General features: G+C 67.1%; 100 protein-coding genes and 6 pseudogenes (1 of these 106 only partly in view). 69 read left to right on the forward strand and 37 right to left on the reverse strand.

The genetic code is table 11. The features are described 5' to 3' along the window. Window positions 1-121: 121 nt before the first annotated feature. Window positions 122-382, reverse strand: a pseudogene (locus QSJ95_RS15850) (transposase); the annotation flags it as partial. Window positions 383-1,458: 1,076 nt separating this feature from the next. On the opposite strand from QSJ95_RS15850, the gene glgA reads away from it, so the two are divergent. The 12 genes from glgA (at window position 1,459) to QSJ95_RS15910 (ending at window position 18,439) form a co-directional block, all read left to right on the forward strand. Then, window positions 1,459-2,991, forward strand: coding sequence for a glycogen synthase GlgA (glgA, locus tag QSJ95_RS15855; protein ID WP_285643616.1), 1,533 nt, complete (start codon window positions 1,459-1,461; stop codon window positions 2,989-2,991). Beyond that, complete coding sequence (treZ, locus tag QSJ95_RS15860) at window positions 2,988-4,721, forward strand: malto-oligosyltrehalose trehalohydrolase (RefSeq protein ID WP_285643618.1); 1,734 nt, start codon at window positions 2,988-2,990, stop codon at window positions 4,719-4,721. Before glgA ends, treZ begins: the two co-directional genes overlap by 4 nt. Beyond that, window positions 4,718-6,754, forward strand: a complete 2,037-nt coding sequence (gene malQ, locus QSJ95_RS15865) for a 4-alpha-glucanotransferase (protein ID WP_285643620.1) — start codon at window positions 4,718-4,720, stop codon at window positions 6,752-6,754. Before treZ ends, malQ begins: the two co-directional genes overlap by 4 nt. Then, entirely contained in the window at window positions 6,751-9,501 is a 2,751-nt protein-coding gene (gene treY, locus QSJ95_RS15870) for a malto-oligosyltrehalose synthase (RefSeq protein WP_285643622.1), read from the forward strand. The genes malQ and treY overlap by 4 nt, the downstream gene beginning before the upstream one ends. Further along, the gene (locus QSJ95_RS15875) at window positions 9,498-9,743 is read left to right on the forward strand and encodes a DUF2934 domain-containing protein (protein ID WP_285643624.1); all 246 of its coding nucleotides are present in this window, start codon (window positions 9,498-9,500) and stop codon (window positions 9,741-9,743) included. The genes treY and QSJ95_RS15875 overlap by 4 nt, the downstream gene beginning before the upstream one ends. A 44-nt stretch (window positions 9,744-9,787) precedes the next feature. After that, window positions 9,788-11,926 (forward strand): glycogen debranching protein GlgX, encoded by a 2,139-nt coding sequence (gene glgX, locus QSJ95_RS15880; RefSeq protein WP_285643626.1) that lies wholly within the window; start codon window positions 9,788-9,790, stop codon window positions 11,924-11,926. 933 nt (window positions 11,927-12,859) lie between these two features. Continuing rightward, window positions 12,860-13,273, forward strand: coding sequence for a CBS domain-containing protein (locus tag QSJ95_RS15885; protein WP_058072360.1), 414 nt, complete (start codon window positions 12,860-12,862; stop codon window positions 13,271-13,273). Window positions 13,274-13,332: 59 nt separating this feature from the next. Beyond that, window positions 13,333-14,553 carry a zinc-dependent alcohol dehydrogenase gene (locus QSJ95_RS15890; RefSeq protein ID WP_285643631.1) on the forward strand — a complete coding sequence of 407 codons (1,221 nt, stop codon included), beginning with the start codon at window positions 13,333-13,335 and terminating at the stop codon, window positions 14,551-14,553. A 4-nt stretch (window positions 14,554-14,557) separates the two neighbouring features. Beyond that, window positions 14,558-15,481 (forward strand): DUF72 domain-containing protein, encoded by a 924-nt coding sequence (locus QSJ95_RS15895; protein WP_058489375.1) that lies wholly within the window; start codon window positions 14,558-14,560, stop codon window positions 15,479-15,481. Next, on the forward strand, window positions 15,478-16,257 hold the full coding sequence (locus QSJ95_RS15900; protein ID WP_285643637.1) for an endonuclease/exonuclease/phosphatase family protein: 780 nt from the start codon (window positions 15,478-15,480) through the stop codon (window positions 16,255-16,257). Before QSJ95_RS15895 ends, QSJ95_RS15900 begins: the two co-directional genes overlap by 4 nt. Further along, window positions 16,254-17,462 carry a cardiolipin synthase ClsB gene (gene clsB, locus QSJ95_RS15905; protein ID WP_285643639.1) on the forward strand — a complete coding sequence of 403 codons (1,209 nt, stop codon included), beginning with the start codon at window positions 16,254-16,256 and terminating at the stop codon, window positions 17,460-17,462. The genes QSJ95_RS15900 and clsB overlap by 4 nt, the downstream gene beginning before the upstream one ends. Beyond that, on the forward strand, window positions 17,459-18,439 hold the full coding sequence (locus QSJ95_RS15910) for a lysylphosphatidylglycerol synthase domain-containing protein (protein WP_043266432.1): 981 nt from the start codon (window positions 17,459-17,461) through the stop codon (window positions 18,437-18,439). The genes clsB and QSJ95_RS15910 overlap by 4 nt, the downstream gene beginning before the upstream one ends. A 472-nt stretch (window positions 18,440-18,911) precedes the next feature. Here the strand turns inward: QSJ95_RS15910 and glgB are convergent, their stop codons facing one another. The 6 genes from glgB to QSJ95_RS15940 form a co-directional block, all read right to left on the reverse strand. Continuing rightward, entirely contained in the window at window positions 18,912-21,104 is a 2,193-nt protein-coding gene (gene glgB, locus QSJ95_RS15915) for a 1,4-alpha-glucan branching protein GlgB (RefSeq protein ID WP_285643642.1), read from the reverse strand. Further along, on the reverse strand, window positions 21,101-24,427 hold the full coding sequence (treS, locus tag QSJ95_RS15920) for a maltose alpha-D-glucosyltransferase (RefSeq protein WP_285643644.1): 3,327 nt from the start codon (window positions 24,425-24,427) through the stop codon (window positions 21,101-21,103). The genes glgB and treS overlap by 4 nt, the downstream gene beginning before the upstream one ends. A gap of 10 nt (window positions 24,428-24,437) precedes the next feature. Beyond that, window positions 24,438-26,420, reverse strand: coding sequence for an alpha-1,4-glucan--maltose-1-phosphate maltosyltransferase (locus tag QSJ95_RS15925; RefSeq protein ID WP_285643646.1), 1,983 nt, complete (start codon window positions 26,418-26,420; stop codon window positions 24,438-24,440). 115 nt (window positions 26,421-26,535) lie between these two features. Then, window positions 26,536-27,411 (reverse strand): non-homologous end joining protein Ku, encoded by an 876-nt coding sequence (ku, locus tag QSJ95_RS15930; RefSeq protein WP_285643648.1) that lies wholly within the window; start codon window positions 27,409-27,411, stop codon window positions 26,536-26,538. A gap of 9 nt (window positions 27,412-27,420) precedes the next feature. Beyond that, complete coding sequence (locus QSJ95_RS15935) at window positions 27,421-27,663, reverse strand: hypothetical protein (RefSeq protein ID WP_043266441.1); 243 nt, start codon at window positions 27,661-27,663, stop codon at window positions 27,421-27,423. Then, window positions 27,653-28,168 (reverse strand): MgtC/SapB family protein, encoded by a 516-nt coding sequence (locus tag QSJ95_RS15940; RefSeq protein WP_069865543.1) that lies wholly within the window; start codon window positions 28,166-28,168, stop codon window positions 27,653-27,655. Before QSJ95_RS15940 ends, QSJ95_RS15935 begins: the two co-directional genes overlap by 11 nt. A 166-nt stretch (window positions 28,169-28,334) precedes the next feature. Here QSJ95_RS15940 and QSJ95_RS15945 point away from each other — a divergent pair, with 166 nt between their 5' ends. Continuing rightward, window positions 28,335-28,739 carry a hypothetical protein gene (locus QSJ95_RS15945; protein WP_069865545.1) on the forward strand — a complete coding sequence of 135 codons (405 nt, stop codon included), beginning with the start codon at window positions 28,335-28,337 and terminating at the stop codon, window positions 28,737-28,739. A gap of 3 nt (window positions 28,740-28,742) precedes the next feature. On the opposite strand, the gene QSJ95_RS15950 is transcribed toward QSJ95_RS15945, so the two are convergent. Next, complete coding sequence (locus tag QSJ95_RS15950; protein ID WP_058072371.1) at window positions 28,743-31,202, reverse strand: glycogen/starch/alpha-glucan phosphorylase; 2,460 nt, start codon at window positions 31,200-31,202, stop codon at window positions 28,743-28,745. 199 nt (window positions 31,203-31,401) lie between these two features. On the opposite strand from QSJ95_RS15950, the gene QSJ95_RS15955 reads away from it, so the two are divergent. Then, window positions 31,402-31,776, forward strand: a complete 375-nt coding sequence (locus QSJ95_RS15955; protein ID WP_285643653.1) for a Rho termination factor N-terminal domain-containing protein — start codon at window positions 31,402-31,404, stop codon at window positions 31,774-31,776. A 42-nt stretch (window positions 31,777-31,818) separates the two neighbouring features. Here the strand turns inward: QSJ95_RS15955 and QSJ95_RS15960 are convergent, their stop codons facing one another. The 6 genes from QSJ95_RS15960 to QSJ95_RS15985 form a co-directional block, all read right to left on the reverse strand. Further along, window positions 31,819-32,670: an SDR family oxidoreductase gene (locus QSJ95_RS15960; protein WP_285643654.1), complete on the reverse strand. Its 852-nt coding sequence runs from the start codon at window positions 32,668-32,670 to the stop codon at window positions 31,819-31,821. A gap of 40 nt (window positions 32,671-32,710) precedes the next feature. After that, window positions 32,711-32,887, reverse strand: a complete 177-nt coding sequence (locus QSJ95_RS15965; RefSeq protein ID WP_253407474.1) for a metallothionein — start codon at window positions 32,885-32,887, stop codon at window positions 32,711-32,713. Window positions 32,888-33,823: 936 nt separating this feature from the next. Beyond that, entirely contained in the window at window positions 33,824-36,376 is a 2,553-nt protein-coding gene (ligD, locus tag QSJ95_RS15970; protein ID WP_285643660.1) for a DNA ligase D, read from the reverse strand. A 26-nt stretch (window positions 36,377-36,402) separates the two neighbouring features. After that, entirely contained in the window at window positions 36,403-36,855 is a 453-nt protein-coding gene (locus QSJ95_RS15975) for a phosphotransferase system, HPr-related protein (protein ID WP_285643662.1), read from the reverse strand. A gap of 66 nt (window positions 36,856-36,921) precedes the next feature. Beyond that, on the reverse strand, window positions 36,922-37,161 hold the full coding sequence (locus tag QSJ95_RS15980) for a metallothionein (RefSeq protein ID WP_285643664.1): 240 nt from the start codon (window positions 37,159-37,161) through the stop codon (window positions 36,922-36,924). Window positions 37,162-37,251: 90 nt separating this feature from the next. Continuing rightward, entirely contained in the window at window positions 37,252-37,482 is a 231-nt protein-coding gene (locus QSJ95_RS15985; RefSeq protein ID WP_009619807.1) for a hypothetical protein, read from the reverse strand. Window positions 37,483-37,949: 467 nt separating this feature from the next. On the opposite strand from QSJ95_RS15985, the gene QSJ95_RS15990 reads away from it, so the two are divergent. Continuing rightward, a complete protein-coding gene (locus QSJ95_RS15990; RefSeq protein WP_058072375.1) occupies window positions 37,950-38,321 on the forward strand; it encodes a DUF3509 domain-containing protein in 372 nt (123 codons plus the stop codon). A 45-nt stretch (window positions 38,322-38,366) separates the two neighbouring features. On the opposite strand, the gene QSJ95_RS15995 is transcribed toward QSJ95_RS15990, so the two are convergent. From QSJ95_RS15995 to QSJ95_RS16005, 3 genes are all read right to left on the reverse strand, one after another. Next, on the reverse strand, window positions 38,367-38,780 hold the full coding sequence (locus QSJ95_RS15995; RefSeq protein WP_043266468.1) for a CBS domain-containing protein: 414 nt from the start codon (window positions 38,778-38,780) through the stop codon (window positions 38,367-38,369). A 76-nt stretch (window positions 38,781-38,856) separates the two neighbouring features. Then, window positions 38,857-39,408, reverse strand: a complete 552-nt coding sequence (locus QSJ95_RS16000) for an ATP-dependent Clp protease proteolytic subunit (protein ID WP_285643667.1) — start codon at window positions 39,406-39,408, stop codon at window positions 38,857-38,859. A 919-nt stretch (window positions 39,409-40,327) separates the two neighbouring features. Next, window positions 40,328-41,470 carry a carboxylate-amine ligase gene (locus tag QSJ95_RS16005; RefSeq protein WP_285643669.1) on the reverse strand — a complete coding sequence of 381 codons (1,143 nt, stop codon included), beginning with the start codon at window positions 41,468-41,470 and terminating at the stop codon, window positions 40,328-40,330. Window positions 41,471-41,622: 152 nt separating this feature from the next. On the opposite strand from QSJ95_RS16005, the gene QSJ95_RS16010 reads away from it, so the two are divergent. Continuing rightward, on the forward strand, window positions 41,623-42,969 hold the full coding sequence (locus QSJ95_RS16010; RefSeq protein WP_267852528.1) for an iron-containing redox enzyme family protein: 1,347 nt from the start codon (window positions 41,623-41,625) through the stop codon (window positions 42,967-42,969). Further along, window positions 42,966-43,916 (forward strand): N5-glutamine methyltransferase family protein, encoded by a 951-nt coding sequence (locus tag QSJ95_RS16015; RefSeq protein ID WP_285643674.1) that lies wholly within the window; start codon window positions 42,966-42,968, stop codon window positions 43,914-43,916. The genes QSJ95_RS16010 and QSJ95_RS16015 overlap by 4 nt, the downstream gene beginning before the upstream one ends. Before the next feature lie 6 nt (window positions 43,917-43,922). Here QSJ95_RS16015 and QSJ95_RS16020 read toward each other — a convergent pair whose 3' ends face one another. After that, window positions 43,923-44,309 carry a response regulator gene (locus QSJ95_RS16020; RefSeq protein ID WP_058489358.1) on the reverse strand — a complete coding sequence of 129 codons (387 nt, stop codon included), beginning with the start codon at window positions 44,307-44,309 and terminating at the stop codon, window positions 43,923-43,925. A 244-nt stretch (window positions 44,310-44,553) separates the two neighbouring features. Here QSJ95_RS16020 and QSJ95_RS16025 point away from each other — a divergent pair, with 244 nt between their 5' ends. Beyond that, window positions 44,554-45,084, forward strand: a complete 531-nt coding sequence (locus QSJ95_RS16025) for a hypothetical protein (protein WP_043266477.1) — start codon at window positions 44,554-44,556, stop codon at window positions 45,082-45,084. A gap of 11 nt (window positions 45,085-45,095) precedes the next feature. After that, window positions 45,096-45,545: a DUF421 domain-containing protein gene (locus QSJ95_RS16030; protein WP_009619789.1), complete on the forward strand. Its 450-nt coding sequence runs from the start codon at window positions 45,096-45,098 to the stop codon at window positions 45,543-45,545. 25 nt (window positions 45,546-45,570) lie between these two features. On the opposite strand, the gene QSJ95_RS16035 is transcribed toward QSJ95_RS16030, so the two are convergent. Both QSJ95_RS16035 and QSJ95_RS16040 read right to left on the reverse strand, forming a co-directional pair. Continuing rightward, window positions 45,571-45,990, reverse strand: coding sequence for a low affinity iron permease family protein (locus tag QSJ95_RS16035; protein ID WP_285643915.1), 420 nt, complete (start codon window positions 45,988-45,990; stop codon window positions 45,571-45,573). Window positions 45,991-46,081: 91 nt separating this feature from the next. Then, on the reverse strand, window positions 46,082-46,324 hold the full coding sequence (locus QSJ95_RS16040; RefSeq protein ID WP_043266479.1) for a hypothetical protein: 243 nt from the start codon (window positions 46,322-46,324) through the stop codon (window positions 46,082-46,084). Window positions 46,325-46,502: 178 nt separating this feature from the next. On the opposite strand from QSJ95_RS16040, the gene QSJ95_RS16045 reads away from it, so the two are divergent. Further along, window positions 46,503-47,618, forward strand: a complete 1,116-nt coding sequence (locus tag QSJ95_RS16045; protein WP_043266481.1) for a mechanosensitive ion channel family protein — start codon at window positions 46,503-46,505, stop codon at window positions 47,616-47,618. Between the two features lie 9 nt (window positions 47,619-47,627). Here the strand turns inward: QSJ95_RS16045 and QSJ95_RS16050 are convergent, their stop codons facing one another. Then, the gene (locus QSJ95_RS16050) at window positions 47,628-48,698 is read right to left on the reverse strand and encodes a DUF748 domain-containing protein (protein ID WP_285643679.1); all 1,071 of its coding nucleotides are present in this window, start codon (window positions 48,696-48,698) and stop codon (window positions 47,628-47,630) included. Window positions 48,699-49,052: 354 nt separating this feature from the next. Then, entirely contained in the window at window positions 49,053-51,179 is a 2,127-nt protein-coding gene (gene katE / locus QSJ95_RS16055; protein WP_285643681.1) for a catalase HPII, read from the reverse strand. Window positions 51,180-51,362: 183 nt separating this feature from the next. Between katE and QSJ95_RS16060 the strand changes: the two genes are divergently transcribed. Genes QSJ95_RS16060 through QSJ95_RS16075 form a run of 4 tightly spaced genes read left to right on the forward strand, consistent with a single transcriptional unit; the run spans window position 51,363 to window position 54,395 of the window. Then, the gene (locus tag QSJ95_RS16060; RefSeq protein ID WP_043266486.1) at window positions 51,363-52,388 is read left to right on the forward strand and encodes an acyl-CoA dehydrogenase family protein; all 1,026 of its coding nucleotides are present in this window, start codon (window positions 51,363-51,365) and stop codon (window positions 52,386-52,388) included. After that, window positions 52,385-53,146: a PIG-L deacetylase family protein gene (locus QSJ95_RS16065; RefSeq protein WP_285643685.1), complete on the forward strand. Its 762-nt coding sequence runs from the start codon at window positions 52,385-52,387 to the stop codon at window positions 53,144-53,146. Before QSJ95_RS16060 ends, QSJ95_RS16065 begins: the two co-directional genes overlap by 4 nt. Then, window positions 53,143-53,727, forward strand: a complete 585-nt coding sequence (locus QSJ95_RS16070) for a methyltransferase domain-containing protein (protein WP_285643687.1) — start codon at window positions 53,143-53,145, stop codon at window positions 53,725-53,727. The genes QSJ95_RS16065 and QSJ95_RS16070 overlap by 4 nt, the downstream gene beginning before the upstream one ends. Beyond that, on the forward strand, window positions 53,724-54,395 hold the full coding sequence (locus QSJ95_RS16075; protein ID WP_285643688.1) for a glycosyltransferase family 2 protein: 672 nt from the start codon (window positions 53,724-53,726) through the stop codon (window positions 54,393-54,395). Before QSJ95_RS16070 ends, QSJ95_RS16075 begins: the two co-directional genes overlap by 4 nt. A gap of 91 nt (window positions 54,396-54,486) precedes the next feature. Here the strand turns inward: QSJ95_RS16075 and QSJ95_RS16080 are convergent. Together QSJ95_RS16080 and QSJ95_RS16085 are read right to left on the reverse strand one after the other, a co-directional pair. Next, window positions 54,487-54,594 (reverse strand): annotated as a pseudogene (locus tag QSJ95_RS16080) (PSPA7_2676 family Cys-rich small protein); the annotation flags it as partial. A gap of 52 nt (window positions 54,595-54,646) precedes the next feature. After that, entirely contained in the window at window positions 54,647-54,889 is a 243-nt protein-coding gene (locus QSJ95_RS16085; protein WP_009619767.1) for a hypothetical protein, read from the reverse strand. 531 nt (window positions 54,890-55,420) lie between these two features. Here QSJ95_RS16085 and QSJ95_RS16090 point away from each other — a divergent pair. Together QSJ95_RS16090 and QSJ95_RS16095 are read left to right on the forward strand one after the other, a co-directional pair. Continuing rightward, window positions 55,421-55,570: pseudogene (locus QSJ95_RS16090) on the forward strand (con-10 family general stress protein); the annotation flags it as partial. A 484-nt stretch (window positions 55,571-56,054) separates the two neighbouring features. Further along, window positions 56,055-56,237, forward strand: coding sequence for a hypothetical protein (locus QSJ95_RS16095; protein ID WP_064583393.1), 183 nt, complete (start codon window positions 56,055-56,057; stop codon window positions 56,235-56,237). An 82-nt stretch (window positions 56,238-56,319) separates the two neighbouring features. Here the strand turns inward: QSJ95_RS16095 and QSJ95_RS16100 are convergent, their stop codons facing one another. The 3 genes from QSJ95_RS16100 to QSJ95_RS16110 form a co-directional block, all read right to left on the reverse strand. Next, window positions 56,320-57,861: an FAD-dependent oxidoreductase gene (locus QSJ95_RS16100; protein ID WP_083280432.1), complete on the reverse strand. Its 1,542-nt coding sequence runs from the start codon at window positions 57,859-57,861 to the stop codon at window positions 56,320-56,322. Window positions 57,862-57,992: 131 nt separating this feature from the next. Further along, on the reverse strand, window positions 57,993-58,964 hold the full coding sequence (locus tag QSJ95_RS16105) for a D-2-hydroxyacid dehydrogenase (protein WP_043266498.1): 972 nt from the start codon (window positions 58,962-58,964) through the stop codon (window positions 57,993-57,995). Window positions 58,965-58,976: 12 nt separating this feature from the next. Further along, window positions 58,977-60,368 carry an NAD(P)/FAD-dependent oxidoreductase gene (locus tag QSJ95_RS16110; protein ID WP_069865568.1) on the reverse strand — a complete coding sequence of 464 codons (1,392 nt, stop codon included), beginning with the start codon at window positions 60,366-60,368 and terminating at the stop codon, window positions 58,977-58,979. A 944-nt stretch (window positions 60,369-61,312) separates the two neighbouring features. Here QSJ95_RS16110 and QSJ95_RS16115 point away from each other — a divergent pair. Beyond that, window positions 61,313-62,365, forward strand: coding sequence for a GlxA family transcriptional regulator (locus QSJ95_RS16115; RefSeq protein WP_009619760.1), 1,053 nt, complete (start codon window positions 61,313-61,315; stop codon window positions 62,363-62,365). Between the two features lie 157 nt (window positions 62,366-62,522). Then, on the forward strand, window positions 62,523-63,422 hold the full coding sequence (gene yddG, locus QSJ95_RS16120) for an aromatic amino acid DMT transporter YddG (protein WP_009619759.1): 900 nt from the start codon (window positions 62,523-62,525) through the stop codon (window positions 63,420-63,422). Here the strand turns inward: yddG and ydiJ are convergent. The 4 genes from ydiJ to QSJ95_RS16140 all read right to left on the reverse strand — a co-directional run bounded on the left by ydiJ (window position 63,331) and on the right by QSJ95_RS16140 (window position 68,584). After that, window positions 63,331-66,492: a D-2-hydroxyglutarate dehydrogenase YdiJ gene (ydiJ, locus tag QSJ95_RS16125; protein ID WP_285643696.1), complete on the reverse strand. Its 3,162-nt coding sequence runs from the start codon at window positions 66,490-66,492 to the stop codon at window positions 63,331-63,333. The two genes, yddG and ydiJ, sit on opposite strands and share 92 nt — an antisense overlap. Next, complete coding sequence (locus QSJ95_RS16130) at window positions 66,492-66,836, reverse strand: RidA family protein (protein ID WP_285643698.1); 345 nt, start codon at window positions 66,834-66,836, stop codon at window positions 66,492-66,494. Before QSJ95_RS16130 ends, ydiJ begins: the two co-directional genes overlap by 1 nt. A 14-nt stretch (window positions 66,837-66,850) precedes the next feature. After that, window positions 66,851-67,201, reverse strand: coding sequence for a cupin domain-containing protein (locus QSJ95_RS16135; protein ID WP_285643700.1), 351 nt, complete (start codon window positions 67,199-67,201; stop codon window positions 66,851-66,853). 66 nt (window positions 67,202-67,267) lie between these two features. Beyond that, window positions 67,268-68,584, reverse strand: coding sequence for an NAD(P)/FAD-dependent oxidoreductase (locus QSJ95_RS16140; protein ID WP_285643702.1), 1,317 nt, complete (start codon window positions 68,582-68,584; stop codon window positions 67,268-67,270). 262 nt (window positions 68,585-68,846) lie between these two features. Between QSJ95_RS16140 and QSJ95_RS16145 the strand changes: the two genes are divergently transcribed. The 8 genes from QSJ95_RS16145 to QSJ95_RS16180 all read left to right on the forward strand — a co-directional run bounded on the left by QSJ95_RS16145 (window position 68,847) and on the right by QSJ95_RS16180 (window position 77,375). Further along, window positions 68,847-69,629, forward strand: coding sequence for an NAD(P)-binding domain-containing protein (locus QSJ95_RS16145; RefSeq protein ID WP_285643706.1), 783 nt, complete (start codon window positions 68,847-68,849; stop codon window positions 69,627-69,629). A gap of 124 nt (window positions 69,630-69,753) precedes the next feature. Continuing rightward, complete coding sequence (locus QSJ95_RS16150) at window positions 69,754-71,397, forward strand: acetolactate synthase large subunit (RefSeq protein WP_043266505.1); 1,644 nt, start codon at window positions 69,754-69,756, stop codon at window positions 71,395-71,397. 72 nt (window positions 71,398-71,469) lie between these two features. Continuing rightward, a complete protein-coding gene (gabD, locus tag QSJ95_RS16155) occupies window positions 71,470-72,921 on the forward strand; it encodes an NADP-dependent succinate-semialdehyde dehydrogenase (RefSeq protein ID WP_285643711.1) in 1,452 nt (483 codons plus the stop codon). Between the two features lie 192 nt (window positions 72,922-73,113). Next, window positions 73,114-73,314, forward strand: coding sequence for a tautomerase family protein (locus QSJ95_RS16160; RefSeq protein WP_061561510.1), 201 nt, complete (start codon window positions 73,114-73,116; stop codon window positions 73,312-73,314). Between the two features lie 214 nt (window positions 73,315-73,528). Beyond that, window positions 73,529-73,690: a hypothetical protein gene (locus tag QSJ95_RS16165; protein WP_009619750.1), complete on the forward strand. Its 162-nt coding sequence runs from the start codon at window positions 73,529-73,531 to the stop codon at window positions 73,688-73,690. Between the two features lie 10 nt (window positions 73,691-73,700). Next, entirely contained in the window at window positions 73,701-75,035 is a 1,335-nt protein-coding gene (locus QSJ95_RS16170) for an MFS transporter (protein WP_043266509.1), read from the forward strand. A 100-nt stretch (window positions 75,036-75,135) separates the two neighbouring features. Further along, window positions 75,136-76,188, forward strand: a complete 1,053-nt coding sequence (locus QSJ95_RS16175; protein WP_285643719.1) for a proline racemase family protein — start codon at window positions 75,136-75,138, stop codon at window positions 76,186-76,188. Between the two features lie 236 nt (window positions 76,189-76,424). Then, window positions 76,425-77,375: an ornithine cyclodeaminase family protein gene (locus QSJ95_RS16180; protein WP_276214100.1), complete on the forward strand. Its 951-nt coding sequence runs from the start codon at window positions 76,425-76,427 to the stop codon at window positions 77,373-77,375. Window positions 77,376-77,929: 554 nt separating this feature from the next. Here QSJ95_RS16180 and QSJ95_RS16185 read toward each other — a convergent pair. The 3 genes from QSJ95_RS16185 to QSJ95_RS16195 form a co-directional block, all read right to left on the reverse strand. Beyond that, window positions 77,930-79,009 (reverse strand): quaternary amine ABC transporter ATP-binding protein, encoded by a 1,080-nt coding sequence (locus QSJ95_RS16185; RefSeq protein WP_285643723.1) that lies wholly within the window; start codon window positions 79,007-79,009, stop codon window positions 77,930-77,932. After that, a complete protein-coding gene (locus QSJ95_RS16190) occupies window positions 79,002-79,862 on the reverse strand; it encodes an ABC transporter permease (RefSeq protein ID WP_009619743.1) in 861 nt (286 codons plus the stop codon). The genes QSJ95_RS16185 and QSJ95_RS16190 overlap by 8 nt, the downstream gene beginning before the upstream one ends. 120 nt (window positions 79,863-79,982) lie before the next feature. Beyond that, a complete protein-coding gene (locus QSJ95_RS16195; protein WP_197674176.1) occupies window positions 79,983-81,053 on the reverse strand; it encodes an ABC transporter substrate-binding protein in 1,071 nt (356 codons plus the stop codon). A gap of 433 nt (window positions 81,054-81,486) precedes the next feature. Here QSJ95_RS16195 and QSJ95_RS16200 point away from each other — a divergent pair. Further along, window positions 81,487-81,734 (forward strand): annotated as a pseudogene (locus tag QSJ95_RS16200) (IS5/IS1182 family transposase); the annotation flags it as partial. Between the two features lie 81 nt (window positions 81,735-81,815). On the opposite strand, the pseudogene QSJ95_RS16205 reads toward QSJ95_RS16200, so the two are convergent. Beyond that, a pseudogene (locus tag QSJ95_RS16205) lies at window positions 81,816-82,305 on the reverse strand (tyrosine-type recombinase/integrase); the annotation flags it as partial. Between the two features lie 1,129 nt (window positions 82,306-83,434). Between QSJ95_RS16205 and QSJ95_RS16210 the strand changes: the two are divergent. The 11 genes and pseudogenes from QSJ95_RS16210 to QSJ95_RS16260 all read left to right on the forward strand — a co-directional run. After that, window positions 83,435-83,608 (forward strand): annotated as a pseudogene (locus QSJ95_RS16210) (helix-turn-helix domain-containing protein); the annotation flags it as partial. 36 nt (window positions 83,609-83,644) lie between these two features. Beyond that, window positions 83,645-84,337 carry a LysR family substrate-binding domain-containing protein gene (locus QSJ95_RS16215; protein ID WP_285643916.1) on the forward strand — a complete coding sequence of 231 codons (693 nt, stop codon included), beginning with the start codon at window positions 83,645-83,647 and terminating at the stop codon, window positions 84,335-84,337. A 450-nt stretch (window positions 84,338-84,787) separates the two neighbouring features. Beyond that, on the forward strand, window positions 84,788-84,997 hold the full coding sequence (locus QSJ95_RS16220) for an AlpA family transcriptional regulator (protein ID WP_285643726.1): 210 nt from the start codon (window positions 84,788-84,790) through the stop codon (window positions 84,995-84,997). A gap of 31 nt (window positions 84,998-85,028) precedes the next feature. Beyond that, on the forward strand, window positions 85,029-85,889 hold the full coding sequence (locus QSJ95_RS16225) for a ParA family protein (RefSeq protein WP_285643728.1): 861 nt from the start codon (window positions 85,029-85,031) through the stop codon (window positions 85,887-85,889). Further along, window positions 85,876-86,112, forward strand: a complete 237-nt coding sequence (locus QSJ95_RS16230; protein WP_285643730.1) for a type II toxin-antitoxin system HicA family toxin — start codon at window positions 85,876-85,878, stop codon at window positions 86,110-86,112. The genes QSJ95_RS16225 and QSJ95_RS16230 overlap by 14 nt, the downstream gene beginning before the upstream one ends. After that, entirely contained in the window at window positions 86,105-87,793 is a 1,689-nt protein-coding gene (locus QSJ95_RS16235; protein ID WP_285643731.1) for a ParB family protein, read from the forward strand. Before QSJ95_RS16230 ends, QSJ95_RS16235 begins: the two co-directional genes overlap by 8 nt. 17 nt (window positions 87,794-87,810) lie before the next feature. Continuing rightward, window positions 87,811-88,371 carry a DUF2857 domain-containing protein gene (locus tag QSJ95_RS16240; protein WP_285643733.1) on the forward strand — a complete coding sequence of 187 codons (561 nt, stop codon included), beginning with the start codon at window positions 87,811-87,813 and terminating at the stop codon, window positions 88,369-88,371. A gap of 3 nt (window positions 88,372-88,374) precedes the next feature. After that, window positions 88,375-89,565, forward strand: a complete 1,191-nt coding sequence (locus tag QSJ95_RS16245; RefSeq protein WP_285643734.1) for an STY4528 family pathogenicity island replication protein — start codon at window positions 88,375-88,377, stop codon at window positions 89,563-89,565. A gap of 157 nt (window positions 89,566-89,722) precedes the next feature. Then, window positions 89,723-90,508 (forward strand): PFL_4669 family integrating conjugative element protein, encoded by a 786-nt coding sequence (locus QSJ95_RS16250; RefSeq protein ID WP_285643736.1) that lies wholly within the window; start codon window positions 89,723-89,725, stop codon window positions 90,506-90,508. Further along, window positions 90,505-91,062 carry a DUF3158 family protein gene (locus QSJ95_RS16255; RefSeq protein WP_285643737.1) on the forward strand — a complete coding sequence of 186 codons (558 nt, stop codon included), beginning with the start codon at window positions 90,505-90,507 and terminating at the stop codon, window positions 91,060-91,062. Before QSJ95_RS16250 ends, QSJ95_RS16255 begins: the two co-directional genes overlap by 4 nt. Further along, window positions 91,059-91,457 (forward strand): single-stranded DNA-binding protein, encoded by a 399-nt coding sequence (locus tag QSJ95_RS16260; RefSeq protein ID WP_285643739.1) that lies wholly within the window; start codon window positions 91,059-91,061, stop codon window positions 91,455-91,457. The genes QSJ95_RS16255 and QSJ95_RS16260 overlap by 4 nt, the downstream gene beginning before the upstream one ends. 148 nt (window positions 91,458-91,605) lie before the next feature. On the opposite strand, the gene QSJ95_RS16265 is transcribed toward QSJ95_RS16260, so the two are convergent. Continuing rightward, window positions 91,606-91,974 (reverse strand): histone-like nucleoid-structuring protein, MvaT/MvaU family, encoded by a 369-nt coding sequence (locus QSJ95_RS16265; RefSeq protein WP_275629549.1) that lies wholly within the window; start codon window positions 91,972-91,974, stop codon window positions 91,606-91,608. Between the two features lie 368 nt (window positions 91,975-92,342). Between QSJ95_RS16265 and QSJ95_RS16270 the strand changes: the two genes are divergently transcribed. From QSJ95_RS16270 to QSJ95_RS16285, 4 genes are all read left to right on the forward strand, one after another. Further along, window positions 92,343-94,346 carry a DNA topoisomerase III gene (locus QSJ95_RS16270; protein WP_285643745.1) on the forward strand — a complete coding sequence of 668 codons (2,004 nt, stop codon included), beginning with the start codon at window positions 92,343-92,345 and terminating at the stop codon, window positions 94,344-94,346. A gap of 803 nt (window positions 94,347-95,149) precedes the next feature. Beyond that, window positions 95,150-96,715, forward strand: a complete 1,566-nt coding sequence (locus QSJ95_RS16275) for an ATP-binding protein (RefSeq protein WP_285643747.1) — start codon at window positions 95,150-95,152, stop codon at window positions 96,713-96,715. Window positions 96,716-97,089: 374 nt separating this feature from the next. Then, window positions 97,090-97,482, forward strand: a complete 393-nt coding sequence (locus tag QSJ95_RS16280; protein WP_285643749.1) for a hypothetical protein — start codon at window positions 97,090-97,092, stop codon at window positions 97,480-97,482. Window positions 97,483-97,740: 258 nt separating this feature from the next. Continuing rightward, complete coding sequence (locus QSJ95_RS16285) at window positions 97,741-98,616, forward strand: hypothetical protein (protein ID WP_285643751.1); 876 nt, start codon at window positions 97,741-97,743, stop codon at window positions 98,614-98,616. Window positions 98,617-98,859: 243 nt separating this feature from the next. On the opposite strand, the gene QSJ95_RS16290 is transcribed toward QSJ95_RS16285, so the two are convergent. Continuing rightward, window positions 98,860-99,246, reverse strand: a complete 387-nt coding sequence (locus QSJ95_RS16290; protein WP_285643753.1) for a hypothetical protein — start codon at window positions 99,244-99,246, stop codon at window positions 98,860-98,862. 423 nt (window positions 99,247-99,669) lie between these two features. Here QSJ95_RS16290 and QSJ95_RS16295 point away from each other — a divergent pair, with 423 nt between their 5' ends. From QSJ95_RS16295 to QSJ95_RS16375, 17 genes are all read left to right on the forward strand, one after another. Next, on the forward strand, window positions 99,670-100,536 hold the full coding sequence (locus tag QSJ95_RS16295; RefSeq protein ID WP_285643755.1) for a DUF3577 domain-containing protein: 867 nt from the start codon (window positions 99,670-99,672) through the stop codon (window positions 100,534-100,536). A gap of 186 nt (window positions 100,537-100,722) precedes the next feature. Then, complete coding sequence (locus QSJ95_RS16300; protein WP_285643756.1) at window positions 100,723-101,550, forward strand: DUF932 domain-containing protein; 828 nt, start codon at window positions 100,723-100,725, stop codon at window positions 101,548-101,550. Between the two features lie 99 nt (window positions 101,551-101,649). Next, the gene (locus QSJ95_RS16305) at window positions 101,650-102,048 is read left to right on the forward strand and encodes a hypothetical protein (protein ID WP_285643758.1); all 399 of its coding nucleotides are present in this window, start codon (window positions 101,650-101,652) and stop codon (window positions 102,046-102,048) included. Between the two features lie 118 nt (window positions 102,049-102,166). Next, window positions 102,167-102,694, forward strand: a complete 528-nt coding sequence (gene pilL2 / locus QSJ95_RS16310) for a PFGI-1 class ICE element type IV pilus protein PilL2 (RefSeq protein ID WP_285643760.1) — start codon at window positions 102,167-102,169, stop codon at window positions 102,692-102,694. Beyond that, on the forward strand, window positions 102,691-103,356 hold the full coding sequence (locus QSJ95_RS16315; protein ID WP_285643762.1) for a hypothetical protein: 666 nt from the start codon (window positions 102,691-102,693) through the stop codon (window positions 103,354-103,356). Before pilL2 ends, QSJ95_RS16315 begins: the two co-directional genes overlap by 4 nt. Further along, window positions 103,353-104,072, forward strand: a complete 720-nt coding sequence (locus tag QSJ95_RS16320) for a TIGR03759 family integrating conjugative element protein (protein ID WP_488428308.1) — start codon at window positions 103,353-103,355, stop codon at window positions 104,070-104,072. The genes QSJ95_RS16315 and QSJ95_RS16320 overlap by 4 nt, the downstream gene beginning before the upstream one ends. Continuing rightward, window positions 104,057-104,638 carry a lysozyme family protein gene (locus tag QSJ95_RS16325; RefSeq protein ID WP_285643764.1) on the forward strand — a complete coding sequence of 194 codons (582 nt, stop codon included), beginning with the start codon at window positions 104,057-104,059 and terminating at the stop codon, window positions 104,636-104,638. Before QSJ95_RS16320 ends, QSJ95_RS16325 begins: the two co-directional genes overlap by 16 nt. Further along, complete coding sequence (locus QSJ95_RS16330) at window positions 104,635-105,162, forward strand: integrating conjugative element protein (protein ID WP_488428307.1); 528 nt, start codon at window positions 104,635-104,637, stop codon at window positions 105,160-105,162. The genes QSJ95_RS16325 and QSJ95_RS16330 overlap by 4 nt, the downstream gene beginning before the upstream one ends. Before the next feature lie 10 nt (window positions 105,163-105,172). Further along, a complete protein-coding gene (traD, locus tag QSJ95_RS16335) occupies window positions 105,173-107,344 on the forward strand; it encodes a type IV conjugative transfer system coupling protein TraD (RefSeq protein WP_285643766.1) in 2,172 nt (723 codons plus the stop codon). After that, window positions 107,341-108,090: a TIGR03747 family integrating conjugative element membrane protein gene (locus QSJ95_RS16340; protein ID WP_285643768.1), complete on the forward strand. Its 750-nt coding sequence runs from the start codon at window positions 107,341-107,343 to the stop codon at window positions 108,088-108,090. The genes traD and QSJ95_RS16340 overlap by 4 nt, the downstream gene beginning before the upstream one ends. Window positions 108,091-108,236: 146 nt before the next feature. Next, the gene (locus tag QSJ95_RS16345) at window positions 108,237-108,620 is read left to right on the forward strand and encodes an integrative conjugative element protein, RAQPRD family (protein WP_488428306.1); all 384 of its coding nucleotides are present in this window, start codon (window positions 108,237-108,239) and stop codon (window positions 108,618-108,620) included. After that, window positions 108,617-108,850 (forward strand): TIGR03758 family integrating conjugative element protein, encoded by a 234-nt coding sequence (locus QSJ95_RS16350; protein WP_061561447.1) that lies wholly within the window; start codon window positions 108,617-108,619, stop codon window positions 108,848-108,850. The genes QSJ95_RS16345 and QSJ95_RS16350 overlap by 4 nt, the downstream gene beginning before the upstream one ends. Before the next feature lie 11 nt (window positions 108,851-108,861). Then, the gene (locus tag QSJ95_RS16355) at window positions 108,862-109,221 is read left to right on the forward strand and encodes a TIGR03745 family integrating conjugative element membrane protein (protein ID WP_285643772.1); all 360 of its coding nucleotides are present in this window, start codon (window positions 108,862-108,864) and stop codon (window positions 109,219-109,221) included. 10 nt (window positions 109,222-109,231) lie between these two features. Then, window positions 109,232-109,627, forward strand: a complete 396-nt coding sequence (locus QSJ95_RS16360; protein ID WP_061561446.1) for a TIGR03750 family conjugal transfer protein — start codon at window positions 109,232-109,234, stop codon at window positions 109,625-109,627. Further along, entirely contained in the window at window positions 109,624-110,298 is a 675-nt protein-coding gene (locus QSJ95_RS16365; protein ID WP_285643774.1) for a PFL_4703 family integrating conjugative element protein, read from the forward strand. The genes QSJ95_RS16360 and QSJ95_RS16365 overlap by 4 nt, the downstream gene beginning before the upstream one ends. Then, the gene (locus QSJ95_RS16370; protein WP_285643776.1) at window positions 110,295-111,182 is read left to right on the forward strand and encodes a TIGR03749 family integrating conjugative element protein; all 888 of its coding nucleotides are present in this window, start codon (window positions 110,295-110,297) and stop codon (window positions 111,180-111,182) included. Before QSJ95_RS16365 ends, QSJ95_RS16370 begins: the two co-directional genes overlap by 4 nt. Continuing rightward, window positions 111,172-112,221, forward strand: partial view of a TIGR03752 family integrating conjugative element protein gene (locus QSJ95_RS16375; protein ID WP_285643780.1) — the 5' portion only. It continues 372 nt past the right edge of the window; only the first 1,050 of its 1,422 coding nucleotides appear in the window; the start codon lies at window positions 111,172-111,174; its stop codon lies off the right edge, out of view. The genes QSJ95_RS16370 and QSJ95_RS16375 overlap by 11 nt, the downstream gene beginning before the upstream one ends.

Genomic DNA, 112,221 nt, shown 5'->3' on the forward strand with positions numbered 1-112,221 from the left:
CCTGGGTCAGGTTTTTTGACGGGGACGGAGCCTCCAAAAAGCAGACGACCACTGTCCAGCGGGGTCAGTGTAGTGGGCGTGTTTCTAACCCAATGGGTCGCGGAGCACCGGGGAGGCGGTTTTTTAGCAGGTCGTTGTCCTGCTTCAATTGGCGATTCTCGGCCTCCAACTGACGAATCCGCTGCTGCTCGGGTGTCAGTGGCTTACCCACTCCCGCCTGCCCCGACAGCTCGGCTTCGTATTGCTGAACCCAGCGGCGAACTGCCGTCTCTCCCAGGTCCATATCTCGGCAGACCTGCGTAATGCTCAGGCCCTGGTCTTTGATCATCTGGACGACTTGCAGCTTGAAGCTGGCATCGAATGCTCTGCGTTTACGGCTCATGAATGACTCCTCTATTCAGTGGATTTTCCACCTATCGAGGTGTCCGAGGAAATTGAACCACCACAGTATCGCTTCGCTCAACCCATCCTACGGGTGTGTTTGCCGCGGAGATAGGTGCCGGGGATCAAGAGCACCCTCTCCCCAGCCCTCTCCCGCAAGCGGGAGAGGGGGCCATTCATGCCACCGGGGTGTCCGGCGTGGCCGGTGAATCCAATCGCGGACAAGGTCCGCTCCTACGCCCGTGCTTCCCTGCAGCTATAGGAGCGACTGCAGGCCACGCCGAGGTGCTTTTCGTAGGATGGGTTGAGCTTGCGAAACCCATGCGGTCATGGTGATGGGTATCGCTTCGCTCAACCCATCCTACGGGGTGTGGTGTTTGCCGGAGGTGTAGGAGCGGACCTTGTCCGCGATTCGGACTTCCAGAGAAACCTCCGCGCACTCCGAAACGCCCCTTCAACAGGCCGAGCGAAACCCGCGCTCAGGAGGTCATGCGACATGGATGTCGCGAGAGCCCCGATGGGCTACAGGGACGTACCCTCGGGGCGGGCCTCCGTGGCGGGGGAATTCGCGAGGGTAGCCCGGCTCCATCGGGCCCGTATGTCGGGGCAAGCCTTTTTGGTTCCTTTTGTGGCGACTGACAAAAGGGACTCGCCCGAGGGGGCGAAACAAGACGGTCGGGCAGACTCGGTGCGGCGCAGAAACACCCGGGTCGAAGCAACTGGCTCCCACGCACCACAAGCCACTCAGAACGCCCTCCCTACCACCCCTGCAAAATGCGCGGCACCCCCACCCCATTCGTGCAACACGCCCGCATCACAACGCTATCAACCACTCCCTTTCTCCTTCCAAATCAACCACCTGAAACAAGCGCATCGCCTGGTACGGAGCCTGCTTCCCGCTCTTGCGCAATAGATAGACCGAAAGAATGGCGATCCCCATGCCCCGCCGGCCTACCCCGGCAGAAAATCGAAACTTCGCGCCGTGCGTTCCGGTCCCCCGGAAGAGGCCGCCCGCGAAGGCGACCACCCCATGCGGCCGGCAGGACTGCCCGGCCCACTGCAAAGAGGAAGCGGAAGATGCAAAACCTGCTGGCCGATGCGCGCCTGGAAGACCCCTGCCCACCCGAGCTGCCACCGTTTTCCCTCACGGCGGAAGTCGCGCCCAGGCGCCGCAGGCGGATCCTCTTCGTCACATCGGAGCTCACCGACTTCGTCAAGGCCGGCGGCCTGGGCGACGTTTCCGCGGCCCTGCCGCGGGCGCTGCTGGCCGAGCACGACATCCGCGTGCTGGTGCCCGGCTACCGCCAGGTGCTCAAGGGCGCGGTGGCCTGCAAGGTGGTCGGCCACCTGCCGGGGCTGGCCGCGCTGCCGCCCTGCGACATCGGCGAACTGCAGCTGGACGACGGCCTGCGCGTCTACGTGGTGATCTGCCCCGAACTCTACGACCGCGACGGCACCCCCTACGGCGACGACGCCGGCAACGAATGGCCGGACAACCACATCCGCTTCGCCCGCCTGAGCCTGGCCGCCGCCGACCTGGCCGCAGGACTGGCCACCCCCGGCTGGTGCCCCGAGCTGCTCCACGTCAACGACTGGCCCAGCGCCCTGGCCCCGGCCTACATGGCCTGGCGCGGCCAGGCCACGCCCAGCCTGCTGACCATCCACAACCTCGGCTACCAGGGCGCCTGCCCGCTGGGCTGCTGCGCCGAACTGGGCCTGCCCGAGCACGCCGGGCTGCCGGAGAGCATGGAATTCTACGGCCGGCTGTCGTTCCTCAAGGCCGGCCTCAACCATGCCAGCCACATCACCACCGTCAGCGAGACCTACGCCCGCGAGATCACCGGCGAAACCTTCGGCTGCGGCCTGCAGGGCGTGCTCGCCCAGCGCCACCGCGAGGGCCGCCTCAGCGGCATCACCCACGGCATCGACGCCAGCTGGGACGCGCGCAGCGACCCGCATCTCGTCGCACGCTTCGATGCCCGCCACCTGCAGGGCAAGCGGCGCAATGCCGAGTACGTCGAGCGCAGCTTCGGCCTGCTGCCCGGGCGCGGCCCGCTGTTCGCCGTGGTCTCGCGCCTGGTGCAGCAGAAAGGCATCGACCTGACCCTGGCCATCGCCGACCGCATGATCGAGGCCGGCGGCCGCCTGGTGGCGATCGGCCGCGGCGAGCCGCCGCTGGAGCAGGCCATGGCCCAATTGGCCGAGCGCTATCCCGGCCGCGTGGGCGTGCGCATCGGCTTCGACGAAACCCAGGCGCGGCGCATCTACGCCGCCAGCGACTTCCTGCTGATGCCCTCGCGCTACGAACCCTGCGGGCTGAGCCAGATGTACGCCCAGCGCTTCGGCTCGCTGCCCATCGCCCGCTGCACCGGCGGCCTGGCCGACACCATCGTCGACGGCGTCACCGGCCTGCTGTTCCGCGAGGGCGACGCGGACAGCTACTTCGAGGCGGTGCAGCGCGCGCTGAACATCTACCGCTACCCCGAGCTGCTCAACGCCATGCGCTGCAAGGCCATGGAGGCCCCGCCGTACTGGAGCGAGGCGGCCCGTCCCTACACCCGGCTGTACCGCGACCTGCTCGCGGAGCTGCCCGCGAGCGTGCGCCGATGAGCCGCCAACTGCCCCGCGCCGGCGCCCTGCCGCAGCCCGACGGGCTGACGCGCTTCGCCCTCTGGGCGCCGGACGCGCGCCGGGTGGACCTGCAACTGGGCGACGGCAGCCGCTTGCCCATGCAGGCCCTGGACGACGGCTGGTACAGCCTGGAAATCCCCTGCGCGGCCGGCAGCGCCTACCGCTTCTGCATCGACGAGCGCCTGTCGCTGGCCGACCCCGCCTCGCGGGCCCAGGCCGGCGGCGTGGAAGCCGACAGCCTGGTGCTGGACCACACCGCCTACGCCTGGCAGAGCCGCGAGTGGCGCGGCCGGCCCTGGCACGAGACGGTGCTCTACGAACTGCACGTGGGCCTGTTCGACGGCTTCACCGCCCTGCTCGACTTCCTCCCGGGCCTGGTCGAGCTGGGCGTCACCGCCATCGAGCTGATGCCGCTGGGCGCCTTCCCCGGGCGCCGCAACTGGGGCTACGACGGCGTGCTGCCCTACGCCCCGGCCGCGGCCTATGGCACGCCGGAAAACCTCAAGCGGCTGATCGACCAGGCCCACCTGCTGGGCCTGATGGTCTTCGTCGACGTGGTCTACAACCACTTCGGCCCCCAGGGCAACTACCTGGGCGAGTACGCCTCGGGCTTCTTCGGCGAGCGGCCCACGCCCTGGGGCCACGCCATCGACTTCGCCCGCCCGGCGGTGCGCGAGTTCTTCATCGGCAACGCCGAGATGTGGGTGCGCGACTACCGCGTCGACGGCCTGCGCCTGGACGCCGTGCACGCCATCGCCGACAAGGATTTCCTGGTCGAGCTGGCCGGGCGCGCCCGCGCCGCTGCCCAGGGCCGCCACCTGCACCTGGTGCTGGAGAACGAGGACAACCAGGCGAGCCTGCTGCGCAAGGGCTTCGACGCCCAGTGGAACGACGATCTGCACCACGTGCTGCACCACCTGCTGACCGGCGAGCGCGAGGGCTACTACGCCGACTACGCCGAGGCCACCACCGCCAAGCTGTGCGCCTGCCTGGGCGAAGGCTTCGTCTTCCAGGGCCAGCGCGACCATCGCGGGCGGGCGCGCGGCGAGCCCAGCGCGGACCTCTCGCCGCTGGCCTTCGTGGCCTTCCTGCAGAACCACGACCAGGTCGGCAACCGCGCCCTGGGCGAACGCCTGGTCGCCCTGAGCCGCCCCGAGCGCCTGCGCGTGGCGGTGGCCCTGGTGCTGCTGGCGCCCATGGTGCCGATGCTGTTCATGGGCGAGGAATGGGGCGAGCGCAACCCCTTCCTGTACTTCACCGACTACCAGGGCGAGCTGGCCAAGGCGGTCAGCGACGGGCGGCGCCAGGAGTTCGCCGCCTTCGGCCGCTTCTCCGGCGCCATCCCCGAGCCCAACGACTACGAAACCTTCGTCGCCTCGCGGCCGCGCCCGGAGCACGCCGACGGCAACTGGCGCGCCCACTACCGGCGCCTGCTGGAGCTGCGCCACGCCTGGCTCATCCCGCGCCTGGGCGGCACCCGCGCGCTGGGCGCGGTGCCCCTGGGCGAGGCGGCGGTCAGCGCGCGCTGGCGCCTGGGCGATGGCAGCCTGTGGCGCATCGAACTCAACCTGGGCGGCGAGCAAGTCTTCGTCGAAGCGCCGGCGGCGCAGGCGCAGATCCTCTTCTGCGAAGGCCAGGAAGTCGCCGACTACCGCGCCGGCCGGCTCGCCCCCGGCAGCCTGGCCCTGAGCCTGGAGGAAAGCCCATGAGCGATGCGCTGCTGCGCGACCTGGCCGGCGAAGTGGGCCTGAAGCCCGACTGGGTGGACGCCGACAACCGCCCGCAGCAGGCCGGCCCCGACGTGTTGCGCCAGGTACTGGAGGCCCTGGGGCTGCCGGCGCAGAGCCCCGAACAGCTGCGCCAGAGCCTCGCCCTGGTGCGCCAGGAGCGCGCCGCGCCGCCGTCGCTGCTGACCCTCGACCAGGGCCGGCCGCTACGGTTGGACCGCCTGGCCAGGCCCAACGAGGCCTTCCGGCTGATCCCCGAGCGCGGCGAAGACATCGAAGGACGCCTGGACGAAGCCACCGCCCTGCCCCCGCTGGCGCAATGCGGCTACTACCGCCTGCAACTGGCCGAGCGCGAACTGACTCTGGCCGTCGCCCCGCCGCGCTGCCCCCAGGTGCCGGAACTCTGCGGCGGGCGCCGGCGCGCCTGGGGCCTGGCCGCGCAGCTGTACGCCCTGCGCGAACCCGGCGACGGCGGCCTGGGCGACCTGGCGGCGCTGGAAGCCCTGGCCCGCAGCGCCGCCGCCAAGGGCGCCGACGCCCTGGCCATCAGCCCGCTGCACGCCATGTTCGCCGCCGCCCGCCAGGCCTACAGCCCCTACTCGCCGTCCAGCCGGCTGTTCTTCAACGAACTGCACGCCGCGCCGCGCCAGGTGTTCGGCCAGGCCGCGGTGGACCGGGCCATCGCCGAGGCCGGGCTCGCCGGGGAACTGCACGAACTGGAAAGCCTGCCCCTGGTGGACTGGCCAGGCAGCGCCCGGGCCCGCGAACGCCTGCTGCGCCAGCTGCACGCCAGCTTCGCCCGGGCCGACGCCGGCCTGCGCCGCGACTTCCAGCGCTTCCGCCGCGACGGCGGCGAGGCCCTGCTGCAGCACTGCTCTTTCCAGGCCCTGCAACGCCGGCGCGACGAAGCCGGCGACGGCCTGGACTGGCGCCACTGGCCGGCGGCCTATGGCCGCCCGGAGGCCGAGGGCGTGCGCCGGTTCCTGCTCGAACAGCCGGAGGAAATCGACTTCCAGCAGTTCTGCCAGTGGCTGCTGGCGCGCAGCCTGCAACACACCCAGCGGGCCGCGCGCGACGCCGGCATGGGCATCGGCCTGATCGCCGACCTGGCGGTGGGCGCCGACCCGCGCGGCAGCCAGGCCTGGATGCGCCAGGACGAACTGCTGGCCGGGGTCAGCGTCGGCGCCCCGCCCGACGTGCTCAACCGCGCCGGGCAGAACTGGGGCATCTGCGCCTTCTCCCCCCACGGCCTGCGCCTGCACGGCTACCGCGCCTTCATCGAGATGCTGCGGGCCAACCTGCGCTACCCCGGCGGCCTGCGCATCGACCACGTGCTGGGGCTGCGCCGCCTCTGGGTGATCCCCGAGGGCGCGCCGCCGCAGGCCGGCGCCTACCTGGAATACCCGCTGGACGACCTGCTCCGGCTCATCTGCCTGGAAGCCTGGCAGGCGCGCGCGCTGATCGTCGGCGAAGACCTCGGCACCATTCCCGAGGGCCTGCGCGAGCGCCTCGCCGAACACGGCATCCTGGGCATGCGGGTGCTGCTCTTCGAACAGGCCGGCGGCCACTTCCACGCCCCGCGGCAGTGGTCCGCCGAGGCCCTGGCCACCACCAGCACCCACGATCTGCCGAGCCTCGAAGGCTGGCGCCAGGGCCACGACATCGACTGGCGCGAACGCCTGGGCCAGCGCAGCGGGGAGCAGGCCAGGCAGGACCGCGAGGAACGCCAGCGCGAGGTCCAGGGCCTGGCCCGGGCGCTGGACGAGGACGGCATCGGTCGCGAAGCGCTGGATGGCGCCATCGAGTTCGTCGGCCGCACCCCGGCGCCACTGGTGCTGCTGCCCCTTGAGGACGCCCTGGGCAGCGTCGAGCAGCCCAACCTGCCCGGCCCCGGCGACGAGCACCCGAACTGGCGCCGGCGCTACCCGGCGCAGGCCGGGCAGATGCTCGACATCCCCGCGGTGGACGCACGCCTGCAGCGGCTGGACCAGGCGCGCCGGGAGGGCGAGCGATGAACGCCATCCGCGCCACCCTGCGCCTGCAGTTCAACCGCGACTTCACCCTGGACGACGCCCTGCCCTGGCTGGACTACTTCGCCGAGCTGGGCATCAGCCACCTCTACGCCTCGCCGCTGCTCACCGCCCAGCCCGGCTCCGGCCACGGCTACGACGTGGTCGACCCCACCCGCATCAACCCCGAGCTGGGCGGCGAGGCGGCCCTGCGCCGGCTGGTCGGCGGCCTGCGCCTGCGCGGCATGGGGCTGATCGTCGATAGCGTGGCCAACCACATGCGCATCGGCCAGGCCAACCCCTGGTGGCAGGACGTGCTCAAGTGGGGCCTGGCCAGCCCCTACGCGCACTTCTTCGACATCCACTGGCGCAGCGACGACCCGCTGCTGGACCGCCAGGTGCTGCTGCCCTGCCTGGGCGGCGACTACCTCGACGAGCTGCAGGCCGGGCGCATCCGCCTGGGCTTCGCCGAGCACGCCGGCTGCTTCCAGCTGCACTATGGCGAGCACTGCTTCCCGGTGTGCCCGGCCAGCTACGGCATGATCCTGGTGCACGCCGAACAGGGCCCGCTGTACGAACTGGCGCCGCGCTTCGCCGAGCTGCGCGGCCACCCCCAGGCCCGCGTCCTGGCCACCGCCCTGTGCCGGCGCCTGGCCGCGCTGCTGGGCGATGCGGCCCTGCGCGAACGCCTGCTGGGCTTCTACCAGGTGGCCGAAGGCCAGGACTGGCGCCCCCTGCACCGCCTGCTGGAACACCAGCACTACCGCTTGGCCAACTGGCGGGTGGCGGCCGACGACATCAACTGGCGGCGCTTCTTCGACATCAACGAACTGGTCGGCCTGCGCGTGGAGCTGCCGGACGTGTTCGGCGCCTGCCACGCCTACCTCCTGCAACTGATGCAGGAAGGCCTGGTGGATGGCCTGCGCATCGACCACGTCGACGGCCTGGCCGACCCGCGCGGCTACTGCCGGCGCCTGCGCCGCGCCTTTTGCGACGGCGCCGCGCCGCTGTACGTGGAAAAGATCCTCGCCCCCGGCGAACACCTGCCGGCGGACTGGCAGGCGGACGGCACCAGCGGCTACGACTTCATGAACCAGGTGTCGCTGCTGCAGCACGACCCGCGCGGCGAAATCCCCTTGCGCGCGCTCTGGGAGCAGACCAGCGGCCGCCGCCAGGGCTTCGACGAAGAGCGCCTGGCGGCCCGCGAATGGGTGCTGCGCGGCGCCTTCGCCGGCGACCTCGAAGGCATGGCCCAGCAGCTCTGGCAACTGGCGCGCACCGACCTGGCCAGCCGCGACCTGCCGCTGGGCTCCATCCGCCGCGCACTGTTCCAGCTGCTGCGGGCCTTTCCGGTGTACCGCAGCTACGCCGGCGCCTGCGGCCGCTCCGCGCAGGACCGGCGCTACTTCGAACAGGCCCGCGCGCTGGCGGCCGAACGGCTGGACGAGCACGACCGCCGCACCCTGGCCTGGCTCGACCGGGTGCTGGGCGGCGAGCCGCTGCGCGCGGTGCCGCCCGGGCCGCTGCGGCAGAAGCGCCGGCAGGTGCTGGCGCGCTTCCAGCAGCTGACCCCGCCCATCGCCGCCAAGGCCCTGGAAGACACCGCCTGCTACCGTCACGCCGCGGCCCTGGGGCGCAACGACGTGGGCTTCGACCCGCAGCGCCTGGCGGCCCCGCCGGCGGACTTCCACGCCGCCTGCCAGGCGCGCCTGGCCCAGTTCCCCCGCGCCCTGCTGGCCACCGCCACCCACGACCACAAGCGCGGCGAGGACTGCCGCGCCCGCCTGGCCGCGCTGAGCGAGCGCGCGCCCTGGTTCGCCGAACAGGTGGCGCAGTGGCGGCCCCTGGCCGCGGCCCTGCGCCACCCCGAAACGCCCCACGCGCCCAGCGGCGGCGACGAACTGATCCTCTACCAATGCCTGCTGGCCAGTTGGCCTCACGACCTGGCCGAAGACGACGCCGAGGGGCTGCGCGCCTACCACGCGCGCATCGCCCAATGGCAACTCAAGGCCCTGCGCGAAGCCAAACTGGAAACCGACTGGAGCGCGCCGGTGCAGGCCTATGAAAGCGCCTGCGCGGACTTCCTCGACGCCCTGCTCCTGCAACCTGCCGGCCTGGCGCTGCGCCAGGCCATTGCCGCGGCGGCCCGGGCGCTGATGCCCGCCGGCGCCCTCAACGGCCTGGCGCAGAGCCTGCTGCGCTGCACCACCCCGGGCGTGCCGGACCTGTACCAGGGCTGCGAGTTCTGGGACTTCAGCCTGGTGGACCCGGACAACCGCCGCACGCCGGACTACGCCCGGCGCCAGGCCGCCCTGCAGGCGCAGCCGGACTGGCCGCAGCTGCTGCAGTACTGGCGCGACGGACGCATCAAGCAGGCCCTGCTGCGCCAGGCCCTGCAACTGCGCCGGCGCTGGCCGCAGCTGTTCAGCCACGGCAGCTACCAGCCGCTCGAACTGCACGGCGAGCACGCCGATTGCCTTTTCGGCTTCCTGCGCAGCCAGGCCGGCCGGCACCTGCTGGTGCTGGTGCCGCGGCTGTGCGCGGGCCTGCTGGAAGACAGGCCGCAGGTGCCGCCCGAACGCTGGGGCGACACCCGCGTGCGCCTGCCCGCCGAACTGGCCGGCCGCCAATGGCAGGGCCTGGCCGCCGGGCACCGGGACGACCACGGCGAACTGGCGGTGGCCGAAGTGCTGGGCGAACTGCCGGTCAACCTGCTGATCAGCGTCGACGAGCACCAGGAGGCAAGCCCATGAAGATCGACGAAGCGCGCGTCCGCGAACTGGCCCACCAGATATGGGAATCCGAGGGCCGCCCCGAAGGCCAGGCCGAGCGCCACTGGCGCATGGCCCGCAGCCTGGCCGAGGCCGAGCAGGCACAGCTCGCCCAGCGCGAGCCTCCTGGCGAGCCGCCGGAGAAACCGGCGCTGCTGCAGAAACCGCCACGGCGCAAGGGCAAGCTGCCCGCCGCCAATCCCGAGCGCCCTGACGAGGGCTGATCCATGCATCCGCCCCGAACCACCGGCCAGCAGAGGAAACCCCCATGAGCAAACGCTCGCACTCGCGAGTCACCGAGGGCCGCCCCTTCCCCCTGGGCGCCACCTGGGACGGCCTGGGCGTCAACTTCGCCCTGTTCTCGGCCCATGCCACCCGCGTCGAACTGTGCCTGTTCGACGCCAGCGGCAAGCGCGAACTGGAACGCATCGAGCTGCCCGAGTACAGCGACGAGATCTGGCACGGCTACCTGCCCGACGCCCACCCCGGGCAGATCTACGGCTACCGCGTGCACGGCCCCTTCGAACCGGACGCCGGGCACCGCTTCAACCCCAACAAGCTGCTGATCGACCCCTACGCCCGCCAACTGGTGGGCCAGCTGCGCTGGTCCGAGGCGCTGTTCGGCTACACCATCGGCTCGGCCGACGCCGACCTGAGCTTCGACACCCGCGACAGCGCGCCCTTCGTGCCCAGGTGCAAGGTCATCGACCCGGCCTTCACCTGGGGCGAGCAGCAGTTCACCCGCATCCCCTGGGACGAGACGCTGATCTACGAGGCGCACCTGCGCGGCATCAGCATGCGCCACCCGGCGGTGCCCGAGCGCCTGCGCGGCACCTGCGCCGGGCTGATGAACGCCGAGCTGATCAAGCACCTGCGCCACCTGGGCATCAGCAGCCTGGAGCTGCTGCCGGTGCACGGCTTCGTCGACGACAAGCACCTGCTGGAAAAGGGCATGAGCAACTACTGGGGCTACAACAGCATCGCCTTCTTCGCGCCCCACGCCCGCTACCTGGCCAGCGGCCATGTCAACGAGTTCAAGGAGATGGTCGCGCACCTGCACGACGCCGGCATCGAGCTGATCCTCGACGTGGTCTACAACCACACCGCCGAGGGCAACGAACTGGGCCCGACGCTGAGCATGCGCGGCATCGACAACGTCTCCTACTACCGCCTGCAGGCCGACGACCGGCGCTACTACGTCAACGACTCCGGCACCGGCAACACCCTCGACCTCAGTCACCCCTGCGTGCTGCAGATGGTCACCGACTCGCTGCGCTACTGGGCCACGGAAATGCGCGTGGACGGCTTCCGCTTCGACCTGGCGTCCATCCTCGGCCGCTACGCCGAAGGCTTCGACGAGCGCCACAGCTTCCTGGTGGCCTGCCGCCAGGACCCGGTGCTCAGCCACCGCAAGCTGATCGCCGAACCCTGGGACTGCGGCCCCGGCGGCTACCAGGTGGGCCGCTTCCCGCCCGGCTGGGTGGAGTGGAACGACCGCTTCCGCGACACCGTGCGCAGCTACTGGCGCGGCGACGAGGGCCAGCTGCCGGACCTGGCGCGGCGCCTCACCGCCTCCGGCGACCTGTACAACCACCGCGGCCGGCGGCCCTACGCCTCGGTCAACTTCATCACCGCCCACGACGGCTTCACCCTGCGCGACGTGGTGTCCTACGACCACAAGCACAACGAGGCCAACGGCGAGGACAACCGCGACGGCCACGACGACAACCGCTCCTGGAACCACGGCGAGGAAGGCCCCACGGGCGATGCGGCGATCCGCCAGCTGCGCCTGCGGCAGATGTGCAACCTGATGGCCACCCTGCTGCTGTCCCAGGGCACCCCCATGCTGCTGGCCGGCGACGAGTTCAGCCGCACCCAGCAGGGCAACAACAACGTCTACTGCCAGGACAACGAACTGGGCTGGATCGACTGGAACCTCGACGACGAGGGCCGCCAGCTGCTGGCCTTCACCCGCTACCTGATCCGCCTGCGGCGGCGCTACCCGATCCTGCGCCGCGGGCGCTTCCTGGTCGGCGAGTACAACGCCGAGCTGGGGGTGAAGGACGTGACCTGGCTGGCCCCCGACGGCCGCGAGATGACCCAGGAGGACTGGGAAACGCCCCAGGCCCGCTGCCTGGGCATGCTCCTCGACGGCCGCGCGCAGCCCACCGGCATCCGCCGCAGCGGGGCCGATGCCACCCTGCTGCTGTTGCTCAATGCCCACCATGAGGCGCTGCAGTTCCAGCTGCCCGGGGTGGCCCAGGGGCGTGATTGGCAGTGTCTGCTGGACACCATGGCCGATCCGCCGGCGCTGGACGATGGGCTGGTGCATGGGTTCGATGCGGCCTTCGAGATGGGGCCGCGGTCGTTGGCGTTGTTCGTGTTGCGCAAGGATGGGGATGGCTGAAGGAGCCGCGAGGGCAGCGCGGAGCGCGCGGAAACGGAAGCTTCGGGTTCGGATCCGGCGCGCCCTATGGCCAAGGCCAGGCGGCGGATAACCGCGAACGGTTATGCGCCCTACGATCACCGGCTGACGCTGCGTTATCCAGCCACGCCGAACGGCCCCCTCTCCCTCCGGGAGAGGGCTGGGGTGAGGGTGCTCTTGACCCCGGCACCTACCTCCCCGGCAAACACACCACCCGTAGGATGGGTTGAGCGAAGCGATACCCATCACCACGGCTTCGTAGAGCGAACGCCGCCTGCGACTGGCCTCCTGGTCCAGCCCGGAGCGCGCGGAAACGAAAGCTTCGGGTTCGGATCCGGAGCGCCCTGTGGCCAAGGCCAGGCGGCGGATAACCGCGAACGGTTATGCGCCCTACAATCACCGGCTGACGCTGCGTTATCCAGCCACGCCGAACGGCCCCCTCTCCCTCCGGGAGAGGGCTGGGGTGAGGGTGCTCTTGACCCCGGCCACCTACCTCCCCGGCAAACACACCCGTAGGATGGGTTGAGCGAAGCGATACCCATCACCACGGCTTCGTAGAGCGAACGCCGTCTGCGATTGGCCTCCTGGTCCAGCCCGGAGCGCGCGGAAACGGAAGCTTCGGGTTCGGATCCGGCGCGCCCTGTGGCCAAGGCCAGGCGGCGGATAACCGCGAACGGTTATGCGCCCTACGATCACCGGCTGACGCTGCATTATTCAGCCACGCCGAACGGCCCCCTCTCCCTCCGGGAGAGGGCTGGGGTGAGGGCAACGGACTCCGCCCCCACTCCACCGCCAGCCCCACACTCCCCTCCCCAAACAATCCATGAAATCCGCCTGAACGGTGCCCCCACCGCCCAGTCGGAAGCTATAGGCGTCCTCGAAGGCGCCCCAACCGCAACCGCTACGGAGGACAGCATGAAAATCAGCGAAATCATGACGCGCAACGTCCAGACCACCGCCCCCGACACCCCGCTGCACCAGGCGGCCGCGGCCATGGCGCGGATCGACAGCGGCGCGCTGCTGGTCAACGACGGCGACCGCCTGGTGGGCATGGTCACCGACCGCGACATCGTCATCCGCGCGGTGGCCGCCGGCCTGGGCGTGGATACCCCGGTGGCGCGGGTGATGAGCGGCGACATCCACTACTGCTTCGAGGACGAGGACGTGCAGCACGTGGCCAGCAACATGGCGCAGATCCAGATGCGCCGGCTGCCGGTGCTCAGCCGCGAGAAGCGCCTGGTGGGCGTGGTCTCCCTCGGCAACATCGCCGCCTGCCGCGATGCCAAGGCCAGCGACACCGTGCTGCGCGGCGTGGCCCAGGCCCACTGAGCTTCCCCTGGCCACGGCGCCGCCCGGGCCGTGGCCGGCCGGATAGCGGGGAGAACGACATGAAAGCTGTGGTATTCCACGACGTCGGCGACATCCGCCTGGACGAGGTCCCGGAGCCGACGCTGCGCCAGCCCAACGACGCCATCGTGCGCCTCACCGCCTCGGCGATCTGCGGCACCGACCTGCACTTCGTGCGCGGCAGCGTGGGCGGCATGAAGCCCGGCACCATCCTCGGCCACGAGGGCGTGGGCATAGTCGAGGAGCTGGGCGACGAGGTGCGCAACCTGCAGGTGGGCGACCGGGTGGTGATCCCCTCCACCATCGCCTGCGGCAACTGCGTGTACTGCCGCGCCGGCTACTACGCCCAGTGCGACATCGCCAACCCCGGCGGCCAGCGCGCCGGCACCGCCTTCTTCGGCGGCCCCGAGGCCAACGGCGCCTTCCACGGGCTGCAGGCCGAGAAGGCGCGCATCCCCTACGCCAACATCGGGCTGATCCGCCTGCCCTCGCAGATCGGCGACGACCAGGCGATCCTGCTCTCGGACATCTTCCCCACCGGCTGGTTCGGCGCCGAGCTGGCCGAGGTGGGCATCGGCGACACCGTGGCGGTGTTCGGCTGCGGCCCGGTGGGCCAGTTCGCCATCGCCAGCGCGCTGCTCAAGGGCGCCTCGCGGGTGTTCGCCGTCGACCGCCACCCCGACCGCCTGCACATGGCCCGCCAGCAGGGCGCGGAGGTCATCGACTTCGAACGCGAGGACCCCGTGCAGGCGCTGCTCTGGCTCACCGACGGCATCGGCGTGGACCGCGCCATCGACGCCGTCGGGGTGGACGCCGAGCGCAGCCACGGCGAAGTCACCCCGGCCCCCGGCGCAGGCCACGAGACGCCCTGGACGCCGGGCAACGCGCCGGCCCAGGTGCTCGACTGGGCGGTGGCCGGGCTGGCCAAGGCCGGCACCCTGGGCATCATCGGCGTGTACGGGCCGGACTCGCGGACCTTCCCCATCGGCATCGCGATGAACCGCAATCTGACGCTGAAGATGGGCAACTGTCACCACCGCAAGTACATCCCGCAGCTGATCGAACTGGTGCTCAGCGGGCGCATCGACCCAGCCAAGGTGCTCACCCAGGTCAAGCCCATCAGCGACGCCATCGCCGCCTTCGAGGCCTTCGACCAGCGCCAGACCGGCTGGGTGAAGGTGGAGCTGCAGCCGCAGCGCCAACATGCCGCCGAGGGCGACGAGGAACACGTCCGCCCGCCGGCGCCGCCCGCCGCGGAGTGACGCCATGGGTACGGACGGCCTGTACATCGGTATTTCCGGCTGGCGCTACGTTCCCTGGCGCGGCGAGTTCTACCCCAGGGGCCTGCCCCAGCGCGAGGAGTTGCGCTACGCCGCCCATGCCTTCGCCAGCATCGAGCTGAACGGCTCCTTCTACGGCCTGCAGACGCCCGGCCGCTACCGCCAGTGGAAGGCGCAGACACCCGCGGGCTTTCGCTTCAGCGTCAAGGGCCCACGCTTCGTCACCCACCTGCGGCGCCTGCGCGAGCCGCAGCAGGGGCTGGCCAACTTCTTCGCCTCCGGCCCGCTGGAGCTGGACGACAAGCTCGGCGCCTTCCTCTGGCAGTTGCCGCCCAGCCTGGCCTACGACGGCGAGTTGCTGGAGGCCTTCCTCGCCCTGCTGCCGCGCGACAGCCATGCGGCGGCCGAACTGGCCGGTTCGGCGGACGCGCGCCTGCGCCACGAGGCGCCTTCGCCGGGCCGGCGCTTCGCCCTGCGCCATGCCCTGGAGGTGCGCCACAAGAGCTTCTGCAGCGCCGAGTTCACCGACCAGTTGCGCCGGCACGGCGTGGCCCTGGTGATGGCCGACGCACCCTCGAAGTGGCCCTACGCCGAGGACCTCACCGCCCCGGATTTCACCTACCTGCGCCTGCACGGCGCCGAGCAGTTGTACGCCAGCGGCTATGGCGAGGCGGCGCTGCGCCGCTGGAGCGAGCGCATCCGCCTGTGGCGCAACGGCCTGCAGCCCGCCGACGCCGAGCTGATCGACGCGGACAAGCGCGGCGACCGCCGGCACCGCGAGCTGTACTGCTATTTCGACAACGACATCAAGGTGCGCGCGCCCTTCGATGCCTTCCGCCTCATGCAGCTGCTCGACGTGCGCCTGCCGCAGCAGCAGGTGCCGGGCGAACCGGCGGAGGACTGGACATGAACCAGCCGGCCAACACCGGCGCCGGCCCGGCGCTGGCCAGCGGCCCGTCGCTGCGGGTGCTGACGGTGAACACCCACAAGGGCTTCAACGCCTTCAACCGCCGCTTCATCCTCCACGAACTGCGCGAGGCGGTGCGCGGCACCGCGGCCGACCTGGTGTTCCTCCAGGAGGTACATGGCGAGCACCAGTTGCACGCCGGGCGCCACCCCGGCTGGCCGGCCAAGCCGCACTACGAGTTCCTCGCCGACAGCATGTGGCCGGCCTTCGCCTACGGGCGCAACGCGGTGTACCCCGAGGGCCACCACGGCAACGCCCTGCTCTCGCGCTACCCGATCCTCAGCCACGACAACCACGACATCTCCATCGCCGGCAACGAGGAGCGCGGCCTGCTGCACGCCTGCATCGACCTGCCGGGCAGCGCCCCGCTGCATGCCGTGTGCGTGCACCTGGGCCTGCGCGAGGTGCAGCGGCGACAGCAACTGGCGCTGCTCTGCCGCCTGCTGGAAGGCTTCCCCGTCCAGGCGCCGCTGATCGTCGCCGGCGACTTCAACGACTGGCGCTGCCAGGCCGGCGCCCTGCTCGCCGGTTGCGGGCTGGAGCCGGCCTTCGCCGACAAGGCCGGCGCGCCGCGCAGCTTCCCGGCGCGCTGGCCGCTGCTGCGCCTGGACCGCATCTACCTGCGCAACCTGCGGGTGCGCAGCAGCCAGGTGCTGGGCAGCCGCCCCTGGCCGCACCTGTCCGACCATCTGCCGCTGCTCGCCGAGGTGGCCCCATGAGCGAGCGCTGGCACGCGGGCAACCGCATCGAACTGCTGGTCAATGGCGAGGCCTTCTACCCGCGGGTGTTCGAGGCCATCGCCCGGGCCCGGCGCGAGGTGCTGCTGGAAACCTTCATCATCTACGAGGACAAGGTCGGCCTGGCCCTGCGCAAGGCGCTGCTGGCGGCGGCCCGGCGCGGCGTGCGCGTCGAGCTGATCGTCGACGGCTACGGCACCGCCGACCTGGGCCGGGACTACGTGCGCAGCCTGCTGGAGGCCGGGGTGCGCCTGCACCTGTTCGACCCGCGCCCGCGCCTGCTGGGCCTGCGCACCAACCTGTTCCGCCGCCTGCACCGCAAGCTGCTGGTAGTGGACGGCGGCACCGCCTTCGTCGGCGGCATCAACTTCAGCGCCGACCACCTGGCCGACTTCGGCGCCATGGCGAAGCAGGACTACGCGGTGCAGGTGCAGGGCCCGGTGGCGCGGGACATCCGCCAGGCCAGCCTGGCCCTGCTGCACGAGTACGGCAGCGCGCCGGCTTGGGTGCCGCCCAGCCTGCCGCCGCTGGCCGGCCAGGCCCGCGCCTGCCTGGTGTTGCGCGACAACGGCCCGCGCAGCACGGCCATCGAGCAGCACTACCTGGCGGCGATCCAGGGCGCGCGGCAACGGCTGACCATCGCCAACGCCTACTTCTTCCCCGGCTACCGCCTGCTGCGGGCGCTGCGCCAGGCCGCGCAGCGCGGGGTGAAGGTGCGCCTGGTCCTGCAGGGCCTGCCGGACATGCCGCTGGTGCGCCTGTGCAGCAAGTTGCTCTACGACACCCTGCTGCGCGACGGCGTGGAGATCTACGAGTACTGCGACCGCCCGCTGCACGGCAAGGTGGCGGTGGCCGACGGGCGCTGGGCCACGGTGGGGTCGAGCAACCTGGACCCGCTGAGCCTGTCGCTGAACCTGGAAGGCAACCTGATGATCGACGACGCGCGCTTCGCCGACGAACTGCAGGCGCACCTGGACGCCCTGGCCAGCGACAACTGCCGGCGCATCACCCGCAAGGTGGCGCGCCGCGGCTACTGGTGGCGCGCGCCCCTGGTGTTCCTCAGCTTCCACTTCCTGCGGCATTTCCCGGCCATCGCCGGGCAGTTGCCGGCGCACCGCCAGCGCCTGCGCTCGCCGCGGGGCCTGGAAGGCGAACCGGCGGCGGACGCCCCGCGGGTGCGCCCATGAACGCCGCCGCGCCGCGGGAGAAGCACAGGCGCGCCTGGAAGCTGGCCCGGCGCGGCTTCTCCATCGCCCTGCTGGCGCTGCTGCCGGTGCTGCTGTTCCTGCTGATCCGCGCCACCGACTGGGGGGAAGTATTCCACCTGCTCAGCGAGTACCGCGCCACCACCCTGCTCCTGGGCCTGGGCATCAGCCTGGCCAGCTATGCGGTGTTCAGCAGCTTCGACGTGCTCAGCCGCTACTACATCGGCCACCCGCTGCCGGTGCGGCGGGTGTTTACCGTGGCCTTCGTGTGCAACGCCTTCAACCTCAACCTCAGCTCCTGGGTCGGCGGCGTGGCCCTGCGCTACCGCCTGTACGGCCGCCTGGGCATGAGCGCGGCGGATATCACCCGCATCCTCAGCTTCAGCCTGGTGACCAACTGGTACGGCTACCTGCTGCTGGCCGGCGCGCTGTTCGCCAGCGGCTACCCCGACCTGCCGGACGACTGGTCGGTGGGGCGCAACGGCCTGCGCCTGATCGGCGCGCTGCTGCTGGCCCTGGGCGTGGCCTACCCCCTGGCCTGCCGCTACGCCCGGCGCCGCGCCTGGGGTTGGCGGCAGTTCAGCCTGGCCCTGCCGAGCTGGCGCCTGGCGCTGCTGCAGGGCGCCATGGGGGCGGCCAACTGGTCGCTGATGGCGCTGCTGGTGAGCGTGCTGCTGCCGGACAAGGCCAGCTACACCGAGGTGCTGGCCACCCTGCTGATCAGCAGCATCGCCGGGGTGGTGCTGCACGTACCGGCGGGCCTGGGCGTGCTGGAGGCGGTGTTCATCGCCATCCTCCACGACCACCTGGGCCGCGGGCCCCTGCTGGCGGCGTTGATCGGTTACCGGGTGCTGTACTTCCTGGTGCCGCTGTTCCTGGCCTGCCTGGTCTACCTGTGGCTGGAACGCCGGGCGCGGCGTCTGCGCCGCCGGCAACGGCGCCTGGCGCGGGCGGGTTGATGGGTATCGCTTCGCTCAACGCCATCCTACGAGAGAATGCCGTGCCTCGCGCAAACCTGTAGGAGCGGGCCCTGCCCGCGATTCGCGCGCAGGGCCCGCTACAGGGAAATGGCGTGGGTGGCGCAGCGTAGCGGATCTTATCCGCGAACCACGCCGGGGCGTCCGGCTATCGCGGATGAATCCGTCAGGGCATGCCGTGCCTCGCGCAAATCTGTAGGAGCGGGCCCTGCCCGCGATTCGCGCGCAGGGCGCGCTCCTACAGGGGAATGGCGCAGGTGGCGCAGCGTAGGAGCGGATCTTATCCGCGAACCGCGCCGGAAGGTCCGGCTATCGCGGATGAATCCGCTCCTACAAGGGCATGCCGTGCCTCGTGCAAACCTGTAGGAGCGGGCCCTGCCCGCGAATCGCGCGCAGGGCGCGCTCCTACAGGGGAATGGCGCAGGTGGCGCAGCGTAGGAGATCTCATCCGCGATCACGCAGGTAGGGCCGGCGCCGGTTCCAGGACCAGGCTGCCCAGCGGCGGCAGGTCCAGCAGCAGCGAGTATGGCTGGCCGTGGGACGGCTCCGGGAGTGTCTCGCAGCGCTCGCGGCTGCCGGCATCGGAGCCGGCGTAGCAGGCGCCATCGGAATTCAGCCGCACCTGCCAAGCGCCCTGCAGCGGCACCCCTACCCGATAGCCTTCGCGCGGCAGCGGCGTGAAGTTGTGCACCACCAGCAGCGGCGAGCGCTCGCGGTCCAGGCGCAGCCAGGCGTAGACGCTGTTGCGCTGGTCGTCGCCGATCAGCCAGTGAAAGCCTTCGGGGCTATCGTCCAGCTGGTGCAGCGCCGGCAGTTCGCGGTACAGGCGGTTGAGGTCGCGCACCAGCGTCTGCACGCCCAGGTGCTCGGCGTAGCGCAGCAGGTACCAGTCCAGCTGGTCGTCGTGGTCCCACTCGCGCCACTGGCCGAACTCGCAACCCATGAACAGCAGCTTGCGCCCCGGGTGCGTCCACATCAGGCTCAGGTACAGGCGCAGGTTGGCGAACTGGCGCCAGCGGTCTCCGGGCATCTTGCCCAGCAGCGAGCCCTTGCCGTGCACCACCTCGTCGTGGGAGATGGGCAGGATGAAACGCTCGGTGAAGGCGTAGAGCAGGCCGAAGGTCAGGCGGTGGTGGTGGTAGCCGCGGTACAACGGGTCCTCGCGGATGTAGGCCAGGGTGTCGTGCATCCAGCCCATGTTCCACTTGTGCGAGAAACCCAGCCCGCCCTCGGCCACCGGGCGGCTGACGCCGGGCCAGGCGGTGGATTCCTCGGCGATCACCAGGGCGTCGGGCACCTCGGCGGCGACCACCTCGTTGAGGTGGCGGAGGAACTCGATGGCCTCCAGGTTCTCGCGCCCGCCGTGGCGGTTGGGGATCCACTCGCCCTCCTTGCGCGAGTAGTCGCGGTAGAGCATCGAGGCCACGGCGTCGACGCGCAGGCCGTCGACGTGGTACTCGCGCAGCCAGTGCAGCGCCGAGGCCAGCAGGAAGCCGTGCACCTCGGTGCGGCCGAGGTTGTAGATGTAGGTGTCCCAGTCCGGGTGGAAGCCCTCGAAGGGATGCGCGTATTCGTACAGCGCGGTGCCGTCGAACTGCCCCAGGCCGTGCTCGTCGGTGGGGAAATGCGCCGGCACCCAGTCGAGGATGACGCCGATCCCGGCCTGGTGGCAGCGCTCGACGAAGGCGGCGAACTGCGCCGGGCTGCCATAGCGCGCGGTGGGGGCGAACAGCGACAGCGGCTGGTAGCCCCAGGAGCCGCCGAAGGGATGCTCCATGATCGGCATCAGCTCGACGTGGGTGAAGCCCATGTCCTGCAGGTAGGGGATCAGCCGCTCGGCCAGCTCGTCCCAGCTCGGCGGGCGGCCGTCGAGGGTCTGCCAGGAGCCGGCGTGCAGCTCGTAGATCGCCAGCGGGCTTTCCGCGCCCTGGCGGCTGCGCCGCTCGCTCATCCAGCGTTCGTCCCGCCAGTGCCGCGGCGCCGGGTCGGCCACCCGCGAGCCGGTGGCCGGCGGCCGTTCCGTGGCCAGCGCCACAGGGTCGGCCTTGAGCGGCAGCAGGCCGCCGGGGCCGAGGATTTCGTACTTGTAGATTTCCCCGGGTTGCAGGCGCGGCACGAACAGTTCCCACACGCCGCTGGGGTAGCGCAGGCGCATGGCGTGGCGGCGCCCGTCCCAGGCGTTGAAGTCGCCCACCACCGACACGCGCCGGGCATTGGGCGCCCACACGGCGAAGCGCACTCCGGCCACGCCGTCCACGCTCATGGCCTGGGCGCCGAAGCACTGGCCCAGGTGGCGGTGGTTGCCTTCGGCGAACAGGTACAGGTCGGTGTCGCCCAGCAGCGGGCCGAAGGCGTAGGGGTCCTCGGTGATCTGCTCGCCCTCGGGCCAGTGGATGCGCAGCAGGTAGGCCTGACGCGCATCCAGGTGGGCGCTGAAAAGGCCGCTGGCGTCCTGCTGCTGCATGGCCGCGAGGAATTCGCCCTCGCGGCCCAGCAGCTCGCAGGCGAAGGCCCCCGGCAGCCAGGCGCGCACGCGCCAGCCGTCGCCCTCCGGGTGCGGACCGAGGAAGGCGAAGGGGTCGCCGTGCTCGGCCCGTTGCAGCCCTTGCAGATGGTTGCGTTCGTCGTCTTGCGACGCTTGTGTCATGGCCTTCCTCCCAGCAGGTGGAGCGTCAGTTCCAGCATTCCCTGCAGCGGCACGGCGACCCAGTCGGGGCGGTGGCCGCTCTCGTAGACCACTTCGTAGGCCGCCTTCTCCAGGCTGAACAGCGCCAGGGCCGCGCCCTCCCCCTCGCGCCCGCGCCATTCGTGGGGCAACCCGGCGGCGGCCAGGCGGTAGGCGTCGAGGAAGGCGTCGCGGGCGTCCGCGCGGTAGCGCTGGGCCAGGGCGCGGCGCACCCGCACCGCTTCTTCCGAGACGTCGGCGCTCTGCAGGCTGCGCTCGGCCATGGCGGCGGCGTAGTCGAAGGAGCGCAGCACCCCGGCCACGTCCTTCATCGGGCTGTTCAGGGCCCGGCGTTCGGCCAGCGAGCGGTTGGGCTCGCCTTCGAAATCGATCAAGTAGGCATCCTCCTGCACCACCAGCACCTGGCCCAGGTGCAGGTCGCCGTGCACGCGGATCATCAGCCCGCCCTCGGCCAGCCGCGCCAGGTTGCCCACCGCCAGCAGCAGCTCGTCGCGCAGCTCCAGCAGGCGCGCGGCCTGGGCGCGGCCGCGCTCGTCCAGCCCCGGGGCGTCGTCCAGCGCCCGCAGGGCCTGCTCGACCTGGGCGCCGACGCCCTCCTGCCAGGCGCGGCTATCGGCCGGGCCGCTGCGCCGCGGGGCGAAGTCCGGCTCGTCCGCGCCGTCGGCCAGCACCTGGTGCATCTCGCCCAGGCGCCGGCCGAGGGTGGCGGCGAAGCCGCGCAGCTCGTCCAGGGCATCGAATTCCGGAGGCTGCGCGGTGCCGGCGGCCAGGGCCTCGCGGATGGCCCGTTCGAGGTTGTTCTGCGTCCAGGTCCAGGCGTCGCCCTGGTTGCTCAGGTAGCCCTGCAGCAGCATCAGGGTGTGCGTCTGCCCCTGCTCGTCCACCCGGCGCACCTCGCCCAGCAGCGGCGCGACGTTGGCGAAGCCGTGGCGGCTCAGGTAGGCGCCCATTTCCGCCTCCGGGTGCAGGCCGGGCGAGACGCGGCGCAGTACCTTGAGCAGCAGGCCGTCGCCGACCAGCGCCGAGGTGTTCGACTGGTCCGCGGCCAGCACCCGCACCGGGATGTCCTCGGCCAGTTCCAGCTCGGCCAGGCCGGGTTGCGGCAGGAACTGCACCTCGCCGCCGTCGCCGGCCAGGGTCGCGTTCTCGCGCAACAGGCGCAGCACCACGCGGCTAAAGCGCGGCAGGCTCAGGGCGTCGGTCAGCAGGCCGACGCGGCGGCCGCGGCGCAGCCGGGCCAGGGCCAGTTGCTGCGGCAGGTCGTAGCCGCTGCTGCTTTTTTCCGGCGCCGCGGCCAGGGGCAACTGGTAGCGCTCGTGCAGCTCGCCGTCGCGGTATTCCAGCTCCGCCAGCAACGGCGCGGCGTCATCCTCCTCCAGCGGCAGCGCGTAGAGCAGGCGCACGCTGCCGGCCTGCGCGCGGGCATGGGGGAACCAGCGTCGGCGCGGCAGGTAGCGCGGCAGCGAATCCTTCTCCAGCAGCTCGCGCGGGGCGCCGGCCATGATCTCTTCCAGGCGCTGGCCCAGCACCAGGGTCGGCAGTTCCGGCAGGCGTTCTTCCGGCTGGCGGTGCCAGGTGGGCATGCGCTGGGAGTCGGCCAGGTAGAACCAGTAGAAGCCGTAGGGCGGCAGGGTCAGCAGGTAGGTCAGCCGGCCGATCGGCGGGAAGGCCGCGCCGCCGAGCATCTCCAGCGGCACGCGGCCGTCGAACTCGGCCAGCTCCAGTTCCACCGCCTGGGCCGCGCCGGACAGGTTGGCCACGCACAGCAGGCTGTCCTCGCCCTCCTCGCCGCGGTACTGCCGCAGGTAGGCGAGGATGCGCCTGTTGCTCGGCGACAGCAGGGTCATGCTGCCGCGGCCGAAGGCCTTCTGCTGCTTGCGCACGGCGAGCATGCGCCGCGTCCAGTTGAGCAGCGAATGCGGGTCGCGCAGCTGCGCCTCGACGTTGACGCTCTGGTAGCCGTACAGCGGGTCGAGGATGGCCGGCAGCACCAGGCTCGCCGGGTCGGCGCGGGAGAAGCCGCCGTTGCGGTCCACCGACCATTGCATGGGGGTGCGCACGCCGTCGCGGTCGCCGAGGTAGATGTTGTCGCCCATGCCGATCTCGTCGCCGTAGTACAGCGTCGGCGTGCCGGGCATCGACAGCAGCAGGCTGTTGAGCAGCTCGATGCGCCGCCGGTCGCGCTCCACCAGCGGCGCCAGGCGCCGGCGGATGCCCAGGTTGATGCGCGCGCGGCGGTCGGCGGCGTAGTAGTTCCACAGGTAGTCGCGCTCGTCGTCGGTGACCATCTCCAGGGTCAGCTCGTCGTGGTTGCGCAGGAAGATCGCCCACTGGCAGTTGTCGGGGATGGCCGGGGTCTGGCGCAGGATGTCGCTGATGGGGAAGCGGTCTTCCTGGGCGATGGCCATGTACATGCGCGGCATCAGCGGGAAGTGGAAGGCCATGTGGCATTCGTCGCCGGGGCCGCCGTCGTCCATGCCGCCGAAGTACGGGCGGGTGTCCTCCGGCCACTGGTTGGCCTCGGCCAGCAGCATGCGGTCGGGGTAGTGGGCGTCCAGCTCGGCGCGGATGCGCTTGAGCACCGCGTGGGTTTCCGGCAGGTTCTCGCTGCTGGTGCCCTCGCGCTCGATCAGGTAGGGAATGGCGTCCAGGCGCAGGCCGTCCACGCCCAGGTCGAGCCAGAAGCGCATCACCCCCAGCACGGCGCGCAGCACCTGCGGGTTGTCGAAGTTCAGGTCCGGCTGGTGCGAGTAGAAGCGGTGCCAGTAGTACTGCCCGGCCAGCGGGTCCCAGGTCCAGTTGGAGGTCTCGCTGTCGACGAAGATGATGCGGGTGCCGGCGTAGCGCTCGTCAGTGTCGGACCACACGTACCACTCCCGCGCCCGCGAGCCCTTCTTCGCCCGCCGCGCGCGCTGGAACCAGGGGTGCTGGTCGGAGGTGTGGTTGATCACCAGCTCGGTGATCACCCGCAGGTTGCGCGCATGGGCGGCGGCGATGAAGCGGCGCACGTCGGCCAGGCTGCCGTAGTCGGGGTGCACCCCACGGTACATGGCGATGTCGTAGCCGTCGTCGCGCCGCGGCGAGGGGTAGAACGGCAGCAGCCAGAGGGTGTTCACCCCCAGGTCGGCGATGTAGTCGAGCTTCTCGATCAGCCCGGGGAAGTCGCCGATGCCGTCGTTGTTGGCGTCGAAGAAGGACTTCACGTGCAACTGGTAGATGACCGCGTCCTTGTACCAGAGCGGGTCGTGCAGGAAGGGACGGGGCTTTCTCAGGCGTCTGGCCATGGGCGGACTCCTAGCGGCGCTGCGGGTGCAGGCGCCAGATGCCGAAGGGAAGGTGCCAGGGCTCGATGCGCATCCGTTGGCGTTTGCCGTACCAGGTCCACTGGTGGCCGTTCATCAGGTCCTCGCCGCCCATGGCGGCGTCGTCCGCCAGGCCGAACTCCCACAGCGGCAGCTCGAAGTCGGCCTCCTGGGCGTTGTCCGGGTCCAGGCACACGGCGACCAGCACGAAGTTGGCCAGGTCCGCGGTGCGCTTGCCGAAATAGAGGATGTTGTCGTTCCAGGCGTTGTAGGCCTGGAAGCCGAGGTGGCTGTGCAGCGCCGGGTTCTCGCGGCGGATGCGGTTGAGCCGGGTGATCTCGCCGACGATGTTGCCCGGCGCGCGGTAGTCGCGCTGGCGCAGCTGGTACTTCTCGGAGTCGGCGTATTCCTCGCGCCCGGGGATGGCCGCGGCCTCGCACAGCTCGAAGCCCGAATACATCCCCCACAACCCCGAGCCGGTGGCCGCCAGCACGGCGCGGATGAGAAAGCCCGCGCGCCCGCTGCGCTGCAGGAAGTAGGGGTTGATGTCCGGGGTGTTGACGAAGAAGTTGGGCCGGTAGCAGTCGCGCCAGGGCGGCTGGTTCAGCTCGGCGAAGTATTCCTGCAATTCCTGCTTGGTGTTGCGCCAGGTGAAGTAGGTGTAGCTCTGGCTGAAGCCTAGCTTGCCCAGGCGCGCCATCATCGCCGGGCGGGTGAAGGCCTCGGCCAGGAAGATCACCTCGGGGTGCAGGTGGCGCACCTCGGCGATCAGCCATTCCCAGAACGGCAGCGGCTTGGTGTGCGGGTTGTCGACGCGGAACAGCGTCACGCCCTGGGCCACCCAGCCCAGCACCACCTCCAGCAGCGCCAGCCACAGCGAAGGCACGGCGTCGGTGGCGTAGAAATCGACGTTGACGATGTCCTCGTACTTCTTCGGCGGGTTCTCGGCATGGCGGATGCTGCCGTCGGCGCGCCAGCTGAACCAGCCGGGGTGCTGGCGCAGCCAGGGGTGGTCCGGCGAGCACTGGATGGCGAAGTCCAGGGCCACCTCCAGGCCGTGGGCGCGAGCGTCGGCCACCAGCGCGCGGAAGTCCTCCAGGCTGCCCAGCTGCGGGTGCACGGCCTCGTGGCCGCCCTCCTCGGCGCCGATGGCGTAGGGGCTGCCGGGGTCGTCCGGGCCGGCCTGCAGGCTGTTGTTGGGGCCCTTGCGGTGGGTGCGGCCGATGGGGTGGATGGGCGGGAAATACAGCACGTCGAAGCCCATGGCGGCGATTTCCGGCAGGCGCCGGCGCACGTCCTCGAAGCGCCCGTGCACGCCCGGCTGCGCGCCCTCCGAGCGCGGGAACAGCTCGTACCAGCTGGCGAAGCCGGCCAGCGGCCGCTCCACCTCCAGGCTCAGCAGCGGGCTGCGCACGCGGTGCAGGCGCGGCTCCACTCGTTGCATCAGTTCCAGGGTGGCCGGGGCCAGCAGCAGGGCCACGCGACCGTCGCGGGCCTGCTCGGCGGCGAGCTGGCCCAGCAGGGCGTCCAGTTGCGCGGCCGGTTCGCCCTGGGCGCCCTGCCGCGCCTCGCGCAGCAGTTGCTCGCCTTCGCTGAGTTCCAGCTCGACGGCCTGGCCAGCGGCGTACTTCTTCTCCAGGTCGTGGCGGAAGCTGGCGTAGCGGTCCAGCCAGGCCTGGATGACGAACTGGATGCGCCCCTCGTGGGGCGGCAGCAGCTCGGCCCGCCACAGGTCGTTGCCCTGCCAGGCCAGCGGCAGGCTGCGCCAGACCTCTTCCGGCTCCAGGCGCCAGGTCACTTCGGCGCCCAGCTGCTCGTGGCCGTCCATGAAGATGCGCGCGCTGACCGGGCAGCCCCGGCCGGCGATGGCCTTGGCGGCGAAGCGCCCGCCCTCGACCTGGGGCTCGATGCCCTCGATGGCGATGCGCGGCGCCTTGGCCGCGGCGCTGGCGCGCCCCTGCAGGTCCGGATTCATCGCTGCGCCCTCCTCGCCAGGCGATCGCATGTTCGTCGTCGGCCGCAACCTGCGGCCCCATGCTTTCCGAGGCCGGGCCCGCCGGCAAGTTCAGACTTTTCGCCGGCGGGCCGGCTCAGCGCGGGGCGCGCCGCCGGCCGCTGCTCTTGCGCGGCGCCGGCGCCTCTCCGGCCTTGCCCCTGGGCGCCGCTTTGCCGCCGCCCCCGGCGTTGCCGCGCAGGCTGCGCCGCAGCAGGTCGGTGAGGTCGATGATGTCGGCGCCCTCCCCGGTTTCCGGCGCCTCGGCACCGGGCACTTCCTCGAGTTGGCCCTTGGCGGCCTTCTGCTCGACCAGGGCGTGGATCTCGTCGCTGAAGCTGTCCTTGAAGGCCGAGTCGTCCCAGGCCTGGCTCATCTCTTCCACCAGGCGCGTGGCCATCTCGCGCTCGCGCTTGTCCAGGTCGACGTCGTCCAGCTCCAGGCCCAGTTCGTCCACCGAGCGCACCTCGCCCGGCCAGCGCAGCGTCATCAGCAGCAGCGCCTCGCCGTCGGCCAGCAGCGCCGCCAGGTGCTGGCGGCTGTGCAGCACCAGCTGGCACACCGCGACCTTGCCGCTGCGCGCGAGGGTCTCGCGCAGCAGCACGTAGACCTTCTCGCCGCGACGCTCGGGGCTCAGGTAGTAGGGCGTGTCGAAGTACGCCAGGGGAATCTCGCCGCGCTCGACGAAGCGCAGGATGTCGATGGTCTGGGTGGCCCGTGGGCGCGCCGCGCGGATTTCCGCCTCGCTGAGCACCACGTAGCGGCCCTTCTCGTATTCCACGCCTTTGACTATCTGCTCCTTGGGCACCTCCTTGCCGGTCACCTTGTTCACCCGCTTGTAGCCCACCGGCTCCAGGCTGCGGGCGTCCAGCCAGTCGAAGTCGGTGCCGCCGGAGCGGCTGGCGCTGTTCAGCCCCACGGGAATGTGCACCAGGCCGAAACTGATCGCGCCCTTCCAGATCACGCGCGCCATGCATGCCTCCTACAGTGAGATGCCGTCGTCGAAGCGGACGCGGCCGTCCGCCGAAATGTCGCGGATGCGCGCCAGCATGCGCCGGGCCGCATCCTCGGCCTGGGCCTCGTTGCGGCTGCCGGGGGCGAACACCCAGAGCACCTGTACCGCCGCGCCCTCGCGCTTGGGCTGGTATTCGATCAGCCCGACGTAGGCGCCGCCGCTGCGCATGGCGTCGGTCCAGGCGCTGCTGCCGCTGAATTCACGGAACATGGTGATCCTCCGCGGTCTTGCGCGGCGCCCGCGGCCGCTCGAACAGGCGCGGCAGGCTGTGCAGCACCAGCAGCGCCAGCAGGGTGCCGAGCACCGCGGTGGCGGAATGGCCGCGGCCCACGCAGATGCCGATGGCGGTGCTCAGCCACAGCCCCGCCGCCGTGGTCAGCCCCTTCACCCGCGCGGTGTCGGCGCCGCCCTTGAGGATGGTGCCGGCGCAGAGGAAGCCGATGCCCGCGGCGATGCCCTGGATCACCCGGCTGATGGCGTCGTCGCCGGCGCCGCCCTCGCTCATGGCCATGACGAAGAGCGCGGCGCCCAGGGTGACCAGCATGTGCGTGCGCAACCCGGCGGCCTTGCCCTGGGCCTCGCGCTCGTAGCCCAGCAGGCCGCCGAGCAGCGCGGCGAGCGCCAGGCGGAAGCAGGCGCGGGTGATCTGCTCCAGCTCGCGCAGGTCGGAAAACTCCGCCAGCAGGGCCGCGGCGATGCGCGACAGGGTCTCCATGGGCTTCTCCGCAAAGGGCCGTTGCAGGTGCAGACTGCCGCGCCGGCCGATGGTTTGAACGATTTCCCCGGCGGTAGCCCGGCACTACCGCCCGGCGGATCGTCCGCGCATTCGCCCGCCGCGCCTGTCCAACCCCGGCAAGCGTCGAACACCAAAGGAATGCGCCATGAACAGCCGCGACGACACCGACTTCGCCCAGGCCTACGAACAGGCCCTGACCGAAGTGGCCCTGCCCGCCTTCGCCGCCGCCGGCGAGTACGCCCGCGCCCACGGCCTGCTCTGCCACGTGGGCCTGCACCGTGGCGCCGGCGGGCTCTCCGAGCTGGGCCTGCACGCCCGCCGCCCCGGCGAGGGCCTGGACTGCCGCTGCCTGATCCGCGCCGAACCGCAGAGCGCCAGCCTGGTGCACGAGAACCACTACGGCGGGCGCAGCGAGCCGGAGCGCATCGTCGGCCCGCTGGCCTCGCTCAACCGCATGGTGCTGGACACCCGCCTGCAGGCCTTCTTCCAGACCGGCTTCGGCCTCAGCCCGGACTACCTGGCGCGCCGCCACGGCGGCGGCTTCTGGTAGACCCTAGGCGCCGCCCAGCGGCACCTTCCAGATGTCCTCGGCGTACTCGCGGATGGTGCGGTCGGAGGAGAACCAGCCGACCCGCGCGGTGTTCAGCACCGCCGCCCGCCACCAGCGCGCCGGCTCGCGCCACAGCGCCTCGACGCGTTCCTGGGCCTGCCAGTAGGCCTCGAAGTCGGCGCAGAGCATGAACCTGTCGTCGTGGCGCAGCCCCTCCACCAGGGCCGCGTAGCGGTTGGCGTCGTCCGGCGAGAACACCCCCGAGCCGATGGCCTTCAGGGCTTCCTGCAGGCGCGGCGAGGCGGCGATCTCGCCGGCCATGGACAGCTCGCCGGCGTGCTTGCGGGCCTCCACCTGCTGGGCGGTGAGGCCGAAGATGAACAGGTTCTCCAGGCCGATGCGCTCGGACATCTCGACGTTGGCGCCGTCCAGGGTGCCGATGGTCAGCGCGCCGTTCAAGGCGAACTTCATGTTGCTGGTGCCCGAGGCCTCCAGGCCCGCGGTGGAAATCTGCTCGGACAGGTCCGCCGCCGGGATGATGGCCTCGGCCAGGCTGACGTTGTAGTTGGGGATGAACACCACCTTGAGCAGACCGCGCACGGTGGGGTCGTCGTTGACGATGCGGGCGACGTCGTTGGCCAGCTTGATGATCAGCTTGGCCTGGTGGTAGCTGGGCGCGGCCTTGCCGGCGAAGATCTTCACCCGCGGCACCCGCGGGGTGGCCGGGTCGTTGCGGATGTCCTGGTACAGCGCCACGGCGTGCAGCAGGTTGAGCAACTGGCGCTTGTACTCGTGGATGCGCTTGACCTGCACGTCGAACAGCGCCTCGACGTCCAGGCGGATGCCCAGGCGCTCCTCCACCAGCCGCGCCAGGCGCGCCTTGTTGTGCCGCCGCTGCTGGGCGAAGCCGCGCTGCACCGCGGCGTCGCCGGCGTGGGCCTCCAGGGCGCGCAGGCGCGTCTCGGGGTCGTCGAGCAGCTCGCGGCCGAGGAACTCGCAGAGCAGCCCGGTCAGCTCCGGGTTGGTCTGGAACAGCCAGCGGCGGAAGGTCACGCCGTTGGTCTTGTTGCTGATGCGCCCCGGGTACAGGCGGTGCAGGTCGCGGAACACCGTCTCGCGCATCAGCTCGGTGTGCAGCGCGGAGACGCCGTTGACGCTGTGCGAGCCGAGGAACGCCAGGTTGCCCATGCGCACCCGCCGGCCGTTGTCCTCCTCGATCAGCGACACCGCGCGCAGCAGGGCGAAGTCGTGGATGTCCTTGGCGCGCAGCGCGTCGATGTGGAAGGCGTTGATCAGGTAGATGATCTGCATGTGCCGCGGCAGCATGCGCTCCATCAGCCCCACCGGCCAGGACTCCAGGGCCTCGGGCAGCAGCGTGTGGTTGGTGTAGGACAGCGTCGCCACGGTCAGCTCCCAGGCCTGCTCCCACTGCAGGTAATGGTCGTCCAGCAGCAGGCGCATCAGTTCGGCAACGGCGATGGCCGGGTGGGTGTCGTTGAGCTGGATGGCCACCCGCGCCGGCAGGCTGGCCAGCGCCAGGCCCTGGCCCAGGTGGCGCTGCAACAGGTCCTGCAGCGAGGCGCTGACGAAGAAGTATTCCTGGCGCAGGCGCAGCTCCTGGCCGGCCTCGGTGCTGTCCGCCGGGTAGAGCACCCGCGAGATGCTCTCGGCGCGCGCCGTGTCGGCCACCGCGCCGAGGTGGTCGCCGGCGTTGAAGCGGTCGAGCTTGAGGGTTTCCTCGCCGCGGGCGCGCCACAGCCGCAAGGTGTTCACCCCGGCCCGCCGCCAGCCGACGATGGGCATGTCGTAGGCCACCGCGCGCAGGCGCTCCATGGGTTCCCAGTGCTGCCGCGCGCTGCCGTCGCCGCCGTCGATGGCGTACACGCTGCCGCCGAAGCCGATGCTGATGCTGCATTCCGGGCGCTCGAACTCCCAGGGGTTGCCGAAGTCCAGCCAGGTCTCCGGCTGCTCCTGCTGCCAGCCGTCGGCGATGCTCTGGCGGAACAGCCCGTGCTCGTAGCGGATGCCGTAGCCGTAGGCGGGGATGTCGAGGGTCGCCATGCTCTCCATGAAGCACGCCGCCAGGCGGCCCAGGCCGCCGTTGCCCAGGGCCGCGTCGGGCTCGGCCAGGCGCACCTGCTCCAGGTCTACGCCCAGTTGCAGCAGGGCCTCGCGGGCGATCTCCAGCAGGCCGAGGTTGCTCAGGTTGTCGATCAGCAGGCGGCCGATGAGGAACTCCAGCGACAGGTAGTAGACGCGCTTGCGCTGGCCGCGATCGATGCTCCGGCTGGCCTCGTCCCAGCCGTCGACGATGTAGCGCCGCGCGGCCAGCGCCACGGCCTCGAACCAGTCGTGGGCGTAGGCGTCGGCGGCGTCCTTGCCGACGTCGTAGCGCAGTCGCGTCAGCACTTCCTGCTTGAAGGTTTCCACCTGTTCGGGAACGGGGGTGCTGGAGCCGTGCATGGCGTGTTCTCCGTGGTTCGCCTTGGGAAAAGGGCGGCGCCGGCGGCCGCCTCGTGTATCTAGGCCCGGTGCGCCGGCCAGAGTTCAGGCGTTTTTCCCCTCGTCCGCGGCCGTCCGTCCGAATCGCTGAACACCGCCCGGCGCCGCGGCCTCTCCCGAACGAACCCCGCAGTGAAGCGGCCGAGAAAGGAGAAGAGCGATGCCCCGAGGCAGCAAAGACAAGTACACCGACAAGCAGAAGCGCAAGGCCGAACATATCGAGGAAAGCTACGAGGAGCGTGGCGTGTCCAGGGACGAGGCCGAAGCGCGGGCCTGGGCCACCGTCAACAAGCAGTCCGGCGGCGGCGAGCGCGCCGGCGGCTCGGGCCAGAAGAACAGCCCAACGGCCAGGGCCGAATCGCGGCGTTCCTCGGCGCGCCGCGCGGTGGCCACCAAGCACGGCGTGCCGCGCCCCGGCCAGCGCCTGGAGGCGATGAACAAGCAGGAACTGCTGGAGCGCGCGCGCCGGCAGAACATCCGCGGGCGCTCGTCCATGCGCAAGCAGGAGCTGATCGAGGCCTTGCGCAAGGCCTGAGCCCCTGGCCCCTGGCGCTGCATTGCGCCGGGGCCGGGCGTCTCAGCCGTTGACCACGGTTCCGCCGTTGACGTGCAGCACCTGGCCGCTCATGTACGAGGAGTCGGAACAGGCCAGGTAGACGTAGGCCGGGGCCAGCTCGTCGGGCTGGCCAGGCCGCCCCATCGGGGTGTTGCTGCCGAACTTCGCCACCTCCTCGGCGCTGAAGGTCGAGGGAATCAGCGGCGTCCAGATCGGCCCCGGGGCCACGGCGTTGACGCGGATGCCGCGCCCCACCAGGTTCAGCGCCAGGGAACGGGTGAAGGAAGTGATGGCGCCCTTGGTCGAGGAATAGTCGATGAGCCTGGGGTTGCCCTTGTAGGCGGTGATCGAGGTGGTGTTGACGATGGCCGCGCCCTCGCCCATCAGCGGCAGCAGCGCCTTGGTCAGCTGGAACATGCCGAAGATGTTGGTGCGGAAGGTACGCTCCCACTGTTCCTCGCTGATGTCTTCGAGGGAGTCGGCCGGGTGCTGTTCGCCGGCGTTGTTCACCAGCACGTCCAGCCTGCCCCAGCGTTCCTTCAGGCGCCGCGCCACCTCGGCGCAGAAACCGGCGTCGGCGACGTCGCCGGCCAGTTCCAGGCAGTGCTGGCCGCAGGCCTCGATCAACTGGCAGGTCTTGGTCGCGTCCTCGGTTTCCTCCAGGTACAGCAGCATCACGTCGGCGCCCTCGCGGGCGAAGGTCAGCGCCACGGCGCGGCCGATGCCGCTATCGCCGCCGGTGACCACCGCCACCTTGCCCTCCAGCTTGCCGGCGGCGCGGTAGCTGTCCGAGGCGAACTCCGGCGGCGGCTGCATGATCGCCTCGCGGCCGGGCTGCCGGTCCTGGTGCTGGGGCGGTAGTTTCTCGCTCATGGTGGCTGTCCTCCGGTGCGTGGGTCGGTATCGCGGGCCGTCAGCCGCGCGGCGGCAGGGTCTCGCCGCAATGGCAGTGCGGGTCCTGGCAGTGCTTCTCGCCATCGGGGTGGCCGTCCGCGCAGGCCTGGCAGCAATAGGCGCGGCCTTCGGAGAACACGGCGGCGGCGCCCAGGCTGCACTGGCAGCCGGGGCAGGCGCAGGGTTGGTCGCTCATGGCAGGTCTCCTCCGCTTCGTGGCGCGGGGCCGCAGCCCCGCCGGTCACAGGGTTCGGCCGGCTGGGGGCGGCGGAGTTCAGCTTTTTCCGCCAGCGGCCCGCCGGCTGCGCGCATTTCGCTGCTGCTATTCGCCTGCCTGTGGAGCCAGGGAGCTTCGTGGTTGCGCATCATGCCGAGCGATCCCCTCTCCCGCTTGCGGGGGAGGGTTAGGGAGGGGGAGCGGAGTCAGGGTTGGCAGAGGTGTGTCGGCGAAGTCCGTTGCCCTCACCCCAGCCCTCTCCCAGAGGGAGAGGGAGCCGTTCGGCGTGGGCGATGAATTCGCAGTCGTCCTGAGACTTCGTCAGTGACGTAGGGCGAATAACCGTTCGCGGTTATCCGCCGATACACCGAGATCATGGCCAACGCCCAGATCACCCCCGGAGCTGCTGGAAACCAAGGCCAAACGGCGGATAACGCCATAGGCGTTATGCGCCCTACAGCCCGGACGTAGGAGCAACTGTGAAGCGCTTTTCGTAGGATGGGTTGAGCCTTGGCGAAACCCATGCGGCCACGGCGATGGGTATCGCTTCGCTCAACGCCATCCTACGAAAAGCGTGCTTCCTGGAACCGTAGGAGGACGCCTAACCCTCCTTCGTCAGTGACGTAGGGCGAATAACCGTTCGCGGTTATCCGCCGATACACCGAGGTCATGGCCAACGCCCAGATCCCCCCGGAGCTGCTGGAAACCAAGGCCAAACGGCGGATAACGCCATAGGCGTTATCCGCCCTACAGCCCGGACGTAGGAGCAACTGTGAAGCGCTTTTCGTAGGATGGGTTGAGCCTTGGCGAAACCCATGCGGTCGTGGCGATGGGTATCGCTTCGCTCAACGCCATCCTACGGATTGTGTTTGCGGACGTACGGACTTCGTCCGCGGTCCGGCCGGCAGGCCGGCCTCAGCGCTCCTCGCCCAACTGCTGCCACATCCGCCGCGTCAGGCGTTGCCGGGTCTCGCCCCAGCTCGCCCAGGGATCGTCCCTGCCCTTCAGCGCCAGGCGCTCGTCGATGCTGCCCAGGTTCCAGGCATTGGCGCCGCGCAACGCATCCAGCTCGCCCTCGGCCACCGGCACCGACACCGGCAGGCCTTCGCGGGCGCGGACCGACCAGGCGCACACGGTGCTGGCGCCGCGGCTGTTACGCAGGTAGTCGACGAAGATCCGCCCGACGCGGTTCTTCGGCCCGGATACGGCGCTGAAGCGGTCCGGCATCTGCCTGGCCAGGTGGCGGGTGATGGCGTGGGCGAAGTCCTTGACCTCGTCCCAGCCGTGGCGGCGCTCCAGCGGCACCAGGATGTGCATGCCCTTGCCGCCGCTGGTCTTGAGGAAGCAGGCCAGGCCCAGTTCGTCGAGCACTGCGAGGGTCAGTCGGGTCGCCTCGATCATCCGCGCCCAGGGCAGGCTGGGGTCGGGGTCCAGGTCGAGGACGAAGCGGTCGGGGTGCTCCAGGTCGTCCACCCGGGCGTTCCAGGTGTGCAGCTCGACCACGCCCATCTGCGCGGCGCCGGCCAGGGCCTTGGCGGTGGCGATGCGCAGCAGCGGCGCGTGGCCCGGGTCCAGGCGCGGGTCCAGCTGTTCCACGCCGGGCATGGCGTTGCGCGAGGCGTGGCGCTGGAAGAACACTTCGCCGCCGACGCCGTCCGGCGCGCGCAGCAGCGACACCGGGCGGTCGCCGAGCCAGGGCAGGATGCGCTCGGCGGCCTTCTCGTAGTAGCGCGCCAGGTCCAGCTTGCGCAGGCCGCTGGCGGCGTCGATCACCCGCTCGGGGTGGGTGATGGCCACGCCGGCCACCTTCGCGTCGTCCTTCGCCGCCTTGCGCGGGCGTTTCGCCGTGGGCTGCGCGCTCTCCCCGGCCGCCGGCTTCGCGCGTTCCTCGACTATCGCCTCGGCGGGCTTGTCGTTGCGCAGGCCGTGGAACACCGCGTGGCGCACCAGGCCCTCACGGGTCATTTCGGCGAAAGCCACTTCGCAGAGCCGCTCGGGGCGCAGCCAGGTCACGCCCTGGAAGGCCTGGCCGCGCGGCGGCGAGGCCAGCGGGCAGGTCTTGCTGGCCAGCGGGCGCAGGTTGTCGTGCACCCGCTTGAGGGTGGCGGCATCGAAGCCGGTGCCCACCTTGCCGGCGTAGCGCAGCTCGCCCTGGTCGTCGTGCAGGCCCAGCAGCAGCGCGCCGAAATGCCGGCGGCTGCCCTTGGGCGGGGTCAGGCCGAGGATGACGAATTCCTGGCGGCGCTTGCACTTGAGCTTGATCCAGTCGGTGGAGCGGCGCTCGACATAGGCGCTGCCGGCGCGCTTGCCGATCAGCCCTTCCAGGCCCAGGCGGCAGGCGCTGTCGAGGATGCTGCGCGGGTCGTCGGTGAAATCCTCCGAGTAGCGCAGGCGGTCGCTGGCATTGTGCTTCAGCAACCCGGCCAGCATGGCGCGGCGCTGCTCCACGGGCTGCCGGCGCAGGTCCTCGCCGTCCAGCCAGAGCAGGTCGAACAGGGTGTAGCGCACCTCGTCGCTGGCGCCGACGTCGAAGGCGTTCTGCAGGCGCTGGAAGTCCGGGCGGCCCTCCTCGTCCACCACCAGGATCTCGCCGTCGAGCCAGGCCGACTCCAGCGGCAGGGCGCGCAGCGCGGCGCAGATGTCCGGCAGGCGCTCCGCCCAGTCGTGGCCGTTGCGCGTCTGCAGGCGCACCTCGCCCTTTTCCACCCGTGCCAGGATGCGGTAGCCGTCGAGCTTCAGCTCGTAGCGCCAGTCGCCCTCCGGGGGCGCATCCAGCAACGTGGCCAGTTCCGGGGAGATGCGCTCGGGCATGGCGCCGGCCTTGGCGGCCTTGCGGCGCGGCGCCTTGGCCGCGGCGGCGCGCCTGGGCGGGTCGGCCGGCTTTTGCGCCGGCGCCGCCTCGCCGGGCAGCGTCCGCCCGCTGAGCACGCTCTGCGGCGCCTCGGCGAGGATGTCATGGCGGGGGAAGTCGCGGGCCTGGTCGTCGCGGCCCTTGACCAGGAACCACTGCGGCTTGCGCCCGGCCATGCGGGTGCGGATGAGGTTCCAGCTGCCGTGTAGCTTGCTGCCTTCCAGGCGGAACTTCAGGTGGCCGTTCTCCAGGCCCTGCCGCGGGTCGCCCAGGGGCTGCCAGCGGCCGCGGTCCCAGACGATAACGTCGCCGGCGCCGTAGTGGCCCTCGGGAATGTGGCCCTCGAAGCCGGCGTATTCCAGCGGGTGGTCCTCCACCTCGATGGCCAGGCGCTTCACCGAAGGGTCCAGGCAGGGCCCCTTGGGCACCGCCCAGCTCTTGAGCACGCCATCGAGTTCCAGGCGGAAGTCGTAGTGCAGGTGGCTGGCGTCATGCTTCTGGACGACGAATTCCAGTTCCCCGGCCTGGCGTCCGGGGGCCTCGCCGCGCGGCTCCGGCGTGCCGCTGAAGTCGCGGCGGCGGGCGTACTCCTCCAGGCTCGGCGTATCACTGGCCATGGGCGTTTCCTCCGCGGCGGGCCGCTTCAGCGTTCTTCCTCGTCAGTGTCCGGCGGCGACACCTGGTCGGTCCAGGGCTTGCCGTCCAATGGCGCGGAGCGGCCCAGCTCGGCCTCGTCCAGGCCGATGCCGCCGCCGATCTCCTCCTCGCCCACCACCCGCAGTTCGCGGTCCACCGGGGTTTCGTCGGCGGGCTCGAGTTCGGACTCGGTGCCTTCGTCGAGCAGCGTCTCCGGGGCCAGGTCGTCGCTGTCCACGTGGTCCTCGTACTCGCCGTCGACCAGGGTCTCGCCGCCGGTCATGCCCATCTCGGCGGCCCGCTGCGGCGGGAACTCCTCATTCACTTCGCGGCGCGGACGCTCGTCGCCGATGCGGCCCTCGGCGTGCTCGTCCTCGAAATCCAATTCGCGCACCGAGCCCATGCGGTCCTCGGTGTCGTCGATTTCCTGCGGCTGGCTGTGCTTGCGATCGTCGCTCATGGCCTTCTCCTCTCGCTGGGCGCCGCCCTGTCCGGCCACCTGCGGGCCGCGCGCGGCGCATGGGCCTCAGGGGGAAATGGGGTCGCTGGCGGGGAAGGTTTCTTCCAGGGAGTGGTCCAGTTGCCGTTCCTGCGTCTTCTTCAGCCTGCCGCTGTCGGCGCAGGGGCATTCGGGGTCCTTGCACTGGCGGTCCTCGGGGTGGCCCTGGGCGCAGGCCTGGCAGCAGAAATAGCGGTCGCCCTCGCGCACGGCGGCGGCGTCCAGCTCGCAGATGCAGTTGGGGCAGGCACAGATATCGGGTTTCATTTCCAGGCTCCTCCGTGCGTCAGCTCTACCTCGGTTGAGCCGGACGCAAGCGGGGAGTTCAGCTTTTCCCGCGGGCGACGCCGCCGCGCCTCAGGCGGCGGCGTAGGTGCGGATCAGCTCCTGACCCAGGCTTTCCACCTGCTCGGCGGTGCAGAGTTCCTCGCCGCTAATGCCCACCACCGTGGTGGGCGCCCTGCCCTGCGACGGGTGGCGCAGGCTGATGGCGTAGCAGCCATCGAGCTGCCGGCAGCAGTTGAAGCGGAACCCCGGATGGTTGTGCTGCAACAAGGCTTCGATTTCGCCACGAGTGAAATGCGTCATGCGGATACCCTCCCCGGGAAAAAGCCCCTCTTTCGGGAAAAGGTAGCGCCGGTCGCCAGCGAAAAAAGGCTGGCAGGACGCCATCCTTTGGCCATGCAGAATGCCTGATGGCAAAAGCGCCCCGCATGTCATCCACTTAGCGCGGGCCGCGGACCTGCGCGCCGCTTTCTTGTCGCCCAAAAAAGCGTCTGGCCCGACGAGCGGTAGGCGCCATGGGGCGTTACCGGTACCCGGGTATCAACCGCCATCGAGGCCCGGCCGGCGGAGGCGCGCATAGATTGCATTTCGCCACCACCCGGGCATGCAGTAAGGCGCCGGGCGAGCCCGCCGCTTTGCAATGCGCAAGCATCAAAGGGCCATCTATTCAGCTGAAAGTTCAACGTAAACAGCCGCTTAGGAATAGCGGCACGGGCGGAACGATTGCTGCAAAGGCATCGGCTACCCAACCAACACATAGGGAGTACGTCATGCCTGCCATTTCCAACGCCGCCATCGAATACCTGCAGAACCAGTTCCGCGCCTATGCCCCGCAATTCTCCTACCGTCCCGACGGCTCGGTGCTGATGGACCTGCACGACGCCAACGGCGAGCGCATCGCCCTGCGCGTGCTGCACAAGGAAGAGCAGGAAAACGACGTCCTGCTGAACAATCTGGTGGAGCGCATCCGCCGCGACCTGATCACCGAGTCGGGTCCGCTGCAGCCGGACAACGTCGACTGGTTCCTCAAGCGTATCGAGCTGCGCACCTTCGTTCCCGGCAACTACCGGCACCGGCCACGCAAGATAGTGGTGGCCGGCGAGCGCCTGCGCGCCCTGGCCGAGCGCAACCCGCGCTGGTAACCCCCCTGCCCCGCCGCCGGCATGCGCCGGCGGCGGGACCTGCACTCAATGCGGCCGCGCCACCGCCCGCAGCAGGTTGGCGCCCAGCTTGTCGGCGTTGCAACTGGCGACGTTGGCCAGGGACACCACGCCCACCAGGCGTTTCTGCCGGTTCACCACCGCCAGGCGGCGCTTCTCGATCTGCCCCATGTTCTTGGCCACGTGGTCCAGCTCCTCGTCGTCGAAGCAGTAGCAGACGCCGGGACTCATCACCTCGCTGACCGCCGTGCGCCCGTCCAGGCCATCGGCCAGGCCGCGCACCACCAGGTCGCGGTCGGTGACCACGCCGGTCATGCGCTCGCCCTCGCCGACGATCAGGGCGCCGATGTCCGCCTGGCGCATCAGCAGCGCCGCCTCCTGCAGGGTGGTGGCCGGGTCGATGGTGCGGACTTCGCGGCTCATGACTTCGCTGACTTTCATCGCTGTTCTCCTCAAGGGTGGACTCACCTGTGTGGAAAGTCCGCCGCCGCCAGGGTTCGAAGAATCTGCCCGAGCGTCAGGCGTGCACCGTCCACTGGCAGGTGGAATCGGCGATGCGCATGGCGTCCACCCGCTCGATCAGCCCGCAGGCGATGGCTTCCTGCGCCCCGAGGATGCGCGGGTAGGCCATCAGGTAGCTGGGAATGTCCAGGCGCTCCGCCGCGCCCCGGGTGCGCTCGTCGACGATGTCGGCGTAGAGCTTCAGGTCGTAGTCCAGGCTCATGGCGTATTCCGCCATGCGCGCATGGTCCACCGCGCCGTGCAGCGACCAGTGGAAGGGGTGGAACAGGAACTTGCTGTACAGGCACGCGGTGCGCACCTGGCCGGCGAGGAACAGGATGTTGCCCATGGATTCGACTGTGCCGAGGTTGTGGGTGTCCACCTGCACCGGCAGCGAGAGCAGGTAGTTGTAGAGGGTGAAGCCGTAGCTGCAGTCGCCGCCCATGGTGGCGATGTTCAGCTGCAGGTGGCTGGCGCCCTGCTGCAGGGCGCGGGTGCAGGTGCTGATGAGGTTGCCGCAGGTGGAGGAGTTGATCGGGCCGGTGAAGTGGATGATGTGGGTGGACATGGGGGCTCCTGGGGGCGTGGGTCGCTGGGCTGGACTCTCTGGTGAGTCGCGGGGGTGGGTGGGGGAGCCATTGGGGCGACGAATGGTGGTGAGGTGTAGTTCCGTTCTTCACTTCGTCATTCCCGCGAACGCGGAACCCAGTGGCTTGGGGGCTCGGTGTAGCGCGCCGCTCCGAGTCTGCGGAAATTTTTTGTTTCGCCCCCTCGGGCGAGTCCCTTTTGTCAAACGCCACAAAAGGAACCAAAAAGGCTTGCCCCGACATACGGGCCCGATGGAGCCGGGCTACCCTCGCGAATTCCCCCGCCACGGAGGCCCGAACTAGGCGTCCCCCCCCCCGAGCGTACGTCCCTGTAGCCCATCGGGGCTCTCGCGACATCCATGTCGCATGACCTCCTGAGCGCCGGTTTCGCTCGGCCTGCTGAAGGGGCGTTTCGGAGTGCGCGGATGTTTCGCTGGAAATCCGAATCGCGGACAAGGTCCGCTCGGTTCCAGGAAGCACGGGCGTAGGAGCGGACCTTGTCCGCGATTGGACTCAACGCCCCGCCGGACACTCCGGTGGCACGGACGGCCCCCTCTCCCGCTTGCGGGAGAGGGCTGGGGTGAGGGTGCTCTTGACCCCGACCGCCGGCGTTATCCGCCGGATCGCGGACAGAGTCCTCCTACGCTGCCCCACCCGCGCCATTCCCATGTAGGAGCGCGCCCTGCGCGCGATTCGCGGGCAGGGCCCGCTCCTACAGTTCCAGGAAAGCCCCGTAGGATGGGTTGAGCGAAGCGATACCCATCGCCACCACCGCATGGGTTTCGCAGGCTCAACCCATCCTACGAAAAGCGACTCGGCGCAGCAGGCAAGACAGTTGCGCCTACGGCTCCAGGAAGCACCGGCGTAGGAGCGGACCTTGTCCGCGATTGGACTCGCCGGCTACGCCAGCCCCACCGGCGCCTGGCTGTTCTCTTCCAGCAACTCGACCACCACCTCCCGCAACGCCTCATCCACGTCGCCCCCGCGCGCCAGGTGGCGGCGAAAACTGCGAACCTGCCGCGCCGCGCTGCCACCCTCACGGGCCAGCCGGCAGGCATGGGCATAGGCCCATTCGTTGCCGGCACGCGCCGCTGTCCCACACTGCGCCCAGGCCAGTTCCAGCCACCGCGCCAGGTCCACGCAATCCCCATCGGCCAGCAGAAAGCGCGCCCGGCAACCGTGGCGCTGGGCCTGCCAGTAGTTCTCCGCCAGCAGCGCCCGCAGCCGGTGCGGCTCCTCTGCGTCGGCATCGGCCATGGCCTGGGTGAGCAGCGCGCGGAACAGCCCGGCGATGCACAGCGCATCGGCCAGGCGCGGGCAGGCGTCGCTGATGCGCAGTTCCAGGGTCGGGTAGCGTGCCGAGGGCCGGACGAACCACCAGGCGTGGCCCGGCTCGCGCATCAGGCCCCGGGTGTGGAGCAGCTTCAGGTAGGCTTGGTAGGCCGGCTCGTCGTCGAACCAGGGCGGGATGTCCATCCGCGGCCATTGCCCGGACAGCGCCCGGCGGTAGCTCGCCAGCCCGGTGTGGCGGCCCTGCCAGAACGGCGACGAGCAGCTCAGCGCCAGCAGCAGCGGCGCCCAGGGCAGCACCCGGTTCATCAGCGTCACCCGGTCCAGCCCCGGCGGCACTTCCACGTGCACGTGCAGGCCGCACAGCAGGCTGTTGCGGGCCGGCTGCACATAGTCCTCGAACAAGGCGCGGTAATGCGCCGGCTCGCTGGGCGCAGCGTCGGCGAGGCGGCTGAACGGGTGCGCGCCCACCACCAGGCTGCGCAGACCGTGGGCCCGGGCCAGCTCGCTCAGCTGCGCGCGGGCGCGGGCGAGGAAGGCGGCGGCCTCGCCCAACTGGCGGAACACCGGGCTGACCAGTTCCGCCTGGCACTGGAACATCTCCTCGGCGAAGCAGTTGCCCAGCGCCCGGCGGCAGGCCTGCGCCCATTCGGGCGGGACCTGCCGGGCCAGGTCGAGGCTGGCGCCGTCGACGAGGAAGGCCTCTTCCTCGATGCCGAAGCGGGCCGGTGGGTGGGCGGGCGTCGCGACCATGGGGATCCCTGCCGGAAGGGTTACAGGATCGACGCCGCGGCCCCGCCCCGGGTTCCGTCTTTCCCGCGCTCAGCCACTGGTGCCGATCGTTGAAACCTTCGCCGCCGGCGCCACTCGCAATGTTCAGGAGCCATCGCCAGAGGAGCCGCCCCATGAACCTGCCCTGCACTCCGCCCCGCGAAGAGGCGGTCGATGCCCGTTCGCTGCACAGGGCGCTGCTCCATGCGCCCCTGGAGCACCTGACGGCGGCCGAAACCTTCCTCGACCGGCAGCTGCGCCAGGCGGCCGAGCTGCCCGTCGACCTGCCCGACACCCCGGCGGCCTGGCCGCAGTGGCTGGACGCGCGGGCCGCCCGCACCGCGCGGGACTATGCCCGGTACCTGGCCGAGCGACATGCCGGCGCGCCGCGGCGCTACTTCCGCAACCGCGCCCACGCGCTGCACTTCCTGCGCGGCGTGGCCCCCACCAAACTGGTGGACGGCGCCTGGCTGTATGGCGTGCTGGGCCATGCCGGCGACGCCCGCCTGCTGCCCCTGCTGCATACCTACCTGGAGGAACTCGGCCGCGGCGTGGCCGCCAGCAACCACGTGCTGATCTACCGCCACCTGCTGGAAAGCCTGGGCTGCGCCGGCGCGGCCGAGCTGTCCGCCGAGCACTACGTGCAGGGCGCGGTGCAACTGGCGCTGGGCTGCCTGGCCGGGCAGCGCCTGCCCGAGCTGATCGGCTACAACCTGGGCTACGAGCTGCCGCCGCTGCACCTGCTGGTGACCACCTGGGAGCTGCAGGAGCTGGGCATCGACGCCACCTACTTCCGCCTCCACGTGACCATCGACAACGCCAGCTGCGGCCACGCCCGCCGGGCCTTGCAGGCGCTCTACAACCACCTGCCGGACAAACCGCGGCGCCAGGCCTTCCTCGCCCGGGTGCGGGCCGGCATGGGGCTGAACGACGTCGGTCTGTCCAGCACCCAGGTGATCGACGGCTTCGACCTCGACCGCGAGCTGCTGGCCATGCTGGAGCGCAAGCAGCCCTTCGCCCGCCACCTGCACAGCGACCGCACGCGTATCCAGGGCCGCACCCTGAACCAGTGGCTGGCCGCGCCCTGGGGCGTGGCCGCGCTGCTGCGGGCGCTGCAGCAGGAGGGCTGGATCCGTCGCGACGCCGACCCGGCGCACAGCCGCTTCTGGCGCCTGGTCAGCGGCCCCGACGCGGCCATGTTCGGCGTCTTCGATGGCTATGAGCAGCAGCTGCTGCACGACTGGATCGCCGGCAGCTGGTCGCCCGCCCCTGCCCGGCGCGCGCCGCAGCCGGTGGCGCTGGAAGCGGCGCCGGCCGACCTCGACGAGGAAGAACGCCGGCTGCGCCGCGAACTGGCCCAGCTGGCGCCGCACCAGCGCCGCCGGCACCTGCTGCCGCTGCTGGCCCCGCAGCGCCACTGGACGCCGCTGGGCCTGCTGGCCACCCGCCTGTTCAGCCAGGACCTGGGGGTGGCGCCATGACGCCGCTGCCGCCACGCCTGGAAGCCCTGCTGGCGCTGGGGCGGCGCCTGCGCGGGGAAGGCTACGCCTTCGTCACCGTGAGCCCGGCCACCCACGCGCGGGTCAATGCCCGCGAGGAAAACGCCCTGGCCCGCGACCTGCGCGACGTCTTCGGCTGGAGCCGGCCCTTCGCCGAGGACCTGCTCGAGCGCTCGCTGTTCTCCCTGCTGGCGGCCGCCGACCTGTTGCAGTGGGACGGCCGCCACTGGCGCAGCAAGGTGCGCTGGTCGAGCCTGGAGGACCAGTTGTTCGCCCATTCGGCCTACCCCACCGAGGCGGCCGAGGCGGTGTTCTTCGGCCCCGACACCTACCGCTTCGCCCGCGCCATCGCCCAGCACCTGCGCACGCTGGACAGCCGCGACATCCATCGCGCGGTGGACATCGGCTGCGGCGCCGGGCCCGGCGCCATCCTCCTCGCCGGGGCCTGCCCGCAGGCGGAGATACATGCGCTGGACATCAACCCCCACGCCCTGGCCTTCACCCGTGTCAACGCGCTGCTGGCCGAGGCGCCGCAATTGCAGGTGCGCCGCAGCGACCTGCTGGAGGGCCTGGCCGGCGACTTCGACCTGATGGTCGCCAACCCGCCCTACATGCTCGACGCGGCCCAGCGCACCTACCGCCATGGCGGCGGCTCACAGGGCGCGGAGCTGTCGTTGCGCATCCTCGAAAGCGCCCTCGGCCGCCTGGCGCCCGGCGGTAGCCTGCTGCTCTACACGGGCGCCGCGGTCATCGACGGCGAGGCGCCGCTGTGGCGCCAGGCGAGCCGGCTGCTGGCGGCCCGCCCCGGCTGGGAATGGCGCTACGAGGAACTGGACCCGGACGTGTTCGGCGAAGAACTGGAAGTGCCCGCCTACCGCCAGGTGGAACGCATCGCCGCGGTGCTGCTGACCTTGCGGCGCCTGGCCTGATCCCCGTCACAGCCAGGGCTGCACCGGCGGGCTGCACAGCGCCACGCCGATCGCCAGGCCCAGTTCCTCCAGGCCCACCGGCTTGAGCAGCACGGGGTAGGCCCGGGCGTGCAGCGCGGAGCGCTCAGGGTTCTGCGTCAGCACCAGCACCCGCATCAGCGGGCGCAGCGGCAGGCAGGACTCGATCAGCGCGGCGCCGGTGAGCGGCCCGGCGAAAGGCTCGTCCACCAGCATCAGGTCGATCACCACCGGGGACGACAGGTGTTCCAGCGCCTGTTCCGCATCGCCGGCGCCGAGCACCGCATAGCCGCGGTCCAGCAGCAGTTGCTCCAGGCGCCACAACTGGTCGGCCTGCTCGGCGAGCAGCAGCACCACCTTGTTCGTTTCGCTCATGGCTCGTCTCCGTCGGTGAATGGTCCGACTTCCTGGCGAGCAAGAACCACGCCCACCCGCGCGACGATCCAGGCCCCGGCGCAGAGCGCCCGCGCACAGGGTCATGGCAGGACGACATCAGCAGAATGCGCTGGCGGCCCCGCCAGGCGCTGCAAAATGCCCAGCGCGGCCGCCGGTAAGCTGGCCGGCACCAAGCGGCGCCGCCGCAGTCGCAGCAAAGAGCGGCCAAGCGAAGGTACCCGCCATGACAGAGCATCCCCGCCCCCTCCCAGCCGAGCCCGCGGAGGAGTTCAGCGAACGCAGCCACCCGGTCGCCGAGCACATGGCCGGCCAGCGCCGGGCCTGGCGCCTGGAGCGCCTGGGGCTGGCCGTCCTGCTGGGCATAGTGCTGGTGGCCTTGAGCGGCCTGTTCGCCAGCGGCCCGCTGAGCTCGCGCCAGCTGGCCAGCCAGGATGGCCGGCTGCAGGTGGAGTACGAGCGCTTCGGCCGCATCGGCGCCAGCCACAACCTGCACGTGCGCCTGCGGGGCGCCCCGGGCAGCCCGGCCGAGCTGCGCCTGGGCGGCGACTTCCTCGCCCGCCAGAGCGTGCAGAGCCTGCAGCCGATGCAGCGCGGCGACAGCTGGCGCGGCGGGCTGGCCATCCACGGGCGGCACGACGAGCGCGGCGAGTGGCACCTGTTCCTGACCTTGCTGCCCGACGCGCCGGGCCTGCTCGACTACCGGGTGGAAGGCGCCGGCCAGGCCCTGGAATTCAACCAGCTCATCTACCCCTGAGGAGGTGCCCCATGGAGTCGGTCCTGCGCGCCGCGGCCATCTACCTGCTGTTGCTGATCCTCTTCCGCATCGCCGGCAGGCGGTCGCTGGCGGACATCACTACCTTCGACCTGCTGCTGTTGATGATCATCGGCGAGGCCACCCAGCAGGCCCTGCTGGGCAACGACTTCTCGCTGATCAATGCGGCGCTGGTGATAGTCACGCTGATCGTCATCGACGTCGGCCTGTCGCTGCTCAAGCTGCGCCACCCGGCGGTGGACCGGCTGATCGAGGGCTCGCCGACGCTCATCGTCGAGTACGGCCGGCCCTTGCGCGCGCGCCTGGCCGAGGCGCGCCTGCGCGAGGAAGACATCCTCCTCGCCGCGCGCCAGACCCAGGGCCTGGAGCGCATGGAGCAGATCCGCTTCGCCATCCTGGAGAAGAACGGCAAGATCTCCATCATTCCCGAGAGCGGCAAATGAGCGGCTGCGAAGTGTTCCGCATGGATCAGCGCGGCGGCGGCGCGTCGCCTTCGGCCTGCTCCTGGTCGGCCACGCGCTGGGGCGTTTCCCCGGCGCCGGCGCTCTCGCCCATGCGCTGGTAGGTGTCGCGCAGCTTCTGCAGCTGCTCGGCGTCCAGTTCGTCCAGCCCCATCAGGGCGTCGTGGGCCGCGTGGGTGGTGCGCAGCAACTCGTCGATCTTGATGTGCAGGGCGTCGGTGTCGCGGTTCTGGGTGTTCTGGATGAGGAACACCATGAGGAAGGTGACGATGGTGGTCGAGGTGTTGATCACCAGTTGCCAGGTGTCGTTGAAGTGGAAGAAGGGCCCGCTGACGGCCCAGACCACCAGCAGCGCGCAGGCCACGGCGAAGGTCGGCGGGCGCCCGGCCCATAGCGACAGCCACTGGGCGAAGCGGGAAAACGACAGCCCGCCGGGCTTTTCCCGCTCGGCGCCAGCCGCGGCCGGGGGCGCCTCGTTGGCCTCCGGCGCGGCCGCCTTCGCACTCTGCCCCGGCCGCTCAGCCCGGGCGCTTCTCATCACCGATCCCCTGGATGTCGATGTCCTCCGGCGAATACTCCGCCGTCGAGGCCGGGGGCTTCTGCACGCAACCCTCGCTGCCGTCCTCCTCGGGCGTCTCGATGACCGGGCCGGGCCGGCGCGGCTCGCCCTTGCGCTCGCGCACCGGCGCCTTCGGCGGGTCGTCATGTTCGGCCACGGGGCCAGGGCGGGGTTTCTGCACGATGGTGTTCTTCTCGCTCATCACGTTCTCTCCCGGGGCCGAGCCCCCAAAGCCTCTGGTGTCGCCCTCGGTGGAAAAGCGCCGCGGCCGAGAGTTCAGAAGAACTCGCCGGCGGCAGCGCGAGCTTCGCCGTTTTCCTGAACTTCTGCCGCCTCGCCCCGACCAAAACTACTCATACGCATCGATAAGGGGGAACACCATGGCGTCGCTGAATTCCTGGCTCGACCTCGCCTTCCTCGGCCGCCTGCTGCTGGTGGTGGCCGCCGCCTTCGTGGTCGCCGGGCTGCTGCACCTGCTCATCGGCTCCCTGAGAAAGCGCCTGGCGGCCAGGACCAGCCAGTGGGCCCGCTATGCCTCGGCGATCGCCAACAGGACCAGCAACCTGCTGCTATTCGCCTTCTCGCTGATGCTGGCCCTCAAGCTGGTTGCCCTGCCGGGCAACTGGGAGGCGGCGCTGACCCATGGCTGGTTCGTCATCCTGGCGCTGCAGGTGGCCCTGTGGCTCGACGCCTGCGTGCGCCTGTGGACCGGCGAGCTGGCCCGCTCGCGCTTCGGCGGCATCCGCAACCCGGTGATGGCGACCCTCCTCTCGGTGGTGATCCTGATCGTCGTCTGGGCCGTGATGCTGCTGTCCATCCTGGCCAACCTGGGCGTCGACATCACCGCGCTGATCGCCAGCCTGGGTGTGGGCGGCATCGCCGTGGCGCTGGCCGTGCAGACCATCCTCAGCGACGTGTTCGCGTCCCTCTCGATCGGCTTCGACAAGCCCTTCGAGATCGGCGACTTCGTGGTGTTCGGCGACGTGGCCGGCACCATCGAGCACATCGGCCTGAAGACCACGCGCATCCGCAGCCTCAGCGGCGAGCAGATCGTCTGCTCGAACACCGAGCTGCTCAAGCAGACGCTGCATAACTACAAGCGGATGAACACCCGGCGCATCGTCTTCCAGTTCGGCATCAGCTATCGGACCTCGGCCGAGCAGGCCAAGGCGGTGGCGGAGCTGGTGAAGGAAATCATCGACGCCCAGCGCGAGGCGAAGTTCGACCGCGCCCACTTCCTTTGCTTCGACGAGAGCCGCCTGCTCTACGAGGTCGTCTACATCATGCAGACGGCCGACTACAACCGTTACATGGACGTGCAGCAGCAGATCAACCTGGGGCTGCTGGCCGGGGTGCAGGCGCTGGGCGTCGACTTCGCCTTCCCGGTCCGCGAGCTGCGCAACGTCGAGGCGCCGGGCGATGCCCCGCGCGGCCAGGAACGCCATTTCGCCCGCCCGCCGGCGCAGAACGGCGGCCAGGGCTCCACCAGCCATTGAGCGGGCGCCTCAGTCCTCGGGCGCGGAACGCTCGTAGCGCGCGCTGAACGCCTGGATGAAGGCGTTGCGCAGGATGCCGAGGAAGGCCTGGAACGCGCTGACGTCCCGGTCATGGATGTTGCCGCTGAGCTCGACGCGGGTCGCGAACTGGTCCTTGCGCTGGTTCTTCAGCAGCGTCTCGCCGCCGCCCACCAGCGCCTCCCAGATGGAGCGGAACAGGCCCTTGTCCTTCTCCTCCACGTCCTGCTGCCAGTTGAACACGTCGACGTCGCGCAGCAGCGGCTTGATGTAGCCGCTGAGCCGGCCCTCGTCCGCCCTGGCCTCGATCACCAGGGTGCCGTGGCCCTGGTTGAAGTCGAACTTGCCGTAGGCCGCGGCGAAGTCGTTCACCCGCCGCAGCTCCACGTCGCTGGCGCGCAGGCGCAGCTCGAAGTCCTCGAAGTTGGCGAAGGGGTCGAAGGACGCCTGCACTTCCAGCGGCGCCTGGCCGAACAGCTGGGCGTGACCTTCGAAGCGGGCCACCCGCTCGCCCTTCTCGTCCCTCACGTTGGTCAGGTTGTACAGGCTCGCCTGCACCGCGCTGGCGGTAAGGTGCACCGGCGGCCTGGAGCGGTAGTTGCGGAAGTGGATGCGGCCGTCGTCGATGCGCACCTCGTCCAGGGTGATGGGCAGCAGCTTGTCCAGCTGCTCGCGCCAGTCGGTGCCGGCGCCGCTCTGGGAGTCCTGGCGGTCGCCGCCGTCGACGAAGTTCAGCTGCGGCCGCAGGAACACCACCCGCGCCACGATGCCGTGGTCGTACCAGAGCGCGTGCCAGCTCACCGAAAGGTCGATCACCGGCGCGTCCAGCAGCGGCACCGGCACCTTGCCGTTGACCTTGACGATCTTCAGGCCATTGATCCGGTAGGCCCCGCGCCACAGCGCGAGATCGACGTCGGCGAGCTGGCCGTGGTAGTCGCCCATGCGGTCGAGCTTGCCGTTGAGGTAGTCGCGGATCACGTAGGGCAACGCGATATGCGCGACCAGCAGCAACGCCAGGATCGCCAGGACGCTCGACAGGAGCAGGCTGTAGCGTCTTTTCATCACCGCCTCCGGAGCTTCTCTGGCAGTGGACTGGCGCAGCGGACGGCGAGTTCAGTGCGGTGGCGGCCAGTCCGCGATGGGTGCGGCCAGACGAATGTGGAGTCAGGGTTGGCAACGGTGTGTGGGCGAAGTCCGTTGCCCTCACCCCAGCCCTCTCCCAGAGGGAGAGGGGGCTGTCCGTGCCATCGGGGTGTCCGGTGCGCTCGGTGAGTCTAATCGCGGACAAAGTCCGCTCCTACGCCCCCGGCAAACACAACCCGTAGGATGGCGTTGAGCGAAGCGATACCCATCACCACAACCGGCAAGACAGTTGCTCCTACGTCCGTGCCTTCTGGCCGTAGGAGCGTCCCCACGTCACGCCGGTACCGCCCCCACCTGCGCCTCCCTCGCCCAGATACGATGCTGCAGCAATGCGTTCTTCAACCCGCCGAACACATCCCGCGCCGCCGCCCCCATCACCAGGCCATCGTCCGGCTGCAGCCCCAGTTGCCCCGGCAACGCCTGCGCATCGCCGCTGAAGGCCAGCGGCTTGAGGTGCTTGTAGGCCTCCAGCAGGTAATGCAGACCACGGCCGTCCCCGCCAAGCGTGACCGCCACCCCGCCCGGCACGTAGACCGCGTCGAAGGCCACCGAGGGCAGGCCGTCCCAGGTGCCCTGGGGCGCCAGGCTGGTGCCGCTGTCGGTCTTGACCGGCGCCGCCGTGGGGCCGATCAGCTTGGCGCTGGCGCCCTCCGCGCCCAGGGCCTGGAGCATGTCGCCTATCTCGCTTTCGCTGGCGCCGTCGGCCACCAGGATCGCCACTTTGCGCGAACGGATGTCGCCGGCCAGCAGGTTCACCTGGCTGAGCGCCGGCGATGGCTGCGGCGCCGGGCGCTGCGGGGCCTTCGCCGTGACCTGCACGCCGATCTGCGCGGCCACCCGCGCGGCCAGCTGGGCGTCGATGTTCACCAGCACCTCGTTGATCTCGCGCTCGCGGATCGCCTGGCGCTCCACCTTGCCCAGCTCGAAGGCGTAAGCGGCCACCACGTGATTCTGCTCGGCCTCGCTCAGGCTGTGCCAGAACAGCGCGGCCTGGCTGAAGTGGTCGGCGAAGGACGCCGCGCGCTCGCGCACCTTGCTGCCGGTCATCGGCTCGTGGTAGCTGACGAAGCCGCCCTGGCGCGCCGCCGGCGGGGTTTCCCGGGGCCAGCCGGCGTCGATGGAGTTGGGCTCGTAGGAAGCCCGCCCGCGGTGCAGGCTGTGCTGGTGGTAGGCGTCGCGCTGGTTGTTGTGGAACGGGCACAGCGGCTGGTTGATCGGGATCTGGTTGAAGTTCGGCCCGCCCAGGCGCAGCAGCTGGGTGTCGGTGTAGGAGAACAGCCGGCCCTGCAGCAGCGGGTCGTTGCTGAAATCGATGCCCGGCACTATGTGGCCGACGTGGAAGGCCACCTGCTCGGTCTCGGCGAAGAAGTTGTCCGGGTTGCGGTCCAGCACCATGCGCCCGAGCAGCTGCACCGGCACCTGTTCCTCGGGCACCAGCTTGGTGGCGTCGAGCAGGTCGAAGTCGAACTTGTCCTGATCGTCCTCGGCGATCACCTGCACGCCCAGCTCCCATTCCGGGTAGTCGCCCTTCTCGATGTCCTCCCAGAGCGTGCGGCGGTTGAAGTCCGGGTCCTTGCCGGCGAGCTTCTGCGCCTCGTCCCAGACCAGCGAGCAGGTGCCGGACTTCGGCCGCCAGTGGAACTTCACCAGGTGGCTCTCGCCGTTGGCGTTGACCAGGCGGAAGGTATGCACGCCGAAGCCCTGCATGTTGCGGAAGGCGATGGGGATGGCGCGGTCGGACATCAGCCACATGACCATGTGCGCCGACTCCGGCTGCAGCGAGACGAAGTCCCAGAAGGTGTCGTGGGCCGAGGCGCCGGTGGGGATTTCGTTGTGCGGCTCGGGCTTCACCGCGTGGACGAAGTCGGGGAACTTGATCGCGTCCTGGATGAAGAACACCGGCATGTTGTTGCCCACCAGATCGAAGTTGCCCTCCTCGGTGTAGAACTTCACCGCGAAGCCGCGCACGTCGCGCACGGTGTCGGCCGAGCCGCGCGGGCCCTGCACGGTGGAGAAGCGCACGAACACCGGGGTGCGCTTGCCGGCCTTGCCCAGGAACGCCGCCTTGGTCAGCGCGCTGCAGTCCTCGTAGGCCTCGAAATAGCCGTGGGCCGCCGAGCCGCGGGCATGCACCACGCGCTCGGGGATGCGCTCGTGGTCGAAGTGGGTGATCTTCTCGCGCAGGATGAAGTCTTCGAGCAGCGAGGGGCCGCGCGGGCCGGCGCGGAGGCTGTTCTGGTTGTCGGCGATGCGCGTGCCGGTATTGGTGGTCAGGGCCTGCCCGGTGGCGTCCTCGCGGTAGCGCTCCAACTGCTCCAGCTTCTCGTTGCCGTTGCCGCGGTCGGTGGTCTGGGTCCCCGCCAGTTGGCTCTGCTTGCCGGACTCTTTGTTCTGCGTCATCTGTCCATCTCCTGATCAGGTGGGCGGCGCCCATGGGCGCGCTGGCTCTTGGTTGGGGGCGGGCGCGGCGGCGGAGTTCAGGCTTTTTTCCCCGGCGGTAGGCCGGCGGCGCGTTCGGCGCTTGGTTTGAACCTCAGGCCTTGCCCGGCAGTCGGCTGGGAAACGACCTTCGCCGGAGCCGCCATGTCCCACGACCTGCCCACCGGCCTGCTGCAGGCCCTCGCCGACTTCGAACTCCCCCGCGACCTCAGCCGCCAGCCCGACACGCTGGGCCGGCGCCTGCGCGAGCTGTGCGCCGCCGGCCTCGACCAGTTGCCCCGCCCCGGCGGCGGCCACACCCTGCAGCGCTGGCAGGCGCTGGCCACGGTGGCCGGCGCCGACCTGTCGCTGCTCAAGCTGTACGAAGGCCACACCGATGCCCTGGCGATCCTCGCCGAGCTGGCCCCCGAAGTGCCGCGGCGCCCCGGCGTCTGGGCGGTGTGGGCCGCCGACCCGCCAAGCCAGCGGGTACGCATCGAGGCGCGCCGGGGCGACGAGGTGCGCATCAGCGGGGTCAAGCCCTGGTGCTCCGGCGCCGCCCAGGTGAACCAGGCGCTGCTCAGCGTCCGGGATGAGAACCAGCGCCCGCAACTGGTGGCGGTGAGCCTGAAGCAGCCGGGCGTGCAGGTCGCCGAGGGCGGCTGGAACGCGGTGGGCATGGCCGCCACCGCCAGCGTCGAGGTCAGCTTCGAGGCAGCCGGGGCGCGTTGCGTGGGCGGGCCGCTGGCCTACCTGGAACGCCCCGGCTTCTGGCACGGCGCGGCGGGCATCGCCGCCTGCTGGTACGGCGCGGCCAGCCGCCTGGCCAGCTACCTGCACCACGGCCACACCGACGACCCGCACGCCATGGCCCACCTGGGCGCGGTGGACGCCGCCCTGGCCGGCGCCGCCGGCGCGCTGCGCGAATGCGCCGGCTGGATCGACGACAACCCCGACGCCTGCGCCGAACTCTGCGCCCGGCGCGTGCGGGCCCAGGTCGAGGGTGCCGTGGAGGCGGTGCAATGGCACGTCGGCCGCGCCCTGGGCGCCACGCCCTTCTGCCGCGACCAGCATTTCGCCCAGTTGGCCGCCGACCTGCCGGTATTCCTGCGCCAGAGCCACGGCGAGCGCGACCTGGCCTTCCTCGGCCTGCGCCTGGCCGCCCAGGCCGCCGAGGCCTGGGCGCTATGAGCGCGGCGCAGGACCCGATAGCCGCGGCCGGCGCCGGCACCGACCCGCAGGCCTGGCGCGCCTGCCGGGCGCTGCAGCGCTTGCCGCGGATCACCCCGCAGACGCTGCTGGGCGACGGGCGCCTGGTGCTGGTGGCGCCGCACCCCGACGACGAGGTGCTCGGCTGCGGCGGCCTGCTCGCCAGCCAGGGCGACTGGGCCGGCGAGCTGCTGCTGGTGTCGGTCACCGATGGCGAGGCCAGCCACCCCGGCTCGTCCCGCTGGACGCGCGAACGCCTGCGCGAAGTGCGCCCGCAGGAGAGCCGCGAGGCCCTCGCCCGCCTCGGCCTGGACCTGCCGCGCCTGCGCTGGCGGCGCCTGGGCATGGCCGACGGCCAGGTCGACGCGGCCACCCTCGATAGCGCCCTGCGCGGCCTGCTGCGCCCCGGCGACAGGCTGCTCAGCACCTGGCGCCGCGACGGCCACCCGGACCACGAGCAGGTCGGCCTGGCCTGCGCGGCGGCAGCCGCTACTTCCGGTGCGCGCCATTGCGAAGTGCCGATCTGGGCCTGGCACTGGGCCGCCCCCGGCGACCCGCGCCTGCCCTGGGCGCGGGCCCGGCGCCTGGACCTGGACGCACGCGCCCGGGAGTGCAAGCGCCGGGCCATCGCCGCCCACGCCAGCCAGCTGCAAGCGGACCCCACCCGCGGCGCCGGCCCCATCCTCGGCCCGCACCTGCTGGAAACCCTCAGCCAACCCTTCGAGGTGTACTTCCTGTGAGCCTGCCCGCCAGCCATTTCGAGGCGCTGTACGCCGACGATCCCGACCCCTGGGCCTTCCGCACCCGCTGGTACGAACGGCGCAAGCGCGCGCTGCTGCTGGCCTGCCTGCCGCGCCCGCGCTTCGCCCGCGGCTTCGAGCCGGCCTGCGCCAACGGCGAACTGAGCATCGAACTGGCCCAGCGCTGCGACGAACTGCTGTGCAGCGACCCCAGCGCCACCGCCGTGAGCCTGGCACGCCAGCGCCTGGCCAGTTGCGAGCACGCCCGCGTGCGCCAGGGCGGCCTGCCCCAGGACTGGCCCGCCGGCCGTTTCGACCTGGTGGTGCTCAGCGAGCTGGGCTACTACCTCGATGCGGAGTCCTGGCGCCTGGCCTGCGAACGCGCCGCCGCCAGCCTGGAGCGCGGCGCCGCGCTGGCGGCCTGCCACTGGCGCCATCCGATCCAGGGCTGCGAACTGGCCGGCGACGCCGTCCATGCCCTGCTCGCCGAGGCCATGGGCATGACGGCGCGGGTCTGCCACCTGGAACCGGACTTCCGCCTGGAGCTGTGGTTCGACGGCAACGCCGGGGCCGCCCCGTGATCGGCGTGCTGGTGCCGGCGCACAACGAGGAACAGCGCCTGCGTGGCTGCCTGTTGTCACTGCTGGAAGCGGCGCGCCACCCGGCCCTGAACGGCGAGCCGGTAACCGTGCTGGCAGTGCTCGACAGCTGCACCGACGGCAGCGCGGCCATCGCCGCCGAGCTGAGTGTGGCGGTGCTGCCGGTGAGCGCGCGCAACGTCGGCCAGGCCCGCCGCGCCGGCGCCCAGCACCTGCTGGGCCTGGGCGCGCGCTGGCTGGCCTGCACCGACGCCGACAGCCGCGTCGGCCCCGACTGGCTGGCGCGCCAGCTGGCCTTCGATGCCGAGGCGGTGTGCGGCACGGTGCGCCTGGACGACTGGTCGGCCCATGCCCCCGAGGTGCAGGCGCGCTACCTGCGCCACTACCAGTCCCGCGAGGGCCACCGCCACGTGCACGGCGCCAACCTGGGCATCTGCGCCCTCGCCTATCGCCGCGCCGGCGGCTTCCGCCCGCTACCGACCGACGAGGACGTGCACCTGGTGCGCGACCTGGAACGCTGCGGCGCGCGCATCGTCTGGACGCACCAGACCTGCGTGACCACCAGCGCCCGCCGCGACTACCGCGCCCACGGCGGTTTCGGCGCCTACCTGGAGAGCCTCGCCGAACTGCCGCTGGCGCAGGGCGAATGAGCCATCGCCGGCGCCCCCGCGAGCGGCCGATCGCCCTCGACCAGCAGCCAGGGGCTCGGGGCAGCTCGGCCGCGGCGGCGTAACGGTGCGCGCCGCAGCGCCGGCAGCACTGGTGCAGCAGGCGCTCGCGGCCCACTTCCAGCACCTCCCGGCCTTCCCACTCGCAGCCCCTGAGCAGGCACAACAGGGCGGACTTCATGCCGATGGCCCCCTGCCCGGGGCGGCTTGCAAGGTTTCATCACGCGCCAGCCTCAGGCCACGCCATCCAGGGCGCCGGCCTGCCAGCCGTCGCCGGGGCCGGGCTCGCCCTCGCAGGGCGTCAGCGGGACGATGCGCAGCTCGGTGATGTCCGCCGGGTTGCTGTCCGAATGCAGGCTTTCCAGCTGGAAGCGCGCCTGGTCGGGAGTCAGGTTGCCGCTGGGGGCATCCACCTCGTGGGAGCAGGGCTGGCCTTCGAGCTCGTAATGGATGCGAAAGCGCGGGGGCTGCGCCATGGTCGTGTTCCTCCGTGGTGCGTGGTCTCCGGCTGACCGGCGCTCCGGGCCAAGGTTCAGCCGCGCTCGCCGACCGGCCTACCGCGCCAAGGACGCCGCGGAGGAACAGGATGGTGTTGAGCTTGCGAAACCCATGCGGTTGCGCCGATGGGTATCGCTTCGCTCAACACCATCCTACGAAAAGCCATGCTCGCTCCTACGCAACCCCACCCGCGCCATTCCCCTGATAGGAGCGCGCCCTGCGCGCGAATCGCGGGCAGGGCCTCCTACAATTCCAGGGAGGTACGGTTTTGCCCCCGCACCGAGGCGCTCTTCGTAGGATGGGTATCGCTTCGCTCAACACCATCCTACGAAGCCCCTCGCGGACGCCTTCCGGCGCCTGATCCGACGGTGCTTCAACCACTGGCGAAACTTCTTCGAACCATTGTCCGGCGATGCCTTCCCAGTAACTGTGTGGGCCGACTGGCGGCCCACCCAATGGATGCGATGCATCCGAGGAGCACTTTCATGACTTCCAAAAACACCAACCCCGGCAACTTCGCCAACGATCGCGAAAAAGCCTCCGAGGCAGGGAAGAAAGGCGGTCAGCAAAGCGGCGGCAACTTCGCCAACGACCGTGAGAAAGCCTCCGAAGCCGGCCGCAAGGGCGGGCAGCACAGCCATGGAGGCGGGCGCAGCTAAGCCCTCACCCGGTGGAGCCTTTGGCTCCACCGGGGACCCGGCCGGACCGCGTGCCCGAGCTTTGCGGCAAAAAGCGTTTTGAAGGCAAACAGCAACTTGGCCGTGGACTTTCCAGGCGGTCCATCGCTTCCGCTGGCGCATTCTGCACGAAACATCCACTACGCCGCAGGCCCTCCCGAGTCATGGCTCATTCCTCCTGAGAGGTTTCGCTCAATGGGCAAGGCCCTGTTCGCGAGCCCGGCACTGTCGACTTTCGCGGCCGTTTCGCCGACGTCCGCTAAGGCTTCCACACTTTCGGCACCGGCTAGTCATGTTGGCAAAGCCGGTGTCTTAGACCTGCATCCGTGTCTCCCTGGTGGAGCCTCAGGCTGCCCGCCAGGAACTTCCGCATTCGGCGTCCCGCAGCCTCTCTCGATGCTCCTCTGCAGCGTGCTCGGCACCGCTACCCATGAACGCTATAGCCCTCGCCGGTCATGATGTATTCATGTGCGAAAGCACTGGTGGCGGCTGGGGCAACCCGCACCAGCGCCCGGCTAACGACGTGCTGGAAGGCGTGCTGGACGAATACATCAGCATCGAATCGTCGAAATTGCGCTACGGCGTGGTCATCGACCCCGCGACGCTGAAGATCGACGTCGTGGCCACCGCGGCCCTTCGGGCCCGATAACCAGCCACAGCGGGTCTACAAGACCTCCCCCATCCAGACTCTGCTCCCCCTGGATGGGGGGATTTTCATTTCGGGACAACCGTCATGTCGTCCCAGACAAGCTGAAATCCCCAGCAGGAGGGAGACCAATTGGGGTATCGCCCCAGAGTTGGCGGTATACCTGGGCGGTGTCCTGCTCGAAATGGCACAGCTCTTCCTGACGACGGGCCTCGGACCAGCCGAGCCTCGTAGCAGCGATCCGCGAGAGCTCCTCCGCCCTGCCCCGTCCCAGGTCGGGGTCGAGGCCATTGCGCAGGCGGCGGCGGATGAGGTCGGCAAGGCGCACCACGTGCTCGCCGGCGATGATCCTGTCGAGGTCGGCGAGGTCGATGGCCTTGCCGGCCAGCAGGCCCTTGGGCGCCCTGCCGCGCTTGCCCAGGCGCGCCTCCACCGCCTTGGCGACCAGCCTGGCGGCGTGCCGGTGCAGCATGATGGTCGAGCCGGTCAGGGTGAGGATGCCCGGCCGTTGCGGCTCCTCGGAAAGGCGCACAGGCAGGCTGGTGGTCCGGCCGTCCAGGCTTGAAGTCGGGCGCACGCCGCACCAGCAGTGGTGGACGTGCTCGCGGCCGAGCTTCAGGTCGGGGAACAGCCGGTTGGCCTCGCCGAGGATGTAGTCGATCTCGGCATCCTGGACGCGCACCTCGTCCGGGTCGTCGGTGAAGACGGTTTCGGTGGGACCGATGAAGTGGTAGTCCCGCCAGGGGAATACGTAGAAGGGTTCGTTCCTGCTGGAGAACGCTTCCAGCCCCTGCCCCTGGTAGGCGGCCGGCAGGCGGACCATGACGTTCACTCCCTTGATCCCCAGCACGCGCCGGGCCGCATCGCCGCCCGCGCCGGGCACGCGGTCCACCCAGGGCCCGGCTGCGTTGACCACCAGGCGGGCCTTGAGCCGCGCCCGGCCGATGCATTCGGGGGCACGCTCGCGCAGCGTGACCTCCCAGCCCTCCGCGGCCGGGGCTATGTTCTCCACCTCGGCATAGGTGCGAATCCGCGCGCCCCGCCGCTCCGCGTCCAGCGCGGTGTCCACGCAGATGCGCTCCGGCCACGCGTACATGTATTCCTCGAACACGCCGACGCCCTTCAGCGTCCCGCCCAGCCCCGCCGCCAGGGCGCTCTCGCTGGCGGCCTGCGCAGGGGATAGGCGGCGGTAGGCCAGGGGCACCTTCCAGCCGCCCAGGGCCTCCACCAGCCGGAAGCCCATGTCCACCAGCCAGGTCGGGTAGCGGTCGCCTTGCCGGAAGGGATAGTGGAAGCGGTGGCGGGTCAGGTGGCCGGGCATCTCGCGCACCAGCTCGGCCCGGCACTGCATCACATCGCGCGTGTAGCGCAGCTTCCGGAGCATGTCGAGTGGGCGGAACGGCATCTGCCACAGCGGGTAGCGGGCGGCCAGGTAGCCCAGGCCCGAGTAGAGCATGCGGCTCGAGCGCGACGAGGTGCCGGCGCCGATGTCGCCGCGGTCGACCAGCAGCGTGCTGAAGCCGCGCCCGGCCAGTTGCCGGGCCGCGGCGCACCCCACGGCGCCAGCGCCCACGACGACGACGTCGTAGAGCTCACCTTCGAGCTGTTCCAGCGGGGGACGATTCATCTGCATACCTCGTTGATTGTCGTTGGACGTCAGGTTGCATCTGATAAAAAAGTGCTGCGCACCTTTGCCGGTGGGCAGCACAAGTGGAGATCGTTAAGCTCAGCCCGCCGCGCGGCAGGCCGGGCCGGTGTTCACTTGAGCACCCCGAGCCGTTGCGCGCCGTCGCTCGAGGCGACGAACTCGGCGATGTTGCCGACGCTCTGGTCGATCAGCCGCTGCATCGCATCGTTGCTGCTCCAGGCCACGTGCGGCGTGAGGATGAAGTTGTCCTGCTCGATCAACTGCAGGATCGGGTTGTCCGGCTGCACCGGCTCGTCCACCAGCACGTCCAGCGCGGCGCCGCCGAGGCGCCCGGCGAGCATCGCCTCGATCAGCGCGGCCTCGTTGACCACGCCGCCGCGGCCGGTGTTGACGATCACCGCGTCGGGCTTCATCCGCGCCAGCTCGGCGGCGCCGACCAGGTCGCGGGTCTCGTCGGTCAGCGGGCAGTTGATCATCAGCACGTCGCTGAGCTGCAGCAGCGTGTCCAGCGGTACGTAGCTGGGCCCGGCGTAGCGGCCGCCGCGGTCATGGAAGACCACGTGCATGCCGATGCCCCTGCCCAGCTCGGCCACGCGCTTGCCGATGGGGCCGTTGCCGACGATGCCGAGCACGCGGCCGCGCAGGTCGCGGATCGGGTAGTCGAAGTAGATGTTCCTGGGCTCGGCGGCGCCGCTGCGTACCCGCTGCATCAGGCGGCTGTAGCTGGAGACCTTGCGGAACAGCTCGAACATCATCGCCACGGCATGCTCGGCCACCGAGTAGGTGGCGTAGCCCGGCACGTTGCTGACCTTGATGCCGTGCGCCCGGCAGTAGTCCAGGTCGACGATATCGGTGCCGGTCAGCGCCAGGGAGATCATCCGCAGGTCGGGCAACTGGGCCAGGTGTTCCTCGCGCAGCGGCACGCTGCAGGTCAGCGCCACGCTGGCGCCGCGCAGGTGCTCCACCACCTGTTCCGGGCGCGTGTAGCGGTGGCTGACCCAGGTGTGCTCGAAAGGCAGCTTCGGCACGCGGACGTCGGGCCCGATGCCTTCGTCGTCGAGGAAGACGATGCGATGCTTCATTGGAATGCTTTCCTATTTCTTCTGGGCGGGAACGTAGCCGGCGGGGGCCAGCGCGGCGAGCTGCGAGGTCAGGAAGCTGGCGTCCAGGTTGCGGTCCTCCAGGGACTCCTTGCGCACCAGCGCGTCACGCACCAGGTGGGCGCCGATGAAGCGGAACGGCTCCGGCGGGAACAGCTTCATCTTCTGGTTGACCAGGCCGCAGTTGGCCCACTCGTCGTTGGCCTCCTCCACCAGCGACTTGATGATCCGGCTGGCGAACACCGTGGTGCCGACGCCATTGCCGGAGAAGCCGATGCCGAACACGATGTTCGGGTGGCCGCCCAGCTGGCCGAAGTTCGGCAGACCCTTCATGGCGCGGTCGATCGGGCCGGTCCAGCTACTGACGATGGGCACGTCGCTCAGTTGCGGGTAGAAGCTGCGCATCTCGGCAGCCACCTTCTGCGCCGCCGGCGTCGGGCGCTCGTAGAGGTCGCCGATCCTGCCGGCGAAAGCGAACTGCCCCAGCGGCTTGCCGAAGACGATGCGCCCGTCGGGGGTGTTGCGGTAGTAGTTGAGCACGGTGCGCGAGTCGGTGATGCACTCGCCGCCGCTGAAGCCGATCTGATCCAGGCGTTCCTTGACCGGCGCGGTGACCACCATGTCGCTGGACATGACCGCGATCATCCGGCGCAGCTCGGGGAACTGCGCGCCCCAGGCGTTCATGGCGACGACCACCTTCTTCGCCCGCACGCTGCCCTGCGCGGTATGCACCACCGGCTGCTCGGAGCGCTCCAGGGTGGTCAGCGGCGACTTCTCGTAGATCACCACGCCCAGCTCCAGGGCCACCCGGCGCAGGCCGCGGGCCAGCATCGCCGGCTGCACGGTGGCGGCGTTGGGGTCGAAGATGCCGCCCATCATCCGCGCCGAACCAGTGCGCCGGCGCACCTCCTCGCGGGTGAGGTTGCGGAAGGGGTTGACGCCATGGCGTTCGAGGCTGTCGGTGAGCACCTTCCAGGAGTCCACCTGGCGCTGGTTGCTGGCGGTCCACAGCCAGCCGTCCTTGCGGTACTGCGCGTCGATGCCGTGCTCGCGGCAGAAGCTGCCGATCTCGTCGATGGCCGATTCGGCGGCCTCGCAGATGCGCCGCGCTTCCTTCTCGCCGCAGATGCTCATCACCGACAGGTACTTCGCCCACCAGTTGGTGGCGATGCCGCCGTTGCGGCCGCTGGCGCCGGAGCCGCAGCGGTCGCGCTCGACGATGACGATCCGGCGCTCGGGGTGCGCCTGCTTCAGGCGGATCGCCGACCACAGGCCGAGGAAACCTCCGCCGACGATGCAGACGTCGGCCTGCTCATTACCCTTGAGCGAGGGGGCGAGGTGACAATCGCGATCCAGCGCCTGCGCATACCAAAAGCCACGGTACATGTGTATTCACCCACTGCGAATGTGATGGTTAGAACACATGTTGCCGAAGGGGACGGCCGGCCACTATCAGGTTACGGACAGATGCTAGAAGCCCGCTGCCGAGTCAATGCCGTTCGCTTGGGAAAGGATGCCGTTTCTCTGGCTGGGGGGAACGGGATTTTCATAGGGGCCGAGGCTATGGCTCGTTTGCGGCTCTTGGTCCTGCGCTCAGATCTACAGGGGCGTTCCGGTGCGCTCGGGTATTTCACCGTAGGGCGCATAACGCCTATGGCGTTATCCGCCGAATCGCGGACGGAGTCCGCTACGCAGCCCCACCCGCACCATTCCCATGTAGGAGCGCGCCCTGCGCGCGATTCGCGGGCAGGGCCCGCTCCTACAGGTAGCCGGGAAGCACGGTATTTCTCCGTAGCGGACCTTGTCCGCGATGGCCGGACATATCGGCGCGGTTCGCGGATGAGATCCGCTCCTACGCTGCCCCACCCGCGCCATTCCCATGTAGGAGCGCGCCCTGCGCGCGATTCGCGGGCAGGGCCCGCTTACGGTTCAAGGAAGCACGGGCGTAGGAGCAACTGTCTTGCCGGCTGCACCGAGATGCGCCTCAACGGATGGGTTGAGCCTTGGCGAAACCCATACGGTCGTGGTGATGGGTATCGCTTCGCTCAACACCATCCTACGAAAAGCCATGCTCGCTCATGCGGAGCGGACCTTGTCCGCGATTGGATTCACCGGCCACGCCGGACGCCCCGCTGGCACGGCCAGCTGTCCGAAATCCCCCGGGGGGCGCCGAAATCTTATAGATTCCGAGAGCGTTGTTATATTTAAGACAGCCGGCCGGGATTAAGCTGCAGCCATCGCAGGGCATCGCGCGTGCGGCGCGGCCCCTGGCGATGCGACCTGGAGCGCCCGGCCCCTGCCGCCAGGGCATGAGGTAGAGGACAACAATAATGAAGATGTCCAGTGTGTACGAACCCGGTGGCGACGACGCCGAAGCCCCGGTGGTGAAGCCCGACCTGCGGGTGGGCTTCATCCTGATGAACCAGTTCACCCTGGTGCCCGTGGCCGGCCTGGTGGACTCGCTGCGCTTCGCCGCCGACAAGTCCTTCCGCAGCCAGCAGATCTTCTGCAAGTGGGACTGGATGACCTGCGACGACCAGCCGGTGACCGCCAGCTGCGGCATGCCGATCTCCCCGACCAAGCCGCTGAGCGTCATCGACCAGTACGACTACGTGGTGCTGGCCGGCGGCCTGCTGAGCGAGACGCGCAACCCGCCCGAATCCCTGCTGCAGCTGCTGCGCGAACTGCGCGCGGCCAAGACGCCGATCATCGGCCTGTGCTCAGGCTCCTTTGTGCTGGGCAAGGCCGGCCTGCTCGACGGCCGCCGCTGCGCCGTGCACTTCACCATCCGCGAGGAGTTCATGCAGCGCTTCCCCGAAGCGGAAGTGCTGGTGGACAAGAGCTACGTCGACGACGACGGCATCATCACCTGCCCCGGCGGCACCGCCATCGACCTGGCGGCCAAGCTGATCAGCCGCCACTGCGGGCTGATCCGCGCGCAGAAGGGCCTGGAATACCTGCTGGTGGACGACGAGGAAATCCAGCGCCAGGCCAGCGACGACAAGGCCCCGGTGACCGAGCTGCACGTCTACAAGAACGCCCTGGTGGAGCGCGCCATCGCCTACATGCGTAACCACATGGACTCGCCCACCTCGCTGCGCGAAGTGGCGGAAAGCATCGGCACCAACGAGCGCCAGCTGCACCGTGCCTTCATGTCCAGCACCAACGAGTCGCCCGCCCAGTACTGGCGCAAGCTGCGCCTGGACGAGGCGCGCAAGATGCTGATGAACACCGAGCTGCACGTCACCCAGATCGCCTACCTGACCGGCTTCTCCGACGCCTCGCACTTCATCCTCTGGTTCCGCAAGCAGTTCGGCGAAACGCCCTGCTCGTTCCGCAAGCGCCGCCACGACGTGGAAAAACTGATAAATTCCGGCCACTGAACGGCCCGCTCGCAGCGCCCTGCCGCCCCGGCGGCAGGCGCACGGCAACCCCGCATCTCATCCGCTCCCCCCACACAATCCCAGGGAAGGCCCCTGACGCCAGGCTCGGCGCCCGCCGAGCCACGCCCCGCCTCCCGCTTTCCGATCAAGGCACAGCATGACCACCGCCGCAGCGTCGCAACAAACCAAAGGCAACCTCCTGGGCATAGGCGCCATCCTGCTCTGGAGCACCATGGCCTCGCTCATGCGCCTGATGAGCGAGGCCTTCGGCCCCCTCGGCGGCGCCGCGCTGATGTACACGGTGGCCACGCTCTTCCTCGCCCTGCTGCTGGGCTGGCCTTCGCTGCGGCACTTCAGCCTGCGCTACCTGGTGGTGGTCGGGAGCCTGTTCGTCACCTACGAGATCGCCCTGTTCCTGGCGCTGGCCTTCGCCCAGAACCGCGCCCAGGCCATCGAGGTGGCCATGCTCAACCACCTGTGGCCCTGCCTGACCGTCCTGCTGGCCGCGCTGCTGCGGCTGCAGCGGGCCAGCCTCTGGCTGATCCCGGGGATGGCGCTGTCGCTGCTGGGGGTGGGCTGGATCCTCAGCGGCGGCCAGGGCCTGTCGGTGCAGAGCATCGCCCGCAACGCCGTGCAGAACCCCCTGAGCTACGGGCTGGGCGTCGGCTGCGCCTGCGTCTGGGCCCTGTACTGCTGCATCTCCAAGCGCATGGCGCCGACCAAGGACGGCACCGTGCCCTTCTTCGCCATGGCCAGCGCGGTGCTCTGGATCAAGTACGCCTTCAGCGACGAGTCCCTGGCCATGCCCGGCCTCGGCGGGGCCGGGCTGCTGGTGGCCACGGCGCTGGTCATCGCCCTGGGCTACGCGGCCTGGAACCAGGCGCTGCGCACCGGCAACCTGATGATGCTGGCCGCCACCTCCTACACCGCGCCGGTGCTGTCCTCGGCCTTCAGCTCGGTGATCCTCAGCACCGCCCTGGGCCTGAGCTTCTGGCAGGGCACGCTGATGGTGACCCTGGGTTCCCTGGTGTGCTGGTGGGCGTCGCGCAGCGGCTGATGCCCGCGCCCTGCCCGGCCGCCCGGCCGCGCACGTGCGCCAGCAGGGCCTGCAGCGGGTGCGGCAGGGCCTTGCCTTCCATGCGCTTGACCTGGCTGCGGCACGAGTAGCCGTCGGCCAGCAGGTTCGCCTCCACGCCATGCTCCGCGATCAACCGTCCCCAGGACTGCGCGTAGATGGCCCTGGAGGTCTGCAGGTTGCGCGTCTCGTGCCCATAGGTGCCGGACATGCCGCAGCAACCCGTGGCCAGCACCGTGAGTTCCAGCCCCAGCCGCTCGAACACCCGCTGCCACTGGCCGACGCTGGCCGGGGCGTTGGTCTTCTCGGTGCAGTGGGCCAGCAGCCGGTAGCCGGGCCGCTCCGCCCCCGTCGGCGCTTGCGTCGCCGGCAGCACGTCGCACAGCCATTCCTGGATGAGTTGCACGCGGGACGTGTCCTCGCCCAGCAGCTTGGCGTACTCCTGGCGGTACACCAGGGTCATGGCCGGGTCGAGGCCGACCAGGGGCACGCCGCACGCGGCCAGCGCCGCCAGCGCCCCGCCATTGCGCCGCGCGGCCTTCTCGAAGGCGCCGAGGAAGCCCTGCACGTGCAGCGGCTTGCCGTTGGCGGCGAAGGGCGCCAGGTACACGCGGTAGCCCAGGCGCGAGGCCAGCTCGATCCAGTCGATGGCCACCGCCGTCTCGAAGTAGCGGGTGAAGGCGTCCTGCACGAACACCACGCTGCGCCCGCGTTCGGCCGCCGACAGGCCGGCCAGGCGCCGGGGCGTCGCCAGTTGCACGTCCCAGCGCGCGCAGGCCGCGTCGAAGTCCAGGCGGCTGAGCAGCGGGCTGTCGACCATGCCGGCCACCCGGGCGAGGAACAGGCGCACCGGGGCGAAGTCCATCAAAGCGTTGTACAGCCGCGGGAAGCGGGCGAAGAAGGGAATGCTGAACTCCAGCGAGCCGATCAGGTAGTCCTTCAGCGGGCGCCCATAGCGGCCGTGGTACAGCTCCAGGAAGCGCGAGCGGAACTCCGGCACGTTGACCTTCACCGGGCACTGCCCCGCGCAGGACTTGCACGCCAGGCAGCCGGCCATGGCGTCGTACACCTGGTGGGAGAAGTCGCTTTCGCCCAGGCGCCGGGCCAGGGCATTGCGCAAGCGCCACAGCGGCGCCAGCGGCCGCCCGCCCCGGCGGATCGCCGCGCTCTGCGCCAGCACGTCGACGCCCTGCTCACCCTGCAGGCGCAGCCACTCGCGGATCAGCGAGGCGCGCCCCTTGGGCGATTGCGTGCGGTCGCGGGTGGCCTTCCACGACGGGCACATGGCGTCGTCCGGGTCGAAGTTGTAGCAGGCGCCGTTGCCGTTGCACTGCACGGCCGTGTCGTAGCTCTGCCAGACGCGCTCGTCGATGCGGCGGTCCAGTTCGCCGCGCAGGGTCACCTCGTCCACGCCGGTCAGCCGTGCCTCCGGCAGGCTCGCCGGTGTGGCGATCTTCCCGGGGTTGAGCTGGTTCCACGGGTCGAAGGCCGCCTTCAGCGCCTGCAGCTCGGGGTACAGCTCGCCGAAGTAGGCCGGCGCGTACTCCGAGCGCAGGCCCTTGCCGTGCTCGCCCCAGAGCAACCCGCCGTACTTGCGCGTCAGGGCCGCCACGCCATCGGAGATGGGGCGGATCAGCGCGGCCTGGCGCGCGTCCTTCATGTCCAGCAGCGGGCGCACGTGCAGCACGCCGGCGTCCACGTGGCCGAACATGCCGTACTGCAGACCGTGGCCGTCGAGCAGGGCGCGGAACTCGGCGATGAAGTCCGCCAGGTGCTCCGGCGGCACCGCCGTGTCCTCGACGAAGGGCTGCGGCCGGGCCTGGCCCTCGACGTTGCCGAGCAGGCCGACGGCGCGCTTGCGCATGGCGTAGACGCGCTTCACCGCCTCGTCGCCGATCGCCAGGGTATGCCCCAGGCGCTGCACGGAGGTGTCGCTGCGCAGGTGCTCGACGAAGGCGTGGACGCGCTGCTCCAGCTCGGGCCAGTCGTCGCCGCTGAATTCGATCAGGTTGATGCCGAGGGTCGGCGTATCCGCATCCTCGGGGAAATACTCGGCCACGCCGTGCCAGACGATGTCGCGCATGGCCAGCAGCAGCACCTTGGAATCCACCGTCTCGATGGACAGCGGCCGCAGCGCCATCAGCGCCTTGGCGTCGCGCAGCGCGCTCATGAAGCTGGCGTAGCGCACGTTGACCAGCACCGAATGACGGGGGATCGGCAGCACGTTGAGCTTGGCTTCGACGATGAAGCCCAGGGTGCCTTCGGAACCGCACAGCACGCTGTTGAGGTTGAAGCGCCCGTCGGCCTCGCGCAGGTGCGCCAGGTCGTAGCCGGTCAGGCAGCGGTTGAGCCTGGGAAAGCCGGCGGCGATCAGCTCGGCCTTGCTGTCGGCGATGTCGCGCGCGCAGCGCAGCACCTCGGCGCGCCGGTCGCCGCGGGCGATCTGCGCCTGCAGCGCCGGTTCGTCCATGGCCGCGCTGTGCAGCACTTCGCCGCCCAGCAGCACGCTGTGCAGTTCCAGCACGTGGTCGCGCGTCTTGCCGTAGGTGCAGCTGCCCTGCCCGCTGGCGTCGGTGTTGATCATGCCGCCGAGGGTGGCGCGGTTGGAGGTCGACAGCTCCGGGGCGAAGAACAGCCCATGGGGGCGCAGCGCGGCGTTGAGCTGGTCCTTGACCACCCCGCCCTGCACGCGCACCCAGCGCTGCTCGGGGTCGATCTCGAGGATCCGCGTCAGGTGCCGGGACAGGTCGACGACTATGCCCTCGGTCAGCGACTGGCCGTTGGTGCCGGTGCCGCCGCCGCGCGGGGCCAGCAGCACCTCGCGGAACTCGGCGCGGCCGGCCAGCTCGGCCAGGCAGACGACATCCGCCGTATCCAGCGGGAACACCGCCGCCTGCGGCAGGCGCTGGTAGATGGAGTTGTCGGTGGCGAGCACCGTGCGCGTCGCCTGGTCCGGGGTGATCTCGCCGCGGAAGCCGGCGGCGCGCAAGCGCTCCAGGAACGCGCGATAGACCTTGGCGAGCAGGGGTTCGGCGGGGAGACGGGCGATCATCAGCGTTGCGCCCAGGCCTGGATCTCGATGCGGTAGTCGGGGCTGGCCAACTGCGCGCCGACGCAGGCGCGGGCCGGCTGCAGCTCGCCGCCGACCCAGGCGTCGTAGACCTCGTTCATGGCCGCGAAGTCCTGCATGTCGGCGAGCCAGATCTGCACCCGCAGCAGCCCTTCGCGACCGACGCCGGCCTTGGCCAGCAGGGTGTCGAGCTGGTCCAGCACGTCGCGGGTCTGCCCGGCGATGCACGCCGCGCTGTCGTTGGCCACCAGGCCCGAGGTCTCGATCCTGTCGCCGGCGATGACCAGCCTGCTGGCCCGGGGCGATGCGTCAATACGGGAAATCATGCTGCGCCGGCGCCTCAGAAGATCACGTAGGTCTTGCGGAAGGGTTCGCGGATGTCCCACACGCCCTCGCAGTTGGCCGGGAAGAACACCGCGTCGCCGGCGCGCAGCTCCAGCGGCTCGCCTCCATCGGGGGTGAAGATGCACCAGCCGGAAACGACGTGGCTGAACTCGCGGTTCATGATGTGCCGGCGGAATACCCCCGGGCTGCTTTCCCAGATGCCCACCGAGGCGGAGGACGCCTCCAGGGTAACGTCCTGCCCCAGGCGGGCCTGGGCGACGAGGTCGCCGACGGGCAGCCTGGCCGGGGTCGGCTCGCCCATGGGCGATTGCGCGGCGTTCTTGATCAGGGTCGGTTTGACGGCCATGGGTTCGGTTCCTCTTCAAGGAGTGCCCGGGGCCTGCCCGGGCGGATTCGTAAGGGTTGCGCGCCGTCAGCTTTCCAGGCCGGCGCGGTGCTGGCCCCAGCACAGGCTGGCGTTGACGCCGAGGGACAGGAACGGCTGCGGCGGGTTGCGGCTGGGCCCCGCGCTGGCGAGCAGGAAGTCGATCAGTTCGTTGCGCTGGCCGGCCAGCCAGTCGGCCAGCAGCGTGCCGGTGCCGGTGCCGCGGGTGATGCCCAGGCCGTTGCAGCCCAGCGCGCCGTAGACGTTGGGCGCCAGCTCGCCGAAGTGGCCGGCGTGGTTGCGCGTCATGCCCATGGCGCCGCCCCAGGTGTAGTCGAACGCCACGCCCGGCAGCATCGGGAAGCGATGCTCGAAGGAGCGCCGCTGGGCCGCCGCGGCCCGTGCCAGCAGGCGCGCGTCGATCTTGCCGTTGGGGTTGAAGCTGAAGCTGTTGCGCACCAGCAGGCGCTGGTCCGGGGTGCGCCGCAGGGTGCTGCCGAAGGGGTCGGCGGGGATGATGCCCCATACCGGCTTGCCGCCCAGCCGCGCCTGCTCTTCCTCGCTCAGCGGGCGGGTCATGCTGGCGTAGGTGAACACCGGCAGCAGTCGCCCCTTGAGGAAGCCGAACTGGGTGGCGAAGGCGTTGTTGGCGAGCACCAGCTTGTCGGCGACCACGCTGCCCGCGGCGTGGCGCAGGGTGATCGGCCCGCGGTAGTCCACCTCGGTGACGGCGCAGCGCTCGAACAGCGAGACGTTGGCCGGCAGGCTGTCGGCCAGGCCCTTCACCAGGCTCGCCGGCTGCAACAGCAGGGTGCCGGGGGTGTACAGCGCGCGGCGGTAGAAGGAAGTGCCCAGGTGCGCGGGCAGCTCGTCGGCCTCGATGATCTGGTAGGCCTGGCCGAGCTTCTCCAGGCCGCTCTTGTAGGCTTCCAGCACCCGCAAGCCTTTGTCCTCCACCGCCGCCTGGTACTTGCCCACCGGCTTGAGCTGGCAGTCGATGCCGTGCCGCGCCACCAGCGAGGTAATCACGCCCTGGGCGAACAGGTTCAGCTTCAGGCTCATCCGCGCAATGGCCGGATCGCCGATGTAGTCGGGCGCGCCTATGTCATGGGGCAGGTCGATGGCGAAACCGGAGTTGCGCCCGGACGAGCCGAAGCCCACCTCCTGGGCCTCCAGCAGCACGACCTCGTCGGCCGGGAAGTTCAACGCCAGTTGGCGCGCCGCGGCAAGCCCGGTCAGGCCCGCCCCGACCACCGCCCAGCGCGCCCGCACCTGGCCGCCGCGGGCGGCTCGCGGGGTGCGCGGGGGGCTGAGGTGGAACCAGCCGCAGCCATTATCGTCAGCAGGGGTTTCTTGTATTTTCACGGTGTTCTGCTCTCACAACGGATGGCGAATTCTGGAGCGCGCGCCAGCCCGGCGCCTATAACGAAAAGGACGATTGCCAGCAGGTTTCCCCTCGCCCGCCCACGCCGGCCGTGCCCAGCTCCCCTGCCCGCCGGTCCCGCGGCCGCGAACGTCCTATCACTTGTCCCGGTCGTTATATGGCGAGCCGGCGCGCGGGTGAGATAGTGCACCGATCGAATCGAGAGCCAGGCGCGCCGCGCGTGCCGCGGCAAAGGGGGTAATCATGCACAGCCTTGGCATACTGGGCGTCGGCGAGCTGACCGAGAAGGTCGTGCGCGGCCTGCGCCGCAGCGGTTTCGACGGGCGCATCCTGCTGTCGCCGCGCAACCACGAGCGCTCCACCCAACTGGCCGCGGACTGCCGCGCGCAGGTGATGGACAGCAACCAGGCGGTGGTCGACGCGGCCGAACTGCTGGTCGTCGGCGTGCGCCCCGACGCCCTGGCGGCGCTGGCCGACGAGGTGCGGGTGCCGCCGGGGCGCAAGCTGGTTTCGCTGGTCGCCGGCGTCGGCCTGGCGCAACTGGCCGGGCACTTCCCCGGAGCCCGCTGCGTGCGGGCGATGCTTTCCTATGCGGCGCAGTTCAACCAGTCCACCGTGGTGGTCTGCCCGCCGGATGCGGCCACCGAGCGGGCGCTGCGAGCGCTCGGGCACCTGGTGGTGCTGCAGGAGGAAGCCGACTTCGAACTGGCCACCGTGGCCGCCTGCATGAACGGCTGGTTCTACTTCTTCCTCCACGACCTGCAGCAATGGCTGGTGGAAAAGGGCCTGCCCGCCGACAAGGCGCGCAGCCTGGTGCTGGACAACATGCAGGACTGCATCGCCAGCGCCCGCCACCACCCCGGCGTCGACCTCAGGACCCTCGGCCAGGCCATCGCCACGCCCGGCACCTACACCGCCAACGGGCTGGACATGCTCAACCACCTGCAGGCCAACGCCCACTGGGGCGCCGCCTGCGAAGTGGTGCTGGACGCGCTGCTGACCCGCTCGAGCGGGCCCGGCGCCTAGCGCCCCGCCCGCGACCGTTTGGCGCAACGCCGCGCCCTTCGCGCCAGCGGGCCTATGCTCCACCGGGTGGCGCCGCGCCGCCGCCCAACCCTCCACTCCCCGAAATACCGAGGTAGCAAGCAAGATGGCCAAGGCCGCCGATGTGGTTGTGCAATGCCTGGAGAACGAAGGCGTCGAATACGTCTTCGGCATTCCCGGCGAGGAGAACCTCGACCTGCTGGAATCCCTGCGCAAGTCGACGATCAGGCTGGTGCTGACGCGCCACGAGCAGTCCGCCGGCTTCATGGCCGCCACCTACGGCCGCCTGACCGGCAAGACCGGGGTGAGCCTGTCGACCCTCGGCCCCGGCGCCACCAACCTGGTCACCGCCGGCGCCTACGCCTATCTGGGCGGCATGCCGATGCTGATGATCACCGGGCAGAAGCCGATCAAGAAGTCCAAGCAGGGCCGCTTCCAGATCCTCGACGTGGTCGGCATGATGCAGCCGCTGACCAAGTACACCCACCAGTTGGCCTCGGCCGACAACATCCCCTCCCGCGTGCGCGAGGCCTTCCGCCTGGCCGAGGAAGAGAAGCCCGGCGCCGTGCACCTGGAGCTGCCCGAGGACGTCGCCGCCGAGCAGACCGACAGCCTGCCGATCCCGCGCAGCCTGTCGCGCCGCCCGCTGGCCGAGCACAAGTCCATCGAGGCCGCGGTGGAGAAACTGCAGGCCGCGCGCAGCCCGATCCTGGTGATCGGCGCCGGGGCCAACCGCAAGATGACCGCCAAGGTCCTCAAGCAGCTGATCGACAAGACCGGCATCCCCTTCGTCACCACCCAGATGGGCAAGGGCGTGGTGGACGAGCGCCACCCGCGCTTCCTCGGCAATGCCGCGCTGTCCTCCGGCGACTTCGTGCACCGCGCGGTGGAGGCCGCCGACCTGATCGTCAACATCGGCCACGACGTGATCGAGAAGCCGCCGTTCTTCATGGTCCGCGGCGGCACCGAGGTGATCCACGTGAACTTCCGCTCGGCCGAGGTGGACCCGGTGTACTTCCCGCAGGTGGAAGTGATCGGCGACATCGCCAACGCCGTGTGGCAGATCGGCGAGGCGCTGCGCGACACCTCGCACTGGGACTTCGGCCGCCTGCTGGCGATCCGCGAGGCCAACGAGGCCCAGGTCGCCGAAGGCGCCGACGACGCGCGCTTCCCGCTGTACCCGCAACGCCTGGTGGCCGACGTGCGCCGCGCGCTGCCGTCGGACGGCATCGTGGCCCTGGACAACGGCATCTACAAGATCTGGTTCGCCCGCAACTACAAGGCGCACATGCCCAACACCGTGCTGCTGGACAACGCCCTGGCGACCATGGGTGCCGGCCTGCCCTCGGCCATGGCCGCGCACCTGGTGTACCCGCAGCGGCGCATCCTCGCGGTATGCGGCGACGGCGGCTTCATGATGAACAGCCAGGAGCTGGAAACCGCGGTGCGCCTGGAGATGAACCTCACGGTGGTGATCCTGCGCGACGACGGCTACGGGATGATCCGCTGGAAGCAGGCGAACATGGGCTTCAGCGACTTCGGCCTGGACTACGGCAACCCGGACTTCGTGCAGTACGCCCGGGCCTACGGCGCCCAGGGCCACCGGGTGGAAAGCGCGGAGGGCTTCCTGCCGCTGCTGGAGCGCTGCCTGAGCACGCCCGGGGTGCACGTCATCGACTGCCCGGTGGACTACTCGGAGAACGACCGCATCCTCAACATCGAGCTCAGAACCCGCAGCTCGGAAGTCTGACCCCCATGGACGCAGCGGCCCGCCCCGGGCCGCTGGCCAGCCTTCGCCCACTCGAATCCACAGGAGCATCGCATGCAACTGAAAGACCCTTCGCTCTTCCGCCAGCAGGCCTACATCGACGGCGCCTGGGTGGACGCCGACAACGGCCAGACTCTGAAGGTCAACAACCCGGCGACCAACGAGATCATCGGCACTGTGCCGAAGATGGGCGCCGCCGAGACGCGCCGCGCCATCGAGGCCGCCGACCGCGCCCTGCCGGCCTGGCGCGCGCTGACCGCCAAGGAGCGCGCCAACAAGCTGCGCCGCTGGTTCGAACTGATGATCGAGCACCAGGACGACCTGGGCCGCCTGCTGACCCAGGAACAGGGCAAGCCGCTGGCCGAAGCCAAGGGCGAGATCGCCTATGCCGCGTCCTTCTTCGAATGGTTCGGCGAGGAAGCCAAGCGCGTCTACGGCGACATGATCCCCGGCCACCAGCCGGACAAGCGCCTGATGGTGATCAAGCAGCCCATCGGCGTCACCGCCGCCATCACCCCGTGGAACTTCCCCTCGGCGATGATCACCCGTAAAGCCGGCCCGGCCCTGGCCGCCGGCTGCACCATGGTGCTCAAGCCCGCTTCGCAGACGCCGTATTCCGCCCTGGCCTTGGCCGAGCTGGCCGAGCGCGCCGGCATTCCGAAAGGCGTGTTCAGCGTGGTCACCGGCAGCGCCGGCGAAGTCGGCGGCGAGCTGACCGGCAACCCCATCGTGCGCAAACTGAGCTTCACCGGCTCCACCGAGATCGGCCGCCAACTGATGGCCGAGTGCGCCCAGGACATCAAGAAGGTGTCCCTGGAACTGGGCGGCAACGCGCCCTTCATCGTCTTCGATGACGCCGACCTGGATGCCGCCGTGGAAGGCGCGCTGATCTCCAAGTACCGCAACAACGGCCAGACCTGCGTCTGCGCCAACCGCCTGTACGTGCAGGACGGCGTGTACGACGCCTTCGTCGAGAAACTCAAGGCGGCAGTCGCCAAGCTGAACATCGGCAACGGCCTGGAGAACGGCGTGACCACCGGCCCGCTGATCGATTCCAAGGCCGTGGCCAAGGTCGAAGAACACATCGCCGACGCCGTGGGCAAGGGCGCCAAGGTCGTTGCCGGCGGCAAGCCGCACGCCCTGGGCGGCACCTTCTTCGAGCCGACCATTCTGGTCGACGTACCGAAGGATGCCGCCGTGGCCAAGGAAGAGACCTTCGGCCCGCTGGCGCCGCTGTTCCGCTTCAAGGACGAGGCCGAGGTCATCGCCATGGCCAACGACACCGAGTTCGGCCTGGCCTCCTACTTCTACGCCCGCGACCTGGGCCGCGTGTTCCGCGTGGCCGAGGCCCTGGAATACGGCATGGTGGGCATCAACACCGGGCTGATCTCCAACGAGGTGGCGCCCTTCGGCGGCATCAAGGCTTCGGGCCTGGGCCGCGAAGGTTCCAGGTACGGCATCGAGGACTATCTGGAAATCAAATACCTGTGCCTGAATATCCAGTGAGCCTTCGGCACAAGTTCAGCTGACAACTTTCCGCCAGTGGCGCACCGGGAGTCGCCACTGGCGTTTTTTATTTTCGGGCCGCCGTTTTCAATATCGCATTAATTGTCTTTGTTCTTATATCCCGCACTCACGCCTCGCTGAATCATGCCCTCTCCCGCCGAACCAACGGCAGACAAACCGAGGAACTTGCCCATGCCCGTAATCCGCGTCACCTGGTTCAATGACAAGAGCGACTCCGTGAAGGCGGAAGTCGCCGCGGAATTCACCCGCGTACTGGCCGAGAAGACCGGCATGGATAGCAAGTGGATCCACGTCGTCTTCGAGAACGTCAGCCCCTGCGACTGGGCGGTGGCCGGCGAGCTGTTCGCCCGGCCCGGCGAGGATCCGGCCTAGCGGGTTGCGCCGCGGCGCCCGGCGTCGCGGCGCCCTTCCCGCCCCCCCTGCAGGCCCCGCCCGGCGCGGCCTGCAGCCCGCGAGCCAGAGCGCCCGCGGCCCTCCAGAAGGAATCTCCTATAAGTAGTCAGGCCTGTTATATGGCCGCCAAAGCCCTCGGTGAGATAGTGCTGACCAGGCTGTGGTTCGTATCTGTACGCCAGGAAAAGAAAGGATGCAGGGCCGCGCCGGCAAGCGTCGGCGCGACTTCCCGTGGCCGTGCCGGGCCGATGCACTCGTGCAGATAAAGCCACTGAACAATTCCAACAAGAAACAGCTGTTTGTTCCGCCGGCAAGCCTTGTCCGGCCCCCCATGGACAAGCATGCTGAGCGCTGACGGAGGCTCCATGTCCAACAATCACAAGATTTCATTGGAAGATGCATCGCTGAACAGCTTCCACAAGAAGCTGGCGATCTATTCTTCCGGCGCCCCATTTCTCGACGGCTACATACTGAGCATCATCGGCGTGGTGATGGTGCAACTGAGCCAGGCGCTGCAGCTGAGTTCGTTGCAGGAAGGCATGATCGCCGCGGCCTCGCTGGTGGGCATGTTCTTCGGCGGCTTCGTCGGCGGCCTGTTCACCGACCGGCTCGGACGCAAGACGCTATACGTGCTGGTGCTGGTGGTCCTGGCACTGTTCTCCCTGTGCCAGTTCTGGGTCGCCTCCGCCTGGTCGCTGATCGCCCTGCGCCTGATGCTCGGCGTCGCCATCGGCGCCGACCACCCGCTGGCCACCTCCCTGCTGGCCGAGTTCCTGCCGAAGAAACAGCGCGGCTCCATCCTCGCCAGCCTGGTGATGATGTGGTTCGTCGGCGCCGCCGTGGCCTACATCGCCGGCGAGCTGATCCTGCGCAGCGCCGGCCCGGACGCCTGGCGCTGGGCCCTGGCCAGCGCGGTGGTGCCGGCGGTGCTGTTCCTGGTCATGCGCGCCGGCACCCCCGAGTCGGCCCGCTGGCTACTGAGCAAGGGCCGCGTGCAGGAGGCCGACCAGGTGATCAAGAAGGTCTATGGCGAGCAGTACTCGGTGCGCAACCTGCCGGAGAAGACCCCGGAGCAGCACGTCTCGGTCTGGTCGCTGTTCCACTCCAACTACGGCAAGCGCATCTTCTTCGTCAGCATCTTCTGGACCTGCTCGATCATCCCGCAGTTCGCCATCTACGCCTTCGCCCCGAAAATCCTCAGCACCATGGGCCTGACCGGCGAGCTGGCGGCCTGGGGCGCGGTGGCCATCACCGTGATGTTCGTCTTCGGCTGCCTGCTGGGCGTCCGCCTGATCAACCCGCTGGGCCGGCGCAACATGCTCATGCACAGCTTCCTCTGGTCGGGCCTGGCCCTGTTGCTGCTGGGCCTGTGCCCGGACGGCGCGGCCCTGCTCACGCTGGTGCTGTTCGGCAGCTACGCGCTGTTCATCGGCGGCGCCCAGGTGCTGCAGTACGTGTACCCCAACGAGCTGTTCCCCACCTCCATCCGCGGTTCGGCGGTGGGCCTGGCGACCTCGCTGTCGCGCATCGGCGCGGCCGTCGGCACCTACCTGGTGCCCCTGTCGCTGGACGGCATCGGCATCGCCAACACCATGTTCGTGGCCTTCGGCGTCTCCATGGTGGGCCTCTTCGTCACCTGGCTGATGGCCCCGGAAACCCGTTCCCTGGACCTGCACCAGGCCAGCTCGCTCAGCTACTGAACCCGGCCGACAGGCAGCACGGGCCCGCGCATGGCGGGCCTCCTGCCGTCGGACGGAACCTCGACCCCGGGCCCCGCCCGCAGACGTACAGGTAGGAAAGATGGCATTCAAGAGAACGATCCACGCGGTGGACACCCACGCCGGCACGCCCATGCGCGTCATCACCGGCGGCGTCCCGCACATCCCCGGCGACAGCGTCTACGAGAAGATGAAGTGGCTGGAGGAAAACGACGACCAGTTGCGCAAGCTGATGCTGCGCGAGCCGCGGGGCTACCCGGCGCACTGCTGCAACATCATAGTGCCGCCAACGCACCCGGAAGCCGACGCCGGCTACATCATCATGGAGCAGATCGAGTACCCGGTGATGTCCGGCGGCAACACCATCTCGGTGGTGACCGTGCTGCTGGAGATGGGCATGCTGCCGATGCGCGAACCGGTCACCGAACTGGTGCTGGAGGCCCCCGCCGGGCTGATCCGGGTGAAGGCCGAGTGCAAGGACGGCAAGGTCAAGGGCGTCACCTTCCAGAACGTGCCGGCCTTCGCCGCGCACCTGGACGCGACCATCGACGTGCCGCACCTGGGCAAGGTCAGGGTCGACGTGGGCTGGGGCGGGATGTTCTACGTCATCGCCGACGTCCGCCAGTTCAAGGGCCTGGAACTGATCCCGCAGCACGGCGCCGAGATCGCCCGCATCTCCTCGATGATCCGCCAGGCGGCCATCGAGCAACTGCCGGTGGCGCACCCCGACTACCCGGGCATCGGCATCACCATCTCGCAGCTGTCCGGGCCCAGCGACGACCCCAGGGCCGACTGGAAGAACGTGGTGACCATGGCCTCGGGCGAGTTCTCCTGGGACGACCCGGCGACCTGGACCGGCGCGCTGGACCGCTGCCCCTGCGGCACCGGCACCTGCGCCAAGATGGCCACCCTGCACGCCAAGGGCGAGCTGCCGCTGGAGCGGGACTTCCGCCACCAGGGCATCGTCGGCAACATCTACACCGGCCGGCTGATCGAGGAAACCCGCATCGGCGAGCGCAAGGCGGTGGTCCCCACCATCACCGGCAAGAGCTGGATCTACGGAATCAACACCTTCGTGCTGGACCACGACGATCCCTTCACCGAGGGCTTCACCATAGGTGACATCTGGGCTTGAGAACCTGTCTACGATCTGCTGCGCGTCGGCATAACTGCGTTAAAAACAGGCGAGTGATGCTCATTTAGCGGACTAAACTGCGCTCCCTCGCCTGTTTTTGCCTTGTTCTGCTCTAGCTCGCGAGATCGTAAACAGATTCTCAACCGGTCCAGCTGTTCATTGTCCACCCCGAGGGCGCCTTCCCAGCCGAAGGCGCCCTCGGCGTTTTTCAGCCAGGCATCCAGGAGGATGGAAGAATGCAAATGATCGACGCCGCGCAGATCCGCGCGCTGCTGGACTGGGAAGGCGTGCTGCAGGCGCTGCAGCAGGCGCACCTGGGCGCGCGCCCCGCCGGCGACAGCTACTTCATCGGCGACGCCGAATACGGCCTGTTCAGCCGCGGCGTGGTGCTGCCCGGCTACGGCGCCGGGGTGAAGGTCTGCTCCATCTACCCCGCCGGCAACGCCGCGACGCCGCCGGTACCGACCGAGCAGGCGGCCTTCATCGTCATCGACGAGGCCAGCAAGGCCATCGCCGCCATCCTCGACGGCCCCGAGATCACCCGCTGGAAAACCGCCGCGGATTCGGCGCTGGCCGCCCGCAAGCTGAGCCGCGAGGACAGCGCCGTGCTGCTGGTCATGGGCGCCGGGCCCATCGCCCAGGCCCTGGCGGACGCCTACCTGCACATCCGCCCATCCCTCCGCGAGGTGCTGCTGTGGAACCGCACGGCCGCGAAGCTCATGGCGACCTGCGCCGAACTCCAGGCCAGGGGCGTGAACGCGCGGATCGTCGACGACCTCGACCCGGCCGTGGCCCGCGCCGACATCATCGCCTCCGCCACCAGCGCCCCCACCCCGCTGATCCGCGGCGAGCTGGTGCGCCCCGGCACCCACCTCGACCTCGTCGGCGGCTACCGCGCGGACATGCGCGAGGCGGACGACCAGGCGGTGGCCAACGCGCGGATATTCGTCGACGACCGGGGCAGCGCGGCCTGCGCGGGCGACATCCTGGGGCCGCTGCAGGCCGGCGTCATCCAGCCCGGGCAGATCGAGGGCGATCTCTACGACCTGTGCCAGCGCAACCCCTTCGCCCGCGCCGCCACGGAGCGCACGCTGTACAAGAACGCCGGCGGCGCCCACCTGGACCTGGTCGTCGGCCAGTACGCCCTGGGCCGGCTGAAAGCCCAGGCGAAGGGCCTGGGTGCATAGGGCGGAGTCCGCTCGGTTCCAGGAAGCACGGGCGTAGGAGCAACTGTCTTGCCGGCTGCGCCGAGGCGCCCTTCGTAGGATGGGTTGAGCCTTGGCGAAACCCATGCGGTCGGGGTGATGGGTATCGCTTCGCTCAACACCATCCTACGCGGCGTCATATTTGCCGGAAGGTGTAGGAGCAACTGTCTTGCCGACTGCGCCGAGGCGCTCTTCGCAGGATGGGTTGAGCCTTGGCGAAACCCATGCGGTGGTGGTGATGGGTATCGCTTCGCTCAACGCCATCCTACGGGGTGGTTTGCCGGCGGGCGTAGGAGCGGACTCTGTCCGCGATTGGACTCACCGGCCACGCCGGTCACCCTGGTGGCACGGCTAACGGCGGATAACCGTGATCAGGATGACTCAGCATTCACCGTCCACTCCGAACGGCCCCCTCTCCCTTTGGGAGAGGGTTGGGGTGAGGGGCGGAGCCAGTATTGGAACACCTTCGCTGAACCAGGGCAGCGCTTGAATGAACAGCATTACAGGCGCAAAGGGACTCGAGCTCCCGAGCAGACTCAGCGCACCGCCGCCACCCCCTGGCTGCGCGGGTTCGGCAACTCCCGCGCATTGACCATGGCCTCCGCCAGACGGCGGAAGGTCACGGTGCCCAGCGGCTTCCCGCCCGGCGAGACCACCGTGACGTCGCCGTCCGGCACCAGCGCCAGCGTGCGCACCGCCTCCTCCACCGTGGTGCCGGCGGGGATGGTCATCCCGCTCGCAGCGGCGCCCGCGCGCGCCGGCGTCATCACCGCCTCGACGTGCAGCACCCGGCCCCGGTTGACCTCCTTGACGAAGTTCGCCACGTAGTCATCCGCGGGGCGCAGGACGATGTCCTGGCTGCTGCCCTGCTGGATGACCTGGCCGTCGCGCAGGATGGCGATCTGGTCGCCCAGGCGCAGGGCCTCGTCGAGGTCGTGAGTGATGAATACTATGGTCTTCCTGATCTCCTTCTGCAGGTCCAGCAGCACGCTTTGCATGTCCATGCGGATCAGCGGGTCGAGCGCCGAATAGGCCTCGTCCATCAGCAGCACGGGCGCGTCGTTGGCCAGCGCGCGGGCCAGGCCCACGCGCTGCTGCATGCCGCCGGACAACTGGTTGGGGTACTTCTTCTCGAAGCCCTTGAGCCCCACTCGCTCGATCCAGCGCATGGCGATGTCCAGGCTCCTGGCGCGGGGCAGCTTCTGGATGTCCAGGCCGTAGACGGTGTTCTCGATCACGTTGCGGTGGGGCAGCAGGGCGAATTTCTGGAACACCATCGCGGTCTGCTGGCGGCGGAACCCGCGCAGCTCGGCCTGGCTCATCTTGACCACGTCCACGCCGTTGACCAGCACCTCGCCCGCGGTCGGGTCGATCAGCCGGTTGATGTGGCGGATCAGCGTGGACTTGCCCGAGCCGGACAGCCCCATGATCACCTGGATGCAGCCCGCCGGCATGTCCAGGTTGATGTCCTTTAGGCCCAGGACGTGGCCGAAGCGCTCCATCAGCTCGGTCTTGCCCATGCCCTGCTTCACCGCCTCGACGTGGGCCGCCGCGTCCGGGCCGAAGATCTTGTAGAGATTGCGGATGCTGATGCCGTCGAACTGCCGCTCAGCCATGGACCACCTCCAGGTGTTTCTGCAGCCGCTGCCCGTAGGCCTGGCTGATCCGGTCGAAGATGATGGCGATGCCGACGATCGCCAGGCCGTTGAAGATGCCGAGGGTGAAGTACTGGTTGGCGATCGCCTTCAGCACCGGCTGGCCGAGGCCCTGCACGCCGATCATCGAGGCGATGACCACCATGGCCAGGGCCATCATGATCGTCTGGTTGATGCCGGCCATGATGGTCGGCAGCGCCAGGGGCAGCTGGACGTTCCGCAGCTTCTGCCAGCTGGAAGAACCGAAGGCGTCGGCCGCCTCGAGCACGTCCTTGTCCACCAGGCGGATGCCCAGGTTGGTCATGCGGATCATCGGCGGGATGGCATAGATGACCACCGCTATCAGCCCCGGCACCCGGCCGATGCCCAGCAGCATGACCACGGGGATCAGGTAGACGAAGCTGGGCATGGTCTGCATCACGTCGAGCACCGGGTTGACCAGGCGCTGGAGGCGTTCCGAGCGCGCCATCAGGATGCCGATCGGCAAGCCCATGGCGATCGACAGCACGGTGCAGACGAAGATCATCGATACCGTGCGCATGGAGTCGTCCCACATGCCGAAGTAACCGATCGCCAGCAGGGTGGCGAGCGCGCCCAGCACCACCTTCAGGCTGCGGCTGGCGACCCAGGCGATGGCCAGGACGATGAGAACGATGATCGGCCAGGGCGTCTGCGTCATGAAACGCTCGGACAGCAGCAGGAACTTCTGCAGGGGGGCGAAGAAGTTCTCGATGCTATCGCCATGGCCACGGGTGAACGAACGGAAGCCCTCGTCGATGACCTGCTTGAGGCTGCGCAGGGAGTCATCGTCCATCTGGGGAAAATCCTGAAACCAGCTCATGTGATTGCCCTTTTCCAATATGCCGGGCTCATTCTTGTTTTCTCCCGGCCGAGAGGGCGCAGCGCAATGGTACGCACCGCGCCATGCTGCGCATTACAGAGCTGACTTGATCTTCTCGGCAGCGTCAGCGTCGACCCATTTCACCCAGACATCCGGGTTCCTCTTCAGGAACGCCTTGGCGCCGTCTTCACCGGTGGCCTGGTTGTCCGCCATCCAGGCCAGCATCCGGTTGACCAGCGCATTGGGCCAGGAGCGGGTCGAGAGGTACTTGTAGGCGGGGCCGGCGTGCTCCGCGAATGTCCTGGTCACGATGGTGTTGACCTCATCGGCCGGCCATTCATTGGGTTTCGGGTCCGGGCACTTCTCCACCTTGTTGCAACGGTTCCACTCGGCCTCGTCGTAGGGAACGCCCGAGGACAGTCGCACCATTTCATATTTGCCAAGCAGCGAAGTGGGCTCCCAGTAGTAGCCGATCCAGCCCTTCTTGCGCTCGTAGGCATGGATGAGAGAGCCGTCGTGGCCGGCCGCCGAGCCGGTGTCCACCAGGTTGAAGCCGGCGTCCCTGGCCTTGTAGGCCTTGTAGTACTGGCTGGCGATGACGGTGCCGCCCCAGCCCTGCTGCCCCGCGGACCAGGCGCCTTTCGACGGGTCTTCCGGGTCGGGGAAGAGTTCGGGGTGCTTCAAGGCATCGGCGATGGTCTTGATGTCGGGATGGGCATCGACGATGAACCTGGGAATGTAGATGCCCTGTACGCCGCCTTCGGTGAAGGCCTTGCCGGCGATCAGCAGCTTCCCTTCCTGGATGTTCTTCTGCGTGATGGGCGGCCGCAGGCTGGTCCAGGATTCGGGCGCCACGTCCGGCTTGCCCTTCTCCGCCATCGAGGTCAGGGTCGGCACGGTATCGCCCAGCACGATGCTGGCATCGCAGCCATAACCGTTCTGCAGAATGAACTTGTCCACCTCGGCGAGCAGCTCGGCGGAGGCCCAGTTCATGCTCGCGATCGTCACCGTGCCGCACTCCGCCGCCTGGGCAAGCGGCGCGAACCCGGCCAGGCCCAACAATAGCGGCGTGCAGGACAGCAGCGCTTTCATCGCGTGCGCCCCCTTACCTGCGGCACCGGCTCCTTGTGCAAAATCCAGGGTCATTTGTTTTGTTGTTTTCATTTACGACCACCCTCTTCTAGTTTCCGAAAGAGCACTTGGGGAACAACTTCACAAGCCACAGCGCCGGCCGCATTCGCTTGGCGCAAACCAGGCATTCCCGGGCCAAGCACTGATGTAACGGCTGACTTTCGATTGGAGTCCATCGACGGGCCGAGCGACCCGCCCCGCTCACGAAATCCTGACCGGAATCGATTCTGAGGCGGCCAGGGCTACGCGGCCTATAAGGAAAAGGACGATTGCCGGCAGAATTCGCACATTGCACCGTGCTGCAGGCCAGATGCGGGGGCCTGCGGGCGTCGTGGCGCAGTGGCTGCGGTTTGTATGTAAACCCGCTGGGAAGCTCTACTCGCACGATCATCGGTCGAGCAAGACGCTCGAGCATCTTGTTCAGGTAGCTTTCGGCCGCACGCTCATTGCGCTTGGCTGGTAGCTACGCTTCGGCCCCTGGTCGACGATGTATCAACGGTTCCGTGATTGGCGAGACGAAGGCACGTTTGACCGAGTACTTGAGCGATTGCATGTCCGGTCGAATCAGGAAGGTCTGTTTGATCTGGACACCTGGATGATCGACTCCAGCGCAGTGCGTGCAACCCGAGCCTCTTCAGGTGTCGGAAAGGGGGGTCGGAAGAGCCGCCAGATCATGCGTTGGGGCGTAGCCGAGGTGGCCTGACCACCAGGATTCAATGGCAATCGCCAGTTCGGCCCTGGGAACCTCCATTGCGATCCTGGTACTTAGCGAGCGCTGCTCGAAAGCTCCGGTAATAATGCCCTGCGCTGCTCGATCCGATCCAGCACATCCAGCAAGTCGGGACGACGGACGTTGTAGATGGACACCGAGCCCAATGTGGGGAGCACGTCCTTGCCGAAGATGCGCCGAATCTGCGAAAGCGTACTCTGCCGCCCCTCCTTGAGCTCCAGTTCGCGGTGGCCAAGCCACTGCCGATACACCGATTCGAAGCTGCTTTCCGCAGCCAGGCACACAGCCCGGAACTTCTGCTTGCGATCGATCTTGGGATTGATGCCTTTCGCCAGCAGCGCGCGCCTCGTCGCGCAACGCACGCGCTTCGAGAAGGCTGACCTCCGGATAGGCTCCGAAGGACATGCGCTGCTGCTTGGCAGCCCAGTAGTAGCGGAAATGCCAGGACCGGTTGCCCTTGGCAGACACGGCCAGGGACAGGCCGTCGAAATCAGGAAGGGTGTAGTCCTTGCCGGTAGCCCGGGCTTGCCGGACGACGATGTCTTTGAGTGCCATGACCTGGCTCCTGAAAGAGAGTCAGGACCCGATGCTTGTCTCGCCGACCACGCTCCTCCAGCAGGAATCCGGAAAGCGCCCTCCCCCGAAAGCCTGTACTTGAAAATGGACTTGAAAGTCCTGGCTGGGGGTGGATTCCAGTGGTTTTCGCCAGAACGAAAAAAGGGCCTTTCGGCCCTTTTTTCAGTGACTTGCAAATGCCAGTGGACATCTGCAGATCGATATTTGGAGCGGGAAACGGGACTTACAACCAGTCTCCAACCCTTTGATTAAAAGGAACTTTTCTCGCTTACTGCCTCCGCAGTGGACATAATTGTGGACTTATTCGAGAGGACAGGCAACCTCTTGCCCAACTCTTTTCGCAAGAGACAAGAGCATTACCTTGGCAAACGATCCCGCATCGACTCCAATCCATAGTGATCATCGAGGGCACCTCAGGCCGTTCTGTCATAACGATCAAACCTGCTGATGAATGGGTCATTTACCTGCAGGCACAATACCATCACCACTACTTAATGGTTAGGACGCCTGATTTGCTCTGGACATATGGGCTATCAGTTAGACGCCCAAGACAGGTGCTCGGGTTAACCAGGACACTCTGATGGATCAACCTTCACGCCCCATAATGTGGGTACTGCTGTGCGTCTGGCACCATAGCCGCCACAGCCCTTCTCTGGATAGCTTGGTTGATGTTTGGCTATTTTAAATTTCCATTAATCATTCAAGATATGCCAAGAACATAACTCCGACCAGTAAAAATGGTCATCTGCGTCACTCAGCCTTCATCCCTCCGCCTATAAATATTCACCCCCAATAAAGTATCTCAGATCCCCCTTTTTTGCCCAGATAAATTTTGGCCACAGCAGATCACTTTTAGACACAAGTACCCCTGCCACTTAATAGAAATAAGAAAAGAGAATAAGTGACAAGAGCAGTGCGATCGCCGCCTTACCGTCCATCGGACAGCAGAGAGCCTTGTTGTTCCATGGGTAGCGAAGATATTACTATCCGCCGAGATAGGTTGAGACTCAATGTGTCCCTCTTTGAGGGATTGACCTACCTCCTCAAATGGAGCGATTACGGCCTACCTTTCAGCTGGATGCAACGTGCATGGTAAGGAGACTACTCAATGAGGTTACGTCACCTACGCTACTTTCTAGCTGTGGCTGAAGAATTGAACATCTCGAGGGCAGCAGCCAAAGTCCATATTGAGCCATCCCCTCTCTCTCGAGCTGTTAAGGAGTTGGAGAGCGACCTAGGGGTGCATCTACTTCAACGCGCCAACGGCCGGATCCGATTGACATGGGCAGGAGAGGTGTTCAGGGAAGAGGCCCAACGCATGCTCACCTTCTTGGAGGGTGCGCGGACTCGAGTGCAAGCTGCATCACGTGGATACCGGGGTCGACTGCGTATCGGCTTGATAGAAAGACTTGCTCAGCCCCAGCTTGCCAAGTTATTGGCCAAATGCCGTGAAGAAGAACCTCTCACTGAGGTTAGGATTTTTGAAATGACTGCGAAGGAGATGATCAATGCGCTAAAAAATGATCAGATCGATGCAGCACTTTCTGTCCAGACTGGACTCAGTAACGACTTTATCAAAAAAATAGTCTGGACTGATCGCCCTGTCATTGCCATCCCTAAAAACCACCCATTGCTTTCCTTTGAAAAAATACCACCTCATGAGATTATTCGACATTCATTGATTCTTTACCATCCCGAACTATGCCCTGGCGTATATAATGCCATTTATCGTGGGTTTTGTGAATTCACATTGCCTCTTCCCGCGGTAACCGAGTATGTATCGGGGCACGAGTCAATGTTGATTCTAGTAGCTGCGGGTTACGGAATTGGTTTGGGCCTAGAGTCTCAAGTCACCTTATACCACCACCCCAATGTCATAATTCGCCATTTCACGGATGAAATACCCAGCGTAGAAATTATAATTTCCATGCTAGATAAGCCGCCCTCCGAAGAGCTAGAAAGATTTATTGAGCGCGCCATCCAAGCCGGAGAAACCAAAGCAATCGACTAATCCCCATATAACCTTTCAATAGTACTTCACCCTGCTCCACTTTCGTAACCTACCAGACCTTAAAGGTCATCTCTCTTCATAGCCGCCCTCCAAGCAGAGAAACGGCTAGCCAAGGTCCCCCTTACAATTCCTAACCAATCCCACTCTATATCCTCATGACTTTTTTGGTCGGGGGCTAGACAAAAACGCTCATACAGACAAATTCTCAAGACATCAAAAGATCCCATCCCCTTTCGTACCTTGATTGCTATCTGGGCTCCATCGATAGTGGAGATATCACGGATTCGTTTGACGATGCAGAGCTAATGAATCGATAAAATCTAAAAACCGCATGCCATTCGAGATATCCGGTTCTCAGCAATATCCGATTGTTTGATGCGCTCAAGGAGTGACGCTCATCTACTGCAGGTCACGCCATCGAGTGCCACCAAGCATTTAGGAGTGACCACCATGTCCACTGAGCAAACTCCTGTTGCGGAGCGCCGTATCCTCCGCCGCGCCGAAGTTGAAGCTAAGACAGGCATAAAGCGCGCGCACATTTACAACTTGATGAAAGTGGGGAAATTTCCGAAAGCCAAACGCCTCGGTATCCGAGCGGTCGGCTGGGATTCCGCCGAAATCGACGCCTGGATCGCTGAACGTCTCGAAGAGCGCGTTTGACGACGCTCCACTATGCATAGAGGAGCGCGCCATGAACGTGATTGCGATCATTTCGACGAAGGGCGGAGTCGGCAAGACCACTATCGCGGCCAACCTGGGAGCATTCATTGCCGACGCCGGCCGACGTGTACTGCTGATCGATCTGGATGTACAGCCCACCTTGTCGTCCTACTACCCGCTCAGCCATCGCGCCAGCAGCGGCATCTACGAGCTACTGGCATTCAACGAGCAGACGCTGGCGGAGCTGGTGTCACATACCACCATTTCAGGCCTGGATGTAGTGCTGTCGAACGATGAGCACCAGCAACTGGGAACCCTGCTCCTGCATGCCGCTGATGGGCGCCTGCGCCTACGCAATCTGCTGCCGTTGTTCCGCCCCTACTACGACCTGGTGCTGATCGACACCCAAGGCGCGCGCAGCGTCCTACTGGAGATGGCCATGCTGGCGGCGGATATTGCGGTATCCCCGGTCACGCCGGAGATTCTGGCCGCACGCGAGCTGCAGCGCGGGACACTGCAATTGGTCGACGCGATCGCACCATACCGCTACCTGGGCATCCAGCCACCACCGGTGCATCTGCTGATCAACCGTGTGCCAGCCGTTTCCTCGAATGCCCGTCTGGTACAGCAAACGCTGCGCCTCATTTTCCGCGAGCACAGCGAGATCCAGGTACTGCGCACGGAAGTCCCGGCCATCGAGGCGGTTCCGCGCGCGGCCACAGCGGGGCAACCGGTACACCGGGTCGAATACCGCCGCCCGTCCGGTCGCCAGGCACCGGCAGCCCTGGAAACCATGCGTGCACTCGCCAGCGAACTCTGCCCGCAATGGCAGGAGCAGTTCGCTCGCGTGACTGGCCGGGCCGATGGGAGACAGTCCCATGAGCGCACATGAACTCTGCCGCGGCCACAAACGATTGCTACCGCTAATCGAATTCGCCCTGAGCGAAGGCTGGCAGGTTAGCCGGACGGGCGGTGGTCACCTGAAGTTCACCAAGGAGGGCTTGCCACCGATCTTCACCAGCTCGACGGCCAGCGACTACCGGTCCAGCCGTAACGCATGGGCACGCCTACGTCGCGCGGTGCGTAACCTGACGAGAGGTGGTCCGAATGGCTGACCTCACGCCCCAGGAAATGGCTGGCAAGCTACTGGCCGAAGGGTTCTCGCGCAACGGCCCCGTTGCGAAGGCCCTCAGCGATCCTATCGTCGAAACACCGATGATCGTGACGCTGGACGAGCTGTTCCCATACGAGCTTGACCCACGGATCACTCGCAATCCTCGTTACGACGAGATCAAGGCGTCGATCCGCGAGCGAGGTCTCGATGCGCCTCCGTCGATCACCCGGCGACCTGGCGCGGATCACTTCATCATCCGCAACGGCGGCAACACTAGGCTGGCGATCCTGCGCGAGCTGTGGTCCGAAACGAAGGATGAACGCTTCTTCCGCATTCCTTGCCTGTTCCGCCCATGGCCCGCTCGTGGCGAGATCATCGCGCTGACCGGTCACCTGGCAGAGAGCGAACTGCATGGCAGCCTGACCTTCATCGAGCGTGCGCTAGGCGTCGAGAAGGCCCGCGAGCTGTACGAACAGGAAAGCGGCAAACCGCTGTCGCAATCCGAACTGGCTCGCCGCCTCAGCGGCGATGGCTATCCGGTCCGGCAATCACATATCAGCAGGATGCAAGACACGGTCCGCTATCTGCTGCCGGTCATTCCCAACGTGCTGTACAACGGACTGGGGCGCCACCAGGTCGAGCGACTGGCTGTGCTACGCAAAGCAGCGGAGTTGTCCTGGCAACAACGCGCTGCCGGAAAGTCACTGAGCATCGACTTCGAGACGCTGTTCAACGATGTCCTCGCCCCATTCGATACGCAGCCAGAAGCGTTTTCCGTGGCACGTGCCAGGGATGAACTCATAGGTCAGATGGCGGCCGTCCTTGACACCGACTACAACCTCCTGGAACTGGAAATCGACAGCACCGAGCATCGTCAACGCGTCGTGGCCAGTCCTCCATCGATACCGGGTAACCCGGAGCCTGATGTTGGCAGAACCAACGTCAGAACCGCACCGAATCCCCAGCCGGAGCCAACACCAACAGCGCCGCAGGACGGCGACGGCACTACGCAGCCCCCTACCGCAGTCTCCGCTACGCCGGCCCCACCACCTTCGCCACCATCCGGGCAGGAACAGCCACCAGGCCCTCCTCCGGAAAGCGACGCTCCGGCACGCATGCAGCAACATATTGTCTCGCCCGCCGCCACGACGAAGCGCTTGCAGGCGATCCAGCAACTGGTGGCCGAGCAGACCGGCGCCCCGTTGCCGCTGTTCGCAGACACGGTGCTGCAGGCGATTCCCGTGCAGGTCGGCGGCCTGTTTCCAATCTCGGACATCTGGTACATCGAGCCAGGGCTCGACTCGCCAGACCGCCTACGCATCCACATCGCGCAATTCGCGCAGGAAATCGCCGAGGAAGCCGAGCTAACCGATTGCGTCGAACCTCTCGACACCGGCATCGGCTTCAGCTGCAAGGCACTCCAACCTGCTGCGGCAACCTCCCCATTCGCTCGTAGTGTGCTCACATTGCTGCATGCGCTGAGCGTCGTCCATTACGACGTTGAGCAGGACGAGCAGCACCTGAGCGACAACCTAGGCGCGCTGCTGCTCGGCTCCGAACTCAGCGATGCGGAAGCTCCCCCACGCCTTAGCGACAACGGTTTGGTGAAGTTTTTCCGTCTTGTGAGACTGGCACGTCGACTGCTCGATCTGGAAACCAACCCAGGCGAGACCGACAACTGAACCAGCCGGAGGCAACCATGTCGGCACCTCATCCGCTGAACCAAGCCGTCGTCGCCCAAGCTCTGCACGACCTGCGCAACGGTCAATTGCGCCGTTGCCTGTCCATGGGATTTAGTGAACGCGAGCTGGACGTATTGAAGCAGCCTGCGCTGGTCAGCCTGCTCGCGAACGCGCAGGTCCCGTGGTGCTCGGTGAAGGTGAATACGGATGTCCTGTGGCGCCTGGTCGGACAGGTGCATGACATCGAACAGGAGATCGCCACCGTCGATCGCATGCTCAAGCTTGGGGCCAGCACTGAGATGATCAGCAAGTTCTATGGCCTCACGCACCAAGAGGTCGCACTGCGCCGCGACATTATCGGCCTGCCCAAGCGCAAGGGCCGACATCCTGTACTGAGCGAAGAACAGGAGATGACGCTGTGGAAGAACTGGAAGACCGGCATCGACGAGCGCGGTGTCGTGCTGGACGACGACAGCGCTATGCTCGCCTTGACCATGGATCTCGCCGAAGCCCTGTCATTGCCCATGTCGGTGATCTGGGCCGCGATACGCAGCTGGATCGACCAGGGATTGGTGTGACCTATGGCGCCGCCAAGCCCCCCTTCGGCAGGCCCCACCCCGCTTTCAACGTTGCTTGATCAAGCCCTGCGGCATCTGGTACCTGCCAGCGGCACCGATCCCGCCAGAGACGGTTTCCTGTTCAGCGGCAATCGCCATGAAAGTGTGCCCCGCGCGCTGTTTCTCGACCGGCGCCTGACGCCGCTGGAGCGTAATACCTGGCAGGTGTTCCGGCTCATGCTCAACGAAGACGGCGTGACCGCATTTCCCACTTATGACCAGTTGCGTCCCTACCTCGCATCGACGCCCTGCGAGGGGCAGGCATCCCATGAGACCGTGGCCCGGGCGCTGACGCTGCTGCGCCTGACTCGCTGGCTCAGCCTCGTGCGCCGCCGGCGCGACCCGAAGACCGGACGCCTCAGGGGCAATCTCTACGTGCTGCACGATGAGCCTCTAACGCCCTTTGAAGCCATGCAGCTGGACCCAGAGTACCTGGGGCTGGTCAGCCACGCGCTCATTCACGCCAGCAAGGCCATTCAGCGGGTTGGCTATCACGCCATCCAGGAGCTCGGCGAAGACCCGATGCTCTGCGGTCGCTCACTGCCGACACGCATCCAGGTACTGGCACAGCGTATGGCCCAGGGTGACACTCCCGACGACGAAAGCTACCTACGGAAGACGCAGTCCGTCCACGATTCCGAAGAAGGTGCCGTCCCCCTTCTTCGGAATCGCGTAACGCCGTCTTCTGATTCCGAAGTAGGTGTACAAGCTAACAAAACCGCCGCTCTTCGGAATCCGGAATGGGACCGTACTGAAGTACTGAGTACTCGTATTAAAAATCCAGTACGTACAGTACCGCGTGCGCGAGAACTTCAGGATCTGCGACTGCCTGCACGCTTCCTTACGCTGAAAGACGAGCAGCAGGTCGGCGCGCTGGCCGCGCTGCAGCAGGTTGAGGCTGATCAGCGACAGGCTGTCCTCGACGAATGGGATGTACGTTGTCGTGACAGCCGGGTGCGGAAGCCTGCCGGTTATCTGTTCGGCGTAATTCAGAAAGCCATCCGTGGCGAATTCAAAACATGGGCCGCACAGGAACAGAGCCACGTCACCACTCCACCACCCGCAGCGGCGTCTCGCCCCGCGGACCCCGAAGTCGTCAAGGCACATCTAGCTACCCTCCATGCCCTGCTCAACCGAAACGGCAGCGACTCATAGCGCAGTGGACGTCCAAAGCGCTATCCCCTGGGGATAGTTACAACAGACAGCCCTCCGGCCAGCAAACCCGGCTGACATCGAGTTCGGTTTGTTGACTGACCGCCTTCCACCCTCCTCCCAAGCTGGCGACTCGTTCCCCCCACCACGAGTCGTCTTCATGGCCAACGAAGAAAAACCACTGCTGCTCAATCTCGGAGCGCTGCGCAGCTCGATGGCATTGACGCTACACACGCACCATGCCTCGCGCATCTGGCACGGTCGCGCCGCCAGCGAAGGAAAGCCCGGCATCGTCGGCCTCAACGGTTTCATCGCAATCGCCAACAAGATCAAACGGGGCGCCGAGCAGGACGACCCGTACAGCGACTGGTGGATGTTGCGCATCGAGGAAAAGCTGATGCAGACCAAAGACACGTTGCAGGTGTTGCGTGAGCAGGTCGACCAGGCCCTGGCCGATGTGCCACCCGCCCTGAGCCTTGGCGAAAACATGAATGTGCAGCCGGTGAAGCTGCCCTTGTTCGTGAACGCGCAACTCGGCTTTCTCGCGGTATATCTGCTGGCCGACTACGACGATCTAGCACGCAAATTGATCCTCGCGCACCACACCGCGCTGATCGATCGTTCGACATTGGAGCGCTGGCTCAACGAGGGTGCCCACGCCTTGCGCAGCCTGTTCAGCCTGGCCCAGCAATACCGATTCTCCGGCTGCACCCGAGACGATTTCGCGGCGAAAAATGCCGCAGCCCGAGCGGCGATCGAGAAGTTCGGCGAACTGCCGCAGGACGTGCTCGAAGGTGTCCGTCGCTCTCGCTATGCGCCACCCATCGTCCGGCGCTCGGCACTGACGACCTCTGCAGGACTTGCCACTGGCGATGACGACTTCCCGGCTGAAAGCGCTGGTGAGCCGGCGACTGGGGCGAACGACAGCGAAGATGCGCCAGCATGACAAACACCTCGGCATCTGCTGCAGCCCGCCGCTTTATCCCCCTGGAACAGGCTGACTTCCAGAATCTGGAACACGCAGCCTCTCTAAAAGGCCTTTTACGTCCCTTTCCTTTTAAAGGTAAGGGGGCACTGACTGAATGGGCCAGCCAGTGCCACGCGCTACGTGACGAGCTGATCGGGCTGGCGCAACGGCGTGTGCTGGCGCAGGCCAACGCCTACCCCTTCCGCTTATTGCCCGTACAACTGGCCCAGCAAGCGACTGGCGCAGGGACCGTATTTCTGCGCTGGCGCAAGCCCGACCGTTCGGCGATGGGGGTGGCCCTGTGGCAAGAACTGATCACCAGCCATTCCACTCCCGAATCGCTTATCGACGACCTCCATGCGATGGAAGTCCAGCGCATCGTCCTCAACATGCAGATCAGCCTGCTGCACACGCTGGGCCGCCAAGCCCAAGAATGTGCCAGCAAGGTGGCCCTGACCGAATCGATATACCTGCGACGGGTCCACGGACTCGGCGCCCCCCTGCGTACCACCCATCTCGAGGAAACACCATGAGCACTCACTACGTTGGCGAGGGCAATATCGGCTCTGCGCCGGAATACCGGGAATTTGCTAACGGCAACGACGAGCCCAGCCGCCTTCTGCGCCTGAACGTCTATTTCGACAACCCTGTACCCAAGAAGGATGGTGGCTTCGAGGACCGCGGCGGTTTCTGGGCACCTGTGGAGTTGTGGCATCGTGACGCCGAGCACTGGCGGTCGCTGTACCAGAAAGGCATGCGCGTTCTTGTCGAGGGACGCACTGCGCGTGACGAGTGGGAAGATGCCGACGAGAACGAACGAGTGACCTTCAAGATCGAGGCTCGACGGGTCGGGATACTGCCCTATCGGCTGGAGTCGGTCGTGCTGAGCCCGAAACCGATAGCTGACGCAGGTACCGCAGGCGAATAACCGAAGGTCGAAGAACTCGGTGGAACTATCCCCTGGGGATAGTTCCACCGAGATCCATGGAGTTCCAGCGCGCTCTCTGAACGATATTACTGGTCAGCAGCACCTTCGCCCTCTACAACCACGGATGGACCACTCACTGGTCCTCCCATCATTTGACCAACCAGGACTCGACGGTATCGTTACCGTATTCGGTCTTCCATGCCTTCAGCACCTTGTGGTTCCCACCCTTGGTTTCCACAGTTTCACCGGTGTGAGGGTTCTTGTAGACCTTTACGACACGCGCCTTGCGCCGCGCATCGACCTTGTGGCTGACCTTACGGCCAACAACGCCAGCTGCCGGATCCAGGATCCCAATGATATCTTTCAGGTTTTTGCCATAAGTGCTCATCAGCTTCTTCAGCTTTTCTTCGAACTCGATTTCCTTCTTCAGGCTCGAGTCGTTCTTGAGCGACTCCAGGTATGCAAGCTGCTCGGCAAGAGCTTTTTCGGCGGCACGAAACTCTGCCAGACGGGACATATTGGACTCCTATTATTAGATAGAGGGAAAACAAAATTATTATAAGACAGCCAACCTAATGGCAGCCAGAGTAAAAGCAAGAGATAACCATATAAAATATAAAGATACTCATGCAATCCAACATCACGAGTTGAGATCCCTCTCCTCGTCAATGAGCACATGTTTGTTGGCTTGGCAATCGGAGTGGGATTTTTCATGACGGAGCAAGCTTCGACCAAGATCCTTTGACCCCTGCACTCGCCAACCGAGCTACTCGCCATTCTCTCTACTGAAAGCGGGCTCACTGTCTCCGCCTAGTTTGCTGCTCTGTACATCGTATCCGGGAACCCTGGCAGTCATTCCATGATCGCCAGCGACCTGGAGAACTTATGCGTGTGTTCCTGTGCGAGAAGCCCTCCCAAGGTAAGGACATCGCCCGCGTGTTAGGCGCCAGGCAACGCGGAGCTGGGTGCTATAGCGGCACCGGACTCGTCGTCACCTGGTGCATCGGCCACCTGGTCGAGGCGGTTCCGCCAGAAGGCTACGGTGAGCAGTACAAACACTGGAGGCTCGACCAACTCCCCATCATCCCTGAGCAATGGCGTGTCGAGCCCAAGCCGGCAACCGCCGCGCAGTTCAAGATCGTCAAACAATTCCTCGCCAAAGCCTCCGAACTGGTGATCGCCACGGACGCAGACCGTGAGGGCGAGATGATCGCCCGCGAGCTCATCGAGCTGTGTGACTACCGCGGTCCCATCCAGCGGCTGTGGTTGTCAGCCCTCAACGATGCCTCCATCCGCAAGGCGCTGAGTACGCTCAAGCCAGCGAACGAAACTCTACCGCTGTACTACTCTGCGCTCGCCCGCGCCCGGGCGGACTGGCTGATCGGCATGAATCTGAGCCGACTGTTCACCCTGCTCGGTCGGCAAGTCGGGTATGACGGTGTGCTGTCGGTTGGCCGAGTACAGACACCAACGCTAAAGCTGGTGGTGGATCGCGACCGTGAGATCGCGTGTTTTGTCTCCGTCCCCTACTGGGCAATCGATGTCGAGCTGTCCCATGGCGGAAAGAGCTTCATCGCGACCTGGACGCCTCCCAATAGCACGGTGGACAAAGCCGGCCGCTGCCTGCAGCCGACAACGGCACAACAGGCCTACGAGCGCATTCGCACAGTTGGCAGTGCGACCGTCGAGTTGGCCGAGACCGAGCGCGTACGCGAAGGTCCACCACTGCCGTTCGACCTCGGGACGCTTCAGGAGGTGTGTTCCAAGCAGTTGGGGCTGGGTGTCCAGGAGACCCTGGATATCGCACAGGCCCTGTACGAAACGCACAAGGCAACGACCTACCCTCGCTCAGACTCAGGCCACCTGCCCGAAAACATGCTCGCTGAAGCGCCAGCGGTTTTTGCAGCCCTGCTCACCACCGATCCCGGCCTGCAGTCAGTGCTTGGCCACCTGGACAGTGCACAGAAATCTCGCGCCTGGGACGACAACAAGGTAACCGCTCACCACGGCATCATTCCGACGCAGAAGCCCGCCAATCTGTCGGCCATGAGCGAAATGGAGCTCGCGGTCTACCGCCTGATCCGCGGGCATTACCTCGCGCAGTTTCTGCCGCACCACGAGTTCGATCGCACAGAGGTACGGCTGACCTGTGCTGGGCAACAGCTGATTGCCGTTGGTAAACAGGTTGCCGTAATGGGTTGGCGCGAAGCGCTGGCAATGCCCTCGGAAGAGGACGCGCAGACCGAGGAAACGGCACAGCGCCAAGTGCTGCCGCCTTTGCATGCTGGCACTTCTTGCCAGGTCAACAAGGTCGACCTGAAGAGCTTGAAGACACAGCCGCCCAAGCCCTATACCCAGGGTGAACTGGTCAAGACCATGAAGAGCGTCGCCAAGTTCGTCACCGATCCGCGCCTGAAGCAGAAGCTCAAGGAGACTGCGGGTATAGGCACCGAGGCGACGCGTGCCAGCATCATCAACGGCCTGCTCGGGCGTGGTTACCTGCTGAAGAAAAGTCGTGCCGTGCGCGCATCCGGTGCCGCCTTCACGCTCATCGATGCAGTACCTGCGGCGATTGCCGATCCTGGCACTACAGCGCTCTGGGAGCAGGCACTGGATATGATCGAAACCGGGCAGATGACGCTGGAGAGCTTTATCTCCAGACAGGCCTCATGGGTGAGGCAACTGGTCCAGCAGTACCGCAACAGCACGTTGGCCATCCTGCTACCCAAAGCCCCCACTTGCCCTCAGTGCAAGGCACCGATGCGCCAACGCACCGGCAAGAATGGCGCGTTCTGGTCATGCAGTCGCTACCCAGACTGCAAGGGTTCCCGCCCCATCGAGCCGTCGACAGCCGGACAAGGCTCGCCACGTACGAAGGTCTCGCGCTAAGACCTCCTGAACCCCTCTGTCGTGCCACTATTCGGCACTGCGGCAGACGTCCCGCCGGCCCGGTGGGACCTCCCAAGCACACCTTCCCTTCCGCAATGGTGTGCCCCCGCCAGCCTGCAACTGTCTCTGTGCGGTGCGAAGGTCACTCCTCCGAGAATCGCGGAACGTCCCTTCAGCTGATCAGTCTCTTCCGTTGCCCGCGATGGGTCCCCTGGCACCTTGCCGAATTACCAGCGAGTTGCCAGGAGACTCATCCGGGTCGAACGGTAATCGGCGCCGGCGCCTACCGGCGAAACAACGGGTTCCTTTTGTACGCGGATGCGTGCCGAAGGATATCGGCCCCAGCCACGACACGGGCCGAGTGCGATTGCTGCGACAACGGATGGCTTTGACGACAGCCAGACCGTTCAACCAGCCCACTGTGGCGACTTCCTCAAACGCCGGAGGCACAGCCTTCGGCGGCCTTCTCCTGCTGCTCACGCAACCAATTGAAGGCTCAGCCCAGTGACCGGCAGGAACCGGACACGCCCACCTTCCGATAATCCCACGACACGCCAGACCAGGTTCCCCAGTCTTGCCGCAGGTATCGCTGCTCGTCAGCGTCCCCGGCAACCAAGGTCTTCAAGGTTGCGCTACGTCCCGTAGTGACCACAGCCGTCCGCCCGCATCGCCTTTGCGGACATACGCCAGCCCTCGGCGTCGATGCCATCTACTTCCGCGCCTCAATCATCCGCAGCGCCCTCGCGCTGCCCCACGGGCCTCTTCTTTCACGCCCCTTCGGGCCCTCAAACAGGAGCTACGCCATGAGCATGATTCGTCTCAAGACCAACCAGCATCAGTTGATCGCCAACCTGCGACATGCCTTCACCCCGGCCTCCATGCTGGGTGAGCTGCTGCAGAACGCTCGCCGGGCCAAGGCTCAGCACATCGAGGTCATCGTCGACAACAACACGCTCATCGTGCGCGACGACGGTACCGGCATTGCCGACCTGCAAACCCTGATCTTCATCGCCGAGTCCGGTTGGGACCAAGAGCTGAAAGAGCGGGAGAACGCATTCGGCCTCGGTGTCCTGTCGACCCTCTACTTCGCCGAATACCTGTCGGTGCATTCGCGCGACCAGGCCTTCCGCGCGGCCACTGCAGCCATCATCCACGGCGATGCCATCGAGGTTCATCCCGCCATACCGCGCCTCGGTAGTGAAATACAGCTGGAGGGCGTGCAATCACCGCAGGCTACGCTCACCTTGTCGCAATGGGCAGCGGCACAGCTAGAGCGTCTATGCGAGGCATTCCCCGTGCCCATCTCGTTCAACGGTGTCGACCTTCCTCGACCCTTGGCCGACCCCACCTTGCCCTGGCTTGAAACAGCCGTGGGTAAGGTTCTACTCAACCTCGACACCCCTCCGTCACGGTGGCGCTGCTTCCTTCAGGGGCTCCCCCTTGGCGGCCGTTACTCGACAGATCCCAGGCAGCAGGTCGTACTGTTGCGCGATGACATGATCGCTCGCCTGCCCGATCGCCAGCACCTGCTCAACGAAGAGACGGACAATCGGCGGATACGGGACGCCATCAACGCCGCCTACCGGCAGGCACTGTTCGAAGCCAAGGAGCAACTGTCGGGCAGCGACTTCGTGTCGTCGTATGCCGAGACCTGCCTGTCATCCTCGAATGCGGACCTGCTGAATGACGTCCCCTTCGTGCCCCGTGCATGGTTCCGCAACTGGGAGGGCGAGCCACCTGGCTATCGTCGCTTCTGGGACCATCATCCGCTGAGTGGGATCGTGACCCGCCTGGAGCTGGAGGAGAAAGGCGTCTGGTCCATCGAGAGCGATGGCCGCGAGGAGTGGGCAGCGGAAAGCTACCTCACCGCGCGGCAAGCCTTCCTGCTGGAAGAACCTCGTCTCGATGAACAGCACTGGCTGCGGCAGGTACGCCGAACCACCACATCTGATCAGGTGTGCGTCCATCATGGCGCCATACTCTATCGCGAGGACACGCCTCCTTTGGCCGAGGCCCTCGAACTGGTCCTGGTCGAAGCGCTGAACGTCAGCTTGAAAGGTGAGCCAGGCCAGTACCCGGTGAAGGCACTCCGCCAGGACGATACGCTCTACCTGACACCGAGCGCCGACTGCGTGACGCCACTCGTATCCGACTACGTCTTCGATGATCGATACGACGAGGATGCCGAAGTGGAGGATGACGAGACGCTGTCGACCTTCATCGCCGTAGGCTGCTCACAGGTGCCCAGTGAAGTCGTAAAAGCACTACTACCTCGCGCGCTGCGCTTCGCCTCCCAGCCCAAGCTCGCCAAGGCAGTAGTTCGACTGGTCTTCGATAGCGAAGGGAAACTGCTGGAGGTGAAATCCTGACCGCGGCCATGAACGCTCCTTCGGGAGCGTTCCTCTTCCTCGCGATCACCAGCAGTACCAACACTGCCTGCCACGTTCAATCGGACGCCCACCGGCTTCCAGTTTTCCACTGACACCCGCCTTCCCACCCTAGATGCTGCCAAGCATGTGTCGTCAGACTTCGGTCGACGCCATGCCTCACAGCTAAGGTCCCACTGGCTGCAACGTGGCCTGCTCCATGTCAGCCGAGCCGATCTGCGTTGCACCGTCCAGTGAAGGAGCACCCGCTATGTGCTGGTACATCGTCAGATGGGAGTCCGCCCAGTACCTCTACCGCCAGCCATCCACTGGAAACAGAACACGGCTGGCAGCCCTCCAACATAGGGGACTAGTTCATGAATCACTCATTACCCGATCACCTTTTGGATCTGCTCGCCCAAGAGGAACGACACCTGTCACTGGCTCCAGTAGCTTTCTTCAAAGCCTGGAAACGGGGGGTAGAACTCTCAGGAACCCAGTGGTTCGGTAATGGCAGCCGAGAAGCCCTAGAACTCGCACAAAGCCCATGGGATCTATGCCCTGATCTCGCACGGATCAAACGCGGGCTCGGCGTCCTGAGCAGTGGTGAAAAGATATTCCTCGCCGCCATGGTGAGCTTCTACAACGCCCATGAGGGTGGCTCGATGCTCAAGCGTTGCCATGTCGAAGGGCTCGCCGACCTTGGTGGACTGGACCTGCAACGCCGTAAGGTCATCGTCGAATTGCTATTGCACTACAGCGGCTGGTGAAACAACTGTTCCCTATTCATCCAACAGGGAACACACTCCTTCACAGGCCCAAGTTCGAAAACATGTTGCTCATCCCTGCCACCAATCTCCGGCAGGGGGGATTGGCTCTTCCCTGACCCACAGCTGGAAAATCTACTACGGGCCATTACCTCAATTTTTTATAGAAAAGACAAACCTTGATTACGCTTGAATTAAAGCTACAATAATCTGTCAGGCAAAAATAACCAGAAAATACTGACAAATGACTATGAGAACCTTATGACACTGGATAAGTTCCGTAGATTGCTGCTCATTCCTTCGCGCAAACAGTGGAGCAAAGGAACACAACCCACAAAGCAAACTACGATAAGCTATTTCATAGGCATAATCGCCCTGGCCATCACGGTATATGCCGTAATCCCCACGCCACCGCCTAAGCCAGCAGTGCAAGCTTACGATCTATCGAGTGAGCGTAGAGCAGAGCTCATCGATATTGTACGCATACCACAACATACAGGCCTGGCAAGCTTGCGGATCGGTTGTGTAGCCTGGAGCGAAACGTCGTGCATTGCGGCAGGAGAATTCCTGAGATTATTCAGCGAAGCAGGATGGGAGATATCTGGAAGACAGGTCTACAAGATGGATACCACACTCCCTGAGCGTGGAATTAGCATTGTAACTCGTAACGATGAAAAACCAAGACTACCAGAGCCTCCACCCCATATGGGCACATGGGCAGTAATGAGCAAGAGTGGCGCCGTCATTACAATGGCCCTGAAATACATGGATAGTCCGGTTCATTTCTCCAGCGATCCGGATCTAGAAGGCAATACGCTGGGAGTTTACTTCGGACCGGACGCTCCCACCATGCCGTCAATGACATCTGATCAGAAAGTCATTAGGCGCCCCTTGATGGAGTTATTGAAAGCAGAGATATCAATCGAGCATGAATGCCTGAACGCTCCACTTGATAGATGCCTTGCTCAGCTCACATCCTGGTCTACTGCAGTAGAAGGCTATCTAGCCGATGGAAAGTTTGGACAAACCTCCATCGACGCATGGGCTGCAATGTCTACAGATCCAAAGGTATTCTCAAAAGAAACCATGGAAAAACAGCAGAACCTGCTTATTGGGCTATTTCTTGGAGTTAGCTGAACCTCCAAGAAACCAAGCATCCAATAGAGCCTCAGGAACAGGCCCAACCAAAATCAAGGCCCGCACCAAGCGGGCTCTTTATTCCTGCATACAAATGGCAGTAGTCACCCTCGACTCTTACCAAGAAGAGCACATCCGGTGTTTCACGCCCCTAGCTTTGCCTGACACATAGGAGTTCAATGTTATAGGATACCCCTAAGATAGAGCCATCCTTCATCCCACATCGAAAATCGCCCACGGGAGCTAGTGGCGAATCTTATCTATAGCACTTTTAATAACCTCAACATCCCTGTTCGTGAAGATATTTTCCAGCGTAGCTGGATCAATAAAAATCTCTGCCTTACGCCGAATCTCCTCCAACGCAAGCTCGATTCTATAATCCATGAAACAATCAAACATCTGATCAACTGAGTAACTAACCCCTCCCCCTCTACTCTTCCCCATCAAAATATGTACGATCGCTCCCAATACCAGAGAAACTCCAGACTCATCATCATGATCTAGATAACGCTCAATGCTGCAAGAAAGCCTTCCGAGCCAGTTTTCGCTCAAATTGCATGGAAGAGTAGATTCCGGGCCAGCATCCAGCACTTCTTGCTTGAATTGAAACAGTAAGTCATTACTCATCATCGATGTCTCCGGTAGATCGTTCTCAAGCATAGTCCGCGACTTCAGCAACGCCAGAACTCCAACCTACCCAATCTAGTACCGTCGGGGGCTTAGACCTGGCGGTAGAAAAAATCACCAACCACGGTAGCGACTGACGAAGGTGGGCGGATACGGTTACCGATTTTTCCTGGCCTCGACAGCCATTCAACATCACGCTGACCACATGCTCCGCTGATGACGTCAGCGACATGCCAGGCAACCATGGTCCTCCCGGTTGCCGCGCAGCGACAGCTGCGTGACCAAGCCCGTTCGCATCGCATCCTTCACGCGAACAGCCACCATCCGGTGGTGGATGCCGACCGTCCTCAACCCGCCGCGGGGTTACGCCCCCGCCCAGGGTCAGCGTGTCTCCGCCGTCTTGTCCTCAAGCATTGGAGACTCGCCATGAACAACACCGCTTCCGAGCAGAAGTCGTACTTCGATATTCACACCTCCGGCATCGGCTACCTTCAGCGTGTCCGCGAGGTCCCCCTCAAGGGCGGCCGTAAAGCCCAGCCATTCCTGGCCTGCACCATCGCCGCACTGGTCGGGCCTGCCAGGGATCCCATCCTGCGCTACTTCGATGTGCGCGTCTCCGGCGCCGAAGCCAAGAAACTGGTCCAACCCTACATCGGTGTCGAGGATCGCCAGCAACGACCGTTGATTCGCTTTCGCCTCGGCGATTTATGGCTCGACCCGTTCCGCCGTCCCTCATCGGGGGAACCGGCGGCCAGCATGAAAGCCCGCTTGCTCAAGGCTGAACTGCTGGACCGCAGCGTGCTGCGAGATATCGAGCAGCATGAGCTGCACACCAACGGCATCGGCTATTTGAATAATCCCAGGATGCTGTCGAACGACGGCGCCCCGCTCATGTCCTGCTCCCTCGCGGTATTGGCCGGCCCGACTGACAGTCCCGAGTATCGCTACATCGAGACCGTCGTTGCTGACGACAGCGCCCAGGAGTTGCTCCAGCGCTGCGTCCAGGCCGTTGAAGCCAAGCAGAAGGTGCTACTCGCTTTCAAGCTCAACGACATGCGAGCCGAGGCCTACAACCGCACCAAGGGCGAGCATGCCGGTGAAGTCGGCGCAAGCCTGAAGTCAAAGCTGATCCACGTGAGCCTGATCAAGATCGACGGGCAGCAAGTCTATCCCTCTCAATCCGACGCCCCTGAAACCGAAACGATCGACTCTGTCCCGACAGACAGTGATGGCTCACAAACCGCCGCGCCCTCCCAGGCGCCTGAAGCCCCCGCACTAGCGGCTTCGTTCTAAGCCACAGGCCTTCCAAGCCTGCTTTCCTCCCCTGCCCCCATGCCCCGACACCTCGGTGTCGGTGGCATGCCCGGGCTACCTCCTGCGCTGCAATCAGCCCACACCCTGGGCTCTCCGTCATCCCTCGCAATCGCCCCCAAGGTTCTGCCTCGGTGGGCGACTGCGCATTATTCCAGGAGAACGATCATGCAACTCGCCTCTCACTTTGCACCCCAGTCCCCGATCCTGCGCGCGAACCATCCGCTCTCGGATGATCAGATTCGCTCGGTGGCCCCCTCCATCTTTGCGGAAACACCGCACGAAAGTCGGTCCGATCGGTACAGCTACATCCCGACCGCTACCATCCTCGCCGAACTTCGCCAGGAGGGCTTCGAGCCCTTCATGGTGTGCCAGACCCGAGTGCGCCATGAAGACCGCCGCCAATTCACCAAGCACATGCTGCGTCTTCGCCATGCCAGCCAGATCAATGGTGACGAGGCCAACGAAATCATCCTGCTGAACTCGCACGACGGCACCAGCAGCTACCAGATGCTCGCCGGCCTGTTCAGGTTCGTCTGCCACAACGGCCTGGTCTACGGCGACACCGTGGCCGATGTTCGAGTGCCTCACAAAGGCAATGTCGCCCAGCAGGTGATCGAAGGGGCGTACGAAGTCTTGCAAGGCTTCGAACAGGTCCAGGACTCTCGTGACGCCATGCGCGCCATTACTCTCGACGCGGGTGAAGCAGCGCTGTTCGCTCATTCCGCCCTGGCGCTCAAGTACGACGATCCCAACGAGCCGCAGCCGATCACTGAGGACCAGGTGCTCGCACCGAGGCGCCTCGAAGATCGGCATGCCGACCTCTGGTCGATCTTCAATCGGGTCCAGGAAAACCTCGTCAAAGGCGGTCTTTCCGGTCGTGCAGCCAACGGCCGCCATCAACGAACCCGGCCAGTCCAGGGCATCGACCAGAACGTCCGCCTGAATCGCGCGCTTTGGCTGCTGGCCGAAGGCATGCGCCGGCTCAAGGCCTGAGCGTCAGCAACACCATTCGCACCGCAGTAGCGGCATCAACTCACCCGCTGGGGCACCGTCCCTCGGGGCGGTCTCCAGCCATTTACTGGAGATCTCATCATGGGTTGGTTCTTCTCTCTCCAGTCCCGATCCGAGCTGATCGCGGAACTGGTTGAACCGCAGGAAACCGAACGCGCAAGCGCCAAGGTCATCGCTCACACACTGCGTGGCAACGTCCTATGGTCCGTCATAGAAGTGACCGCCAAGGTGGAAGGAGTGTCCCCGAATCTCGCGCCAGGGCAATCGCTCCGCTACATCCGCTGCGACCTGCTGCAGCGGCATGGCAACGAGTGGGGCTACAAGCCCTTGGACGAGTCGATGCACCCTTACTACTACACATGCCCACTTCGCTACCTGGAGCTGGCACCCGAGCAGTCCAGGGAGTGGCGCGAGCGAGTCCGTGCCTATCACGCGCGGCGGCGTCAGCCCAAAACCTCGGAAACAGCTCCAGCGACCTGAGATGTCCAGGGCATCTTTCCACCACCCAGGAATCGGCAATATGGAGATTCCCCTTGTTCGCAGATAGCTCTTCGCAGAATGGTGATGCTCCCGGCTAGACCCAGCCGGGAGTCATCCCATGTCCACCACGCAATACATCTACCGTAGCGCTCTGCTACTGGCCGCTCTGGTGTCGGGATGCTCCGCCTCTTCTCCGCCATCGGCGCCGGCACCAGTGGCAACAACAGAGCAAGTACCACGGCAGATTCCGGTCGAGCGCTATGGCCGCTACAGCCTGGTCGAACTGGCACCAACGGCTGCACAACAGGACCTCTTGCAGCAAGTAGTCGACCTCAGCATCCCCGACACACTGCATGCCAGTGTCGGTGACGGCCTACGGCATGCATTGCTCCGCTCCGGCTACCAGCTCTGCAACACGAGCGAAACCCACCTCTTGGACAGCCTGCCGTTGCCGGCACCGCACTATCACCTGGGCCCTCTCCCCCTACGCGAGGCGCTGCTGACCCTGGTCGGCCCTGCTTGGTCGATGCATGCCGACGACAGTACCCGCCACGTCTGCTTCACCCACGCGAATCACTCAGGAATACCTGCTGCCCCAGTAACTCCCAGCGCTCCATCGGCATCAGCCATGGAGACGCAACCATGATCCTGCCAAGACCAGAACAGCGCCGTCCCCTCCGTCTGATGGACATGATCGCGGTCATCTGGCTGTTGTCGCTCACCACGGTCCTGGGGATCGAACACAGGACGCAGGCTCGACTCGCTGCACAGCTCAATACGCGCGCTACGGCACAGCAGGTCGAGGCGTTGCATCAGCAAGTAGCCCACCTCAGCCAACTGATCGACGAGTATCAACCGCCGTCGGATGTTCTTTCCCTATCCCGTTACGAAGCAGACAGCCAGGCCTTCGGACAGCGGCTGAGAATCCTTGAGAAATCACTCGACGGTCACTCCGCAGCAGAAAGCCTGCTGCCATTGCAGGCCCGCCTTGAGCAGTTGGAGGGACAGCTGGCTGCACAACGCGCCACGCCTCCAGTCGTAGTCCAGCACCACCGGCCAGCTCCGGCCAAACCACGGAAGTCCAAGGCGCCGTTCCAGATAGTTGGCCTCGAGCAACGAGCTGGCGAGCAGTTCCTTCTTCTGCTCCCGATCAACACGCCAAACGACAGTCTCACTCAACTACAGCTGCTGCATCCCGGTGAGGAAGAAGTGGGCTGGCGGCTGGAGGGCATCGAAGGCAGCACCGCCCTCTTTCGACATGGCGACGACACCCGACGCCTGCCGATCCCCACCGAGCCCACCCAATGAACCACTGGGACAGCGTTTCCCGGGTGATTGCCGGCCTGCTGGTCTGCGGACTGGTGCTGGGTATGGATAGCCGGACGTCCCCCACCCATGACAGCCGTGAACGACCAACACTGACCGAGACCAGCGGCGAGCAGCAGGCCCGTGACTGGGGACTGAACACGGACGAGTGGGCACGTTTCCAGGCCCTGATGCGTGGTCCCCTGGGCGTCTACTCCCCTCACCTGGATCCGCTCTCTGCTCTCGGCATCGAAGCGCGCTCCGACGAAGAGCGGCGCCACTATGCCGAACTTCAGGTCCAGGCCGAAGCTCGCTGGGTCGAGAAGCTGCTCGCCTACCAGCACGCCTATGACGACGCCTGGCAACAGCTATATCCGGCCGCGTCACGGGTGATGCCACTCGACGTCAGCACTATGCCCATTGCCTCGTCCACCAATGAGCGAGCCGCCGTGTTCGTCAAGGACGAGTGCCCGGCCTGCGATCAGGTCGTACGCCAGTTGCAGGCTGCAGGCATGGAGTTCGACATCTACCTCGTCGGTAGCCATGCCGACGACGCTCAGATCCGCTCCTGGGCACAGCGCGTAGGCGTCAATCCGAGCAAAGTGCGCGCCCGCCACATCACCCTCAACCACGATGCCGGTCGCTGGTTGCTACTCGGTCAGCCCGGTGAACTACCGGCCGTACTACACCAGGTGAATGGACAATGGCAGCGGCAATAGAACGTTCGCCATGGACGACCTGCGTGCTTCTGGCCTGCCTTTTGACTGCCGACACCCAAGCCCAGGAGACACCTCCGCCGGCTTACCAGATCGCCGCACAGCAGGCCGGCATCCCCTCCGTCGTGCTGTATGCCATTGCCCTGCAGGAGAGCGGTACCTGGCTCAACGAACGTCTGGTGCCCTGGCCGTGGACGCTGAATATTGCTGGCAGGGCCTATCGCTATGCGCATCAGGCCGCAGCCTGCTCCGGGCTCCAGCAGGCCTTGCAACACACCTCGCCAACTCGCATCGATGCCGGCCTGGGCCAGATCAACCTGGGTCACCAGCAACAGCGCTACCAGCATCCCTGCGAGCTTCTGGATCCGTACCGCAACCTCGCCATCGCCGCCGAAATCCTGCGCGAGCAGCACACCCCAGGACAGGACTGGCTGATCACGATCGGACGCTACCACCGCCCCGCCGGCGGAGCACCCGCCGCCCATTATCGGCAGAGCGTCGGCCTGCACCTGGCCCGGGTACTTGGTGATGCCCAGCTCGCCTCGGCCCTCCATGGAGATCGGCCGTGAAGTTCTTGCTCGCTACGACCCTCCTTGCCCTCGCCACTACCTCAAACGGCGATCACACAGCCAAGTCTCTGATCGTCGTCGAAGACCGCGGCGGCACCTCTGCACTCCCCTACTACGAGGCCCTGGATCTCCAATCACGCCCGGAAGAACCAGCGCAGGAAATCGAAGCGCCTCCCGTACCCACTGACTCTTTCAGCGAAGCCGACATGCTGCCTGTGCAGTCGACGTTGCTGACACCAGGTCCAGTAGAACGGCGAGTGATCCAGGCCCCAGGGCTACCGCCTCTTTTCATCATCGGCAACGACGAGCTCTCGCACACCTGGCTTCGTCGGCATGCCGGCCGCCTGAAGGCACTCGGCGCCGTGGGGCTGGTAGTCAATGTCCAGAGCCCCGCCGATCTGGCAGCGCTGCGAGCCCTGGCCCCAGAGCTCCACCTGGCCCCGACGCCCGGCGACGACCTGGCACAACGCCTGGGGCTACGCCACTACCCGGCCTTGATCACCTCGACCGGGATCGAGCAGTGACCTATTCGCCATGGCGCAGGCCTATGCGATCGAGGTGCTACTGCGGCCAGCCGTAGAGCTGTATTCCGTCGCGGTTTGCGCAGGTGCCGCCGCGTTGTGTCTGGCGGCCCCCTGGTCATTGGCGCTGAACCCGTCGCTGGGCCTGGGTAGCGCGCTGGCTTTCTTGGTGTTCGGCAGCATCCGCCTATGCGAAGCGCTGGTGATTCTCCGTTATCGCCGCAATCTCCGTCGCCTACCACGCTACGTCATGACCAGCCGCGAAGTGCCGGTCAGTCAGCAACGTCTGTTCATCGGTAGGGGCTTTCGCTGGGAGCAACGCCACACCCACCGGCTGATGCAAACCTACCGACCGGAGTTTCGCCGCTACGTCGAACCCTCCGCGACGTACAACCTGGCCCGTCACCTGGAGGAGCGCCTGGAGTTCGCGCCCTTCCCAGTGTCCTGTCTAGCCAGGCTCACGGGCTGGGACAGCCCCTTCAACCCCGTGCGACCGCTGCCTCCAGTCGGCGGCCTGCCACGGCTACACGGCATCGAACCTCACGAATCCGACGTCAGCCTGCCGCTGGCCGAACGTGTCGGGCAGACCCTGGTGTTGGGCTCGACGCGCGTCGGCAAGACCAGACTCGCCGAATTGCTCATCACCCAGGACATCCGCCGGCGCAATACCGACGGCGAGTTCGAGCCGGTGATCGTCTTCGATCCCAAAGGCGATGGGGACTTACTCAAACGGATGTACGTGGAAGCCAAGCGCGCTGGCCGCGAAGGTGAGTTCTACATGTTCCACCTCGGCAGGCCGAACCTCTCGGCGCGCTATAACGCCGTGGGGCGTTTTGGCCGCATTTCGGAAGTGGCCACCCGCATCGCCGGGCAGCTTTCGGGTGAAGGCAACTCGGCCGCATTCCGGGAGTTTGCCTGGCGCTTTGTCAACATCATCGCCCGCGCGCTGGTCGAGTTGGGCCAACGACCCGACTACCTGCTGATCCAGCGGCACGTGGTCAACATCGATGCCCTGTTCATCGAGTACGCTGCCCACTATTTCGCCCGCACCGAGCCCAAGGCCTGGGAGATCATCGTCCAGATCGAGGGCCGGCTGAACGACAAGAACACCCCGCGCAACATGATCGGCCGGGAGAAGCGCGTGGTCGCCCTGGAACAGTACCTGTCGCAGGTCCGGGTATATGACTCCGTGCTCGACGGCCTGCGTAGCGCAGTCAGGTACGACCGCACCTACTTCGACAAGATTGTTGCAAGCCTCCTACCACTCCTCGAGAAGCTGACCACCGGCAAGATCGCCCAACTGCTTGCGCCAGACTATGCCGACCTCGCGGACCCAAGGCCGATCTTCGACTGGATGCAGATCGTACGCCAACGCGCGGTGGTCTATGTCGGCCTCGATGCGCTCTCTGACGCGGAGGTTGCCGCAGCCGTCGGCAACTCGATGTTCGCCGACCTGGTGTCGGTAGCTGGGCACATCTACAAATTCGGCATCGACGATGGCTTACCAGGCGGAGGTAGCAGCAGTACGTTGCCGATCAACGTCCACGCGGATGAGTTCAACGAACTGATGGGTGATGAGTTCATTCCGCTGATCAACAAGGGGGGCGGCGCCGGGTTGCGAGTCACGGCCTACACCCAGACACTCTCGGACATCGAGGCGCGCATTGGCAACCGTGCCAAAGCAGGCCAAACGATCGGCAATTTCAACAACCTGATCATGCTGCGGGTAAGGGAAACCGCCACCGCTGAATTGCTGACCAAGCAGTTGCCCAAGGTCGAGGTGCATACCACTACCCTGGTCAGCGGAGCTACCGACAGCTCCGACATCCATGGTTCGACAGCCTTCACTTCCACCGCCCAGGACCGTGTCACCACTTCGAGCGTGCCCCTGATCGAGCCGGCGCATCTGGTCAGCTTGCCGAAGGGCCAAGCGTTCGCCCTTCTGCAAGGCGGTCAGTTGTGGAAGATTCGCATGCCGCTACCGGCCCCCGATCCGGACGAGACCATTCCGGCGGACCTACAGGAACTCGCAGGCTACATGCGACAGCACTATGCCGAAGCGGGCGAATGGTGGAATGGCCAGGAGCTGCCAGGCCTTCAAGAGGGCCAACTGCCTGATGACCTGCTCGAAGGCGTTTCTCCCTCAGCCAGTGCCGGCAAGGGCAACGACGAGGCCCGGCCATGAGGGACCCGGCCGCTACCGCGCAACGCCAACAGGTCAGACAGCAGAGCCTGGTCGTCAATACCATCACCCTGCCGCTACGCATGCTCGGCGTACTGATGGGGTCGCTGCTGCTGTCCATCGTCATCGAATGCGTGGGTATGTACTGCTTCTGGCCTGACCAAGGCTGGCACCACGCCCAGGGCATGCTGGACTATGAGTTGGCGCAGTTGTCCAGCCAGTTCACCCGCAGCCTGCTCGTCCAGGAACCAGGCCACACGGCACAGCAGGTCATCAATGGCGCCTACGAGTGGATCTTCGTGAAAACCGGTCTGCTCGAATGGATAGAACACGCCTCGGCACACGCTCGCGCTCCAAGCCTGAGCAACACATGGGACATCCGCTATTATCTGGGTCAGGTCTATCGCTGGACGGAAGGCTATCTAATCGCCGCGGCATTCACCGTGCTCACCTTCCTGGTGCGATTACTGGTGCTGATCCTGACGCTACCGCTGTTCGTCATGGCAGCCTTCGTCGGTTTCGTGGATGGGTTGGTACGGCGCGACATCCGCAAGTTCGGCGCTGGTCATGAGTCTGGCTTCGTCTACCACCGTGCAAAGGCTGCACTTATGCCCATTGCGGTGATGCCCTGGATCCTTTACCTCACCCTCCCCATCAGTGTTCACCCACTGCTGATCCTACTGCCATGCGCGATACTACTCGCTGTGGTGGCGAACATCACCGCCAGTAGCTTCAAGAAATACTTGTGAACGTCGCCGCAACGGCATACCGACACTAGCCCCGCGTAGACAGAGTGTTTCCGTAATCCGGTCAGATACCAATACCGATTGAATGAGGCGACACGACACGCATCTGGAGAGCATCACGCCATTCCTCCACCACCGTGGATAGGCCAATGTCGATGCAATCCTACGTTCCAGTCAGCAAACAGAGTTCTTTCGACAGGCTACTGGTACTCCTGCTCAGCCTCAGCAGTCTGGGAATTTCTGCGCAAGCCGGCGCGGTCGATGCCATGCCAGAGCAAGAGCGCCTCACTGCCGCTTTGCGCCAACTCGACAGCATTGAACGACTCGTCGCACCACAGGCTGAGCAGTCGCTCAACGAGCGGGCTCGCTACTACTTCGACTATGCCCGCCTGAACGCCGATCTGGAGCGCATCCGCGTCGGCATTCACGGTTATCTGTCCCCCTCCCGCGCTCAGCCGCGCGATGCCAGCCAGCTCTTCGGTGATTACCGCCAGGCCACCGTTGTACCCGCGGACACAGGGGGCACTCCATGAACGCCGCCCAAGCCAGCGCATTCCAGGCCAACAGCGGCCTCACGCCGTCAGGTGTCTCAACAGTACTCCTGTGCACCGTCTTCGCCACGCTGCTGCTGTGGAGCGCCTGGGCGCTCCGCGGCGCCTACAGCGGCTGGGCCGAAGCCCAATTGTCCCAACGTCAGCTTACAGGCGTCATGGTGCGCATCATCGCCCTGTATCTGGTGCTGACCTTCTTCCTGCTGTCGTAGAGGTCGTCGCCATGAGGCCCTTTCTTCGTGTGCGTCTCAGCCGTGTTGGTCGCTGGTCAGGGCTGTCCGTAGTTGCCGCCTTGTCATCCTTCTCCCAGGCCGACCTGCCTACTCTGGAAAACCCATCTCGGGGCGCCGGCTCCGGCATCCTCGAGACGCTGCGCAACTACGGCTATGACATCGTGATGCTCATCGCGCTGCTGGTGGTCGCCTCGATGTTCGTGGGTGTGTGCTACCACGCCTACGCCCGCTACGCGGAGATCCACACCGGCCGCGCCACCTGGGGTCAGTTCGGACTGACGGTGGCGGTCGGCGCGATGCTGCTGGTGGTCGGCATCTGGTTGCTGACCGAAGCCACCGGCGTGCTGTGACCCTCCCACCATGAGCGACGATATCCGCGCGGACGGCACAGTGGCCTTCCTGCCCCATCGGCTCAACCGCCACCCGGTCGTGGTACGCGGTCTCACCGCTAACGAACTGTGGGTGTGCGCTGGCTCCTCAGGCGCAATCGGCCTGCTCTGCGGGATTCCACTGGCTATCGCCTGCTCGACCCTCGCAGTGGTGCCCTCTGCGATGCTGCTGGCCATCACGGGTGGGATCTTCGCCGGTGGTGGCGCGCTCCGTCGCATCAAACGCGGCCGTCCTGAGACCTGGCTGTATCGGCAGTTGCAATGGTGGACCGCGACGCACCTGCCCCATGCTGCAGCCTTCGTCGGCGGACACACACTGGTGACCCGCTCCGGCCATTGGACGACGCGCAGGAGCCGCGCGCCATGAGCCGATTCAAGAACGAGATCCTGCATCTGCAGGCACACATTCGCACCCTGCGTACCGGCGCTGGCGCACTCACCGCGCTGGCCCTGGTCATGGGCATCGGCTGGTGGAGTGCGCCACGCAACCTGACGGTTCATGTACCACCGGACCTGCGCTCGGGCAGTACCCGCCCCTGGTGGGAAGTACCACCGGAAAGCGTGTACGCCTTCGCCTTCTATGTCTGGCAACAGCTGCAGCGCTGGCCTACCAACGGCGATGACGACTACCCCCGCAACCTGTACGCCCTGTCGAGCTACTTCACCCCTGCCTGCAAAGCCTTCCTGCAACAGGACTACGAGTATCGCCGCAACGCCGGCGAACTGCGCCGCCGTGTGCGAGGCATCTACGAGATTCCCGGTCGCGGCTATAGCGACAACCCGACCCTGCGCGTGCGCACGATTTCCAACCAGGCGTGGGTCGTCACCCTGGATGTCACCGCTGACGAGTACTACGCCTCGGAACAGGTCAAGCGCGCCCTGGTGCGCTACCCGCTGAAGGTCCTGCGGCTCGACGTGGATCCACAACGCAATCCGTTCGGCTTGGTCATCGACTGCTACGAAGGAGCACCACAGCGTATCGCCGCTCCGATCGACTCCGCACATACCGCTCCCCCGCCACCGGAAGACGTCCCATGAGTCGTATCCCGCTAACTATCGCCGTGCTCGCGCTGGCCACCTTCAACTCCGCCAATGCCACCGAGATTCTGCGCTGGGAACGCCTGCCCCTGGCCGTCCCACTGGTAGTCGGCCAGGAGCGCATCGTCTTCATCGACCGTAACGTCCGCGTCGGTGTCCCCGCCTCGCTGGGCAACCGCCTGCGCGTACAAAGCGCTGCCGGCGCCGTCTACCTGTTGGCAAACGAACCGATCAAGCCCATACGCCTGCAACTCCAGGACGCCGATACCGGTGCAGTCATCCTGCTCGACATTGCGGCTGAGCCCGCACAGGACAAGCAGCAGCCACTGGAACCGGTGCGCATCGTCGAAGAGCCAACCTCCAACCCCCGGTACGGCGTCGCCGCGGCGGCCAAGGAGCCTACCAAAACCGGTGACTCAACAACGCCTCTACCCAAGCACGAAACACCACTCCCAGTGGTGCTGACCCGCTATGCCGCGCAGAACCTCTATGCGCCGCTGCGCACCGTCGAGCCCGTGCCCGGCATTACTCGCGCCAACCTGCCAGCGGGGATGCCACTGGGTACCCTTCTGCCAACCTTGCCGGTGCAAGCCCAGGTGTTAGCCGCCTGGCGCCTGGACAATCTCTGGATCACCGCCGTGCGGCTGCGCAATACCAGCCTACGTTGGTTCGACCTGGACCCGCGATCGCTCCAGGGGGATTTTCTGGCAGCAACTTTCCAGCACCCCACCCTGGGACCCGTTGGCACGCCCGAGGACACCACCGTCGTCTACCTCGTGACCCGCGGACACGGCCTGGAGCGAGCGTTGCTGCCGAGTCTCTCGCCCATCGATGCCTCGCTCAACCAACCGGCGACGCAAGACGGAGGCCACGATGCGCAGTAATGGCCTGCTCAAGTGGCTGATGATCCCGATGCTCCTGCTGCTGGTATTCGTCGGCGTCAAACTCTTCTCAGGCCGCGGTGCTGCACCACCCCCATCGGACGCCAGCAGCCGCCTCACACCAGAGGAAGCCAAGGCACTCGGCATCGAGGGCGACACGCCGCGCGACACGGTGGCCACCCTGGTTGCGCAGGTTCGCCAACTGCGCACCGAACTGCAGACCGCGCTGGCCGACAACAAGACTCAACACGAAGAGAATACGCGCCTGCGCCAACGGGAGAGCAGCATCGATCGGCGCATCCAGAGCGCCCTCGAAAGCGGACGCAACCAACTGCGCGAGGACCGGGACCAGGTTGCGAACGAACGCCAGCGAACTCAGGGCCTGCTGCAGGAGCTACAACAACGCCTCGACGGCATCGGCGGTGGCAAAGGCAAGCCCGCGGACCTACCGGTCGGGCTGGGATTGGAGCCCGAGGATGGCGAGGAGGCCCTGCGCTGGGTAGAGCCAGATGACACCCGTGACGACAAGCATCGCACCGGAAAGAACGCCCTGGGCTCCGCCTTCCCCACCAGTTTCGGCCCGGCGCAGAAGACACTCGAGACGGCAGCCGGCACCGCGCTCGACGCGGGGCGTCAGGCCGCTGGCGTACCGGCAACGCAGGCGGTCTACACCCTTCCCACCAATGCCACGCTGATCGGTTCGATCGCCATGACGGCGCTGATCGGCCGAGTCCCGGTGGACGGCACGGTCAACGACCCCTACCCCTTCAAAATCTTGATCGGTCCGGACAACCTCACCGCCAACGGCATCGATCTTCCCGACGTCGCCGGCGCCGTGATCAGCGGCACCGCCTCCGGCGATTGGACGCTCTCCTGCGTCCGCGGCCAGGTGCGCTCGGTCACCTTCGTGTTCCAGGACGGCACCATCCGCACCCTTCCGGAAGACCACGGGCGCAATACCACCTCGCAACGCGCCGGGAACAACAGCTCCACACAGAACGGATTGGGCTGGATCAGCGATCCCTACGGCATTCCCTGCGTC

The organism is Pseudomonas sp. NBRC 100443, assembly GCF_030268185.1.
In the GTDB taxonomy this organism is placed as follows: Bacteria; Pseudomonadota; Gammaproteobacteria; order Pseudomonadales; family Pseudomonadaceae; genus Pseudomonas; species Pseudomonas citronellolis.

Excerpts from the sequence above, each read along its gene's own strand:
- glgA (WP_285643616.1), top strand. The coding sequence starts at position 1,459 with ATGCAAAACCTGCTGGCCGATGCGCGCCTGGAAGACCCCTGCCCACCC.
- treZ (WP_285643618.1), top strand. The coding sequence starts at position 2,988 with ATGAGCCGCCAACTGCCCCGCGCCGGCGCCCTGCCGCAGCCCGACGGG.
- malQ (WP_285643620.1), top strand. The coding sequence starts at position 4,718 with ATGAGCGATGCGCTGCTGCGCGACCTGGCCGGCGAAGTGGGCCTGAAG.
- treY (WP_285643622.1), top strand. The coding sequence starts at position 6,751 with ATGAACGCCATCCGCGCCACCCTGCGCCTGCAGTTCAACCGCGACTTC.
- QSJ95_RS15875 (WP_285643624.1), top strand. The coding sequence starts at position 9,498 with ATGAAGATCGACGAAGCGCGCGTCCGCGAACTGGCCCACCAGATATGG.
- glgX (WP_285643626.1), top strand. The coding sequence starts at position 9,788 with ATGAGCAAACGCTCGCACTCGCGAGTCACCGAGGGCCGCCCCTTCCCC.
- QSJ95_RS15885 (WP_058072360.1), top strand. The coding sequence starts at position 12,860 with ATGAAAATCAGCGAAATCATGACGCGCAACGTCCAGACCACCGCCCCC.
- QSJ95_RS15890 (WP_285643631.1), top strand. The coding sequence starts at position 13,333 with ATGAAAGCTGTGGTATTCCACGACGTCGGCGACATCCGCCTGGACGAG.
- QSJ95_RS15895 (WP_058489375.1), top strand. The coding sequence starts at position 14,558 with ATGGGTACGGACGGCCTGTACATCGGTATTTCCGGCTGGCGCTACGTT.
- QSJ95_RS15900 (WP_285643637.1), top strand. The coding sequence starts at position 15,478 with ATGAACCAGCCGGCCAACACCGGCGCCGGCCCGGCGCTGGCCAGCGGC.
- clsB (WP_285643639.1), top strand. The coding sequence starts at position 16,254 with ATGAGCGAGCGCTGGCACGCGGGCAACCGCATCGAACTGCTGGTCAAT.
- QSJ95_RS15910 (WP_043266432.1), top strand. The coding sequence starts at position 17,459 with ATGAACGCCGCCGCGCCGCGGGAGAAGCACAGGCGCGCCTGGAAGCTG.
- glgB (WP_285643642.1), bottom strand. The coding sequence starts at position 21,104 with ATGACACAAGCGTCGCAAGACGACGAACGCAACCATCTGCAAGGGCTG.
- treS (WP_285643644.1), bottom strand. The coding sequence starts at position 24,427 with ATGGCCAGACGCCTGAGAAAGCCCCGTCCCTTCCTGCACGACCCGCTC.
- QSJ95_RS15925 (WP_285643646.1), bottom strand. The coding sequence starts at position 26,420 with ATGAATCCGGACCTGCAGGGGCGCGCCAGCGCCGCGGCCAAGGCGCCG.
- ku (WP_285643648.1), bottom strand. The coding sequence starts at position 27,411 with ATGGCGCGCGTGATCTGGAAGGGCGCGATCAGTTTCGGCCTGGTGCAC.
- QSJ95_RS15935 (WP_043266441.1), bottom strand. The coding sequence starts at position 27,663 with ATGTTCCGTGAATTCAGCGGCAGCAGCGCCTGGACCGACGCCATGCGC.
- QSJ95_RS15940 (WP_069865543.1), bottom strand. The coding sequence starts at position 28,168 with ATGGAGACCCTGTCGCGCATCGCCGCGGCCCTGCTGGCGGAGTTTTCC.
- QSJ95_RS15945 (WP_069865545.1), top strand. The coding sequence starts at position 28,335 with ATGAACAGCCGCGACGACACCGACTTCGCCCAGGCCTACGAACAGGCC.
- QSJ95_RS15950 (WP_058072371.1), bottom strand. The coding sequence starts at position 31,202 with ATGCACGGCTCCAGCACCCCCGTTCCCGAACAGGTGGAAACCTTCAAG.
- QSJ95_RS15955 (WP_285643653.1), top strand. The coding sequence starts at position 31,402 with ATGCCCCGAGGCAGCAAAGACAAGTACACCGACAAGCAGAAGCGCAAG.
- QSJ95_RS15960 (WP_285643654.1), bottom strand. The coding sequence starts at position 32,670 with ATGAGCGAGAAACTACCGCCCCAGCACCAGGACCGGCAGCCCGGCCGC.
- QSJ95_RS15965 (WP_253407474.1), bottom strand. The coding sequence starts at position 32,887 with ATGAGCGACCAACCCTGCGCCTGCCCCGGCTGCCAGTGCAGCCTGGGC.
- ligD (WP_285643660.1), bottom strand. The coding sequence starts at position 36,376 with ATGGCCAGTGATACGCCGAGCCTGGAGGAGTACGCCCGCCGCCGCGAC.
- QSJ95_RS15975 (WP_285643662.1), bottom strand. The coding sequence starts at position 36,855 with ATGAGCGACGATCGCAAGCACAGCCAGCCGCAGGAAATCGACGACACC.
- QSJ95_RS15980 (WP_285643664.1), bottom strand. The coding sequence starts at position 37,161 with ATGAAACCCGATATCTGTGCCTGCCCCAACTGCATCTGCGAGCTGGAC.
- QSJ95_RS15985 (WP_009619807.1), bottom strand. The coding sequence starts at position 37,482 with ATGACGCATTTCACTCGTGGCGAAATCGAAGCCTTGTTGCAGCACAAC.
- QSJ95_RS15990 (WP_058072375.1), top strand. The coding sequence starts at position 37,950 with ATGCCTGCCATTTCCAACGCCGCCATCGAATACCTGCAGAACCAGTTC.
- QSJ95_RS15995 (WP_043266468.1), bottom strand. The coding sequence starts at position 38,780 with ATGAAAGTCAGCGAAGTCATGAGCCGCGAAGTCCGCACCATCGACCCG.
- QSJ95_RS16000 (WP_285643667.1), bottom strand. The coding sequence starts at position 39,408 with ATGTCCACCCACATCATCCACTTCACCGGCCCGATCAACTCCTCCACC.
- QSJ95_RS16005 (WP_285643669.1), bottom strand. The coding sequence starts at position 41,470 with ATGGTCGCGACGCCCGCCCACCCACCGGCCCGCTTCGGCATCGAGGAA.
- QSJ95_RS16010 (WP_267852528.1), top strand. The coding sequence starts at position 41,623 with ATGAACCTGCCCTGCACTCCGCCCCGCGAAGAGGCGGTCGATGCCCGT.
- QSJ95_RS16015 (WP_285643674.1), top strand. The coding sequence starts at position 42,966 with ATGACGCCGCTGCCGCCACGCCTGGAAGCCCTGCTGGCGCTGGGGCGG.
- QSJ95_RS16020 (WP_058489358.1), bottom strand. The coding sequence starts at position 44,309 with ATGAGCGAAACGAACAAGGTGGTGCTGCTGCTCGCCGAGCAGGCCGAC.
- QSJ95_RS16025 (WP_043266477.1), top strand. The coding sequence starts at position 44,554 with ATGACAGAGCATCCCCGCCCCCTCCCAGCCGAGCCCGCGGAGGAGTTC.
- QSJ95_RS16030 (WP_009619789.1), top strand. The coding sequence starts at position 45,096 with ATGGAGTCGGTCCTGCGCGCCGCGGCCATCTACCTGCTGTTGCTGATC.
- QSJ95_RS16040 (WP_043266479.1), bottom strand. The coding sequence starts at position 46,324 with ATGAGCGAGAAGAACACCATCGTGCAGAAACCCCGCCCTGGCCCCGTG.
- QSJ95_RS16045 (WP_043266481.1), top strand. The coding sequence starts at position 46,503 with ATGGCGTCGCTGAATTCCTGGCTCGACCTCGCCTTCCTCGGCCGCCTG.
- QSJ95_RS16050 (WP_285643679.1), bottom strand. The coding sequence starts at position 48,698 with ATGAAAAGACGCTACAGCCTGCTCCTGTCGAGCGTCCTGGCGATCCTG.
- katE (WP_285643681.1), bottom strand. The coding sequence starts at position 51,179 with ATGACGCAGAACAAAGAGTCCGGCAAGCAGAGCCAACTGGCGGGGACC.
- QSJ95_RS16060 (WP_043266486.1), top strand. The coding sequence starts at position 51,363 with ATGTCCCACGACCTGCCCACCGGCCTGCTGCAGGCCCTCGCCGACTTC.
- QSJ95_RS16065 (WP_285643685.1), top strand. The coding sequence starts at position 52,385 with ATGAGCGCGGCGCAGGACCCGATAGCCGCGGCCGGCGCCGGCACCGAC.
- QSJ95_RS16085 (WP_009619767.1), bottom strand. The coding sequence starts at position 54,889 with ATGGCGCAGCCCCCGCGCTTTCGCATCCATTACGAGCTCGAAGGCCAG.
- QSJ95_RS16095 (WP_064583393.1), top strand. The coding sequence starts at position 56,055 with ATGTGCGAAAGCACTGGTGGCGGCTGGGGCAACCCGCACCAGCGCCCG.
- QSJ95_RS16100 (WP_083280432.1), bottom strand. The coding sequence starts at position 57,861 with ATGAATCGTCCCCCGCTGGAACAGCTCGAAGGTGAGCTCTACGACGTC.
- QSJ95_RS16105 (WP_043266498.1), bottom strand. The coding sequence starts at position 58,964 with ATGAAGCATCGCATCGTCTTCCTCGACGACGAAGGCATCGGGCCCGAC.
- QSJ95_RS16110 (WP_069865568.1), bottom strand. The coding sequence starts at position 60,368 with ATGTACCGTGGCTTTTGGTATGCGCAGGCGCTGGATCGCGATTGTCAC.
- QSJ95_RS16115 (WP_009619760.1), top strand. The coding sequence starts at position 61,313 with ATGAAGATGTCCAGTGTGTACGAACCCGGTGGCGACGACGCCGAAGCC.
- yddG (WP_009619759.1), top strand. The coding sequence starts at position 62,523 with ATGACCACCGCCGCAGCGTCGCAACAAACCAAAGGCAACCTCCTGGGC.
- ydiJ (WP_285643696.1), bottom strand. The coding sequence starts at position 66,492 with ATGATCGCCCGTCTCCCCGCCGAACCCCTGCTCGCCAAGGTCTATCGC.
- QSJ95_RS16130 (WP_285643698.1), bottom strand. The coding sequence starts at position 66,836 with ATGATTTCCCGTATTGACGCATCGCCCCGGGCCAGCAGGCTGGTCATC.
- QSJ95_RS16135 (WP_285643700.1), bottom strand. The coding sequence starts at position 67,201 with ATGGCCGTCAAACCGACCCTGATCAAGAACGCCGCGCAATCGCCCATG.
- QSJ95_RS16145 (WP_285643706.1), top strand. The coding sequence starts at position 68,847 with ATGCACAGCCTTGGCATACTGGGCGTCGGCGAGCTGACCGAGAAGGTC.
- QSJ95_RS16150 (WP_043266505.1), top strand. The coding sequence starts at position 69,754 with ATGGCCAAGGCCGCCGATGTGGTTGTGCAATGCCTGGAGAACGAAGGC.
- gabD (WP_285643711.1), top strand. The coding sequence starts at position 71,470 with ATGCAACTGAAAGACCCTTCGCTCTTCCGCCAGCAGGCCTACATCGAC.
- QSJ95_RS16160 (WP_061561510.1), top strand. The coding sequence starts at position 73,114 with ATGCCCGTAATCCGCGTCACCTGGTTCAATGACAAGAGCGACTCCGTG.
- QSJ95_RS16165 (WP_009619750.1), top strand. The coding sequence starts at position 73,529 with ATGCAGGGCCGCGCCGGCAAGCGTCGGCGCGACTTCCCGTGGCCGTGC.
- QSJ95_RS16170 (WP_043266509.1), top strand. The coding sequence starts at position 73,701 with ATGTCCAACAATCACAAGATTTCATTGGAAGATGCATCGCTGAACAGC.
- QSJ95_RS16175 (WP_285643719.1), top strand. The coding sequence starts at position 75,136 with ATGGCATTCAAGAGAACGATCCACGCGGTGGACACCCACGCCGGCACG.
- QSJ95_RS16180 (WP_276214100.1), top strand. The coding sequence starts at position 76,425 with ATGCAAATGATCGACGCCGCGCAGATCCGCGCGCTGCTGGACTGGGAA.
- QSJ95_RS16185 (WP_285643723.1), bottom strand. The coding sequence starts at position 79,009 with ATGGCTGAGCGGCAGTTCGACGGCATCAGCATCCGCAATCTCTACAAG.
- QSJ95_RS16190 (WP_009619743.1), bottom strand. The coding sequence starts at position 79,862 with ATGGACGATGACTCCCTGCGCAGCCTCAAGCAGGTCATCGACGAGGGC.
- QSJ95_RS16195 (WP_197674176.1), bottom strand. The coding sequence starts at position 81,053 with ATGAAAACAACAAAACAAATGACCCTGGATTTTGCACAAGGAGCCGGT.
- QSJ95_RS16215 (WP_285643916.1), top strand. The coding sequence starts at position 83,645 with ATGCTCACCTTCTTGGAGGGTGCGCGGACTCGAGTGCAAGCTGCATCA.
- QSJ95_RS16220 (WP_285643726.1), top strand. The coding sequence starts at position 84,788 with ATGTCCACTGAGCAAACTCCTGTTGCGGAGCGCCGTATCCTCCGCCGC.
- QSJ95_RS16225 (WP_285643728.1), top strand. The coding sequence starts at position 85,029 with ATGAACGTGATTGCGATCATTTCGACGAAGGGCGGAGTCGGCAAGACC.
- QSJ95_RS16230 (WP_285643730.1), top strand. The coding sequence starts at position 85,876 with ATGAGCGCACATGAACTCTGCCGCGGCCACAAACGATTGCTACCGCTA.
- QSJ95_RS16235 (WP_285643731.1), top strand. The coding sequence starts at position 86,105 with ATGGCTGACCTCACGCCCCAGGAAATGGCTGGCAAGCTACTGGCCGAA.
- QSJ95_RS16240 (WP_285643733.1), top strand. The coding sequence starts at position 87,811 with ATGTCGGCACCTCATCCGCTGAACCAAGCCGTCGTCGCCCAAGCTCTG.
- QSJ95_RS16245 (WP_285643734.1), top strand. The coding sequence starts at position 88,375 with ATGGCGCCGCCAAGCCCCCCTTCGGCAGGCCCCACCCCGCTTTCAACG.
- QSJ95_RS16250 (WP_285643736.1), top strand. The coding sequence starts at position 89,723 with ATGGCCAACGAAGAAAAACCACTGCTGCTCAATCTCGGAGCGCTGCGC.
- QSJ95_RS16255 (WP_285643737.1), top strand. The coding sequence starts at position 90,505 with ATGACAAACACCTCGGCATCTGCTGCAGCCCGCCGCTTTATCCCCCTG.
- QSJ95_RS16260 (WP_285643739.1), top strand. The coding sequence starts at position 91,059 with ATGAGCACTCACTACGTTGGCGAGGGCAATATCGGCTCTGCGCCGGAA.
- QSJ95_RS16265 (WP_275629549.1), bottom strand. The coding sequence starts at position 91,974 with ATGTCCCGTCTGGCAGAGTTTCGTGCCGCCGAAAAAGCTCTTGCCGAG.
- QSJ95_RS16270 (WP_285643745.1), top strand. The coding sequence starts at position 92,343 with ATGCGTGTGTTCCTGTGCGAGAAGCCCTCCCAAGGTAAGGACATCGCC.
- QSJ95_RS16275 (WP_285643747.1), top strand. The coding sequence starts at position 95,150 with ATGAGCATGATTCGTCTCAAGACCAACCAGCATCAGTTGATCGCCAAC.
- QSJ95_RS16280 (WP_285643749.1), top strand. The coding sequence starts at position 97,090 with ATGAATCACTCATTACCCGATCACCTTTTGGATCTGCTCGCCCAAGAG.
- QSJ95_RS16285 (WP_285643751.1), top strand. The coding sequence starts at position 97,741 with ATGACACTGGATAAGTTCCGTAGATTGCTGCTCATTCCTTCGCGCAAA.
- QSJ95_RS16290 (WP_285643753.1), bottom strand. The coding sequence starts at position 99,246 with ATGATGAGTAATGACTTACTGTTTCAATTCAAGCAAGAAGTGCTGGAT.
- QSJ95_RS16295 (WP_285643755.1), top strand. The coding sequence starts at position 99,670 with ATGAACAACACCGCTTCCGAGCAGAAGTCGTACTTCGATATTCACACC.
- QSJ95_RS16300 (WP_285643756.1), top strand. The coding sequence starts at position 100,723 with ATGCAACTCGCCTCTCACTTTGCACCCCAGTCCCCGATCCTGCGCGCG.
- QSJ95_RS16305 (WP_285643758.1), top strand. The coding sequence starts at position 101,650 with ATGGGTTGGTTCTTCTCTCTCCAGTCCCGATCCGAGCTGATCGCGGAA.
- pilL2 (WP_285643760.1), top strand. The coding sequence starts at position 102,167 with ATGTCCACCACGCAATACATCTACCGTAGCGCTCTGCTACTGGCCGCT.
- QSJ95_RS16315 (WP_285643762.1), top strand. The coding sequence starts at position 102,691 with ATGATCCTGCCAAGACCAGAACAGCGCCGTCCCCTCCGTCTGATGGAC.
- QSJ95_RS16320 (WP_488428308.1), top strand. The coding sequence starts at position 103,353 with ATGAACCACTGGGACAGCGTTTCCCGGGTGATTGCCGGCCTGCTGGTC.
- QSJ95_RS16325 (WP_285643764.1), top strand. The coding sequence starts at position 104,057 with ATGGCAGCGGCAATAGAACGTTCGCCATGGACGACCTGCGTGCTTCTG.
- traD (WP_285643766.1), top strand. The coding sequence starts at position 105,173 with ATGGCGCAGGCCTATGCGATCGAGGTGCTACTGCGGCCAGCCGTAGAG.
- QSJ95_RS16340 (WP_285643768.1), top strand. The coding sequence starts at position 107,341 with ATGAGGGACCCGGCCGCTACCGCGCAACGCCAACAGGTCAGACAGCAG.
- QSJ95_RS16345 (WP_488428306.1), top strand. The coding sequence starts at position 108,237 with ATGTCGATGCAATCCTACGTTCCAGTCAGCAAACAGAGTTCTTTCGAC.
- QSJ95_RS16350 (WP_061561447.1), top strand. The coding sequence starts at position 108,617 with ATGAACGCCGCCCAAGCCAGCGCATTCCAGGCCAACAGCGGCCTCACG.
- QSJ95_RS16355 (WP_285643772.1), top strand. The coding sequence starts at position 108,862 with ATGAGGCCCTTTCTTCGTGTGCGTCTCAGCCGTGTTGGTCGCTGGTCA.
- QSJ95_RS16360 (WP_061561446.1), top strand. The coding sequence starts at position 109,232 with ATGAGCGACGATATCCGCGCGGACGGCACAGTGGCCTTCCTGCCCCAT.
- QSJ95_RS16365 (WP_285643774.1), top strand. The coding sequence starts at position 109,624 with ATGAGCCGATTCAAGAACGAGATCCTGCATCTGCAGGCACACATTCGC.
- QSJ95_RS16370 (WP_285643776.1), top strand. The coding sequence starts at position 110,295 with ATGAGTCGTATCCCGCTAACTATCGCCGTGCTCGCGCTGGCCACCTTC.